107 protein-coding genes, 8 tRNA genes and 3 rRNA genes (2 of these 118 cut by a window edge) are annotated in these 115,343 nt (G+C 29.4%); 80 read left to right on the forward strand and 38 right to left on the reverse strand.

The features are described 5' to 3' along the window. From ccoO to CVOLT_RS01935, 20 genes are all read left to right on the forward strand, one after another. Positions 1-431, forward strand: partial view of a cytochrome-c oxidase, cbb3-type subunit II gene (ccoO, locus tag CVOLT_RS01845; protein ID WP_039665191.1) — the 3' portion only. It extends 235 nt beyond the left edge of the window; the window shows 431 of its 666 coding nt (coding positions 236-666); the start codon falls outside the window, past its left edge; its stop codon occupies positions 429-431. Between the two features lie 8 nt (positions 432-439). Next, positions 440-643 (forward strand): cytochrome c oxidase, cbb3-type, CcoQ subunit, encoded by a 204-nt coding sequence (locus CVOLT_RS01850; protein ID WP_039665192.1) that lies wholly within the window; start codon positions 440-442, stop codon positions 641-643. Continuing rightward, on the forward strand, positions 643-1,521 hold the full coding sequence (gene ccoP, locus CVOLT_RS01855) for a cytochrome-c oxidase, cbb3-type subunit III (RefSeq protein ID WP_039665193.1): 879 nt from the start codon (positions 643-645) through the stop codon (positions 1,519-1,521). The genes CVOLT_RS01850 and ccoP overlap by 1 nt, the downstream gene beginning before the upstream one ends. Next, complete coding sequence (locus tag CVOLT_RS01860) at positions 1,521-1,733, forward strand: DUF4006 family protein (protein ID WP_039665194.1); 213 nt, start codon at positions 1,521-1,523, stop codon at positions 1,731-1,733. The genes ccoP and CVOLT_RS01860 overlap by 1 nt, the downstream gene beginning before the upstream one ends. Positions 1,734-1,735: 2 nt before the next feature. Further along, on the forward strand, positions 1,736-1,837 hold the full coding sequence (locus CVOLT_RS08015; RefSeq protein WP_229238088.1) for a hypothetical protein: 102 nt from the start codon (positions 1,736-1,738) through the stop codon (positions 1,835-1,837). Then, positions 1,834-2,409, forward strand: coding sequence for a hypothetical protein (locus tag CVOLT_RS01865; RefSeq protein WP_039665195.1), 576 nt, complete (start codon positions 1,834-1,836; stop codon positions 2,407-2,409). Before CVOLT_RS08015 ends, CVOLT_RS01865 begins: the two co-directional genes overlap by 4 nt. Positions 2,410-2,412: 3 nt before the next feature. After that, positions 2,413-2,922, forward strand: a complete 510-nt coding sequence (locus CVOLT_RS01870; RefSeq protein ID WP_039665196.1) for a FixH family protein — start codon at positions 2,413-2,415, stop codon at positions 2,920-2,922. Continuing rightward, positions 2,919-5,309, forward strand: coding sequence for an AddAB recombination complex, helicase AddB (locus CVOLT_RS01875; RefSeq protein ID WP_039665197.1), 2,391 nt, complete (start codon positions 2,919-2,921; stop codon positions 5,307-5,309). The genes CVOLT_RS01870 and CVOLT_RS01875 overlap by 4 nt, the downstream gene beginning before the upstream one ends. Further along, positions 5,306-8,050: an AddAB recombination complex, helicase AddA gene (locus tag CVOLT_RS01880; protein ID WP_039665198.1), complete on the forward strand. Its 2,745-nt coding sequence runs from the start codon at positions 5,306-5,308 to the stop codon at positions 8,048-8,050. Before CVOLT_RS01875 ends, CVOLT_RS01880 begins: the two co-directional genes overlap by 4 nt. Before the next feature lie 66 nt (positions 8,051-8,116). Next, positions 8,117-9,160: a type I restriction endonuclease gene (locus CVOLT_RS01885; protein ID WP_039665199.1), complete on the forward strand. Its 1,044-nt coding sequence runs from the start codon at positions 8,117-8,119 to the stop codon at positions 9,158-9,160. Positions 9,161-9,304: 144 nt separating this feature from the next. Further along, positions 9,305-9,730: a 50S ribosomal protein L13 gene (gene rplM, locus CVOLT_RS01890; protein ID WP_039617653.1), complete on the forward strand. Its 426-nt coding sequence runs from the start codon at positions 9,305-9,307 to the stop codon at positions 9,728-9,730. A gap of 2 nt (positions 9,731-9,732) precedes the next feature. Further along, the gene (gene rpsI, locus CVOLT_RS01895; RefSeq protein ID WP_039665200.1) at positions 9,733-10,122 is read left to right on the forward strand and encodes a 30S ribosomal protein S9; all 390 of its coding nucleotides are present in this window, start codon (positions 9,733-9,735) and stop codon (positions 10,120-10,122) included. 231 nt (positions 10,123-10,353) lie between these two features. Next, on the forward strand, positions 10,354-11,328 hold the full coding sequence (locus tag CVOLT_RS01900; RefSeq protein ID WP_039665201.1) for an outer membrane fibronectin-binding protein: 975 nt from the start codon (positions 10,354-10,356) through the stop codon (positions 11,326-11,328). A gap of 3 nt (positions 11,329-11,331) precedes the next feature. Next, on the forward strand, positions 11,332-11,976 hold the full coding sequence (locus CVOLT_RS01905; RefSeq protein WP_039665202.1) for an HAD family hydrolase: 645 nt from the start codon (positions 11,332-11,334) through the stop codon (positions 11,974-11,976). A 119-nt stretch (positions 11,977-12,095) separates the two neighbouring features. Continuing rightward, a complete protein-coding gene (gene nifJ / locus CVOLT_RS01910; RefSeq protein ID WP_039665203.1) occupies positions 12,096-15,650 on the forward strand; it encodes a pyruvate:ferredoxin (flavodoxin) oxidoreductase in 3,555 nt (1,184 codons plus the stop codon). Positions 15,651-15,652: 2 nt separating this feature from the next. After that, entirely contained in the window at positions 15,653-15,979 is a 327-nt protein-coding gene (locus CVOLT_RS01915) for a hypothetical protein (RefSeq protein ID WP_039665204.1), read from the forward strand. Next, the gene (gene mshL / locus CVOLT_RS01920; protein ID WP_039666237.1) at positions 15,957-17,342 is read left to right on the forward strand and encodes a pilus (MSHA type) biogenesis protein MshL; all 1,386 of its coding nucleotides are present in this window, start codon (positions 15,957-15,959) and stop codon (positions 17,340-17,342) included. Before CVOLT_RS01915 ends, mshL begins: the two co-directional genes overlap by 23 nt. Further along, entirely contained in the window at positions 17,323-17,661 is a 339-nt protein-coding gene (locus CVOLT_RS01925) for a transformation system, membrane protein CtsX (protein ID WP_052243152.1), read from the forward strand. The genes mshL and CVOLT_RS01925 overlap by 20 nt, the downstream gene beginning before the upstream one ends. Then, positions 17,648-19,207, forward strand: coding sequence for a transformation system, type II secretion system ATPase CtsE (locus CVOLT_RS01930; RefSeq protein ID WP_039665205.1), 1,560 nt, complete (start codon positions 17,648-17,650; stop codon positions 19,205-19,207). The genes CVOLT_RS01925 and CVOLT_RS01930 overlap by 14 nt, the downstream gene beginning before the upstream one ends. After that, positions 19,204-20,367, forward strand: a complete 1,164-nt coding sequence (locus CVOLT_RS01935; protein WP_132038053.1) for a type II secretion system F family protein — start codon at positions 19,204-19,206, stop codon at positions 20,365-20,367. Before CVOLT_RS01930 ends, CVOLT_RS01935 begins: the two co-directional genes overlap by 4 nt. Here CVOLT_RS01935 and CVOLT_RS01940 read toward each other — a convergent pair. Genes CVOLT_RS01940 through CVOLT_RS01990 form a run of 11 tightly spaced genes read right to left on the reverse strand, consistent with a single transcriptional unit; the run spans position 20,364 to position 28,289 of the window. Further along, a complete protein-coding gene (locus CVOLT_RS01940; RefSeq protein ID WP_039665207.1) occupies positions 20,364-21,119 on the reverse strand; it encodes a TSUP family transporter in 756 nt (251 codons plus the stop codon). The genes CVOLT_RS01935 and CVOLT_RS01940 overlap by 4 nt on opposite strands. Further along, a complete protein-coding gene (locus tag CVOLT_RS01945; RefSeq protein ID WP_039665208.1) occupies positions 21,104-21,853 on the reverse strand; it encodes a TIGR02757 family protein in 750 nt (249 codons plus the stop codon). The genes CVOLT_RS01940 and CVOLT_RS01945 overlap by 16 nt, the downstream gene beginning before the upstream one ends. Next, positions 21,853-23,682: a flagellar hook-associated protein FlgK gene (gene flgK, locus CVOLT_RS01950; protein WP_039665209.1), complete on the reverse strand. Its 1,830-nt coding sequence runs from the start codon at positions 23,680-23,682 to the stop codon at positions 21,853-21,855. The genes CVOLT_RS01945 and flgK overlap by 1 nt, the downstream gene beginning before the upstream one ends. 10 nt (positions 23,683-23,692) lie before the next feature. Further along, a complete protein-coding gene (locus CVOLT_RS01955) occupies positions 23,693-24,127 on the reverse strand; it encodes a flagellar protein FlgN (protein ID WP_039665210.1) in 435 nt (144 codons plus the stop codon). Positions 24,128-24,170: 43 nt separating this feature from the next. Continuing rightward, on the reverse strand, positions 24,171-24,377 hold the full coding sequence (locus tag CVOLT_RS01960) for a hypothetical protein (protein WP_039665211.1): 207 nt from the start codon (positions 24,375-24,377) through the stop codon (positions 24,171-24,173). 58 nt (positions 24,378-24,435) lie between these two features. Next, positions 24,436-24,801, reverse strand: a complete 366-nt coding sequence (locus tag CVOLT_RS01965; RefSeq protein WP_039665212.1) for a rod-binding protein — start codon at positions 24,799-24,801, stop codon at positions 24,436-24,438. Beyond that, on the reverse strand, positions 24,801-25,847 hold the full coding sequence (locus CVOLT_RS01970; protein ID WP_039665213.1) for a flagellar basal body P-ring protein FlgI: 1,047 nt from the start codon (positions 25,845-25,847) through the stop codon (positions 24,801-24,803). The genes CVOLT_RS01965 and CVOLT_RS01970 overlap by 1 nt, the downstream gene beginning before the upstream one ends. A gap of 58 nt (positions 25,848-25,905) precedes the next feature. Next, positions 25,906-26,562 carry an RsmD family RNA methyltransferase gene (locus tag CVOLT_RS01975; RefSeq protein WP_039665214.1) on the reverse strand — a complete coding sequence of 219 codons (657 nt, stop codon included), beginning with the start codon at positions 26,560-26,562 and terminating at the stop codon, positions 25,906-25,908. After that, complete coding sequence (locus tag CVOLT_RS01980) at positions 26,555-26,950, reverse strand: hypothetical protein (protein WP_039665215.1); 396 nt, start codon at positions 26,948-26,950, stop codon at positions 26,555-26,557. Before CVOLT_RS01980 ends, CVOLT_RS01975 begins: the two co-directional genes overlap by 8 nt. Then, positions 26,947-27,639, reverse strand: coding sequence for an HdrB C-terminal domain-containing protein (locus CVOLT_RS01985; RefSeq protein WP_052243153.1), 693 nt, complete (start codon positions 27,637-27,639; stop codon positions 26,947-26,949). The genes CVOLT_RS01980 and CVOLT_RS01985 overlap by 4 nt, the downstream gene beginning before the upstream one ends. A gap of 11 nt (positions 27,640-27,650) precedes the next feature. Then, positions 27,651-28,289, reverse strand: a complete 639-nt coding sequence (locus tag CVOLT_RS01990) for a DUF5644 domain-containing protein (RefSeq protein ID WP_052243154.1) — start codon at positions 28,287-28,289, stop codon at positions 27,651-27,653. 98 nt (positions 28,290-28,387) lie between these two features. Between CVOLT_RS01990 and CVOLT_RS01995 the strand changes: the two genes are divergently transcribed. From CVOLT_RS01995 to fldA, 5 genes are all read left to right on the forward strand, one after another. Next, positions 28,388-29,209, forward strand: coding sequence for a thiamine-phosphate kinase (locus CVOLT_RS01995; RefSeq protein WP_039665216.1), 822 nt, complete (start codon positions 28,388-28,390; stop codon positions 29,207-29,209). Continuing rightward, the gene (gene truD, locus CVOLT_RS02000; RefSeq protein ID WP_084059231.1) at positions 29,178-30,299 is read left to right on the forward strand and encodes a tRNA pseudouridine(13) synthase TruD; all 1,122 of its coding nucleotides are present in this window, start codon (positions 29,178-29,180) and stop codon (positions 30,297-30,299) included. Before CVOLT_RS01995 ends, truD begins: the two co-directional genes overlap by 32 nt. Before the next feature lie 85 nt (positions 30,300-30,384). After that, a complete protein-coding gene (locus CVOLT_RS02005) occupies positions 30,385-30,702 on the forward strand; it encodes a DUF2325 domain-containing protein (RefSeq protein ID WP_039665218.1) in 318 nt (105 codons plus the stop codon). 4 nt (positions 30,703-30,706) lie between these two features. Next, on the forward strand, positions 30,707-31,372 hold the full coding sequence (locus tag CVOLT_RS02010) for a hypothetical protein (RefSeq protein WP_052243155.1): 666 nt from the start codon (positions 30,707-30,709) through the stop codon (positions 31,370-31,372). Further along, entirely contained in the window at positions 31,372-31,863 is a 492-nt protein-coding gene (gene fldA / locus CVOLT_RS02015; protein WP_039665219.1) for a flavodoxin FldA, read from the forward strand. The genes CVOLT_RS02010 and fldA overlap by 1 nt, the downstream gene beginning before the upstream one ends. Before the next feature lie 16 nt (positions 31,864-31,879). Here the strand turns inward: fldA and CVOLT_RS02020 are convergent, their stop codons facing one another. The 8 genes from CVOLT_RS02020 to gap all read right to left on the reverse strand — a co-directional run bounded on the left by CVOLT_RS02020 (position 31,880) and on the right by gap (position 38,870). Continuing rightward, positions 31,880-32,293 carry a pyridoxine 5'-phosphate oxidase family protein gene (locus CVOLT_RS02020; RefSeq protein ID WP_039665220.1) on the reverse strand — a complete coding sequence of 138 codons (414 nt, stop codon included), beginning with the start codon at positions 32,291-32,293 and terminating at the stop codon, positions 31,880-31,882. Continuing rightward, positions 32,286-32,996 (reverse strand): EI24 domain-containing protein, encoded by a 711-nt coding sequence (locus CVOLT_RS02025; RefSeq protein ID WP_039665221.1) that lies wholly within the window; start codon positions 32,994-32,996, stop codon positions 32,286-32,288. The genes CVOLT_RS02020 and CVOLT_RS02025 overlap by 8 nt, the downstream gene beginning before the upstream one ends. After that, positions 32,993-33,685: a dUTPase gene (dut, locus tag CVOLT_RS02030; protein ID WP_039665222.1), complete on the reverse strand. Its 693-nt coding sequence runs from the start codon at positions 33,683-33,685 to the stop codon at positions 32,993-32,995. Before dut ends, CVOLT_RS02025 begins: the two co-directional genes overlap by 4 nt. Positions 33,686-33,694: 9 nt before the next feature. Then, a complete protein-coding gene (locus tag CVOLT_RS02035; protein ID WP_039665223.1) occupies positions 33,695-34,240 on the reverse strand; it encodes an invasion antigen I in 546 nt (181 codons plus the stop codon). 117 nt (positions 34,241-34,357) lie between these two features. Next, positions 34,358-35,989 carry a hydrogenase small subunit gene (locus tag CVOLT_RS02040; protein WP_039665224.1) on the reverse strand — a complete coding sequence of 544 codons (1,632 nt, stop codon included), beginning with the start codon at positions 35,987-35,989 and terminating at the stop codon, positions 34,358-34,360. A 3-nt stretch (positions 35,990-35,992) separates the two neighbouring features. After that, positions 35,993-36,673 carry a triose-phosphate isomerase gene (locus CVOLT_RS02045; RefSeq protein ID WP_039665225.1) on the reverse strand — a complete coding sequence of 227 codons (681 nt, stop codon included), beginning with the start codon at positions 36,671-36,673 and terminating at the stop codon, positions 35,993-35,995. Beyond that, positions 36,670-37,872 carry a phosphoglycerate kinase gene (locus tag CVOLT_RS02050; protein WP_039665226.1) on the reverse strand — a complete coding sequence of 401 codons (1,203 nt, stop codon included), beginning with the start codon at positions 37,870-37,872 and terminating at the stop codon, positions 36,670-36,672. Before CVOLT_RS02050 ends, CVOLT_RS02045 begins: the two co-directional genes overlap by 4 nt. Positions 37,873-37,874: 2 nt before the next feature. Further along, the gene (gene gap / locus CVOLT_RS02055) at positions 37,875-38,870 is read right to left on the reverse strand and encodes a type I glyceraldehyde-3-phosphate dehydrogenase (protein WP_039665227.1); all 996 of its coding nucleotides are present in this window, start codon (positions 38,868-38,870) and stop codon (positions 37,875-37,877) included. Positions 38,871-38,930: 60 nt separating this feature from the next. Here gap and nadD point away from each other — a divergent pair, with 60 nt between their 5' ends. From nadD to CVOLT_RS02080, 5 genes are all read left to right on the forward strand, one after another. Continuing rightward, positions 38,931-39,476 carry a nicotinate (nicotinamide) nucleotide adenylyltransferase gene (gene nadD, locus CVOLT_RS02060; protein WP_039665228.1) on the forward strand — a complete coding sequence of 182 codons (546 nt, stop codon included), beginning with the start codon at positions 38,931-38,933 and terminating at the stop codon, positions 39,474-39,476. A gap of 13 nt (positions 39,477-39,489) precedes the next feature. Continuing rightward, positions 39,490-39,819, forward strand: coding sequence for a ribosome silencing factor (rsfS, locus tag CVOLT_RS02065; RefSeq protein WP_039665229.1), 330 nt, complete (start codon positions 39,490-39,492; stop codon positions 39,817-39,819). A 9-nt stretch (positions 39,820-39,828) separates the two neighbouring features. Beyond that, positions 39,829-40,815, forward strand: a complete 987-nt coding sequence (locus tag CVOLT_RS02070; protein WP_132038049.1) for a tetratricopeptide repeat protein — start codon at positions 39,829-39,831, stop codon at positions 40,813-40,815. 156 nt (positions 40,816-40,971) lie between these two features. Further along, positions 40,972-41,265 carry a tetratricopeptide repeat protein gene (locus tag CVOLT_RS07905; RefSeq protein WP_261797981.1) on the forward strand — a complete coding sequence of 98 codons (294 nt, stop codon included), beginning with the start codon at positions 40,972-40,974 and terminating at the stop codon, positions 41,263-41,265. Positions 41,266-41,314: 49 nt separating this feature from the next. Next, a complete protein-coding gene (locus CVOLT_RS02080) occupies positions 41,315-41,767 on the forward strand; it encodes a tetratricopeptide repeat protein (RefSeq protein WP_039665231.1) in 453 nt (150 codons plus the stop codon). A 31-nt stretch (positions 41,768-41,798) separates the two neighbouring features. On the opposite strand, the gene CVOLT_RS02085 is transcribed toward CVOLT_RS02080, so the two are convergent. The 6 genes from CVOLT_RS02085 to CVOLT_RS02110 all read right to left on the reverse strand — a co-directional run bounded on the left by CVOLT_RS02085 (position 41,799) and on the right by CVOLT_RS02110 (position 49,831). After that, positions 41,799-42,173, reverse strand: coding sequence for a DUF1090 domain-containing lipoprotein (locus CVOLT_RS02085; protein WP_039665232.1), 375 nt, complete (start codon positions 42,171-42,173; stop codon positions 41,799-41,801). A 10-nt stretch (positions 42,174-42,183) separates the two neighbouring features. Then, positions 42,184-43,734, reverse strand: coding sequence for a DUF4153 domain-containing protein (locus CVOLT_RS02090; protein WP_039665233.1), 1,551 nt, complete (start codon positions 43,732-43,734; stop codon positions 42,184-42,186). Further along, on the reverse strand, positions 43,727-44,104 hold the full coding sequence (locus CVOLT_RS02095) for an HIT domain-containing protein (RefSeq protein WP_039665234.1): 378 nt from the start codon (positions 44,102-44,104) through the stop codon (positions 43,727-43,729). Before CVOLT_RS02095 ends, CVOLT_RS02090 begins: the two co-directional genes overlap by 8 nt. Positions 44,105-44,146: 42 nt before the next feature. Further along, a complete protein-coding gene (fumC, locus tag CVOLT_RS02100; protein WP_039665235.1) occupies positions 44,147-45,538 on the reverse strand; it encodes a class II fumarate hydratase in 1,392 nt (463 codons plus the stop codon). Positions 45,539-45,667: 129 nt separating this feature from the next. Beyond that, positions 45,668-47,467 carry a glutamine--fructose-6-phosphate transaminase (isomerizing) gene (glmS, locus tag CVOLT_RS02105; protein ID WP_039665236.1) on the reverse strand — a complete coding sequence of 600 codons (1,800 nt, stop codon included), beginning with the start codon at positions 47,465-47,467 and terminating at the stop codon, positions 45,668-45,670. A 3-nt stretch (positions 47,468-47,470) separates the two neighbouring features. Continuing rightward, the gene (locus CVOLT_RS02110; RefSeq protein ID WP_039665237.1) at positions 47,471-49,831 is read right to left on the reverse strand and encodes a nucleotidyltransferase; all 2,361 of its coding nucleotides are present in this window, start codon (positions 49,829-49,831) and stop codon (positions 47,471-47,473) included. A gap of 109 nt (positions 49,832-49,940) precedes the next feature. Between CVOLT_RS02110 and mqnE the strand changes: the two genes are divergently transcribed. The 8 genes from mqnE (at position 49,941) to CVOLT_RS02150 (ending at position 59,134) form a co-directional block, all read left to right on the forward strand. Then, a complete protein-coding gene (gene mqnE, locus CVOLT_RS02115) occupies positions 49,941-51,005 on the forward strand; it encodes an aminofutalosine synthase MqnE (protein WP_039665238.1) in 1,065 nt (354 codons plus the stop codon). An 11-nt stretch (positions 51,006-51,016) separates the two neighbouring features. After that, positions 51,017-52,330 carry an NCS2 family permease gene (locus CVOLT_RS02120; RefSeq protein ID WP_039665239.1) on the forward strand — a complete coding sequence of 438 codons (1,314 nt, stop codon included), beginning with the start codon at positions 51,017-51,019 and terminating at the stop codon, positions 52,328-52,330. Between the two features lies 1 nt (position 52,331). Beyond that, positions 52,332-52,772 (forward strand): phosphoribosyltransferase, encoded by a 441-nt coding sequence (locus CVOLT_RS02125; protein ID WP_039665240.1) that lies wholly within the window; start codon positions 52,332-52,334, stop codon positions 52,770-52,772. Positions 52,773-52,828: 56 nt separating this feature from the next. Continuing rightward, the gene (locus CVOLT_RS02130) at positions 52,829-55,225 is read left to right on the forward strand and encodes a molybdopterin-binding TMAO/DMSO reductase (protein WP_039665241.1); all 2,397 of its coding nucleotides are present in this window, start codon (positions 52,829-52,831) and stop codon (positions 55,223-55,225) included. A gap of 1 nt (position 55,226) precedes the next feature. Further along, on the forward strand, positions 55,227-55,757 hold the full coding sequence (locus CVOLT_RS02135; protein ID WP_039665242.1) for a monoheme c-type cytochrome: 531 nt from the start codon (positions 55,227-55,229) through the stop codon (positions 55,755-55,757). A gap of 2 nt (positions 55,758-55,759) precedes the next feature. Further along, on the forward strand, positions 55,760-56,914 hold the full coding sequence (locus tag CVOLT_RS02140) for a glycosyltransferase family protein (protein WP_039665243.1): 1,155 nt from the start codon (positions 55,760-55,762) through the stop codon (positions 56,912-56,914). Continuing rightward, entirely contained in the window at positions 56,911-57,651 is a 741-nt protein-coding gene (locus CVOLT_RS02145) for a pilus assembly FimT family protein (protein WP_039665244.1), read from the forward strand. Before CVOLT_RS02140 ends, CVOLT_RS02145 begins: the two co-directional genes overlap by 4 nt. A gap of 238 nt (positions 57,652-57,889) precedes the next feature. Further along, positions 57,890-59,134, forward strand: coding sequence for a major outer membrane protein (locus tag CVOLT_RS02150; protein WP_039665245.1), 1,245 nt, complete (start codon positions 57,890-57,892; stop codon positions 59,132-59,134). Positions 59,135-59,160: 26 nt separating this feature from the next. On the opposite strand, the gene CVOLT_RS02155 is transcribed toward CVOLT_RS02150, so the two are convergent. Continuing rightward, positions 59,161-59,901, reverse strand: coding sequence for a YaaA family protein (locus CVOLT_RS02155; RefSeq protein WP_039665246.1), 741 nt, complete (start codon positions 59,899-59,901; stop codon positions 59,161-59,163). Between the two features lie 97 nt (positions 59,902-59,998). On the opposite strand from CVOLT_RS02155, the gene CVOLT_RS02160 reads away from it, so the two are divergent. The 19 genes from CVOLT_RS02160 (at position 59,999) to fusA (ending at position 77,530) form a co-directional block, all read left to right on the forward strand. Continuing rightward, positions 59,999-60,074, forward strand: a tRNA-Thr gene (locus CVOLT_RS02160). 46 nt (positions 60,075-60,120) lie between these two features. Beyond that, positions 60,121-60,206, forward strand: a tRNA-Tyr gene (locus CVOLT_RS02165). A 7-nt stretch (positions 60,207-60,213) separates the two neighbouring features. Then, positions 60,214-60,290: transfer RNA gene (locus CVOLT_RS02170), tRNA-Gly, on the forward strand. 101 nt (positions 60,291-60,391) lie between these two features. Continuing rightward, positions 60,392-60,466, forward strand: a tRNA-Thr gene (locus CVOLT_RS02175). A gap of 66 nt (positions 60,467-60,532) precedes the next feature. After that, on the forward strand, positions 60,533-61,732 hold the full coding sequence (gene tuf, locus CVOLT_RS02180) for an elongation factor Tu (RefSeq protein ID WP_039665247.1): 1,200 nt from the start codon (positions 60,533-60,535) through the stop codon (positions 61,730-61,732). 39 nt (positions 61,733-61,771) lie between these two features. Continuing rightward, positions 61,772-61,930 (forward strand): 50S ribosomal protein L33, encoded by a 159-nt coding sequence (gene rpmG, locus CVOLT_RS02185; protein ID WP_012661178.1) that lies wholly within the window; start codon positions 61,772-61,774, stop codon positions 61,928-61,930. 16 nt (positions 61,931-61,946) lie between these two features. Further along, a tRNA-Trp gene (locus CVOLT_RS02190) sits at positions 61,947-62,022 on the forward strand. Between the two features lie 16 nt (positions 62,023-62,038). Continuing rightward, positions 62,039-62,221 (forward strand): preprotein translocase subunit SecE, encoded by a 183-nt coding sequence (secE, locus tag CVOLT_RS02195; RefSeq protein ID WP_039665248.1) that lies wholly within the window; start codon positions 62,039-62,041, stop codon positions 62,219-62,221. A 5-nt stretch (positions 62,222-62,226) separates the two neighbouring features. Beyond that, complete coding sequence (gene nusG / locus CVOLT_RS02200) at positions 62,227-62,757, forward strand: transcription termination/antitermination protein NusG (RefSeq protein WP_039665249.1); 531 nt, start codon at positions 62,227-62,229, stop codon at positions 62,755-62,757. A gap of 22 nt (positions 62,758-62,779) precedes the next feature. After that, complete coding sequence (gene rplK / locus CVOLT_RS02205; RefSeq protein WP_012661181.1) at positions 62,780-63,205, forward strand: 50S ribosomal protein L11; 426 nt, start codon at positions 62,780-62,782, stop codon at positions 63,203-63,205. A 63-nt stretch (positions 63,206-63,268) separates the two neighbouring features. Next, on the forward strand, positions 63,269-63,970 hold the full coding sequence (gene rplA / locus CVOLT_RS02210) for a 50S ribosomal protein L1 (RefSeq protein WP_039665250.1): 702 nt from the start codon (positions 63,269-63,271) through the stop codon (positions 63,968-63,970). Between the two features lie 154 nt (positions 63,971-64,124). Beyond that, positions 64,125-64,604 (forward strand): 50S ribosomal protein L10, encoded by a 480-nt coding sequence (gene rplJ, locus CVOLT_RS02215; RefSeq protein ID WP_039665251.1) that lies wholly within the window; start codon positions 64,125-64,127, stop codon positions 64,602-64,604. Between the two features lie 20 nt (positions 64,605-64,624). After that, complete coding sequence (gene rplL, locus CVOLT_RS02220) at positions 64,625-65,005, forward strand: 50S ribosomal protein L7/L12 (RefSeq protein ID WP_039665252.1); 381 nt, start codon at positions 64,625-64,627, stop codon at positions 65,003-65,005. 93 nt (positions 65,006-65,098) lie between these two features. Continuing rightward, on the forward strand, positions 65,099-69,232 hold the full coding sequence (gene rpoB, locus CVOLT_RS02225) for a DNA-directed RNA polymerase subunit beta (protein WP_039665253.1): 4,134 nt from the start codon (positions 65,099-65,101) through the stop codon (positions 69,230-69,232). Then, positions 69,225-73,778 carry a DNA-directed RNA polymerase subunit beta' gene (gene rpoC, locus CVOLT_RS02230; protein ID WP_039665254.1) on the forward strand — a complete coding sequence of 1,518 codons (4,554 nt, stop codon included), beginning with the start codon at positions 69,225-69,227 and terminating at the stop codon, positions 73,776-73,778. The genes rpoB and rpoC overlap by 8 nt, the downstream gene beginning before the upstream one ends. A 43-nt stretch (positions 73,779-73,821) precedes the next feature. Beyond that, entirely contained in the window at positions 73,822-74,454 is a 633-nt protein-coding gene (locus tag CVOLT_RS02235) for a chloramphenicol acetyltransferase (RefSeq protein ID WP_039665255.1), read from the forward strand. A gap of 62 nt (positions 74,455-74,516) precedes the next feature. After that, positions 74,517-74,900: a 30S ribosomal protein S12 gene (gene rpsL / locus CVOLT_RS02240; protein ID WP_012661187.1), complete on the forward strand. Its 384-nt coding sequence runs from the start codon at positions 74,517-74,519 to the stop codon at positions 74,898-74,900. 68 nt (positions 74,901-74,968) lie between these two features. Further along, positions 74,969-75,439: a 30S ribosomal protein S7 gene (gene rpsG, locus CVOLT_RS02245; RefSeq protein WP_012661188.1), complete on the forward strand. Its 471-nt coding sequence runs from the start codon at positions 74,969-74,971 to the stop codon at positions 75,437-75,439. Positions 75,440-75,454: 15 nt separating this feature from the next. Continuing rightward, positions 75,455-77,530 carry an elongation factor G gene (gene fusA / locus CVOLT_RS02250; protein ID WP_039665257.1) on the forward strand — a complete coding sequence of 692 codons (2,076 nt, stop codon included), beginning with the start codon at positions 75,455-75,457 and terminating at the stop codon, positions 77,528-77,530. Positions 77,531-77,555: 25 nt separating this feature from the next. On the opposite strand, the gene CVOLT_RS02255 is transcribed toward fusA, so the two are convergent. The 4 genes from CVOLT_RS02255 to putP all read right to left on the reverse strand — a co-directional run bounded on the left by CVOLT_RS02255 (position 77,556) and on the right by putP (position 82,055). Beyond that, complete coding sequence (locus tag CVOLT_RS02255) at positions 77,556-78,059, reverse strand: heme oxygenase, HugZ family (RefSeq protein WP_052243156.1); 504 nt, start codon at positions 78,057-78,059, stop codon at positions 77,556-77,558. A gap of 51 nt (positions 78,060-78,110) precedes the next feature. Further along, positions 78,111-79,481: a hemolysin family protein gene (locus CVOLT_RS02260; RefSeq protein WP_039665258.1), complete on the reverse strand. Its 1,371-nt coding sequence runs from the start codon at positions 79,479-79,481 to the stop codon at positions 78,111-78,113. A 127-nt stretch (positions 79,482-79,608) separates the two neighbouring features. Then, positions 79,609-80,577, reverse strand: a complete 969-nt coding sequence (locus CVOLT_RS02265; protein ID WP_039665259.1) for a putative transporter — start codon at positions 80,575-80,577, stop codon at positions 79,609-79,611. Further along, positions 80,577-82,055, reverse strand: coding sequence for a sodium/proline symporter PutP (gene putP, locus CVOLT_RS02270; RefSeq protein WP_039665260.1), 1,479 nt, complete (start codon positions 82,053-82,055; stop codon positions 80,577-80,579). Before putP ends, CVOLT_RS02265 begins: the two co-directional genes overlap by 1 nt. Positions 82,056-82,195: 140 nt before the next feature. On the opposite strand from putP, the gene CVOLT_RS02275 reads away from it, so the two are divergent. The 10 genes from CVOLT_RS02275 to CVOLT_RS02325 all read left to right on the forward strand — a co-directional run bounded on the left by CVOLT_RS02275 (position 82,196) and on the right by CVOLT_RS02325 (position 94,591). Continuing rightward, positions 82,196-83,401 (forward strand): saccharopine dehydrogenase family protein, encoded by a 1,206-nt coding sequence (locus CVOLT_RS02275; RefSeq protein ID WP_039665261.1) that lies wholly within the window; start codon positions 82,196-82,198, stop codon positions 83,399-83,401. A gap of 18 nt (positions 83,402-83,419) precedes the next feature. Further along, on the forward strand, positions 83,420-84,094 hold the full coding sequence (gene modB, locus CVOLT_RS02280; protein WP_132038079.1) for a molybdate ABC transporter permease subunit: 675 nt from the start codon (positions 83,420-83,422) through the stop codon (positions 84,092-84,094). A 43-nt stretch (positions 84,095-84,137) separates the two neighbouring features. Further along, on the forward strand, positions 84,138-84,824 hold the full coding sequence (locus tag CVOLT_RS02285) for a methyltransferase domain-containing protein (protein ID WP_039665263.1): 687 nt from the start codon (positions 84,138-84,140) through the stop codon (positions 84,822-84,824). 577 nt (positions 84,825-85,401) lie between these two features. Next, positions 85,402-86,914, forward strand: a 16S ribosomal RNA gene (locus tag CVOLT_RS02290). Positions 86,915-87,007: 93 nt separating this feature from the next. Then, positions 87,008-87,083 (forward strand) — tRNA-Ala (locus CVOLT_RS02295). 8 nt (positions 87,084-87,091) lie between these two features. Continuing rightward, a tRNA-Ile gene (locus CVOLT_RS02300) sits at positions 87,092-87,168 on the forward strand. Positions 87,169-87,547: 379 nt separating this feature from the next. After that, a 23S ribosomal RNA gene (locus tag CVOLT_RS02305) occupies positions 87,548-90,454 on the forward strand. A gap of 117 nt (positions 90,455-90,571) precedes the next feature. Further along, positions 90,572-90,688: ribosomal RNA gene (gene rrf, locus CVOLT_RS02310) — 5S ribosomal RNA — on the forward strand. Together the 16S, 23S and 5S rRNA genes with 2 tRNA genes alongside form the textbook arrangement of a ribosomal RNA operon. A gap of 1,916 nt (positions 90,689-92,604) precedes the next feature. Further along, positions 92,605-93,960 (forward strand): ATP-dependent DNA helicase, encoded by a 1,356-nt coding sequence (locus tag CVOLT_RS02320; protein ID WP_039666243.1) that lies wholly within the window; start codon positions 92,605-92,607, stop codon positions 93,958-93,960. Further along, positions 93,941-94,591: a flagellar basal body-associated FliL family protein gene (locus CVOLT_RS02325; RefSeq protein ID WP_052243158.1), complete on the forward strand. Its 651-nt coding sequence runs from the start codon at positions 93,941-93,943 to the stop codon at positions 94,589-94,591. The genes CVOLT_RS02320 and CVOLT_RS02325 overlap by 20 nt, the downstream gene beginning before the upstream one ends. Here the strand turns inward: CVOLT_RS02325 and lolA are convergent, their stop codons facing one another. Next, positions 94,592-95,098 carry a LolA-like outer membrane lipoprotein chaperone gene (lolA, locus tag CVOLT_RS02330; protein WP_039665264.1) on the reverse strand — a complete coding sequence of 169 codons (507 nt, stop codon included), beginning with the start codon at positions 95,096-95,098 and terminating at the stop codon, positions 94,592-94,594. It abuts the gene before it with no gap. Between the two features lie 116 nt (positions 95,099-95,214). On the opposite strand from lolA, the gene secA reads away from it, so the two are divergent. The 7 genes from secA to CVOLT_RS02365 all read left to right on the forward strand — a co-directional run bounded on the left by secA (position 95,215) and on the right by CVOLT_RS02365 (position 102,723). Further along, entirely contained in the window at positions 95,215-97,806 is a 2,592-nt protein-coding gene (secA, locus tag CVOLT_RS02335; protein WP_039665265.1) for a preprotein translocase subunit SecA, read from the forward strand. A 9-nt stretch (positions 97,807-97,815) separates the two neighbouring features. Further along, a complete protein-coding gene (locus tag CVOLT_RS02340) occupies positions 97,816-99,105 on the forward strand; it encodes a sigma-54-dependent transcriptional regulator (protein ID WP_039665266.1) in 1,290 nt (429 codons plus the stop codon). An 11-nt stretch (positions 99,106-99,116) separates the two neighbouring features. Beyond that, positions 99,117-100,133, forward strand: a complete 1,017-nt coding sequence (locus tag CVOLT_RS02345) for an aspartate-semialdehyde dehydrogenase (protein ID WP_039665267.1) — start codon at positions 99,117-99,119, stop codon at positions 100,131-100,133. A 9-nt stretch (positions 100,134-100,142) separates the two neighbouring features. After that, positions 100,143-100,649, forward strand: a complete 507-nt coding sequence (locus CVOLT_RS02350) for a YqhA family protein (protein ID WP_039665268.1) — start codon at positions 100,143-100,145, stop codon at positions 100,647-100,649. Positions 100,650-100,663: 14 nt separating this feature from the next. Next, on the forward strand, positions 100,664-101,686 hold the full coding sequence (hemE, locus tag CVOLT_RS02355) for a uroporphyrinogen decarboxylase (RefSeq protein ID WP_039665269.1): 1,023 nt from the start codon (positions 100,664-100,666) through the stop codon (positions 101,684-101,686). Next, complete coding sequence (locus tag CVOLT_RS02360; RefSeq protein ID WP_132038041.1) at positions 101,683-102,600, forward strand: radical SAM protein; 918 nt, start codon at positions 101,683-101,685, stop codon at positions 102,598-102,600. Before hemE ends, CVOLT_RS02360 begins: the two co-directional genes overlap by 4 nt. Before the next feature lie 48 nt (positions 102,601-102,648). Beyond that, positions 102,649-102,723, forward strand: a tRNA-Asn gene (locus CVOLT_RS02365). 84 nt (positions 102,724-102,807) lie between these two features. On the opposite strand, the gene CVOLT_RS02370 is transcribed toward CVOLT_RS02365, so the two are convergent. From CVOLT_RS02370 to der, 5 genes are read right to left on the reverse strand one after another with little or no spacing between them, the layout of a single operon-like run. Beyond that, entirely contained in the window at positions 102,808-105,195 is a 2,388-nt protein-coding gene (locus tag CVOLT_RS02370; RefSeq protein WP_039665270.1) for a tetratricopeptide repeat protein, read from the reverse strand. A gap of 9 nt (positions 105,196-105,204) precedes the next feature. Then, the gene (gene serS, locus CVOLT_RS02375) at positions 105,205-106,440 is read right to left on the reverse strand and encodes a serine--tRNA ligase (protein ID WP_039665271.1); all 1,236 of its coding nucleotides are present in this window, start codon (positions 106,438-106,440) and stop codon (positions 105,205-105,207) included. 13 nt (positions 106,441-106,453) lie between these two features. Then, positions 106,454-107,413 (reverse strand): tryptophan--tRNA ligase, encoded by a 960-nt coding sequence (gene trpS / locus CVOLT_RS02380; RefSeq protein WP_039665272.1) that lies wholly within the window; start codon positions 107,411-107,413, stop codon positions 106,454-106,456. Then, positions 107,410-107,907, reverse strand: a complete 498-nt coding sequence (locus tag CVOLT_RS02385) for a shikimate kinase (RefSeq protein ID WP_039665273.1) — start codon at positions 107,905-107,907, stop codon at positions 107,410-107,412. Before CVOLT_RS02385 ends, trpS begins: the two co-directional genes overlap by 4 nt. After that, positions 107,891-109,276 (reverse strand): ribosome biogenesis GTPase Der, encoded by a 1,386-nt coding sequence (der, locus tag CVOLT_RS02390; RefSeq protein WP_039665274.1) that lies wholly within the window; start codon positions 109,274-109,276, stop codon positions 107,891-107,893. The genes CVOLT_RS02385 and der overlap by 17 nt, the downstream gene beginning before the upstream one ends. A 96-nt stretch (positions 109,277-109,372) precedes the next feature. On the opposite strand from der, the gene CVOLT_RS02395 reads away from it, so the two are divergent. The 6 genes from CVOLT_RS02395 to pyrF are packed head-to-tail and all read left to right on the forward strand — an operon-like array spanning position 109,373 to position 114,047. After that, positions 109,373-110,284, forward strand: a complete 912-nt coding sequence (locus CVOLT_RS02395; protein WP_039666246.1) for a DMT family transporter — start codon at positions 109,373-109,375, stop codon at positions 110,282-110,284. Positions 110,285-110,294: 10 nt separating this feature from the next. Continuing rightward, complete coding sequence (locus CVOLT_RS02400) at positions 110,295-111,656, forward strand: uracil-xanthine permease family protein (protein WP_039665275.1); 1,362 nt, start codon at positions 110,295-110,297, stop codon at positions 111,654-111,656. A 25-nt stretch (positions 111,657-111,681) separates the two neighbouring features. After that, positions 111,682-112,485 carry a 3-deoxy-8-phosphooctulonate synthase gene (kdsA, locus tag CVOLT_RS02405; protein ID WP_039665276.1) on the forward strand — a complete coding sequence of 268 codons (804 nt, stop codon included), beginning with the start codon at positions 111,682-111,684 and terminating at the stop codon, positions 112,483-112,485. Between the two features lie 13 nt (positions 112,486-112,498). Further along, positions 112,499-112,969 (forward strand): 6,7-dimethyl-8-ribityllumazine synthase, encoded by a 471-nt coding sequence (ribH, locus tag CVOLT_RS02410; protein ID WP_039665277.1) that lies wholly within the window; start codon positions 112,499-112,501, stop codon positions 112,967-112,969. 2 nt (positions 112,970-112,971) lie between these two features. Continuing rightward, positions 112,972-113,370 (forward strand): transcription antitermination factor NusB, encoded by a 399-nt coding sequence (nusB, locus tag CVOLT_RS02415; protein ID WP_039665278.1) that lies wholly within the window; start codon positions 112,972-112,974, stop codon positions 113,368-113,370. Next, positions 113,367-114,047 carry an orotidine-5'-phosphate decarboxylase gene (gene pyrF / locus CVOLT_RS02420; RefSeq protein ID WP_039665279.1) on the forward strand — a complete coding sequence of 227 codons (681 nt, stop codon included), beginning with the start codon at positions 113,367-113,369 and terminating at the stop codon, positions 114,045-114,047. Before nusB ends, pyrF begins: the two co-directional genes overlap by 4 nt. Positions 114,048-114,065: 18 nt before the next feature. On the opposite strand, the gene CVOLT_RS02425 is transcribed toward pyrF, so the two are convergent. After that, positions 114,066-114,479, reverse strand: a complete 414-nt coding sequence (locus CVOLT_RS02425) for an META domain-containing protein (protein WP_039665280.1) — start codon at positions 114,477-114,479, stop codon at positions 114,066-114,068. Positions 114,480-114,490: 11 nt separating this feature from the next. Next, positions 114,491-115,343: the 3' portion of a methyl-accepting chemotaxis protein gene (locus tag CVOLT_RS02430; RefSeq protein WP_390621657.1), read on the reverse strand. The gene runs 494 nt beyond the window's last position; only the last 853 of its 1,347 coding nucleotides appear in the window; its start codon lies off the right edge, out of view; it ends in the stop codon at positions 114,491-114,493.

Genomic DNA, 115,343 nt, shown 5'->3' on the forward strand with positions numbered 1-115,343 from the left:
ATGGTATGTATTCAATTAGTGGAGAATATGCATATGATAGACCATTTTTATGGGGATCAAAAAGAACAGGACCTGATTTATTGCGTGTAGGAAACTTTAGAACTACAGATTGGCATGAAAATCATATGTGGGATCCAGTTTCAGTTGTCCCTGGTTCTATAATGCCAGCTTATAAACATATGTTTAGTAAAAATGCAAATATACAAACAGCATATGCAGAAGCTCTAACGGTTAAAAAAGTATTTAATGTTCCTTATGATGTAGAAAATGGAACTAAACTTGGAACTTGGGAAGAAGCACAAGCTGAAGTGATGGCTGAAGCTAAAACTATAGTTGATCAAATGAAAAATCAAGATGTTAAAGATGCATTTGCAAGAGGTGAGATTAAAGAAATTGTTGCATTGATTGCATATCTTAATAGCTTGAAGTAAGGCAAAGTATGAATTTAGAACTAATAAGAGAATTACAAGCTTATGGTTTTTTTGCACTTGTAGTATTTTTGGTAGTTGTTTTATATTCTTATTGGTTTCATTTATATAAATCTGAAAAAACAGGTAGAAGAAACTATGAGCAATACGCTGATTTAGCTTTAAATGATGAAATCAGCGATCGCGTTTTAGAGCAAAATAAAAGGAGTGCTTAATGCAATGGTTAAATTTAGAAGATAATGTAAATTTATTATCTTTTATTGGTGCAATTTTAATCATTTTAATCACACTTTTTGTGGTTGGAAGATTATTTAAAAGTATGAAAAGTGAAAAAAGCGAAGGTGAGTTAAGTGAGCATAATTGGGATGGCATAGGAGAATTTAAAAACCCTGTGCCACTTGGATGGGCTGTAGTGTTTTTCTTAGCTATAGTATGGTGTATTTGGTATTTTCTTTGGGGATATCCTTTAAATAGTTATTCTCAAATAGGTGAGTATAATAAAGAAGTTCAAGCGCATAATGAAAAATTTGCTCAAAAATTTGCAAATTTAAGTGCTAGCGATAAAAAAGAAATGGGTAAAAATATTTTCTTAGTGCAATGTTCAGCATGCCATGGAATCACAGGAGATGGCATTAATGGAAAAGCTCAAAATCTTACTATTTGGGGTTCAGAAGAAGGACTTATAGATGTTATTACTAAAGGCTCTAAAGGTTTAAATTATCCAATGGGAGAAATGCTAGGTGCTGCTGATAATGGCATAGAAGAAGCTGATATCCCAGCTATTGCAGCTTATGTTGCTTCTGAAATTTCAGCTATTAAAAAAACAGATAATCCTCAGCTTGTAGCAAAAGGAAAAGAACTTTTTGCAACTTGTGCAGCTTGTCATGGTGAAAATGGCACAGGAATGCTTGATGGACAATTGGTTGCTCCAGATCTTACAAAATATGGTAGTGCTAGTTTTGTTGTAGATGTGTTAAATCGTGGTAAAGCAGGAAATATAGGCCAAATGCCTCATTTTAATAATGGTATATTAAATGAATTACAAAAAGAAGCAGTTGGCGAATATGTAATTTCTCTTTCAAGGGGTGAGTAATGGAAAATTCAAATAGATGTGTGTTTTCACTTTCTGGAGTTAGCGGTATGCTTGTTGCAACTGTATTGTTACTAACAATTTTAGCCGCTTTAACAGTTTGGGGACTTAGAACGCAGCAAGAAGTAATGCAAAAGCCTTATAAACTAGAAAATGCAAGTGAAATCAAAATGTTTAACTCTAAAGAAGCAGATCATATTATTATAAAGGAATAATTATGGTTAAAGTTGTAGAATATCTAATTATCGCTGGTTTAATTGTAGCAGCTGCCATTACAGCTTGGTCAGTTTTAACTGCGAACAATTTACATATAGGATGAAAACTATATTAAAAGGCGGTATTTTTACCGCCATTTTTATGTTTTTTATGAATTTTTCTTATGCTGAGATTTTGCTAAATGATGGTGTGTTAAATCAAGCTATCGAGCAAAATATCACTACCACTTCTAAACAAATCAAAGAGCTTACAGGTGTTGATATAGCACTAGCTTTAAGCGATAAAAAAAGTTTTGAAGAACTTAGATCTTATGAGCATAATTTGACTAGTCCTTATATTTTATTGGTTTTTTCTAAAGCATCTCATAGGGTTGATATTTTTTCAAGTGAAGATGCTGCGAATTTTTTTGATAAAGAAAAAACTTTAAGTCCTTACCCTGAAAAAGGAACAATCTTACCAATTCTTGCAAATCCTAAACAAAAAGATATATATAATGCAGCTATTTTAAATGGATATGCAGATATTGCTGATCAAGTTGCAAGCTATTTTAATATACAGCCATTTTATGGAAATTCAAATAGAGATACTCTAAATATTATGCGAATTTTAATTTATGGTTTTATTTGTATAGCTATTTTAATGCTAGTGCAAAGAAAACTAAAAAGGAAAAAATAATCAATGGAAAATAAAAAAACATTTTGGCCTTATGGAATTTTAATATCTATTATATTAATTGTGATTGCTTGTATTGTTACTATTTACATAGCAAGTAAAGCTCCAGTTTATGATGATAATTTTTATTTTGATACTTATGAAAATGTAGATAGAAATTATAATGAAATTCAAAAAAGACAAAAGCAATTTGATGAAAATTTCAAACTAAGCTTGGATAATGAAAGTTTTGAAGATCAAAACAAAATAATATATTTAATAAATGATGGAAAAAATTCACTTAAGATTAATGTAGAAAATTTTAAAAATTATGATTTAAATCAACTTCAAATTCAAGCCTTGCTTACTCGTCCTCATACTAATGAGATGGATCAAAAATTAGAAGCGATAGTGGTAAATTCTTCTTTGGTTTTTGATTTTAATATTAGCGAAAAAGGAGTTTGGAAACTTCTTATTAAAATCACGCAAAATGAAGAGAGTATAGGTTTTTTTGAATTTTTTATAAAAACTAAATGAAACTTTTTGTTTTTAGCTCATCAAGAGCTATAAGAAAATATTATGAAGTAAAATTACAAGATAATGCATTAATCGATCAAGCTATAAATATAGCTGATTTTATGGAGAAAATCATCTTTTCTCCGTATTTAAAAGCTACTCATTATGAATGTTTGCTTTTAATGAGACAAGCTTGCAAGATGACTAAAAATTTAGAACAAGAATTAAAAATTCCTAGTAATTTTTTTGCTTTTTTAAAAAATAATTCTTATTTGTTTAGTTTTTTCAAAGAGCTAAGCTTAGAAAGAAAAGATATTGCTAGTTTATATTGTGCTGATACTTACGCACAATATGATGAGCATTTGCAAATTTTAGATGAGCTTTTTAAAAATTATTTAACTCTTTTAAAAGAGCAAAAATTATACGATGAAATTTCTTTACCTTTTGATTATGAGATTAATATTAATTTTTTAAAAAATTATGATGAAATAATCTTTGATTTTCAAGGATTTTTAAGTGGTTTTGAACTTGAAATTTTATCTAAATTAAAAGATTTAATTCCTTTAAAAATTCAATTTTCATGTTCTAAATTTAATAAAGATTTTTTAGATAATGTAAAAATATTTGAAAATGTAAATTTTAAAGAAAATTATCATTATTTATACGATTTAAATTCTCACCAAATTTTAAAAGAGCAATCTTTTGGCAGTAAAGCTTTGGTTTCTTATAAAAGTTTTCATTTAAGATCTTTACAAGCTGCTTTTGTTTTTGAAAAAATCAATACTTTTTTAAAAGAAGGAATAAAAGCAAAAGATATCGTTGTTATTACTCCAGATGAAAATTTTACACAAATTTTAAAACTTTTTGATAAAAACAATATGCTAAATTTTGCAAGTGGTTTAAGTATCAAAAATACTCTTTTTTATCATAAATTAAAAGCTTTATATGATAGTGCTAAAGATGAAAAATATTCATACCAAACTTTAAATTTAGAAGAAGATGAGTATTTAAATTTGCACACTTGCAATCTACATATTTTTCAAACTGAAGAACAATTTAGCCTATTTAAACAATCTTTTGATGAAATAATTGATTTTGCTTTTTTTGAAAATTGTATCAATGATTTGCTTATAGATAATGAAGAAGAGCTTGTATATAAAATTCAAGAAGAATTAATTTTTATCAAAGAATTAATCAAAACCCATCAATTGACTTTTTGTCAAATTTTAGAGCTTTTTTTCATGCAAATTGATGGTATAAAATTAAGCAGTGTAGGTGGTGGAGAAGTTACTGTAATGGGGCTTTTAGAAAGTAGGGGGCTTAGCTTTGATGGGGTGATTGTGGTGGATTTTAATGATGAATTTATTCCAAAAAGAGTTTCTAGTGAGCTTTTTTTAAACAATCAAATTCGTAAAAATTCAGGCCTTATCACGCACACTCAAAGAGAAAATTTACAAAGGCATTATTATTATATGCTTTTAAGTAGGGCTAAATTTATAGCTATTTCTTGTGTAGAAAATGAAGATAAAATCGCATCAAGATTTTTAAACGAGCTTGATTTTGATATTAGATTAGATCAAAAATATAGCCTTTTAGCTTATGCAAGATATTTTAAAACCCATAATAAAAAATGCTCTTTTAATCTTAACCCAATTACTCATATAAAGGCTGAGCATGATTATTTTGCAAAGGATTTGTCTTTTTCAAGATTAAATCTTTTGATTAATTATGGTTTGGACTATTATTATAAATATATTATTGGATTAAAAGAACCAAAAAAATTAGATAATACTTTAAAAGCTAATGAATTTGGTGTTTTGATCCACAAAGCTTTGGAAATTTATTATAAAGAAAAGTCTAAAAATTATTTTGATTATAAAGTTTTTATGCAAGTAGTGAAAAATTTAAAAGAATACAATATAGATACATTAAATTTAGCTTTAATAGAAGCTATTTTTAAAGAATTTGAAATATTAGAAAATGAACATTTTGCTCAAGGTTATGTCGTAGAAAAATGTGAATTTATGCCTCCAAAAAAAGAATTTATCACAGATAATGGCGTAAAAATTTGTGCTATTGGTTATTTAGATAGACTTGATAATAATGGTCAAGAAAGAATGATTATAGATTATAAAAGTGCAGATATAGATGATAAATCATACCAACTTGCTTTTTATAAATTTTTATTAGAAAATGATAATGGTATCAATAATACAAAAGCTTGTTTTTATGATTTAAAAAATATCAACATAGTCTATGAAAATGCTAAAAATAAAAGCGTACAAGAGCTAAAAAATTTATTCAATGAGCTTTCAAAAGAGCCTTTAGAAAAAGAATTTTGCAATCAAAGTAATAAAAATACCTATAGCCCCTATACTATGCTTTATAAAAAGGAGTTTAAACTTTGAAAGCAAATTTTGAACCTTTTTTGGCTTTAGAAGCTAGTGCAGGAAGTGGAAAAACTTTTGCTCTTAGTGTGCGTTTTGTAGCTTTAGTTTTAATGGGTGCAAAGATTAATGAAATTTTAGCTCTTACTTTTACCAATAAAGCTACAAGTGAAATGAAAGAAAGGGTTTTTAAAACCTTTTTAAAATTTGATCTTTTAGAAAATAATCAAAACAAAGCCGAATGCAATGAGCTTATGAAAATGTTAGGTAAAAGCAAGGAAGAATTGGTATTTTTAAGAGATAAATACAAAGATGAATTTTTACGATCTAAGCTTAATATTTACACTTTTGATAGCTTTTTTTCTCAAATCATTAGAGCTTTTGCTTTAAATTTAGGCTTTATGAGTGATTTTAAAATCATACAAACACAAGATAGTTATGGCAATTTTATTAGTAAATTAAATGATGAAGAATTAAAAGCTTTAGCCTATTATATGATACAAACTAAGAGTAAAAATGATTTTTTTACAAACCTTACAAAGCTATATGAAAGATCTTGCGAGATTGATTTTAGTCAAGATGTGCATTTTCCAAGTAAGGTTTTAGTAGAAAAAAGTCTTGAAAAATTTGTATCTTATGCCAAGCCTTTAAGCACAAATAGACATTATCTTTCTAATTTTACTTTTGAAGATATAGAAGATTTTTTATCTAAGCCTATTATTAGCGATTTGGGTAAAAAATATTTTGAAAAAATCATTGATAGTGAATTTTTACAAAAAAGATCAGAATTTTTACAAAGTGCTAAAGAGTATTTTATTCAAGTAGAAAATTATCGTATTAATATGCTTGCAAGACTTTTAAAGCATTTTAAACAAGCAAGAAATGAAGAAAATATCAAGCAAAATGCTTTGACTTTTTCAGATATAGCTTTAAAATGCTATGAGTTAATTAGTGATAAATCTTATAAGGATTTGATTTATTTTAGGCTTGATGGGTATATATCGCATTTATTAATTGATGAATTTCAAGATACCAATGTCTTACAATATCAAATTCTAAAGCCTATTATAGCTGAATTAGTTTCTGGAGAAGGTGTTAAAAAAAATAGAAGTTTTTTTTATGTGGGTGATAAAAAACAAAGTATATATGGTTTTAGAGGTGGTAAAAAAGAGTTGTTTGATCAGCTTTTAAAAGATTTTCCACAGATTAAATTACAGCATTTGGATACAAATTATCGTAGTAGAAAAGTTATAGTAGATTATGTCAATGAAGTTTTTAAAGATAAATTCCAAGATGCTAATTTAAATTCTAGTTTTACTTTACAAAAAAGCATTAAAGAAGGTGGATATGTAAAAATTTTACAAAATCAAATTCCACCAAAAGAGAGTCTTAGTGAAGCTAGTGGAAAAGAAGTTTTAAAAATCATTAATGAGCTTTTAGAAAAAGGCACTCAAATCAATGAAATTTGTATTTTAGTATGGATAAACAATGATGCTACTTTAATGAAAGATTTCCTTGAAAAACACGACATTAAAGCTTATACTCAAAGTAATGTTGCTTTGATTGATTGTATTAGTGTGAGAGTGTTGTTTGAGTATGCTAAGGCGTGTGTTTTTAAAGATGAGTTTTGTTTGTATTTTGTAAAGAGTATTTTAGAAAAAGAAATAGCTTATTTAGAGCTTGATTTAAATCGCAGCGTGGTTGATATTTTAAAATATTTAGCTAATGCTTTAGGGCTTGATTTGAGTGATTTAAATTTAATTGCTTATTTAGAATATGCAAGTGCTTTTGATAATTTTATAGAGTTTTTATTTACTCCTTGTGAGCTGCAATCTTTACAAGAACAAAACGATGGTGTAAATATCATGACCGTGCATAAATCCAAAGGGCTTGAATTTGAAAATTTAATAGTGCTTGATAGACTTAGTAAAGGAAGTAGTGATAACGATACTTTAATGTTTGAGTATGATTTAGAGCAAAGTTGGCAAGTAAAATATAGACATAGTGCTAGAAAATTTTTAGAAGATGAAATTTATGATGCTTTTTTAGCTAAAAGAAAAAAACTCATGGAAGAAGATAGGATTAATTGTTTATATGTAGCTTTTACTAGGGCTAAAAATTCTCTTTTTATTATCAAAAATGATGAAAGCTTTACAACATTGCAAAGTTATTTTAAAGACTATGAAGAAAAGCAAATAGGCTTTTTAGAAAGTAAAACCATCAAAGATGAAAAAAATGTTAAAGATATAGAGCAAATCGAAGAATTTGAAGAATTTCAAAAAGTAAATTTACAAGAAATTAAAACAAAAAATAATTTTTCAAGCAAAGAAATCCATTTTGGTTTGGCTTTGCATGAATTTTTGCAGTATTTTGATTTTGTTACAAAAGATAATTTTGAATTTTGCAAACAAATGATATACAAAAAATATCGTTTTTACTTAAATGATGAAGATTTTACAGATCTTTTTGCAAGACTTACCATGCTTTTAAATAATGAAAATTTTAATACACTTTTGGCTAATAAAAAGCTACTAAAAGAGCAAATCATTGCTTATAATGGTGAGCAAAAACAGCTTGATATGCTTGCACTTGGTGATGATGAAGCTATTGTAATAGACTATAAAACAGGCTTAAATTTAAATGAGCACAAAAGTCAAATTTTACTTTATAAAGAAGCTATAGAAAAAATCTTAGCTAAATCTTCTACCAAAGCTTTTTTAGTGTATATTTTCAAAAATAAAATAGAAATTATAAAAATATAAAATAAATATTTAATAATTTATATGATAAACTACATAAATTTCTAAAATTAAAGATTAGGAGAAAATATGGATTTTGAAAGTCAAATTAATAATATAGTGGAAACTATTGCAGAGAAAAAGAATTTGGTAAATACTGAAGAAGCTACAAAAATGACTTTTATTATGCCATTTTTAAAAGCTTTGGGATATGATGTGTTTAATCCAAGTGTAGTTGTTCCAGAATATATTGCAGATATAGGAACCAAAAAAGGAGAAAAAGTTGATTATGCTATTTTTAAAGATGGAAAACCTTTTATATTGATAGAAGCAAAGTCTCATACTGAAAATTTAAATAATCACAATAATCAATTACTTAGGTATTTTAATACAGCTCCAAGTATAAAATTTGCAATTTTAACAAATGGTGTGGAATATAGATTTTTTACAGATTTAGAGCAAGCAAATTTGATGGATAAAAGCCCTTTTTTGGTTATTAATTTGGAAAAGTTAAAACCTAGAGATATTAAAGATTTAAAGAATTTTATATTCCATGATTTAAATGTAGAAGGTATTTTAGATGTTGCTATAACTAAAAAATATTATAGAGGAATCCAAGAAATATTCAAAAATGAAATAGAAAATCCAAGCGATGATTTTGTATCTTTTTTTGCAAAGCAATTAACAGATAAAAGGATGACAAGTGCTGTTATAGATGAATTTAGAGAACACATTAAAAAATCTTTCAAAGAGCTTATTAATGATATAGCTTATGAAAAAATTACTAGTATTAAAAATAATTTACAAAGTTTAAATGACGATGAAGAAAATGACGAAGAAAATTCAGATAAAGAGATTATAACTACAGAAGAGGAATTGCAAGGTTTTTATATTGTAAAGTCTATTTTAGCTAGTGAAAATATAAATTTAAATGATATAACATATAAAGATACATTAAGTTATTTTGGAATTTTGTATCAAAATAAAGTTACTAAATGGATATGTAGATTATATTTTAATAGTTCTAAAAAGAGCATAAGTTTTCCAAGTGGAGAATATTTTAATATAGATAAATTAGAAGATTTGTATAATTATAAAGAACATATTATTAATTCTTATAACTCTAGGCTTTAGTATTTTATCAATGTTATAAAATATTGTTTTATATTTTTATAGCATATTTAAAGCCTAAAAACTTTAAATATGCTTAAATTAAGTAATAATTAAGATAAAATAATTATAATCACATTTTAAAAATTTTTTGGCAAAGGTAAGATGATGACAAAGATAACAAAGCCAAACGAAGTAAAACGCGAATGGATCGTTTTAGACGCTGAAGGAAAGCGTTTTGGTCGTCTTTTGACAGAAGTAGCGACTATTTTAAGAGGTAAAAATAAACCTTGTTATACTCCAAATGTTGATTGTGGAGATTATGTAATTATCATTAATGCTTCTAAAGCAGTTTTTACAGGTGCAAATAAAGCAGAAGATAAACTATATCATAGACATTCAGGATATTTTGGAAGTGTTAAAAGTGAGAAATTTGGTGATTTATTAGAAAAAAATCCAGTTAAATTATATAAATTAGCAGTTCGTGGTATGCTACCTAAAACAAATTTGGGTAGAGCTATGCTTAAAAAATTAAAAATTTATGCAGGTAGTGAACACCCTCATACTGCTCAAATTGCTAATAAAGGAAAATAATCATGGCAACAACATACGCAACAGGTAAAAGAAAAACAGCTATTGCTAAGGTTTGGGTAAAACCTGGTAGTGGTAAAATTATCGTTAATGATATGGATTTAAATACTTGGCTTGGTGGGCATGAAGCTATAAAATTAAAAGTAGTTCAACCTTTATTAGTAACTAAGCAAGAAACTTCTATGGATATTAAAGCTACTACTTTAGGTGGTGGATATAGTGCTCAAGCTGAAGCATTAAGACATGGGATTTCAAGAGCTTTAGCTGCTATGGATGCAGATTTTAGAGCATTGTTAAAACCAAAAGGACTTCTTACTAGAGATAGTAGAACTGTTGAGCGTAAAAAATACGGTCGTAGAAAAGCAAGAAGAAGCCCACAATTTTCTAAGCGTTAATCATTATTGGATCCTTTTTTGGATCCATATTTCTACATATATTTTATAAATATTTTTATTTCATTTAATAAAACAAGATTTTTTATTTATAAAAAACATTTACAATTTCGTTTGTCCGATCAGGGAAACCTCCTTTTTGTAGTAAATTAAGCCTCTACTAAAGAGGCTTATCTTTCTTTAATCTTCTTTTTAATATAATATCTGACAATTTACTTCATTTAAGGAAAAACTATGAAAAAAATTATAAGTTTGTTGAGCTTAACTAGTGTTTTATTTGCTTTTGATACGAGTAAAATAGAAATTACTCCAACCTTTAACTATACAGTTCCAGAGGGAAATTTAGATCTTAAAAATTACGGCGGAGCTGGTATTAGATTTGGTTATCATCATGACACTTTCTGGATAGATCAAGCTGAATTAGGTATGGAATATACTAATAAAGCAAAATATAATAATCCATCTAATACTCATACAGATACTAATGTGGCAAGATTTTACACAAATGCTATTAAAGGAATGGATATAACAGACAATGTTTATTTATATGGTTTGTTAGGTCTTGGCTATGAATATTTAAGTAATGGTGCGTATGAAAATAAAAGTGGTATGTTTGCCCAATATGGTGCGGGGATGAAATTTGCACTCAGTGATAGTTTAGCTTTAAGACTTGAAGCAAGAGATCAAATTAAATTTAACAACGGTGATCATAATTTAATTTCTAGTGTAGGTTTGAGCTTTTATTTTGGGAAAGATACACCAAAAGCACCACAAACTACAAATACGACAGTGCAAGCTAAAGAGCAAGTTAGCAGAAGTTGTCCAGAACCAAGAAAAGGTGCCTTGCTTGATCATATAGGTTGTGAAAAAACCATTGCTTTAGAGGGGCATTTTGGATTTAATCAAACTACTATTAATCCTGAATTTGAGCAAAAAATTCAAGAAGTTGGAAAAGTTTTAGAGGAAAATCCACAATATTATACAATCTTAGAAGGACATACTGATAGTACAGGGCCAAAAGCATATAATCAAAAATTATCTTTAGATCGTGCTAATGCAGTAGCAAAAGAACTTGAAAAAGCAGGTGTTTCTAAAGATAAAATCACAACAAAAGGTTATGGTTATGACAAACCAATAGCTAGTAATGATACAAAAGAAGGTCGTGCGCAAAATAGAAGAGTGGAAGCTAAATTTTTTATAAAAGAATAATCATTGTATAAAAAAACTATTTTATTTGATTTAGATGGCACTTTGATTGATTCAACAAGTGCCATTTTAAAAGGGTTTGACGATGCTTTTAAAGCTTTTGGGCAAACCCCAAAAGATCATGAGTGGGTTAAATCTTTGATAGGTTTTCCGCTTGATATTGCTTTTGAAAAATTAGGTATCCCAAAAGAAAAAACTCAAGATTATATAACTGCTTATAGAAATACTTATAAAGATATTTATATTGATCAAACATATTTATTGCCTTTAGCAAAAGAAAGTGTAGAAGAAGCAAGTTTATTTGCTAATTTAGCGGTAGTAACTACCAAAAGTTCTAAATTTTCAAAGCCGTTATTGGATCATTTGGGTATTGGAAAATATTTTCAAGTTATCATAGGAAGAGATGATGTGATTTATCCAAAACCAAATGCAGAGCCTATATTTTTAGCTTTAGATAGATTAGAAAAAGATACCAAAGATGCTTTTATGATAGGCGATACTCATCTTGATATCTTAGCGGCAAAAAATGCTAATATCATTCCTATAGCAGTTACAAGTGGATATGAATCAAAAGAAAGTTTGCAAGAATTTAATGTTTTGATGTTTGAAAATACTTATCAGGCTGTGCAATATTTAAAAAATATCCAATAAATTCACACTCTAAGTATATGCTAGATTTATGTAGAAGATTTTTTATTATTGTTTAAGAGAATAAAAGATAAAGTAGCTATTGATTTTAAAGTAAATAATTGAATTAAGGATAGATTACAATGAGTAAAGTAATGAAAACAATGGATGGAAATGAAGCAGCTGCTTATGCTGCATATGCATTCACAGAGGTTGCAGGAATTTATCCTATCACTCCAAGCTCTCCTATGGCAGATTATACAGATATTTGGGCATCTCAAGGTAAGAAAAATTTATTTGGAGTGCCTGTTAAGGTAGTAGAGATGCAAAGTGAAGCAGGAGCTGCTGGAACGGTTCATGGATCTTTGCAAGCAGGCTCTCTTACTACTACTTATACAGCTTCTCAAGGGCTTTTATTAAAAATACCAAATATGTATAAAATAGCAGGTCAATTGTTACCAGGTGTTATACATGTAGCAGCAAGAGCTTTAGCCTCTCAAGCGCTTTCTATTTTTGGAGATCATCAAGATATTTATGCGGCTAGACAAACAGGGTTTGCAATGCTTTGCTCGCATTCTGTGCAAGAATGTATGGACTTAGCTGGTGTTGCACATTTAGCAGCGATTAAAGGAAGAGTGCCTTTTATGCATTTTTTTGATGGTTTTAGAACTTCACATGAAATTCAAAAAATTGAAGTAATGGATTATGCACATTTTGATCGTTTGTTAGATCGTAAGGCTTTAAATGAATTTAGAGACACCTGTCTTAATCCAGAAAATCCTAAAACAAGAGGAACAGCGCAAAATGATGATATTTATTTTCAAACAAGAGAATTGGCAAATAGGTATTATGATGGTGTTGCTGATATTGTAAATGAATATATGCAAGAAATTTCTAAGATTACAGGAAGAGAATACAAACCTTTTGTATATTATGGAGATCCACAAGCTACAAGTGTTGTGGTAGCTATGGGTTCTGTAACTGAGGCTTTAAAAGAAGTAGTGGATTATTTAAATAATAAAGGTCATAAAGTAGGAGTTTTAAAAGTTCATTTATATAGACCTTTTAGCTTAAAATATCTTTTTGATGTAATGCCTCAAAGCGTTGAAAAAATTGCTGTTTTAGATAGGACAAAAGAACCAGGTAGTTTAGGCGAACCATTGTATTTAGATTTAAAAAGTGCATATTATGGTAAAGAAAAAGCACCTTTGATAGTAGGTGGTAGATATGGTTTATCATCAAAAGATGTTGATCCTGCACAACTTTTAGCTGTGTTTGAAAATTTAAATCAGCAAAATCCAAAAGATGGTTTTACTATCGGTATAATCGATGATGTTACTCATACTTCTTTAAGTGTTGGAGAAAAAATTTCACTTAGCGATGATAGTACTATAGAATGTTTATTTTATGGACTTGGCGCAGATGGAACAGTAGGAGCAAATAAAAATTCTATTAAAATTATAGGTGATAAAACAGATTTTTATGCACAAGCTTATTTTGCATATGATTCTAAAAAATCAGGCGGTTATACAAGAAGTCATTTAAGATTTTCTAAAAAACCAATTACTTCTACTTATTTGGTTTCAACTCCTCATTTTATAGCATGTTCGGTGGCTGCATATTTAGAAATTTATGATGTTTTAGCAGGAATTAGAAAAGGTGGTACTTTTCTTTTAAATAGCATTTGGAGTGCGCAAGAAACTATTAAAAAAATTCCAAATTCAGTTAAAAGAATTTTAGCGCAAAAAGAAATTAATTTTTATATCATTAATGCTACAAAACTTGCTAGAGAAATAGGGCTTGGAAGTAGAACAAATACTATCATGCAAGCTGCATTTTTTAAACTTGCCAATATTATTGATTTTGAAGATGCTAAAAAATATATGAAAGAATTAGCATATAAATCATATAGTAAAAAAGGTGATGCTATAGTTGAGATGAATTATAAAGCTATTGATATGGGTGGAGATGGACTTGTAAAAGTTGATATTGATCCTTCTTGGGCAAATTTAGCTGATGAAATAAAAGAAGAAACTATAGCCTATAAAGGAACTGAGTTTGTAGAAAAAATTGCTAAACCTATGAATGCGGCAAAAGGTGATGATTTGCCAGTTTCTGCGTTTTTAGGATACGAAGATGGTAGTTTTGAGCACGGGACGACTGAATTTGAAAAAAGAGGTGTTGGGGTTATGGTGCCAAGATGGATAGAGGCTAATTGTATACAATGCAATCAATGCGCTTCTGTTTGCCCACATGCTGTTATTAGACCATTTTTAATTGATGAAGAAGAATTAAACAATGCCCCAGTTGGCGTAAAAGAGCATAGTTTAAATGCAAAAGGCGTAAAAGAGCAAAAGCTTAATTTTAAAATTCAAGTATCTCCACTTGATTGTACAGGATGTGAACTTTGTGTGCATGAGTGTCCTACAAAAGAAAAATCTTTAGTTATGGTGCCACTGGGCGAAGAGCTTGAGCATGGAGAGCAAGAAAATGCTGATTATTTATTTAAAAAAGTTACCTATAAAGATAATGTTTTAAATAGAGAAAATACTAAAGGAATTCAATTTGCTCAACCTTTATTTGAATTCCATGGTGCTTGTCCAGGATGTGGGGAAACTCCTTATATTACTTTACTTACAAGATTGTTTGGCGAGAGAATGATTGTTGCTAATGCAACAGGTTGTAGTTCTATTTATGGTGGATCAGCACCTTCTACGCCATATAGAAAAAGCAATAAAAATGGTCATGGACCAGCTTGGGGTAATTCTTTATTTGAAGATAATGCTGAATTTGGTTTGGGTATGAAAATTGCGACTGAAACAACAAGACATAAAATAGAATATATTATGAATGAAAGTATGCAAGAAGTTCCAAATGCACTTTCAGCTTTATATAAAGAATGGATTGTAAATAAAGAAGATGCTAAAGTGTCTTTAGAATTAAGAGATAAATTGGTGCCGCTTTTGGAAGAAAATAAATCAATTAAAGCTGTAAATGACATTTTAGAACTCAAAAGCTTCTTAAGTAAAAAATCTCATTGGATTTTTGGAGGAGATGGTTGGGCGTATGATATAGGCTATGGTGGGCTTGATCATGTTTTAGCTAGCGGGGAAAATGTTAATATTTTGGTTTTAGATACTGAAGTATATTCAAATACTGGAGGGCAAAGTTCAAAATCTTCAAGAACAGGTGCTGTAGCACAATTTGCAGCTGCTGGAAAACCTGTGCAAAAGAAAGATTTAGGGCAAATTGCTATGACTTATGGATATATTTTTGTAGCTCAAGTAAATTCTAATGCAAATTATGCGCAATTATTAAAAGCAGTGATAGCCGCTGAAGCTTATGATGGACCATCATTGATTATTGCTTATTCTCCTTGTATAGCTCATGGTATCAAAGGCGGACTTGGAAATTCAGGAGATCAGGCGGATTTAGCTACTAAGTGTGGGTATTGGCCAACTTATATTTTTGATCCACGCTTAGAAGCTGAGGGTAAAAATCCTTTGACAATTTCATCTAAAGAGCCTGATTGGGATTTATATGAGAGTTTTTTAATGAATGAAGTTCGTTATAGTTCTTTGAAAAAATCAAATCCAGAGCAAGCTAAAGAATTATTTGAGAAAAATAAAGCAGATGCTCAGCGTCGTTATAGACAATTAAAGCGCTTGGCTAATGCTGATTTTAGCAATGAAAATTAAAATTGCTTAAAAATTTTTTTATCTTTATAATGGTGATTAGTGCTTATAGCGCTGATCATTTTATTTTTAACAAATCTTGTGATGTGGATTTAAGCACATTACAAGATCCTTTTTTTCAACAAAAATCTCATGTAGATTTTAATTTTTCATTACAAGCTATAATGTCAAACAAAGTTAAAATTAATGATGTATGGTATATGTTAAATGATGAAATTAATGGATTTAAAATTATTAAAATAGATAGATTTCAAGTTTTACTTATAAAAAATAATAAAGAAGAGATGGTTTTAAATTTATATGAGAAAAATAATAATATTATTATTTATTAGTATATGTTTTACTCAAGTTTTTGCAAATTCATGTCATCAAAGGGTTTTTGATATCAGTGTTGATTCTAAAAGTACATTATTAGAAATTTTAAATGAGCTTGGTAAAGAATGTGGCTTTAGTATCATTGTAAAAGATTCTTTAGCGCAAAAGAAACTAAATACCGCTCAAAATTATCTTCACATTAGAAAAATGTCTTTAAGAGAAATTTTTAATCTTTTGTTGAAAGAAAATAATCTTGCTTATGATTATGAAAAAAATATTTTAAAAATTTATGGAAAAGTAGTAAAGACTTTTAAAATTCATTATATTAGCTCTATTAGAGAAGGACAAAGTATCACTAAAGCTTCAGTGGATTCAAGACCAAGACAAGGAGAATATGAACATTCTAATAAAGAAGCAGATAATTTGGTTATAAGCACTGATAGGTTTGATTTTTGGGAGAAAATTGCAGAAGAAATTCAAGCTTTACTTGATGAAAATACTACTAAGCCCATTATTAATACCAATGCGGGAATCATTACCTTACAAGCTACTCCATATGAAATTACAAGGGTGCAAAATTATTTAAATGATTTAAATAAACGATTGAAAAAACAAGTTTTAATTGATGTGAGTATAGTTGCTGTACATTTAAATAAAAATCATTCTAGTGGAATTAATTGGCAAGAACTCGCTTTTAGGTTAAATGGCGATGATAAAGATTTTATCATAAATAAAGGTGGTATTAAAAATATCAATTTAAAAGCAAATATCCAAACTCAAGCAATTATAAATTTATTGCAAGAAAATGGTAAAACCACGGTGCTTTCTAATCCAAAACTTATGGCTTTAAATAATCAACAAGCAATTATTTCTATAGGTGATACTATAAATTATCAAGTTAAAGAAAGTTCTAAAGGCACTGAAAATGGAAGTACAATTAGTGAAACTTATAATAATTATTCTATTTTTGTAGGAATTTTACTTAATATTTTGCCAGAAATTTCAGATGATCATAAGATTATGCTTAGGATAAATCCTAGTTTGAGTGATTTTAAATATAGTGTTGATAATCATCGTCAAAATAAACCAAGAAATATTGCGCCCGATACTATACAAAAAAAGCTTTCAACTGTTGTAGAAGTGGAAGATTCTCAAACTTTAATTTTAGGTGGTTTGATTAGTAAAAATAGCATTAACAATCAAAATGAAATCAATTTACTTTCTAAAATACCTATTTTTGGATTATTATTTCAAGGTAAGCAAAATATAGAAGATGTTAGCGAAATTGTTTTTATCATCAAGCCAACTATAATCAAAGAAGATAAAAAGATACTAAATTTAAAAGATTTGGGTTTTAAAAATGAAGATCATATGTTTTAGTATGTTAATCATGTTTTTAGCTTTTTCAAAATTAAAAGCAAAAATTAGCATTAAAAAAGAGAATATAGATTCTTTGATTTTATATGAAAAATTTATTAATGATCCAAGTTATATCAATGCTTTAAATTTAGCCCAGTATTTTTATAGTATAAAAGATTATAAAAATTCTTCATTTTGGGCTATAGAAGCAAATGAAATTGAGTATTTAGAAAAAGATGCTTGGCTAATTTTTATTAATTCTAAAATGAAACAAGGGCAAATTGATCAAGCATTAAAAGCTAAAGAAGAATATGAAAAAGTATTAAATGCAAGTTATTAAATATAGAGATATTGTTCAAAACTTGATAGATAATATGCTTACTCATAATGAGCTTTTATCATTAGATAAAGATTTTTTTCAAAAATTAGCTTTAGAATATGAACTACAATTTTTAGATTTAAATGATAAATTTGATTTTGAAAAATATTTATATAACTTACCTCTTGCTCTTATAGAAAAATATGAAATTTTATGTTTTGAAGAAAATGATGAGTGTATAAAAATTATTTCTTACAAGCCTTTGTATGGTGAAGTTTTAGAAAAATTACAAAATATTTTTCGAGATAAAAATATCCATATTTTTATAGTTGAATTTACAAAATTTGAATATTTTTTTGAAAAAATTAAATTTTTAATAAAATTTCAAAATTATTCCTATGAAGTAGAAAAAATTTTAAATTCTCAAAACAATAAAGAAGGGGATTTTTTAGAGCAAATTTTATTTTTGATTTTATCTTATGCTAGTTTTTTAAAAGCAAGTGATATTCATTTTGAACCTTTAGAAAATATGGTGAAATTAAGATTTAGAATCGATGGAATTTTACAAATTATTATTTGTTTTACTCATGAAATTTATCAAGCATTGCTTACTCATATAAAAATTATATCTTTGCTTAATGTTGTAGAGCAAAGAAATGCTCAAGATGGAAGTTTTAGTAAATGTATCCAAGATCAACAATATGATTTTAGGGTTTCTATTATGCCTTTATTGTTTGGACAAAGTACGGTAATAAGGATTTTAAAACAAGAAAAAAATATTTTTCAGTTAGAAAATCTTTTGATTAACGATAAGATTCTTAAGAAAATAAAACTTAATATACAAGCTTTGAGTGGTTTGATTTTATTTTGTGGGCCAACAGGAAGCGGGAAAAGCACTTTTATGCATAGTTTGTTAAACGAACTTGATGAGAATAAAAAAATTATCACTTTAGAAGATCCTATAGAATATAAATTAACAAAAGCTCAACAAATTCTTTTAAATTCTAAAGCCGATTTTGATTTTTCTAGGGCTTTAAGGGGAGTTTTAAGACAAGATCCTGATGTTATAATGATAGGAGAAATTAGAGATGAAGAAAGTTTAGATATAGTTTTAAAAGCTTCCTTGAGCGGACATTTAGTTTTTAGCACTTTGCATACTAATAATGCTTTAGAGGCAATCTTTAGAATGATGCATATGGGAGCTAAGTCTTATCTTATAGCAAGATCTTTAAATTTAATCATTGCTCAGCGTTTGGTGCGTAAGCTTTGTGAATGCAAAGAAGAAATTAGCGAAATTGTTTATAAAAATCAAACAATAAATGGAAAATTTTATAAAGCTAAGGGTTGCCCAAAATGCATGATGAGTGGCTATAAGGGAAGAATTATGATAGCAGAGTTTTTATTTTTAGATGCAAATGTTAAAAATTTGATTGAAAATAATTCTTCTTTTGAACAAATACAAGCTTATATTTTAAAAAATGATTTTTTATCTTTAAGTGAAGATGCATTGGATAAGGTCAAAAAAGGCCTTACTTCTATAGAAGAAATTTGGAAAGTTTTATTTTGAAAGAGTTTATAATAACTTATATTTTTAATCACAAAGAAAAACAAAGCATCATTAAAGCAAAAAATCTTTATGAAGCTAGAATTAAAGCTTTGCAAAAATATGATACTTTGGTGGAGGTAAAAGAGTATTTTGCGCAAAAAAATATAAAAATCAAAGAAGAAGAGTTAATTTTTATCCTTAAAGATTTGCATATGATTTTAAAAGCAGGTCTTAGTTTGCAAGAAGCAGTTTTAGAATTTTCACAGCATTCTTATGACAAAAAAATAACTTTTATGTTTAATCAGATATATCAAAGACTTAAAAATGGTTCAACATATGAAGAAGCTTTTAAAGATTTATTTAATCCTAGAGAACTAGCTATTTTAAAAATTTGCGAGGGTAAAGAGGAATTAAATGAAGCATTTAAAATAATCATAGCTTTAAAAGAAAAACAAATAAAAAATTTAAAACAATTTAAAAAAGCTATTTCATATCCTATTTTGGTTTTTATAAGTATAATTTTTGCTTTTTTTGTATTGATGTTTTTTGTATTGCCTGAATTTAAGAATTTATTTATTCAGCTTGATTTGCAATTGCCTATGATTACAAAAATTTTATTTTTTATAGGAGATTTTTTAGCTAGTTATTTTTGGGCTATATTTTTTTGCTTGGGTGTTTTGACTACATGTGTGTATATTTTATATAAAAAATCTTTTTTGTTTGATAAGATACTTTTTCATATGCCTATATTTGGAAATATCATCGCATATCAGGATAAATTTTGTTTTTTTATCATTTTTTCGTATTTATTAAAATCAGGTATAGATGCTAAAAAAGCACTTAAAATGTCTAATAATGGTGTGCAAAACAAATTTTTAAAAGCTAACATTGCTAAAGCTATAGTCTCATTTGAATCAGGATTAAATTTGGCTGAAGCTTTTTTACGCATTAATATTTTTGAATCCTTTGTTATTAGAATGATAAATTTAGGTTTGAAAAGTTCTAAGCTTGAGGAAAGTACTTATGAGCTTGCTTTATTTTTTGAGCAAAAAAAAGAAGAATATGTTCGAAAAATCTTTATAATGCTTGAACCATTGATGATTGTATTTATGGCATTGATGATTTTAATTCTTGCTTTGGGGGTATTTTTACCAATGTGGCAAATCACGCAAGGAATTTAAGAAATCAAATAATCATACGCAACTTTAGCTATGGTTAGAGCTACCATGGTTAAAAAAAGTTTTTTAATGAATGTTCCTTGAGTTTTTAAAACAAGTTTTGAACCAACAAATGCGCCTAAAATTTGTCCTATGCCCATTAAAATCCCAACTTTCCATAGTACTTCATAAGAATATAAAAATACAGCCAAGGCTACTATATTGCTTGTAAAATTTAAAATTTTAGTGTTAATGCTGGCATTTTTCATGCTAAAACCTAAAAATATCACACAAGCAAATATCCAAAAAGAACCCGTCCCAGGCCCTAAAAAACCATCATAAAAACCTATTAATAAACCAAAAATGATTTGAAAGCTAGTAGTGCTCATTTTGGCTTTGTGTTGAGTATTTCCAATATTTGGTTTAAAAATAGTATAAAGAAAAATTAAAACAAGACATATTAAAACTATGATTTTCACACTATCTTGATTGATTAGTAAAACGCTATATGTTCCTAAAATAGCGCCAATTGCAGTAAATAAAATTCCCAAAGCAATTTTTTCTATTTGCATGGATTTTCTATAAGCTAATACAGCTGTAAAAGAGCCAAAAGTGCTTTGAAGTTTATTTGTAGCTAAAGCCAAATGAGGAGGTATTCCACAAGCAAATAAAGCAGGTATAGTGATAAGCCCACCTCCTCCAACTATAGCATCAACACATCCTGCAAAAATTGCTACAAAAAATAATATTACATAATAGCTTAGCTCAAGTTCCATAAAATTTCCTTATTTTGTCCGATTCTGTATAAAGCAAAGTCATATTTTATAGGATCTTTTGGATCTAGTTTTTGTAAATTTTTAGTCAATTCCAATACGCTTTTAAAATCATAAATCTTACGCCTTAAAAGCTTAAGCTCTAATGAAATTTTGTGAGTATGAGTATCAAGAGGTATTAAGAGATCTTTTTTATCTATATCTTTAAAAAGTCCCAAATCTATTTCATCTTTTCTTACCATCCATCTTAAATACATATTGTATCTTTTGAAGGTAGATTTTGGTCTTTGAAATTTTTTAGAAAAGAAAAATTCATAACCATAGCTTCGATAAGGGTTTATTTTATATATAGTATCGATAAAATTTGAAATTGCATCTATGATATTTTGTTCTTTTTTGTAAGCTTTGGTGAAAATATTTTCTATACTATCTTCATTTTGCAATCTTTTTAAGGTAATAAATATTTGAGCAATATCTTGAGAATTTTGAAAACGATATGTTAAGTTTTTGCTTTCTTGCATGATAGTTTTTTCATTGCTTTCTAAAAGAGAAAAATCAAGTTTTTGTAAAAAATTGACAATATTTTTTGCATTACCATATGCAAACAAAGCACAAATTAAGGCTATGGTTGGATTTTTATATATACTTGCAATTTGTAAAGGATCAGGGTGAGAAAAAAGCTCTTTTTGTGTATTTTTATCTAGTACAAGATCATCTAAAAGAGCTTTTATATGCATTAAGATTTTAAGCCAAGTAGGGTATCTAGCATTTGATCTACTGTGGTTACTATTTTAGCTGCTGCTCCATAACTTGCTTGATATTGTATAAGAGACGCTAATTCTTCGTTTGTATTCACACCGCTTTTTGATTGATATTCTGCATAAACTGTATTTAAAACAGTTGAATTTGTAGCATGTGTAAAGCCATTGCTTTCAGCATTGGAAGCAATTTGTCCAGTGAATTTTCTATAATATCCATCTAGTGTTAAGCTATCTACTGTCCCATCTTTGTTATAAAAATTTACTTTTTTGGTTTGAAGTTGTAACATAGCATTTGCCACTTCATTATTACCATCTATTCCAGTAGCACTTCCTTTTAAAGTGTTTGGATCATTTCTAATACTTGAATTTACATTGATATTGCTTGCATCTTGTCCGTTAAAAAATGATGAAACATTTAAAGCTCCTGGGAAATTCGTGCCATTATCTTTAAAAGCTATTTTATAACCTTCTTTTAAAGCTCCAACTTGTAAATTTCCACTATCACTTTGTCCATCGTAGTGATAAAAAGCATTAAAAAAGTCATTTAAATCATTTTCAGGTTTTCCATCTTTATTATCATCAATATCTGCATTGATTTGTTTAACTACATCTTCTATGGTGGTATTAACATCTATATTTATAGTTCTTTTGGCAACTTCTTTGCCTTGATTATCATATATAACAAGATCAAAACTACCAGCTTGGATATTTTTATCATAGCTCATTAATGAGGTATTTGGTTTCAATCCTTTTAAATCATCAGAATTTACTTTATCTGTGGCAGCTTGGGCATAGACATTATTTGTTTGGGTGATAAGAGTTTTAGTGAAAGTATTTAGCATATCTTTATAATCTTGTAAGATACCATCGCTATAAGTATCATGATTTCCATCATAATTTCTTCCTCTAAGGTCTAGTTGAGCACCTAATTGACCCCCTGTTATTTTGCTAGTTAAATCATATCTATTTTCATCATTTACTTCATAATAAATTTGATAAAATCCTTGAGGATTATTATCATCAAGTTTTAAAGGATGAAAACTTGATCCATTAACTATACTAAATCCTTGAATACTTAAATCATAGTATTTTCCAGAATCAGTCATAGTCGTTTCTAAAGTGTTATCTTGGGTAGCTTTTCCTTTCCAAGCTACCGCATCAACTAATTTTGAAAGTCTTAATTCTAACTCATCTCTTCTATCTCTTAGTTGATTAGCATTATCAGTTGGTAAAACTTCTGCTTGTTCAAGCTGTTTATTGATATTTGCGATTTCTTCGCCTATGCTGTTAATTTCATCTACTGTTTGTTTAATTTGTTCATTAACAGTTTGTTGCATTTGATCAAGAGATTGTAAGGTTTTTTGAATATTTTGAGTTAGAGTATTAGCACTTTCTACTAGATCTATTTTACTAGCTGTGTCATTTGGATTTGAAGCAAAATTATTCCATGCATCATAGTAGTTTTTATAATCTTGCAATATACCAGTTCCTTGCATATCAGGAAATCTTTGACTTGCTTCTTGTAAAATTTTTCCTAAATAGTCTGTGTATTGTTGTTGGGTGGTGGCATTTTTTAATTTATAATAAGAATGCTCATCATGCAATCTTTTAATGGTATCAATTTGAGTTCCAGTTCCTAAAGTTAAACCACCTCTTTCTACTGACATAGCAGAGCTTTGCACAGCTCTTTGTCTTGTATAAAAAACCGCACCTGCGTTAGAGATGTTATTACCTGTTGTGTTGATTTGAAGTTCAGCAGCTTTTATACCACTAACTCCAGTATATAAACTATCAAAAATTCCCATGCTTTAGCCTTTAAACATTCATTTTAAACAATGAATCTGGAATAGTTTTTTTATCTCCATAAGCATTATTTGTTCCATTTTGTTCAAACATGGCATTTAAAAGATTGTCATAAAAATCTTTAATCACAAGAACTAATTTAGCGTATTCTTTATTTTTTTGATGTAAGGTATTTAAATTTTGCTTTAAAAGAGCGAGTTTTTCTTTATCTTCATCATCTAAAAGCTCATCTAAGCCTTTATTGTTACCTTGATTGCTTAAATCTATCAAGGCTTGATCAAGATTTTTTTTGGCAAGTTGAAAATCGCTTATAAGTTTTGTTTTATCTTCGACACTTTTACTTACATGTTTATGATTTGCAGCTTGAATTTGAGTGATATCTTCGATTGTAAGATTGATTAATTTTTCTAAAATTGAATTTGTTTCGTCTAAGTATTTTTTAACCATTTTCTATCCTTTCTTGGGCAAAACCCAAAAAAGGATGGAAAATTTATAGTAAAGAATCTGCTATTGCTTTTGAGGTTGATGGTAAATCTATTTTATAATCACCATTTTTAATCTGAGCAGCAATCTGAGCAGCTTTACTTTCCTCTGTTTTTTGAGTTTCTTTTGCCTTGTTGTTTTCTTTATTTTCTGTTTTATTTAAATCTGTAGCAATTTGTTGAGCTACATAACCTTGATGTACCGGGTTTATCATTTTAAGCCTCCGCTTCTATTAAAACTCTAGAAGATACATCGACAAATAAAAAAATAACTTAACCCCTTTCTTTTAAATAATCAAATAATAATTTTGAAAATCCTAAGCCACCGCTTAAAGCCTTACTCATAGTATCATTATACATAGATGAATAAATTTCATCGCTTGCATCTTTGCCAAACAAAGAATTTTCTTGTTTTAAAGAAATATCTAAAACACTTTTAATTAAGAAAGCTTCAAAAGCATCAGTTTGTTCTTTTAAGGCTTTATCTTCATCATTTAAGGCTTGGATATGAGTTATATCATTTTTAAAAGCACTATCTGCATAGTTTTTAGCTGCTTTGTAGCTATTGTTATGTTTAGTGATGCTTTCATAAAGATTGCTACTATAATTTTTACTAGCTAAATAATTATCAACTCTCATTATATCACCTCTAATTCAGCACTAATTGCGCCAGCTCTTTTTAAATTTTGCATGATAGCTATGATGTCATTTGGAGTAGCCCCAAGTTTATTGAGCATTCTTGCTATATTTGCTACTGTTGTTTTGGTGTTTGTGATTTTTAAAGTATTTGAAACAGGATCTAAAATTCCACCATCTTTCATATCTATTTCATTTTGTGCTAATGCTGTATTGTTGTTTGGATCGATTTTTATAGTTATATCTTTGTGAGTGATTAATATAGGTTCTACTTCTATATTTACACCAGCTACGATAGTGCCAGTTCTTTCATCTATAATTACTTTACTTTCAGGAGTATAGGCAATATCTTGTTCTAAAACTCTAGCCATAAATTCTACATGAGAAAATTCTTCAGGTTTAACGAGCTTGATAGTTCTAGAATCTAAAGCTTTAGCTATGTCTGTATCAAAAACAGCATTTAAAACTCTTTCTATATTATTTGCTGTTTTAAAATCAGCTTCTTTTAAACTTAGTATTAAATCATCATTTTGACTAAAATTTTGTGGAATTTCTCTTTCAACAACTGCACCATTGATAACATTAGCTGAAGTTGAGTGTGTTCCAGCTGCACCAGGTCTTGGGCTAAGTCCGCCAATAGCTAATGAACCTTGAGCTACTGCATAAATTTCACCATCTACACCTTTTAAAGCAGTCATAAGTAAGGTTCCACCTTGTAAAGATTTAGCATCGCCTAATGAAGCTACGCTAACATCAAGCTTATCACCACTTCTTGCAAAAGCAGGTAATTTAGCTGTAACCATTACCGCAGCAGTATTTTTTGATTTGATATCTCCTGGACTAACTTTTACATTCATACCTTGAAGCATATTTGAGATTGATTGTAAGGTAAATTCACTACTTGTTCCATCACCACTTCCGTTTAATCCAACAACTAAACCATATCCTATAAGCTGATTATCTCTAACGCCTACAACATTGGTTAATTCTTTGATAGTAGCTGCATATAAACTAATGCTAAAAGCCATGAAAAATAATAATATTCTCATCGATTCTTCCTTTAATCTGTTGCTTTTACATTAGATTAAAGCAAAAATGATTCCAAAATTATTTTGATGTATAAAAACTTAAAGTGGTATTGCCAAATTTTTTTTCTTTATTTTTAGTAAAATGGTTAATTTCTTGCGGAGTTTTAAAAGCACTAGAGTGTTCAAGTATTATAAATTTAAGATTATTAGTTTGTAGTGCTTGAATCATCTTTAAAGTTTTTTCATAAATATCTATAAAACCCTCTCGTATATCAAAAGGTGGATCAAGATATAAAATGATTTCTTCTTTTGTATTTTGTATGATTTGCGGTGTTTTTATAAAAGTATCATCATTAAAACAAATAGTATTTTTATCTATATTGCAAGCATTTTTCAAAGCTATTTGATAAGCTTTTTTATCTAATTCTATAGCATAGCTTTTTAAGCAACCATTACTGCGTGCTTCAAGAGCCATAGAAGCGCTTCCTCCAAATGCTTCAATAAAAATTTTATTTCGTAAGTGAAAACGCAAAACATTAAAAACACAAGCTTTTACTATGGATTTAGTGCTTCTAGTTGTATTTAAATTGGGCAAAAGAATTTTTTTACCTTTATAAGAACCACTTTCTATACAAGAATATAGTTTTTGATTTTTTATTTTATTTTGTTTTTTATCTTCTTTTGTGTAAGAATTTAAAAAGTCTTTGACGCTTTTAAATTCTTCATTTTTAGGCATTATTGTGTTCTTCTTGGATGAGATTTTTTATTTGCATTTTATAAATATCAAATATTTCATCAATTTTTTTATGACTTTCATTACGAAGTTCTTCTAATATCGCTTGGCATTTTTGATTCATCAATTTTTTTTCACGATATGCTATTTTATAAGCAATATTTTGCAAACTCGTATTATAATCTTCTAGAGCATTTAATAGCTCTTCGCTACTAAAAGGTATATTTAAAAAAACGGAATTTTTACTAATAATAAATTGTGGTTTTTGTGAGTGAATTTTTTCATCACAAATTATAAAATCACAATCTTTTTTTAAAACCAAATGATCTTTTAAAAGAAGTTCTAAAGTTTTTTCTAAAATTAAATCTTTACACTCAAGAGAAATTTTCATTCTACTAAACTCACTTTTAAGGAATGTTTTTTCAAAGTATATGGTACTATACCTAAGGCTAAATTTGCAAGTTCTGCAAAGGTTAAAATATAAAAATCTTCAAAATTTCTTCCAGAAATAGTTTGTAATTGTTTAAAACATTTATCAAACATATAAAAAGCATAAAAATCTTCAACGACTAAAAAATCACTTCCGCTATCATAAGCATCTAAGACAATCGCTGCTGCCATTTGATATGCTAATTCTGGATTTAAATTTAAAAAGCTATATCCGCAAGATTTGTGTTTTCTTTCAAAATCTATAATTTTAGCATCAAGCAAATTTAACAATTTCAAAGATGATTGTGTTTCAAATTCTCCTTGGTAAATACACGCATTAAAATTGCTAAAGTTTTTTATAATATGATTTTTGCTTAGATGTTGTAGAAAAATATCAGGTGCATATTGAATTTTTTCAATTTTATTCATAATATCATAAGAGCTAAATTCGCATGCTAAGATATTATCATCATTCATCATTCTTTCGTATTCTTTTAGGATATGTTCAGGATTATAATCAATGATAAAATAATTTTTTCCTAAAGGTTTTTCGCAAATTTTATTTTTAATTTCTATCGCATCTAGAGCATCTTTTATGATATCAAAAAAACAAAATAAATCGTTATTGTTATTAGTGTAAATATTATACATTAAAATATCCTTTAAAATATACTTCTTGCATAGCCTGCTTTAACAAGCATTTTTTTAAGCTCTTTAATGTAAGCTTCATAGTCTGATTCATTAAATGAAATAAAATTTTTAAAAGTTGTATGATAGTAAATTCCATTTTCTTCATTGGCAACTAATTTTAAAAATTGAGGAGTTTTATCAGGATATTTTAGCAACATTTTGTATGCAAATATAAAAAAGCTATCTCCTAAGTATTGAGGTAAAAATTCCCTAACCTCACTTGTGTAATATAAAAAATCATATTGTTTATAAAGTTCTATATCATGAGTATCTATTAGACCATCAAATAAATGAAGTTTGTCATAAAAATCACTTTTATCCATGATGAGATCTTTAATAGCTCTTTTGGTATCAAGCGGTTCTATGATAAGTTCTGTTCCAAATTCTTGGATAATATTTTTTAAATTTCTTCTTTGTCTGATTGCTATTTGATTGATTTTGATACAACTTTCAGAGTTTTCATCAAAATCAAAATATATATCATCTTTTTTTACTTGTAAAAGTAGATCATAAACGCTTTGAAAATCATCGCTATCATAAACATAAGGCTTATAATAAGCTAAATAATCACTATTTTTATCAAAACGAAAAATTCTTAAAATGATTTTCATATCCTAATCCTTGGTGTTATTTTTCATTATATACATTTTAAACTTATAAAAATTTGATTATTATAGAAAATTAAATTCATTTTGTATAAAATATTCACATGGATAAGGAAAAATTGATTATTAAAGCTTTTGCTAATCCTATCAATGGCGATGATGGAGCTGTTGTTGATGGGTATTGTTATTCTAAAGATTTATTTTGTGAAAATGTTCATTTTAAAAGATCATGGATGAGTTTAGAGCAAATTGGAGCAAAGGCTATGCTTGTTAATATTTCTGATGCAATTGTAATGAATTCAACTCCAAAATATGTTCTTTTAGGACTTTCATTGCCAAAGGATATTTCTTTTGATGAGGTAAAAAAACTTCAAAATGGTTTGCTTAAAGAAGCAAAAAAATTTGATATACAAATCATTGGTGGTGATACAATTTCTGATGATAAAATCAATATTTCTTTAACCCTTATTTCTAAAATCAACCAAAAAGCTATCTATCGTAAAGGTTTAAAAAAAGGCGATCTTTTAGCTTTTAGTGGAAAATTAGGTGATAGTATTAAGGGTTTAAAAATTTTACAAAATGGATTTTTCTTACATTCTAACCATCGCTCTATAAGGCCCAATTTAAAACAAAAATTTTTTTACGATATAGCTAAAAAAATAAGAGTAAGTATGGATATATCAGATGGTTTGAATAAAGATTTATCAAGAATGCTTGCTATAAATCGCTTAAGTGTTACATTTTTAAAAAAATTAAATTTCTTTGAATTAAATAGTGCAGAAGAATATGAAATTTTATTTGCATTTGATAAAAAATATAAAGCTTATATTAAAAATATGGCAAAAAAACATAGAGTAAAATTAAATATTTTTGCCAAAACTAAAACTGGAAGGTATAAATATTATGGAAAAGAACACCATTTTTAAACCACTTTATGCTTTAAAGCATAGCCTTATTGATGTATATTTTTCCAAAAATAGCAATGATTTTGTGGTTAGAGAAAAACCCTTGTATGAATTTAGTGGTAAGGGTGAGCATCTTATTTTACATATACAAAAAAAAGATTTAAGCACAAGCGAGGCTTTAAGAATTTTAAGTGAGCAAAGTGGTGTGAAAATAAGAGATTTTGGATATTGTGGATTAAAAGACAAGCAAGGTTTAACCACGCAATATATCTCAATGCCTAAAAAATTTGAAGAAAATTTAAAAAATTTTAAACACGAAAAAATGAAAATTTTAGAAACTTTTATCCATGATAATAAACTTCGTATAGGTCATTTAAAAGGAAATTCATTTTTTATAAGATTAAAAAAAGTTTCTAGTGTGGATGCGCTTAAGATAGAGCAAGCTTTTAATAATTTAAAAATTCAAGGTTTTGCTAATTATTTTGGCTATCAGCGTTTTGGAAAATTTCAGGATAATTTTTTGCAAGGTTTGGAAATTTTACAAGGCAAAAAAATAAAAAATAAAAAAATGCAAGAATTTTTAATTTCTGCTTTTCAAAGTGAGCTTTTTAATAGATATTTGAGTAAAAGAGTGGAAATTTCTCATTTTATGCAAGAATTTAGTGAAAAAGAAATCAAACAAATTTATACCTTTAATACACAAGAATACAAAAATTTAAAACAGCAAAAACAATTTTTTAAATTGCTTCAAGGGGAAGTTTTAGGTCATTATCCTTTTGGAAAATGTTTTATTTGTGAAAATTTAGAAGATGAGGTGCAAAGATTTATACAAAAAGACATTAGCGCTATGGGGCTTTTAATTGGAGCAAAAGCTTATGAGAGTCAAAATGATAGCTTAGCTTTAAAAATAGAAGATGGAATTTTTAGTGATTTTTATAAGTATAAAGCTCAAATGCAAGGTTCTAGGCGATTTTTATGGTCATATATGCAAGATTGTAAGTATCATTATGATGAAGAAAAGGCTCATTTTATTTTAGAATTTTTCTTGCAAAAAGGTTCTTATGCAACTGTAGTTTTAGAGGAGATTTTGCACAAAGACATTAACGAATAAAATTTAAAAATGATATTTAATATCAGTTAAAATTTATTTTTTATAAATTATAATAACCATTATCATTTTTTACTAAAGGAGTAAAATGTCAGTTTTGGTTATTGGTGCAGATGAGATCACCCCTATTAAGGCAGTTTTAACAAATTTAGGTGCAAAAGATATAGAACATTGGGATGCTAGAAATGAAAATAGGGTAAATAGAAAACCTATCCCGCAAAACACACAATGTATTGTTATGCTTACAAGTTTTTTAAATCATAATACTATGAAAAAAATCAAAACAGAAGCTAAAAAAAGAAATATACCATTAGTATGTGCTAAACGAAGTGTTAGTTGTGTGTATTGTGAGTATTGTAAGGTATTTGGATTAGATCAAGAGTATAAATGTGCAAAAAAAGGATAAATCGATGTTTGGATTTAGTCAAAATCGCCAATTTATCCCAGATGTTTTTAAAAATTATTCCTTATATGAAATAAATTATATATTTTTAAATTTTTATAATGCTTTAAATGAAGATGATATGAAAATTCCATATAAATATGCAAATAAAGCACAAAATTTAAAAGAATTATTTATTTTAAGGATTAAAGATTTATTACAAGAAAGTGATGATATTAAGTGTTTTTATTCTAAAAATATTATTCAAGCTTATGTAAATAGCACTAGTATTAAACTAGAAAATAAAATTCCAAAATCATCACTTGCAAAAATGATATTAAGTATATCAAATGATAGTTTTTTAATAAACCCACAAATTGCATTTGAAAATTTTGTTTTTGATAAAATTTGTAAAAGCAATCCTAAATTAAAAATGAGATTTAAAAATAATTTGTGCATTATAGAAGATAAAATGGCTATATTAGCAAAATTTGATCAAAATCAAGATAAAGATATACAGCAAGCATTAAGGTATATTAGTGAAAATTCGTTTGAAAAATTTTACATTGTGTATCCAAGGAGTGAAAATTTCACTCATTATAAACAAATAAGAGCTTTTTTATGTGAAAATAATAATACTTTGCTAAAATTAGTACCTTATACTATTAATAATCAAATTTTAAGGAGATGTTGATGTCAGTAGCAGTAATTTTTGGAAGTTCTATGGGGAACACAGAAGGTGCAGCTAATATGATCGCTGAAAAATTAGGTATTTCTGATGTATTAAATATCGCAGATATTGATGCGGATAAGATTAATTCTTATGATAAATTAATTTGCGGAACTTCTACTTGGGGAAGTGGTGATTTACAAGATGATTGGGATGGATTTGATTTTTCAAAATTAAATCTTAGCGGTAAAACAGTAGCGGTTTTTGGTATGGGAGATAGCGAGAGTTATTCTGATACATATTGTAGCGGTATGGGAAAACTAGCTCAAGGGCTTAAATCAGCTGGTGCAAATTTAGTAGGTGCGGTTTCAACTGGAGGTTATACTTTTGAAGCAAGCGATGCGGTTGAAGGCGATAAATTTGTAGGATTAGCATTAGATAATGACAATCATGAAGATTTAACTGAAAATAGAATTAATACTTGGATAGAACAAATCAAACCTTCTTTTTCTTAAAAAATCAAAGATGTCTTTATAGGCATCTTTTAAATTCTAATTTTTTATTTAATAAAATTTGATTATCTGTATATTTTGCCCATTGAATTTCTAGCGCGTATAAATTTGCATCACTAAATTTAGCAAAGGCAAATTTTTTAAAATATATTTTTTCTTGTTCTTTTGTTGCTTCTTTGAAAATTGCTTTGATTTGAAGTCCTTTGATAAATTTTAATGTGTTGTTATCATAAGCAATATTTGCTGAAATATTTGGATATTTATAAGCAAGTTGTATGTGTTTTGTATGAGAATGACTTGCAAAAATTAAAGCTAAATTTTTTACATCAAAAGCATAGTAACAACTTGCACAATAAACTCCTTGATCATCATCAAGAATGCCTAAGCTTAGAACTTTTTGTGAAAGAATAAAATCTTGAATTTTTTCATGCATAATTTTTAGCTTGTAAAGATAATGTTTTTTGATAAAACATATGACTTAAAAAAATTACATAAAATACTTGTAAAAACAAACCAAGCAAAGGAATACTAGAAAGCATAAAAAACACAAAGGTTGTAATTTTAAAATACAAAGGAGAAGAATTTTCAAAAAAAGTTTGAAATTTTTCTTCATCTAAAACACAACTTGATACATCAAGAATTAAAAATTTATGAAATAAATAATAAAAAACTCCATAATATATAAAAATACTCACAAAAGGAATGATGAGTAAAATAGTTGCCAAGATAAATAAAATACTTCCTATAATTAAAATTTTAAAAATTTTAAATAAAACTACAGAAAATTTAACCTCTGTATCAATGCTATAGTTGTAATACTTAGCATTAATTTTTTTTACAATATAAGGTGTTAAAAAAGATATAATCAGCATAGACATGAAAACAGAAGCAAAAATAATGATAAAAAAACCACCTATAGCACTTAAAAATGCTAAGGAAAACTGAACTATGCTAAAACTAAAAAACCAAGCAAACCAAGAATTGCTTGTAAAAGAATCTAAATAAGAAAAAAATGCATCATAAGTAAAATATACACATAAGCTTAAAAGTATTACACTAAAAAACAAAGGCAAAAAAGAAAATTTTAAAAATGGTTTGCTAAGAAAATCTTGCAAACTAAGATAAAATATACTCATTTTATATTTTTATAGACTTCTTGGAGTTTTTTATAAATTTCTTGATAATCTAAGCTTTCTTTTAGAATTTGGTTTAAAACTTCATTATCTTCTATGCCATTCCATATTTTTTTATAAGTGCCATTTTTATAGCCATTTTCTTGTCTAAATTGATTTAAGATATTTTTGCCTATGTAAATTTTATAAAGATCAAAAAAGCTCAATCCACATTTTCTAGCTAAGACAAAATATACACTCAAAAGCTCACCTAAATCATAGTCAAAACCGCTACATTTATGAATGATTAGTTCAATATCATTTAAAATTCCATATATATCAGCATCATTTGGAATAGTATTGTCTTTACAAAAATCATCAAAAAAAGTTACAGATGAAACTTCTTCTGCGATGAAATTTTTATCTGTAACATTTTTTTCTTTGTATTCTTCTAAAATTAAACTCATAATAAAATGCCAAATATCTACAATTTCAATGCGAACATTATCCCAGTTTGCAGGTGTATTGATATTTTTCCAATGTTTCCAAGCAAAAGAATCTATAAGTTCAGCACATTCCATATAAATACATCTTCTAAAACTAATTAATTTACCTTCTTTTGTATAGCCATTTTCCCATCCTATGCCATTGGTATCATCATTTAGTTTTTGTTGAAGTTCGAGCATACTTTTTAAGATATCTTTTGCTTTCATTGTTAAGCCTTATGCGTAAAATCCAAATTCTTTATTATTTTCTTCTTTTTTTTCTTTTTGTTTATTGTAATTTTCCCAAATTTCTTCTAGTAATTTAGCACTATCTTGGAAAAGTTGTTTTTTAACATCATCAAGATCAGTTTTGCCCAATTCTTGTTTTAAGCTCTTATCCATAGTATTGAGTAATTCATGTAAGGTAGCTTTTTTATACTCTTCGCTTTTTGGCTCAGGTAAAGCATCGCCTATTTTCATTGCAGCGGTGATTAATTCTTTAGGCTGTAAGCTTCCTACTCTTGAATTTTTCATAAATTCATCAATTTGTGGTTGGAATTTAGCAACTGCATCTTTAATTTCTTTTATATCATCTTCTGAAAGTTTGGTTCCAGTATATGAAAAAGAAAAACCAAATTGTCGTCTTAAACTCAAAGAGGTAGAGTTGTCATCTTTTTCATAATTTACCTCTTTTTTGTCATACATAGCAAATGAAAGATGATTGCCACTTTTTGTTTTAATATCCATTGAAAAACTTTGAGAATTCAAACCAGAAACTTGCATGCTATATCCTTTCAAATTTAGTCAAAAATTAAATCGGTAAAAGTGTTGAAAATTTAACTAATTTCTTAAATTAAAACTATAAAATTTTTAATATTTAAAATATTGTAATATCAAGTTTTAAATGCTCGATAAATCCCCAAAAACTTTAAGTATTTTTTCATTGTCACAATGAAGTAAAATTTGTTCTTTTTGGTGTAAATTTTTACAAGCTTGCAAGGCTTGTTTTAAGTGTTCTTTTATAGAATATACCAGTCCATATGCAATAGCTTCTTTATCGAGCCCACCAAGCATATAAATTAAAGGCATTCTTAAAGCCTTATTGATATCTAATTTTGCTTGCTCATTAAGTGTGGTTTTAAAATCAAATTTGCTAGGATGTTTAAATTTATAAGCAAGTGCAAGATCTAAAAAATCATCAATAGTTTTTAATTTTTCTCCACTGATAAAAGGATATGTAAAATAAAATAAATCAAGTATATTTTGACTTATTTTACTTTCTTCATCGTAAGAATTTTGTATAAAATCATAATAATTTTTAAAAGAATCTTTATAGTTTTGAACCAAAGTTAAAGCAATTTTTGTTTTAGCAAAAGTATTTAAGAATAATCTAGGATTGCTTTCAAAAGAAAAATCTAAAAAATTACAATTTTGAGCACTTTGGTATAAAATTTGAGTTGGATTTGTAAAAGTTAAAATGATATTTTTTGCATTTAAATCATTTAGTTTGAAATTTTTAGCTTGTGAAATTTGATGTAGTGATGAAAAATTATTATAAGCAAATTCATTACTCATGGGTTTTTCATAAAATCCAAAATCATCCCAAAAATTTTCTTCACTACAAGCTATACATCCATGTCCTGCAGCTACTGGCCAAGAGGTTTTGGAATTAAATTTAACTTTAGGACAATTATTATAAGCATAGGGTCCTTTGCAACCTACTTTAAATAAGCAATATCCTTGTTTTATATTTTCATCATCAAAACTTTGAGCAAAATTTCCAGCTTCAAATTTGGCTTTTCTTTCGCATAGATCATGTAAGCATTTTCCATAAAGAGCTAAAGGTCTATTTTGTTCATCTAGGGCCATATTTTGTTCAAAAAGTATATAAAAACAAAGTGTTGCAATGATATTGATATCACTTGGAGGACATCCTGGTACATTGATAATCTTTTCTTCTAAAACCTTAGAGATTCCAATGCTTTTGGTAGGATTTGGATGTGCTGCTTGAATTCCTCCATAACTTGAGCAAGTTCCTATGGCAAATATGCTCTTAGCGTTTTTTGCACATTTTTGTAAAATTTCATATCCATTTTCTCCGCAAGCTCCTATGGTAAGGTAAAATGGATCTATCGCGCATACTCCGCCTTCTACTGCTAAAAGATAATCTTTTGTGTTTAAAATTTGCTCTAAATGATTTTCAGCTTGATGCCCACTTGCACTCATAAGAGTTTCATGATATTCTAACGAGATAAAATCAAAAATTAAATCTAAAAAATCAGGCAAAGATGTCCTAAGCAAACTTTCACTACAACCTGTACATTCACTTAAATGTAGCCATATTAAACTAGGTGGCGTGTGAAGTTGAAAATATCTATGAGCTAATGGTATAAACTCATTTGGAAGAGCTAAAATTTTAACAATAGCACTAACGGCTTCTAAATTGATATTTTTTTCTTCTTTATTTTCTTTTTCTAAAAGTGCAATTTTTTGTTCAAGAATTTTTTGTAGCTCTTCGTTGCTTAAAGACATATTTTATCCTTTGGCAATTTGTATCATTTTTAAAAAATTATCTGCTTTTAAAGCAGCTGAACCCACTAATACCCCGTGGCAATTTTTTAAACTGCATATGGTTTTAATGTTTTCTTGATTAACACTTCCACCATATAAAAATTTATTTGAACCAAATTGGCTTAAAAAATTCAAAACTTCTTCGATATCTTTACTATCTGCGCTAACTCCTGTGCCTATAGAATAAATTGGTTCATAAGCGATGATAAGTTTATTGTAATTTAGATCGATATTATCTAATTGGTTTTTTAAAAAATCTAAACTTTTTTTAGCCTGTTTTGTTTCTAGACTTTCTCCTATACAATAGATAATGTTATAGCCAAGATTTTTTGCAAAATCAAATTTTGCTCTTAAGAATTCTTCACTTTCTCCTAAAGTTCTTCTTTCAGAATGACCTATTAATACACTTTGAATGTTAAATTCTTCTAAGTGTTCTTGAGCGATTTCTCCAGTATATGCCCCATTTTTGCAAGGGTAAAAATTTTGTGCACCTTGGAAAAAATTAAGTTTTAAGTTAGAAAAAGCTGTACTTGGAGGGAAGATGAAAATTTCATCTTCATTATTTTGATAAGAATTGATTTCTTTAGCATAATTTTCAAAACTAGCTCTTGTGTGATTACATTTTAAATTTGCAGCAAAAATCATTCATCGCCTTTTGCCATTAAAGGTTTAACTCCAGGGAGTTCTTTTCCTTCTATAAGTTCTAATGACGCACCTCCACCAGTAGAGATAAAGGTCATTTCATCAGCATCACCAGCTCTTGCTACAACATCAGCAGTATCACCACCGCCAATGACAGTAGTTGCATGAGATTCGCTAATATAATGACTCATTTTGATACTACCTTTTGAGAATTTATCTATTTCAAAAACCCCCATAGGTCCATTCCACCATATAGTTTGCGCATCTGAAAGCGCTTCTTTAAATAATCTCACACTAGCAGGTCCTATATCAAGTCCCATCCAGCCAGATGGAATTTCTTGTACAGGAACATACTTCATCACTGCTTCTTGCGAGCAAGTTTGTGCAGCAGTTACATCAACAGGAAGATAAATTTTTACTCCTAATTCTTTACTTTTTGATAGAATTTTATTTGCTTCTTCTATTAAATCTTCTTCTAAAAGCGAATTTCCTATGTCATAGCCTTGTGCCTTTAAAAAAGTAAAGGCCATACCTCCACCTATGATAAGTTTATCCACTTTTGGAAGTAAATTAGTCAAAGCTTGTAATTTACCACTTACTTTAGACCCACCAACCACAGCTACAAAAGGACGAGCAGGATGCTTGATAAGATTACTTGCAAATTCTATTTCTTTTTGTAGTAAAAATCCAGCACCTTTGTGGGTATTATCAAAAAATTTTGTAATAGCTTCTACACTTGAGTGAGCTCTATGGCAAACTCCAAAAGCATCATTAATATAAACATCAGCCATAGATGCAAGTTCTTTGGCTAAATTTTCATCATTTTTTGTTTCACCTTTTTCAAAGCGTAAATTTTCTAAAAGTAAAATTTCACTTTTTTGTAATTGACCAGTTTTCTTTTTAGCATCTTCGCCGATAATATCTTTAGCCATGATTACTTCTTTATTCATTAACCTAGCAAGTCTTTTTGCAACAGGTTCTAAAGAATATTTAGAAGCAATCTCTTTTGGACGACCTAAATGTGAAGCTAAAATAACACTGCAACCATTATCTAAGCAATATCTTATAGTAGGAATGGCTGATCTTATGCGACGATCGTCTGTGATATTTAAAAATTCATCTTGAGGCACATTAAAATCACATCTTATAAAAACTTTTTTATTAGCTAAATCTATGTCTTTGATTGATAAAATATTACTCATTATTAAGCCTTTGCGATAAATACTGCCATATCAACTAAACGAGAAGAATAACCCCATTCATTATCATACCAAGCAACTACTTTAACAAAATCATCACAAATGACTTGAGTTAAATCACTCGCAACAATTGCTCCATATGAGCAAGTTATAAAATCGCTTGAAACTCTTTGATCATCATCAACAAGTAATAAGCCTTTTAAATTTGTGTTTGCGGCTGTTTTGAAAGCTTCATTGATTTGTTCTTTGGTAACTTTTGTTTTTAAAGTTGCGGTTAAATCTACAGTTGATACATCAGCTACTGGAACACGCATACTTTGGCCATGTAATCTTCCATCAAGTTCAGGCATGACAAGTTTCATAGCTTTAGCAGCTCCGGTAGAAGTTGGGATGATATTTTGCGCAGCAGCACGAGATCTTCTTTTATCTCTAGCTTTTGCATCGATAATACTTTGGCCATTGGTGTAAGCATGTATAGTGGTCATTAAACCTTTTTCTATACCAAAATTATCTTGTAAAACTCTACATATTGGTCCTAAACAATTTGTAGTACAACTTGCATTAGAAATAATTTTTTCACCTTTATAATGATGTGCATTTACTCCTAAAACATAAGTTGGAGTGTTGTCTTTTGCTGGAGCACTCATGATAACTTTTTCTATACCATGATCTAAAAACCCTTGACATTTTTCTAAGGTTAAATGTGCTCCTGTGCATTCTAAAACAATTTGTGCTCCATATTTTGCAAAATCTAAATCCGCTACATTTCTGCTTTTTAAAACTTTTATTTTTTTATTATCAATAATTAAATCATCTCCATCATTTTCAACACTACCTTCATATACTCCATGCACTGTGTCGTATTTAAAAAGATATTTAGTAAGTTCTATATCGGTAGTATCATTGATCGCTACAAGTTCTATATCATCGCGTTTCATGATAATCCTTGCAACACATCTTCCAATGCGTCCAAAACCATTTATTGCAACTTTTACAGCCATTTTCATTTCCTTTTTATGATTAAGTGCTAAAATTCTACTAAAAAAAGGTTAAAATTTTATATGAAAATCGCACTTTTTGGAGGTAGTTTTGATCCGCCTCATTTAGGACATAATGCTATCGTATTTAATGCTTTGGAATATTTAGATATTAATAAATTAGTCATTATGCCAACTTTTATTAGTCCTTTTAAGCAAAAATTTACCGCTAATGAGCAAATGCGTTTAAAATGGTGTGAGGCAGTTTGGGCAAATATACCAAAAGTAGAAATTTGTGATTTTGAAATTTTAAAACAAAGACCTGTGCCTAGTATAGAAAGTGTAGATTTTTTATATCAAAAATATGAAATTTCAAAATTTTATTTAATTTTAGGTGCTGATCATTTAAAAAATTTACACCAATGGCATGAATTTGAAAGATTGCAAAATTTGGTAGAATTCGTCATAGCAAAAAGAGATAATATATTTATCCCTAAAGAATTTAAAACCTTAGATACTAAAGTAGATATTTCTTCATCTTTTATAAGGCAAACTTTGCAAACAACTCAAGTTTGTGAGCAAATCAAAGAAGAGGTTAAGCTTTGTTATTCTAAATTTAAAAACACTTAGAAAAAGGAAGAAAATGCAAGAAAGAATTGATAATATAGTTCAAATTTTAGATGATAAAAAAGCAGATTTAATAGAAACTTTTGATATGCAAGATAAAGATTATTTTGTTAAATTTGTAGTGATTGCTACTACTATGGGAGAAAGACATGCGCTTTCTTTGATTGATGATTTAAAAACCAATCTTAAAAGTAAGGGTGAGGAATTTTTAAATATAGAAAGTAGTGAAGAATGGACTGTGCTTGATTTAGGTGATATTTTAATTCATTTGATGAGTGAAACTTATAGAGCAAAATATAATATAGAAGAATTTTTAAAAAGTTTAAACAAGGAAAGTCAGAATTAGGAAAAAGATTTGGATAATTTAATTGCTGAATTATCAGATTTAGCCAAAGAATATTTTGAAAATTCAGAGTTTGAAAAATGTGAAGAGATTTTAAATGAGCTTATAGCTTTTTGCAATGGCAAAATCATGCTTGTTCAAGATGGTCAAATGATTTTTATAGATGATGAAAATAAACATCATTTGCTTTTAGAAGCTTATCATAATAGAGCACTTTGCAGGTTTAATTGTTTGAAATTTCAAGAAGCGCTTAAAGATGCAGCTATAGCTGTAGAGTTTGATCCTGGTAATGTGTTTTTGTTTAATCTTTTGGGTTTGTGTAATTTTAAGTTAAATTTGTTACAAGAAGCGCTTTTAGCTTTTAATAAAACTATAGTATTAGATAATGCCTATCATTTAGCATATTTTAACAGAGCTAGAGTTTATGTGCTTTTAAATGATTATAAAAAAGCTTTAAGAGATTTGCAAGCTTGTATTGATTTGGCTCCAGAATATTATGGTGCTTATTATATCAAAGCCATTGCTTTACTTAGTATTGATCCAAAACAAGCTTTGCTTGATTTTAAAAAAACGCAAGAATTGGGTTTTGAGTGTGCAGAATTGTTTTATTATCAAGGTATTGCTTATGAAAATTTAAATGAGCATCAAGAGGCGATAAATTGTTTTACCAAAGCTATTGAAAATGATAAAAATTACGCTGATGCTTACTATAAAAGAGCAAACAATAAACGCAAAATTAATGATTTAAAGATGGCTTTGCAAGATTGCTTAAAATCAATTGAATTAGATAATAAAAATGCAACAGCATATTTGATTTTAGGGCATATTTATAAAGATTTAAAAAAGATAGAATTATCAATAAAAGCTTTAAAAAAATCAATTGAACTAGATGAGAAGTTAGAATATCCATATTATGTTTTGGCTAATATTTTGTATGATTTAAAAGAATATAACCAAGCTTTAAAGTATTATGATAAAGCAATTGAGCTTTATGAATAATATACTCAAGCTTACATTAATAGAGGCAATACTAAACTCAATCTTGAAAGAACAGAAGATGCGATTTTAGATTTTGATTTAGCAGCAAAGTATTATGAAAAAAGAGTTAAAGAACATAGCTTTTCTCTATCAGAATTAGAAGAACTTGAACACGCAATTCCTTATGGTTTTTATCATTTGGGCAATACTTTATATGAGACAAATAAATACGAAGAAGCTTTGATAAGTTATGAAAAAGCTTTAAAATTTCAAAAAGAATATCCTGATGTTTTTTACAATAGGGCTTATTTAAAATCTGATCTTGAAAAATATGATGAGGCTTTAAAAGATAGTGAGCTAGCTATAAAATACTACAAAAAACAAAATAATACTAAAAATTATGCTAGAGCTCTTTTTCAAAAAGCTTGGATTAAAAGTAAGCTTGAGAGATTTCAAGAAGCTATAAAATGAATATAATGAACTTATAAAATCATATAAAGATTATATTGATTTAAAAGATGTGTTATTTAAAAGAGCATATTGTGCAAAAGAGCTTGAATCTTATGAAGAATTAATAACTTATTGTGATGTGGCACATAAAGTATGTAAAAATAATTTTAAACTTTATCTTTGGCAAGGAATTGCTAAATATAATTTAAGCTTAGAAGAAGAGGCTATAAAATATCTTAATAAAGCTTTAAATTTAAATAAAGATGAAAATTGGACATATTATTATAAAGCAGAATGTTTAAGAAATTTGGGTAATTTTGACGATGCATTAAAATGCTACGAAGATTGTCTAAAAATATTTAGTGAAAATATCAAAGCTTTAATAGGAAAAATTCAATGCTTAGAGCAGCTAAAAGAATATAAACAAGCATTAGAATGTACCAAAGAGCTATTAAGTTTTGATAGAGAAAATGAATTTGCATTAAAATATCAAAGTATTTTAATGCAAAAACTAAAACAATAAAATAAAAAATGGTAGCAAATTTGGAATTAAATTAGAGTTTGTTGATATATTCTTCAATCTCTTCTTTGATTACATCTTTTCTTTCTTTTAAAGCTTCTTTTTTGCTTTTATATTCTGCTTTGCTCATGTAATCTTTTTGTTTTTTTAATTCTTTTAATTCTTGTTCGATTTTTTCTATTTCTTGCTCTTTTAGTTTTTTAGCTTCTAGTTTTTTATCGTAAAAATAAGGATCTTTGGCACAATCTGCTTGTATTTCTTTAAGCACTAATTCTAATTTAGAAGCTTTGCTGTGGTGATTGTATTTTTTTGCATAAGTTATTTCTTTTTGAATTTGCTCTATTTTTCTTTCACATTGTGTAGAAAATGCAAGAGTGCAAAGAGTAAGTAAAAATAAAATTTGTTTCATTTTAATCCTTTTATTTAGTATTTTTAATAAAAATGTGAGCTTTAAAATATATAAGCTTTCCTTCTTTATCTATGGTAAATTCCAAAGGAAGAAAAGTTATAATTAAGTCATTATCAAGTTTATATGTTAATGGCAAGTTTATATTATAAGCTTTTAAAGTTTGATTAAAATTTGAAATTTGTAAAATTGTTTTATCTTGCTCATAAAAATATAAAGTATTATCTTTAAAGTCCATGCTATATTTGTCATTTTTATTTTTATTGGAAAAATTAAACAATACTTCATCATAAGCTTCATTTAGTTTGATATGATCTATAGTAAAATTTTTTTGCATAAAAAAATCAGGTTCTGAAATTAATTTTTTTGTTTGATTGAGATCGTGTTTTGTTAAGAAATCTTCAAGATTGTCATAAGAGCTATTATGATCTAAATCTAGCTCATTTAATGTGTTATGGATGTCTTTAATTTGATAGTAGTATTCCATGCTAGTTTCATAATTAAGATGTGATTTATTTTGAGATATGATATTTTCTAATTTTTGTAGTTGGTATTGTTGAGAATATATGCTGATTTTTGTAGCAAAAATTCCTAAAAATAAAGATATTATCATTAGTATATAAAAAGATAATCTAAGTGCTTTATTTTGATGAAAAGTACTTAAATAGCTTGCGATTAAAAGCCACAAATTAGCACCCAAAACAGCTAAACGCGTAGGAGTAAAACCATACTCAATAATTCTAACAATCACAGCATAAAATACAAAAGTAGTTAAACACAATAATGTTATAAAAAAAGCATTAAGGATGATTTTTTTAATTTTATAAAAAGATAAATTAATCCAAAGTGCGCACAATAAAACATTACCAAACCAAAGACATAAATGAACAATACTAAGTTTTTCTACAAAATTTAAAAATACTCCAAAGGCATAACATAAAAGTAAAATAATATACAAAACACTAAAAACATTGAGCATAAATATAAAAATTTTTTTAAAATTATATGATTTAAAATCTCCAAGTAGAAAAAGAGAAAAACACCCAGCACTAAAAATCCAAAAATTTAAAACATAAGGAATATCATAAGATAAATTGAATAAAAAAGAAAAAGATATAAAAAATATACCTATGAATATCCCAAAAATTACCCAAAATCCTATGCTAAAAAAAAGTGCAGCTAAAAAATGTTCAAAAGTGTTAAAATCTTGAAATTTTCTTGCGCATATAAAAGCCATAAGAGCTATAATTAAAGAGATGTAAAAATTAAACAAGGTAATGTTGTTTGATAAAGAATGGTTTTCTTTAAAGATGAAATAAATAAAGATATAAAAAATTGTAGTTAAAAGTATTATCCATAAATTATTTAAATTTTTATATGCTTGTTTTAAATTTAAACTTGTTTTTGTAAATGTCTCACAAGCAATAATAAAAAGCGTTAATAACAAAAAATCAATTATATTAAAACTAAAACCTGCTAAAAACCAAAAATATAAATAAAATATAGCACCAAGTGGATGATTTAATAAAGCTATATAAGTAGAATTTATAAAATTTTTAAACATCAATAATAGACCTTATGTTTTTAAGTAAAAGTAAAGTAAAACCTTCAAAAGAAGGTAAATTTAAATCTTTCATTTTTCTTTGTTGTTTCCCCCACATGCATTCAGGAAAAAAAGCATCTTCTTTAAATCTTGCCATGACATGAAAATGTACTCTTGGCACATAGTTTGCAAAAGAAGCAATGTTGATTTTTTCAGGATTGTAATACTCTTTTAGACTCTTTTCGCTAATCAATATAAAATCAAAAAGCATTTTTTGTATAAAAATTGGACAATCACTTAATTCTTTGTAAGATTCTTTAGTAAAAATTTTAATCCAAGGAATTTGAGAATTTTCCTTTTCTATATATAAAAAATCATTTTCATAAATCATATTAATTCTTCAAAAAAGACTAGGATAATCCTAGTCTTTTGATTATTTTTTTGGACCTATCATTTTGGTAGGATCTACAAATTTAGCAAAATCTTCTTGACTAACTAAACCAAGTTCCATAGCGCTTTCTTTTAAAGATATTCCTTTTTTGTGCGCATTTTTAGCTACTTTTGCCGCATTTTCATAACCAATATGTGGATTTAATGCAGTAACTAGCATTAAAGAATTATGCAAGTTAAAATCAATTTTTTCTTTATTTGGTTCTATGCCTACTGCACAATGGATATTAAATGAATGCATAGCATCAGCTAGTAAATCAAGACTTTGTAAAAAATTATAAATAATTACAGGCTTAAAAACATTAAGCTCAAAATTTCCCTGACTTGCTGCAAATCCTATCGTAGCATCATTTCCCATTACTTGCACAGCTACCATGGTGATAGCTTCACATTGAGTAGGATTTACTTTACCTGGCATGATAGAGCTTCCTGGTTCATTTTCTGGTATGTTAATTTCTCCTAAGCCACATCTTGGTCCTGAAGCAAGCCATCTAATATCATTTGCTATTTTCATTAAATTTGCAGCCAAACCTTTCATAGCACCATGAGTAAAATTAATCGCATCATGGCTTGTTAGAGCATGAAATTTATTTGGACTTGACACAAATTTAGTGCCTATTAGTCTGCTTAGTTCTTCGCTTACTTTTTCACTAAGTTCTGGATGAGCGTTCAATCCTGTGCCAACTGCTGTTCCACCAATTGCTAATTCTCTTAATGTTGGTAAAGAAGCAATGATTTGCTCTTTTGAATGAGTAAGCATAGATAAATATCCGCTAAATTCTTGTGCTAAAGTTAGCGGAGTAGCATCTTGAAGATGTGTGCGTCCTATTTTTATAATACCTTCAAAATCTTTTACTTTTTTTTCAAAAGTAGCTATAAGTTCATCTAAGGCTGGTATTAATTTTTTTTCTACTTGTTCTACTGAAACTATACTCATGGCAGTTGGAAAAGTATCGTTTGAGCTTTGAGACATATTTACATGATCATTTGGATGAACGAGTTTTTCTTTTCTAAAGTCTCCACCCATAATTTCAGTAGCACGATTTGCAATCACTTCGTTCATGTTCATATTGCTTTGTGTGCCTGAGCCTGTTTGCCATATAGCTAGAGGAAAATTATCATCAAATTTGCCTGCTACTATTTCATCGCAAGCTTGCACTATGGCATTTTTTTTAGCATCATCTAATTTTCCAAGTTTATTATTTACAATAGCTAAAGATTTTTTCAAATTTGCAAAAGCATAGATTAAAACTTTTGGCATTTTTTCTATACCAATCTTAAAATTTTCAAAACTTCTTTGAGTTTGAGCACCCCAATATTTTTCATCAGGAACTTTAATTTCTCCCATAGTATCATGTTCGATTCTATATTCCATGGACTTTCCTTTTAAATTAAAATTGTAATTATATTTAAACGCAAATAAACCTAAAATTAGCTTTAATTTAAAAAATATTTTTTAAAAATTTATTTAATTGTAGTTTTTTGACAAAACTACACATTGTATTTATTCTACGGTTACACTTTTTGCTAAATTTCTTGGCATATCTACATCATTGCCTAATCTTATGGAAACTTCTAAGGCTAAAAGCTGTAAGATTACCATCATTTCAAAAAATTCACACATATAATGTTCTTGATTAGAAGTTTTGATAAAATCATCGCTTAAATCAAAATCAATAGGCGATATAGCAAGCAAAGTAGAATCTCTTGCTGCAAGTTCTTCGACATTAGATTTAGTTTTTTCATAAAGACAATTTTTTGGCATTAGTGCAACGGTGAAAAGTTCGCTATCAGCTAAAGCTATAGGCCCATGTTTCATTTCACCTGCTGGATAGCCTTCGGCGTGTAGATATGAAATTTCTTTGAGTTTTAAAGCTCCTTCTAAAGCCAAAGGATAAAACACATCTCTTCCTATAAAGAAAAATCCATGCCCATGTAAGTATCTTTTTGAAATTCTATGTACTTTTTCATGTAAATTTTGACTCACTTTAACGATATTTGGCAAAGTTCTTAAGGCTTGAATTTCTTTACTCATATCAAAATTTGCTTTTTGTGCAAGATAGATTGCAAACATCCATAAAGTTGCAACTTGTGTTGCAAAAGCTTTTGTTGATGCCACACCCTTTTCAATACCTGCTCTAGTGAGTAAAGATATATCAGCAAGACGCACGATGTTAGAATTATCTACATTGCATATTGCTAAAGTTTTTACCCCTTGAGCTTTTGCTATTTTTAAAGCTTCAAGTGTATCAGCAGTTTCTCCACTTTGTGAAATTACCACAAAAAGAGTATTTTTTCCTATAATAGCTTCTCTATATCTAAATTCACTTGCTACTTCTACTTTGGTTTTAACTTTAGCAAGTCTTTCAAGCAAATATGCTCCACTTAGTGCTGCATGATAGCTTGTTCCGCAAGCACAAAAAGTGATTTCTTCAATATCTTTTAAAATTTCTTCATTGATATCTTCAAAAACGATTTCTTCTCCTTGCAAACGCCCCATTAAAACTTCACCTAAGACCCTGCTTTGCTCATAAATTTCTTTTTCCATGAAAAATCTATAGCCATCTTTTTGTGCAAAGCTTTTATCTTGACTTAAAACTACAAAGTTAGGTTGAATGCAAGCTTGATCATGACAAAGTTTGCATTCTTTTAAATTTACATAACCATAATCACCATCTTCAAGATAAGCTACTTTATCTACCAAAGAAATTAATGGCGCATCACTTGAGGCAAAATAATATTCGTTTTCATCGCCATTTTTGCCTATGATTAAAGGCACAGCATTTTTTGCAAAATAAATAGTATTTGGATCCTTTTTGCTAATAAGTAAAATTGCATAAGCACCTTTTAATTCGCTAATTGTTTTTTTAAAAGCTTCAAAAGGCTCATGATTGCGTGCATGATATTCAAACAAATGAACTATAACCTCAGTATCAGTTTGACTTAAAAAACTAATACCTTTTTGGCTAAGTTGGTTTTTTAATTTTTGATAATTTTCGATAATTCCATTATGTATCACACAAGAATACTCTCCTAAATGTGGATGAGCATTTATTTCTGTTGGTTTTCCATGTGTTGCCCAGCGTGTGTGTCCTATAGCCAAACCAAAGCCTTCGCTATCAAATTGTTTGGTTTTATTAGCTAAATTTTCTAACTTTCCTACTGCTTTGAAAAAATCAAGCTCTCCATCTTTCATTACAGCTATACCAGCACTATCATAACCTCTATATTCTAATTCTTTTAAACCATCAAGAATGATTTTTTTCTTTTCTTTGTTGCCTATGTATCCTACAATTCCACACATTTTTTACTCGCTTATTAGTGATTTTAAAATTTTTTCCTTATAATCATGCAAATTTTCATTTTTATGCAAGATTAAAACATTTCTGGTTCTTTCCTTTATAGTCTGGATTTTAGCTGCACTTAAAACTATGTCATAATTTGCCAAAACACTCATAACATAAGCCATTAAACCTTTTTGGTCTTTTGTGTTTAAGGTTATCTTGGCATAGTTTTTAGAATAATCCATGTCTAATTTTAATTCATCTTTTTTAATGTTTGGTTTTTTTAATTTTTTTTGTATTTTTATATGCAATTTTGAATTTAACAAATTTTCTAAACTTTGTTTTTGTTCATCACTAACAATGTCAGAATATTCAAATTTTAAATACACCTTATCATCAAACAATTCAAAATAACTCATAAAAATTAAATTTAAAGAGCTTAAAGAATTGAGTATATTTTCTATGTTATTTTTTTTATTCATAATGATTTCTAGGGTGAAATTATCTTTATTATCAAGCCAAAATGCAAAAATTTGTTCTTGGGCGATTTGAGTAATTTTGATGATTTTTTCAAAACTATTTTTGATAAAAAACAAATTTGATTTTATGTGAGCGATATTTGTTTGTGTTTGTTTGTCAAGATCTATAAAGGCTTTACTTCTTTTTAAAGTTTGTTCTTTTTTGACTCTTCTTTGCCCCTCATCAATTAAATTTTCATCTTCAAAGCCCTCAAGAGCATTTTGATATAATTTTTCTAAGCTTTTATAATAAAAATTATTTTCTATTTTTAAAGCTTTAGCATTGCATAAAGATAAAATTTGAAGTATTTTTAAAGTATTTATATCACAAAGTTTTGCTATGAAATTTAATACTATAGTTTGATTATAAATATCTTCTTTTTCTATGATATCTTTAAAAGCATTAAAATTTTTAAATAATCTTAACCCAAGTTCTAAAATTTTATCTTCTATATTAAATTTACTAACATAGGCTCTATAAATATTAGCCAAAGATATTTCATTTTCTTCTTTAATGGCGCTTAAAAGTATGGTTAATTTAAGAGTTAATAAAATATTTTCATTAAATTCTGTTTCTTGTTCTTCAAAGTAATACAAGCAAAGTAAAGCTCTATCAAGAGCACTATAAATGCCTTCTTCTTCGAGTAAAAACCTGCTTTGAGTTAAAGGTTTGCAAAAATCTTTTAAAACATTTGCATCTAAAAGAAGTTTTAAAATGCTATAAGAATGTTTTCGTTTTAAAATTGCTTCAAAAAGCTCCAAATTTAATTCTTTATTTTTGGCTCGTTTTATGGCAAAAATAAGTTTTATATCAAAATGATAATTTTTATCTTCTAATTTCAAAAGATTTTGTAAGATATGGTTTAAGTCTTTTTCTTGGTTATTATAAGCAAAATAATCATTTTGTAAAAAGTTAGAATTTAAAATATTAAAGTGTTTTTCTTGCACACATCTTGATAAAAAATGCGTATAAATTCCACAAGTGTGCATACTTTGTAATGCTTTTTGTGTGAGTATAGAACTAAGATCTAAATTTTTCTTTTCTTTTTTATGCATTAAATTTGCAAGTTCTTGGGTATTATGTATAAAAAAAGTATTGGTATTTTTACCTTCTAAAAGATTCATAGCACATTTAAGTGAAAACAAAAAATCACTCGCAAGCTTAAATTCACTCATTTCTTTTTCATTAATAAAATTTAACATATAATTTTTTGGACTATCTTTGTATAAGATATTTAAATTTTCAATATCTAATTGCTCATCAAGTCCACCAAAGTTTTTATTGATATCAAATTCTTGTTGGAGAAGTATTTTTTCAAAAGAATTAAATTTTTGGATAATTTTTAAAGCAAATTCATCTTTTAATTCAGTTTGTACTTGAGTAATTTTTTCTTTGATTTGCTTAAATAAAAATTTCGATCCGCAGATAAATCTGTATTGTAAAATATTTTGTTTTAGCTCATTTTTTGCTATATTATAAAGCCCATTAAGCTCACAAATTTGATAGTTTATATTTAAATTAATATCGTTTAAAATTCCTATAAAACTTTTCATTAAAGGCTTGACATTATACGCTTTGATATCTTTATATATTAAGAGTAAGTCTACATTTTCTTTGATGCTTAAATTATTTTTTGCATATTGTTTGATAGCTAAAATACAAAGTGGAATTTTTTCATCGTTTGGGAAAAAATCATCAAAATAATCATTTAAAACTAATTCATAAGAATCTTCTATAAAATGATCTATTTCTTTAGAATGATAAAAGCTAAAAGAACCTTGCTTTAAAAAAAGCCTTGAGCAGTAAGCTTCATAATCTTTTAAAGAATTTTTTAATTTTTGAATTTTTTCTATATTAAGGCTCACAATTTATCCTTAAATTATATTTTTTAAATCATATCAAAAATATTTTGTATTAAATTTTAAGTAAGTTGAAAATATAATTATGTTTTTAATTTCTAAAAATGGTTAGATAATGCAAACAATTATTCAAAAATTAGATAACGAAGAAAGATTAAATGAAGAAGAAGCTAATCAACTTTGGGATTTAGATCTTTTTACTTTAGGTAAATACGCTCAAAAAATTCGCACAAGATTACATGGAAAAAAAGTTTATTTTAATATCAATCGTCATATAAACCCTACTAATATTTGCGCAGACACTTGTAAATTCTGTGCTTTTTCAGCTCATAGAAAAAATCCAAATCCTTATACCATGACTCATGAAGAGATTATGAAAATCGTAGATGAAACAGTTCAAAGAGATACTAAAGAAATTCACATTGTTTCAGCACATAATAAAAACACTTCATGGCAGTGGTATTTAGAAATTTTTAGGATGATAAAGCAAAAATATCCATTTTTACATATTAAAGCCTTAACTGCTGCTGAGGTTGATTTTTTAAGCAGGGCTTTTGATATGAGCTATGAAGAAGTTATAGATAAAATGCTTGAATATGGTGTTGATTCTATGCCAGGTGGTGGTGCTGAAATTTTTGATGAAGAAATTAGAAAAAAGATTTGTCATGGCAAGGTTAGTAGTCAAAATTGGTTAAAAATTCACAAACTTTGGCATGAAAAGGGAAGATTAAGCAATGCTACTATGCTTTTTGGACATATAGAAAATAGAACCCATCGTATCAATCACATGATAAGACTTAGAGAACTTCAAGATCAAACCAAAGGTTTTAATGCTTTTATTCCACTTGTTTGGCAGCAAGATAATAGCTTTATAACAGGTAAAAAACCTTTAGGTTCAGTAGAAATTTTAAAAACACTTGCCATCGCAAGAATAGTTTTAGACAATATTAAAAACATCAAAGCTTATTGGGCAACTATGGGGATAAATTTAGCCATGGTAGCGCAAGATTTTGGTGCTAATGATTTAGATGGCACTATAGAAAAAGAAAGCATACAAAGTGCAGGAGGTGCAAAAAGTTCTAATGGATTGAATTTAAAAACTTTTATAGAAATGATACAAAGTTCAGGTTATGTTGCCATAGAGCGAGATAGCTTATATAATGAATTAAAAAATTATTAAGGATATATAAAATGGATTTTTTTAAACTTAAAGAGCATAAAAGTGATGTAAGAACTGAAATTTATGCTGGTATTGTTACATTTTTGTCGATGATTTATATCATTCCTGTAAATGCTAATATAGTAAGCAATTCTGGTATGCCATTGGAAGCTTTAATTATTGCAACTGCTTTGGTAACTATCATTGCAACTGCTTTTAGTGCTTTATTTTCAAATACTCCTATTGCTATGAGTGTAGGTATGGGACTAAATACTTATTTTACTTTTGGGGTTTGTAATACTTATCAAATTCCTTGGCAAACAGCATTAGGAGCTGTATTTATTTCAGGAGCTATTTTTACTTTACTTTCTTTTACAAATTTTAGAGTTTGGGTTGTAAAAAGCATTCCTGAAGATTTAAGAAGAGCAATTTCTGCAGGTGTTGGTACTTTTATCGCTTTTATAGGTTTATCTCAAATGGGAATTATAGTCAAAAGTGAAGCAACTTTGGTAACATTAGGAGATCTTTCTAGCACCAAGGTTTTATTTGGCTTATTTGGCTTATTTTTAGTTTTTACTTTTTGGGCTTGGAAGATTAAATCAGCTTTTATTTTAGCTGTAATCATTAGTGCTTTATGTGCATGGATTTTTAATATAGATGGAGCTTCTTTTCCACAAGAATTTATTTCTTTACCCGTGATTAATGGAGAAAATGGTTTAAGTGCTATTTTTGGTCAGCTTGATATTAAGGGTGCATTAGAATTAACAATGATTCCTATTATATTAACTTTTTTTGTAACCCAACTTTTTGATGGTATAGGGACTATAACAGGTGCTGGTGCTAGAGGTAAAATTTTTGATAGCAAAGATGGTGAAAAAAAATTAGGAAGAACTCTAGGAGCGGATGCAGCTGGTTCGGTAATGGGATCGGTTGTTGGTACTTCTACTGTAACTGCATTTGTGGAAAGTTCAACAGGTGTAGAAACTGGTGGCAGAACAGGACTTACTGCCTTAGTAACAGCGATATGTTTTATTTTTACTTTATTTTTGCTTCCAGTATTTAAAGCAATCCCTGCAAATTCTATTTATCCGATTTTAGTTTTAGTAGGTGTTTTGATGTTTATGGAAGTTACTAATATAAATTTCAAAGATAAATCTATCGCCGTGAGTGTTTTTTTCATAGTTACTATGATGCCTTTAACTTATTCTATAACAAATGGTATAGCCTTTGGATTTATAGCTTATATCTTAATGTGCATTATGCAAAAAGAATTTTCAAAAATCACTTTTGGCGTGGTTGTTTTAGGTTTTATTTCTTTATTAGTATTTTTATTACAAGGACATTAGAATGTATTATTACTCTTATGAAGAATTTCAACAAGAAATCATCCCTTTTACGCGTAAAATTAAAGAAGAATTTAATCCAGAAGTTTTACTAGCTATTGCAAGAGGTGGTATGACTTTAGGACACTTTTTAGCTGAAGGTTTAGAAAATAGAAATTTATTTTCTTTAAATTCTATCCATTATGAAGATACGCAAAAACTAGATACTTTTAAAATTTTTAATATCCCTGATCTTAGTGCATATAAAAAAGTTCTTTTAGTAGATGATATAATCGATAGCGGCGAAACAATGATGGAAATTAAAAAAATTTTAATGCAAAAATATCCTCACTTAGAGCTTCAAGTTGCTAGTGTATTTTATAAAAGCTCTGCTTTGCTAATTCCAGAATTTTATATCAAAGAAGCAAAAGAATGGATAGAATTTTTTTGGAGTATCAAAATTTAGTCTTTTAAAAGTAATATTGTAGTAATATTTGCATATTACTTTTGAAAGGATATTTCATGAAAATAACAAGAAGAAAGTTTCTAAAATCTCTTGCGGCAACTTCAGCGTTTGCTTCTGTAAATCCTTTAGTAGCTGCAACTCAAACTGCATTTTATGACACCAAAAAGATTCCTCATGCAACGCATTTTGGAGCTTTTTGGGGTGAAGTAAATTCAGAAGGTAAGCTTATAAAAGTGATACCACAACAATCTGATAAACATCCTTCTATTATCACTGATGCTATTATAGATAGGACTTATTCAGACACTAGGATTAAATACCCTTGTGTTAGGAAAAGTTTTTTAGAAGGCAAAAAAAGACCACATTTAAGAGGTAAAGAGCCTTTTGTAAGAGTAAGTTGGGAAAAAGCTTTAGAACTTGTATTAGAAAAACTAAAAGAAACTCCAATTGAAAATTTATTCAATGCTAGTTATGGTGCTTGGGGGCATGTTGGATTGCTTCATAATTGCAATTCAGTTGCAGGAAGATTTTTTAATACAGCCTTGGGTGGTCACATAGGAACAGATGGTGAGTATAGTAATGGTGCTGCTGGTAGGGTTAATGCAACTGTAATGGGGGATTTAGAAGTTTATTCTTTACAAACTGCACATGAAGTAATTTTGAAAAATACCCAAGTATATGTTTTATGGGGTGCTGATCTTTATAAATGCAACCAAATTGATTTTAAAGTAGCTAATCGTGGAAATGACGAATATTATAAAAAATACAGCAAATCAAATATCAAATTTATCACTATTGACCCACAATACACAACAACAGCTGAGATTTTAAATGCTGATTGGATAAAAATTCGTCCAAATACTGATGTGGCTTTAATGCTTGGTATGATGAATTATCTTTATAAAAGCAATAAATATGATAAAAAATTTATAGAAAAATACACCGATGGCTTTGATAAATTTTTACCTTATTTATTAGGTAAAAGTGATGGTATTGATAAAACACCTGCTTGGGCGGCAAATATAACAGGAGTTGATGAAAAAGTTATCACAGCTTTAGCAGATACTTTTGTAAATAATAGAACATTTTTAGCGGGAAATTGGGCTATGCAAAGAGCTCATCATGGAGAACAGGCTGATTGGACTTTAATGGTTTTAGCTTCTATGATAGGACAAATTGGCTTACCTGGTGGAGGCTTTGGTTTTTCCATGCATTATTCAGGTGGAGGACAAGCTTTTTCAGGAGTTAGACTTCCAGTAGGCTTGCCACAAGGAAAAAACAATCTAGATAGTAATATTCCAGCAAGTAGAATTTCTGAAGCTATTTTAAATCCAGGTAAGAAAATAAAATTTAAAGGTAAAGAAATAACTTTTCCTAAAATAAAACTCATGTATGTAGTTGGTGCATCAGTTTTAGGACATCATCCAAATACAAATGAGCTCATAAAAGCTTTAAGAACTCTTGATACTCTTATAGTTCATGAGCCATGGTGGACTCCTATGGCAAAAATGGCTGATATAGTTTTACCATCAACTACTACTTTAGAAAGAGATGATATAAGTTTTGGTGGATCTTATTCTCAAGATTATGTCTATGCTATGAAAAAAGTAATTGAGCCTTATTTTGAAAGTAGAAATGATTATGATATCTTTGAAGAATTGGCAAAGAAAATAGGTGAAAGAGAACATAAAAAATTTACAGGTGGAAAAACGAAACAGCAATGGCTTGAAGGATTTTATGGAAGAAGTGATTGCCCTTATTATATGGAATTTGCAGATTTTTGGAAACAAGGCTTTGTGCATTTTGAAATTCCAAAAGAAGCATATAGCTATGTTAGACACTCTGCATTTAGAGCAGATCCAGTAGCAAATAAACTTGCCACTGAAAGTGGAAAAATTCAAATTTATTCTCCTAAATTTGAAAACTATAAATTAGAAGACTTTAAAGGACACCCAACTTGGTTTGAACCAGCTGAGTGGTTGGGTAATAAAGAATTAACAAAAAAATATCCATTCCATTTATTAAGTCCTCATCCAAGATATAGAGTGCATTCTCAACTTGATAATACTTGGGTAAGAGATTTGTATAAAATTCAAGGAAGGGAACCTGTGGTTATCAACACTCATGATGCGCAAAAACTAGGTATAAAACATGGTGATGTGGTAGAAGTGTATAATGATAGAGGTTCATTGTTAGCTGGTGCTTTTGTAACAGATAAAATTATGCAAGGAGTTGTTAGTATTCAAGAGGGTGCTTGGTATGATCCAGAAGATGTATCTGATAGTAAGCCAAGATGTAACGCAGGTCATGTAAATGTTTTAACAAGTTCAAGACCAACTTCTACTATGGCACAAGCAACGAGCGTTAATACTTGCCTTGTAGGTATTAAAAAATTAAAAGAAGTTATTAAACCTTATAACTCAACTACACCGCCAGAAATTATAGGAGCTTAATATGAAAAAAATTATATTTAGTTTATTATTTTTAATAAATGCATTATTTGCTAAAGATATGTTTATTTTTAATGAAAAAGTAGATCTTTTAGATGCTTCTAAAAAAGTTATAGGACAAATTTATGAAGGTTCTAAAGTGGAACTTTTAAAAGATGAAGGAGAATATTCATTGATAAAAGTTAAAGGTGAAGTTGTGGAGTCAAATCCAAAATCTTTAGCTTATACAAAAGATGGCATTTATCTTTTACTGACTTTAAATTCTCAAAATGCAAAAAATGAAATGGAATTTTTAGTTAAAAGTAAAGATTTAACTGATAAAGAAATAGATGCTTGGGATGAAATAGAACTTGTATATTATGATACTTGCACAAGTTGTCATGCAGCTCATAAACCAAAAGAACATTTAATGGAAGAATGGGATGCTTATCTTTCAGCTATGCAAGGATTTGCTAAAATAACAGATGCTGAAAAAGCTAGAATTTTAAGATTTTTACAATCTCATGCAAGCAATGGTCCTGTAAAACTTGACTAAATATGAAAAAATATTTAGCAGCTCTTTTATTGCTTGATTTTTGTGCTTTGCTATATGGCATAAGCACTTTATCTATTAGTTATAATGAGGCTAAAATTTTTTTCTATGATCATAGCTTGATTGCTATGATCGCAAGATTTGGAACTACTCTTTTAGGGCAGAATGATTATGGTTTGAGAATTATTTTTGTTTTGCTTCATTCTTTAAGTTGTATTTTGCTTTACATCTTAGCTTTAAAATATACTAAAACTTCTTTTGACGCTCTTATGTCAGTAGTTCTTTTTATTCTTTTACCAGGTAGTGTTGCAAGTGCTCTTTTGATAAATGAATCATCTATTGTGATATTTTTTACTCTTTTGATATTGGTCTTATTTGAGTATAAAAAAACTATATTTTTTTATATTTGTTTGGTTTTTTCTTTATATATAGATGGAAATTTTGCTATTTTGTATCTTGCATTTTTCTTTTTTGGAATTTACACGCGTGATAAAATTCTCATTGGTATAGCTTTGCTTTTGTTTGCTATTGCAATGAGTATTTATGGTTTTGATACAAGTGGTAAGCCTCAAGGATATGTTTTAGATACTTTAGGTATTTTTGCTGCTTGTTTTTCGCCTTTAGTTTTTTTGTATTTTTTTTATGTTATACACAAAATGCTTTTTCAAAAAGACAAACCTTTATTATGGTTTGTTATAGCCACAACTTTCATATTTTGTTTGATTTTTTCATTAAGACAAAGACTATTTTTAGAAGATTTTTTGCCATTTTGTGTAGTTTGCACTCCACTTTTACTGCGTTATTTAATGTCTTCTTATCGTGCAAGACTTCCACAATTACGCTTAAAACATAATATTTTTATAGAATGTTCTTTGATATTTTTGATACTTTTTTATTTAGGTATAATCTTTAATCATTCTTTTTATTATGTTTTAAAAAACCCACAAAAACATTTTGCTTATGATTATCATATAGCTAAAGAATTAGCAAACAAATTAAAACAAAAAAATATTTTTCAAGTGCATACAAAAAAAGAGCTCGCATTAAAACTTAAATTTTATGGTATTAAAGAAGGTAAAAAAGAATTATCTTTAACAAATAAACCTAGTGATATTACTATCAAACTAGCAAAACATTCTTTATATTTTGATTTAAAATGATTAAAGCTTTTACTCTTATAGAGCTTTCTTTGGTATGTATCATACTTTCTTTGATTTTTTCTATGGGATATTTTCATGTAAAGCCAGATTATTTGCGTTTGGGTGCAGAGCAAATTTTAAATGATATCAAATACACTAGACACTTAGCTTTAATGCAAAATGATTTTAGAGCTAAAGAATTTAACATCGCTAAAAAATCATGGTTTCAAGCTAAATGGCAACTATATTTTATCAAATCAAAAACAGCTACTAATAATGAACAAACCTATACTATATTTTTAGACAAAAATGGTGATGGTAATGCAAATATCGGAAAAAACATCATCAATAAAGACAGAGAAATAGCCATAGATTTGTTAAATCCTAACATTTTAATGAATTCAGGACAAAGTGGGGTTATCATCCAAGGTGATGCAAAGACTAATCCTAGATATAACATAGAAAAAACATATGGAATTTCAAAAGTTTTATTTGAAGGCTCATGTAAAGGCAGCACTCGTTTGGTATTTGATGGTTATGGGCGTTTGTATTCTCCTTTAAAAAATGCTTTAAGGCCTTATGATAAATTACTTGATTTTAAAAATGATTGTATTATAAGATTATCCACCAAGCAAAATCAACACCTTTGTATTATCATAAATTCTCAAACTTCTTATGCATATATACCTGAATTTAAAAAAGATTTTAAGCAGTATTTAACCTTAAACAATAAAATAACAACTTGTGATAAATTATAATTTTTATTGTTTCTAAGTATTAACTTTAAAAGAGCATAATTACACTCGTAAAAGCAAACATTCATAGATAACTCCTTAGTTTTTAAAGATCTAGCAAAATGTTAGATCTTTAAAGATCTTTTAGTAATTTTTTATTTATTTTTTCTCATTTATCACAAATTTTATTTACTTTAAGAATTTTCATATAAAACTATGGTATAATTTCGCTACATTTTTAATTTTAATAAGGAGAATTCTCATGAAACTAGTTAAACTTAGTTTAGTAGCAGCTTTAGCTGCAGGTGCTTTTTCAGCAGCTAATGCTGTTTCACTTGAAGAAGCTATAAAAGATGTTGATGTATCAGGTATGTTCAGATATAGATTTGAATCTGATAGATATACTATGGGTGATCAAGTTGATAATGGTTACAATAGCTCTAAAAGCAATGCTCATAAATTTAAATCTCAATTAAATTTCAAAGCAGCTTTAGATGATAATTTCAAAGCTTTCGTTCAATTCCAATACAATTCAAAAGATTTAGGTTGGGGTAGTATTGTTGCTGATAAAAATGAAGGTACAGACACTCATTCTACATTTGGTGTTCAACAAGCTTATTTAGAATATACTAACGAAGCTTATGCTACAAGTGTTATGTTAGGTAAAATGGAAGTAAATTCTATTTGGACTGACGATTTAGTAGGAACAGGCGCTAAAGTTATTAACAATTCTATAGATGGTTTAACTTTTGCAGGTTTCTGGTTTGATGCTTTCAACTGGAATGATGATGGTGATACAGGTGTAGATAATTTCACAAGAAATGGTGCTTCTATTAAATTAGCTAAATCTTCATTATACGGTGCAGCTGTTTTAGGTGATTTTGATCCATTTGCTTTCCAATTATGGGCAGCTTACTCAGCAAATAATGCTTTCTTGTATGCAGTAGATGCTAGCTATAAATTTGCTTTTGGTGATAATATGAACTTCAAAATCGAAGGTCAATATTTAGGCAATAGCTTAGACAGTGATTTTGAAAAATTCTATAGTAATGGTGTAACAGATGGCAATTTCTATGCAGCTAAACTTTCAGCTGATATCTCAGCTTTTGATCTACAAGCTGGTGTAGTTGGTTATGGTGATAAAGACAAATTTAGTGTAGTTACTTTAGAAGATACAGGTAGAGTAATAGCTCCAGGTAAGCAAATTTTCTATTCTGAGGGTAGTAGATTAACAGGTGATGTAGGTGAAAACTTCTTCTATTTTGCTGGAGTAGGTTATACTTTTGCTGAGAAACTAAGATTAGGTTTTGACTATGTAGGTGGTAAATCAAAAGCTGCTTCTTCTATTGGTGGAGATATAGATAAAAATGAATATCTTGGAAGCGTATCTTATGCTTATAGTCCAAAACTTACATTTAGCGGATTCTATTCTTATTTAACTGAAGATTATGGTCCAACAGATGGTGATGATCAATTCATCAGACTTGAAGCTCTTTACAAATTCTAATTTTAAAAGCTAAGCCTTTTTTTGGCTTAGCTTACTATTTCTAAAATTATCTCTTCTTTTAATCCTTGTATTTTTATCTCTTTTATTTTTAATTTTTCAGGTAAATTGGTTAAAATTTCTTTTTTATTTTTGACTGAATTTTGTGCTAAAAAATTTAAAATTATTCCTCTATACGCTTTAGCATAATGACTCAATACCTTATTATCTTTTAAAAAAGTAAAACTTATATAATTTTGTTTTAAAGTATAAAATTTTTCATAAAATTTCGCTCTTAGATCTATAATGATTTCATCTTTTAAAAGTTCATCTAAATTTTTTGAAAAATTATCCTTATAAAATTTTTCTATATTAAAATTTTCTATCTTTTTACCTTGTTTGAATTTATAATAAGGTAAAAAATCACCAGCACCAACTGGACCAAATAAATTAGAAAATATAATCACATTATTATCAATATACTTTTTAGCATTATTATTTAACTTATTATAATTTAAAAATTCATAGGCTACTCCATTATATCTTTGTATAGCTTTTGTGGTTTTTCTTTTAAAAACATCATTACTTAAAATATCTATCTCATCATCATTTTTTATCCCAAAAAAATCTTTTAAATCTTCATGGTTTAAAGCATTGATATAATCTTGATATTTCTTTATAGCTTCTATCCTTTTTTTATATAAATTTTTAAATATAAATGATTTTTCATTAATTTCATCACTATCATTTATAGTAGTTTTACTTTCACTAGGAGAAAATAATATTTTCATAATTTATTCCTTAATTTTGATTTTGTAAATTATATAAAATTATATAAAATATCTTGACAATGTTTTAAATTTAGAATATAATTCAACTTTATTTTTTGCTGGTTTAGCTCAGTTGGTAGAGCAGCTGCCTTGTAAGCAGCAGGTCGGGGGTTCAAGTCCCTTAACCAGCTCCATTGTTGATAGCAGTGTTTGACCAGAGATGAAAAGCATTTTTATTATGGTGAGTTACTCAAGTGGCCAACGAGGGCAGACTGTAAATCTGCTGGCTTTCGCCTTCCGTGGTTCGAATCCACGACTCACCACCATTGCTTTGCGGGAGTAGCTCAGTTGGCTAGAGCATCAGCCTTCCAAGCTGAGGGTCGCGGGTTCGAGTCCCGTTTCCCGCTCCAACCTTAATTTTGGTAGAGTGAAACTGGGAGCTGTTTTTATTTATTTCTAGCAGTTTCAAATTTCCAAAATTTTTTAATTTATGTTTTTAATTTTTCTGAGCGCTCGTATGGCTCAGAGGTAGAGCACTCCCTTGGTAAGGGAGAGGTCGCGGGTTCAAGTCCCGCTATGAGCTCCATTAATTTCAAAAGATTATAAAACATAAATTGGTATTTGTCTGAAAAATTTTATATGGAGGAAAAATATGGCTAAAGAAAAGTTTTCACGAAATAAGCCTCATGTTAATATCGGTACTATCGGTCACGTTGATCATGGTAAAACTACTTTAACAGCTGCGATTTCTGCTGTTCTTTCTAGAAGAGGTTTGGCTGAGCTTAAAGATTATGACAATATCGATAATGCTCCAGAAGAAAAAGAGCGTGGTATTACTATCGCTACATCACACATTGAATATGAAACAGAAAATCGCCACTATGCGCATGTTGACTGTCCAGGACACGCTGACTATGTTAAAAATATGATCACTGGTGCTGCTCAAATGGATGGAGCTATTCTTGTTGTTTCTGCAGCAGATGGCCCAATGCCACAAACTAGAGAGCATATTCTACTTTCTCGTCAAGTAGGTGTTCCATATATTGTAGTATTTATGAACAAAGCAGATATGGTTGATGATGCTGAGTTATTAGAATTAGTTGAAATGGAAATTAGAGAATTATTAAGCTCTTATGATTTCCCAGGTGATGACACTCCTATTATTTCAGGTTCAGCATTACAAGCACTTGAAGAAGCTAAAGCAGGTCAAGATGGTGAATGGTCTAAAAAGATTTTAGATCTTATGGCCGCGGTTGATGATTACATCCCAACTCCTACTCGTGATACAGATAAAGATTTCTTAATGCCAATTGAAGATGTTTTCTCAATTTCTGGTCGTGGTACTGTTGTTACAGGTAGAATTGAAAAAGGTGTTGTAAAAGTTGGTGATACTATCGAAATTGTTGGTATTAGAGATACTCAAACAACAACTGTAACTGGTGTTGAAATGTTTAGAAAAGAAATGGATCAAGGTGAAGCAGGTGATAATGTTGGCGTGCTTCTTCGTGGTACTAAAAAAGAAGATGTTTTACGCGGTATGGTTCTTGCTAAACCAAAATCAATCACCCCGCATACAGACTTTGAAGCTGAAGTTTATATTTTAAATAAAGATGAAGGTGGTCGCCACACTCCATTCTTTAACAATTATAGACCACAATTTTATGTAAGAACGACAGATGTTACAGGTGCGATTAAACTTGCTGATGGTGTTGAAATGGTTATGCCAGGTGAAAATGTAAGCATTACTGTAAGTCTTATTGCTCCAGTTGCACTTGAAGAAGGCACTCGTTTTGCTATCCGTGAAGGTGGCCGTACTGTTGGTTCAGGTGTTGTTTCTAAAATTATTAAATAATCATAAGCGAGATTTTTCTCGCTTTTTATAAGGATAAAAATGAGAATTAAAGTTGGTTTAAAGTGTGAAGAGTGTGGAGATATTAACTATAGCACATTTAAAAATAGTAAAAATACAACTGAAAAGTTAGAATTAAAAAAATATTGCCCAAGATTAAAAAAACACACTATTCATAAAGAAGTTAAATTAAAAAGTTAAGGCTTTTTAAGCCCTTAGGGCAATAGCTCCAATGGTAGAGCGCCGGATTCCAAATCCGATGGTTGGGGGTTCGAATCCCTCTTGCCCTGCCACAAAATAAGGTTAAGTATGGAAAAAATAATAACTTATTTTAAATTATCAAAAGCTGAATTAGGAAAAGTGATTTGGCCTTTAAAAGAACAGGTTAGAAATGCCTATATTACAGTTTTTGTTGTTGTTGCTGTTGTTTCATTGTTTTTGGCATTAGTGGATTTACTTATGTCGTTTTCGTTATCTAAAATTATAGGATAATAAAAATGAATCATAAATGGTATGCAATTCAAACTTATGCTGGTAGTGAAATGGCGGTAAAAAGAGCTATTGAAAATTTAGTAAGAGATCATGGAATTCAAGATCGCTTGCTTGAAGTTATAGTTCCAACTGAAGATGTAATTGAATTTAAAAATGGTAAAGAAAAAATAAGCGAAAGAAGTTTATACTCAGGTTATGTTTTTGCAAATATTGATTTATCAACAGAGCTTTGGCATAAAATTCAATCTTTGCCAAAAGTGGGTCGTTTTATTGGTGAAAGTAAAAAGCCGACTCCATTAAGTGAAAAAGATATTAATCTTATTTTAGAAAAGGTGAAAAATAAAGCAGCACCTAAACCTAAAATTTCATTTGATAAAGAAGAGAGTGTAAGAATTACTGAAGGTCCTTTTGCAAATTTTGTTGGTATAGTAGAAGAATATGACATGGTAAGAGGTGTGTTGAAATTAAATGTTTCCATTTTTGGAAGATCAACACCTGTAGAAATTTTATATTCTCAAGTTGAAAAAATTGTTTGATAATTAAGTAAAGGAGAAGGTTATGGCTAAAAAAGTCGTAGGTGAAATTAAATTACAAATAGCTGCTACTAAGGCTAATCCATCACCTCCAGTTGGTCCTGCTTTAGGTCAACAAGGTGTGAATATAATGGAATTTTGTAAAGCATTTAACGAAAGAACCAAAGATATGGCTGGTTTTAATATCCCAGTTGTTATCACTGTTTATGCTGATAAAAGTTTTACATTTATCACAAAACAACCACCAGCTACAGATTTAATTAAAAAAGCTGCTGGTATAAGCAAGGGAGCTGATAATCCACTTAAAAATAAAGTTGGAAAATTAACCAAAGCTCAGGTTTTAGAAATTGTTGATAAAAAAATTGCTGACATGAACACAAAAGATAGAGAACAAGCTGCTAAAATCATAATGGGTTCAGCTCGTTCTATGGGTGTTGAAATAGTAGATTAATACTCTTTACCGCCAAGAGTATAAAAAGGCGGAAGCACTTTATATAAAATGCGGAGAAAATTGATGTCAAAAAATACTAAAAGATTTACTGAATTATTAAAAAAAGTTGATGCAAATAAAAATTATTTAATGGATGAAGCAATCACTACTGTAAAAACTCTTGCTTCTGCGAAATTTGATGAAACTGTTGAAATTGCATTAAAATTAAATGTTGATCCAAGACATGCTGATCAAATGGTAAGAGGTAGTGTAGTATTGCCTAGCGGTACAGGAAAAAAAGTTCGTGTGGCTGTTATTGCTAAAGATGCTAAAGCAGATGAAGCAAAAAATGCAGGTGCTGATATAGTTGGTAGTGATGATTTAGTAGAAGAAATTCAAAAAGGTAATATGAATTTTGATGTTTTAATCGCAACACCGAATTTAATGGGCTTAGTTGGTAAAGTTGGTCGTATTTTAGGACCAAAAGGTTTAATGCCAAATCCAAAAACTGGAACTGTTACTATGGATGTAGCACAAGCTGTAAATAATGCTAAAAATGGTCAAGTAAATTTCCGTGTAGATAAACAAGGAAATATCCATGCTGGACTTGGAAAAGTTAGTTTTACTCAAGAGCAATTAAAAGAAAATATGGTTGCTTTTATAAAAGCGATTAATAAACATAAGCCTGCAGCGGCAAAAGGAAGATATATCAAAAATGCTTCTCTTTCTTTAACTATGAGTCCTTCTCTTTCTTTAGATACTCAAGAGCTTCTTGATACAAAATAATTAATGAGAGTTTTTCTCTCATTAATAAAATTTAGATAAAATAATCGATTGTTTTATTTTATCTAAATTTTATCTTAGATTGGAGATAGCCGAGGTCTTTGACTTAATTAGATTTTCTACTCTGCTTGAAATCACCGGTCGGAAAGGAGTAAAGATGACAAAAAGCCAAAAAATTGAACTTGTTTCTAAACTTGAAGATAGTTTTAAAGCTAGCGAAGCTGTTGTAGTTTGTAACTATAAAGGTTTACATACTAAAAAGCTTGAAGAGTTGAGAAACAATGCAAGAGAAATGGGTGTTAAAGTTCAAATCATTAAAAATACTTTAGCAAGTATAGCTCTTAAAAATGCCGGCAAAGATGGAATGGAACTTAAAGATACAAATATTTATCTTTGGGGAGAAGATCAGTTAAATGTTTCAAAAGTTGCTGATAAATTTAGCGAAGCAAATCCATCATTTGAAATTAAAACAGCATTTATTGATGGCGAAGTTGCTGCTGTTAGCAAAGTTAAAGCTCTTGCTAAAATGCCTTCTCGCAACGAGTTGCTTGCTATGCTTTTGCAAGTTTGGAATGCGCCAATTACCAATTTTACAATTGGATTAAATGCATTAAAAAATAAAAAAGAATCAGAATAAAATTATAAAAAGGATAAAAAATGGCAATTACTAAAGAAGATGTATTAGAATTTATTTCAAATTTAAGCGTTCTTGAGTTATCAGAATTAGTAAAAGAATTCGAAGAAAAATTTGGTGTTTCTGCTGCTCCAGTAATGGTTGCTGCTGGCGGTGCTGCTGGCGGTGCTGCTGGCGGTGCTGCTGAAGAAAAAACTGAATTTGATATTGTTTTACAAGATGGCGGAGACAAAAAAATTAATGTAATTAAAGTTGTTCGTGCTTTAACTGGTCTTGGCTTAAAAGAAGCAAAAGATGCTGTTGAGCAAACTCCATCAGTTCTTAAAGAAGGTGTTAGTAAAGCAGAAGCTGAAGAAGCTAAAAAACAACTTGAAGAAGCTGGTGCTAAGGTTGAGCTTAAATAATTTTAAATTTGACAAAAGAAAGGATGAAAATCCTTTCTTGTTTTCCTTATATTAGGATCCTTTCTTACAATACTTTTACCATGGGGTATAAAAATGTTAAATACACAATCAGGAAATCGTTTAAGAATAGACTTTTCGAATGTTCCTCAGCAAATAGACATTCCAAATTTATTACAATTACAAAAAAAGAGTTTTGATTATTTTTTAAATGTAGATGCAAAAAATTCTGAAAGTGGAATTGAAAAAGTTTTTAAATCAATTTTTCCAATCCATGATCCGCAAAATAGATTAAGTTTAGAATATGTTAGTAGTGAAGTAGGTAAGCCAAAATATACTATTAGAGAATGTATGGAAAGAGGCTTGACTTATTCAGTAAATTTGAAAATGAAAATACGCCTTACTTTGCATGAAAAAGATGAAAAGACAGGTGAAAAAATTGGTATAAAAGATATTAAAGAACAAGAAATTTATATTAGAGAAATTCCTTTAATGACAGATAGAATTTCTTTCATTATTAATGGAGTTGAAAGAGTTGTAGTAAATCAACTTCACAGAAGTCCAGGTGTTATCTTTAAAGAAGAAGAAAGCTCGACTGTAGCTAATAAATTAGTTTATACTGCTCAAATAATTCCAGATCGTGGTTCTTGGCTATATTTTGAATACGATGCAAAAGATGTTTTATATGTGCGTATTAATAAAAGAAGAAAAGTGCCTATTACGATTTTATTTAGAGCTCTTGGATACAAAAAACAAGATATTATAAAATTATTTTATCCTATTCAAACTATACATGTTAAAAAAGATAAATTTTTAACCCAATTTAATCCAAATGATTTCCTTGATAGAGTTGAATATGATTTAAAAGATGAAAAAGGAAATATTATCCATCAAGCTGGCAAAAGAATGACTAAGAAAAAAGCAGAACAGCTTATTAAAGATGGTCTAAAATGGGTTGAGTATCCAGTTGAAATTTTAACTAATAGATATTTAGCAAATCCAGTTATTAATAAAGAAACAGGTGAGGTGCTATTTGATTCTTTAACTTTACTTGATGAAGCAAAATTAGCCAAAATTAAAGAAGAAAAACAATTTGATATTGCAAATGACTTAGCAAATGGAGTAGATGCTGCAATTATAAATTCATTTATCCAAGATAATGAAACATTAAAATTATTAAAGCAAACAGAAAATATTGATGATGAAAATGATTTAGCAGCAATTAGAATTTATAAGGTTATGAGACCTGGTGAGCCTGTGGTAAAAGATGCTGCTAAAGCTTTTGTAAATGATTTATTTTTTAATCCTGAAAGATACGATTTGACTAAAGTTGGTCGTATGAAAATGAATCATAAATTAGGATTAGATACACCTGAGTATGTTACGGTTTTAACTAATGAAGATATAGTAAAAACAGCAAAATATCTTATAAAAGTTAAAAATGGTAGAGGTCATATAGACGATAGAGATCATTTAGGTAATCGTCGTATTAGATCTATTGGAGAGCTTTTAGCAAATGAATTGCATGTTGGTCTTGCTAAAATGCAAAAATCTATTAGAGATAAATTTACTGCTTTAAACACTGATATCGATAAAGTTATGCCTTATGATTTAATAAATCCTAAAACTATAACGGTAACTATTATGGAATTTTTCACTGGTGGGCAATTGTCTCAATTTATGGATCAAACCAATCCTTTGAGTGAAGTAACTCATAAACGCCGTTTATCAGCACTTGGAGAAGGAGGTTTGGTAAAAGAAAGAGCTGGATTTGAAGTGCGTGATGTCCATGCAACTCATTATGGTAGAATTTGTCCAGTTGAAACTCCAGAAGGTCAAAATATTGGTTTGATTAATACTTTATCAACTTATGCTAAGGTAAATGATTTGGGTTTTGTTGAGGCACCTTATAGAAAAGTTGAAAATGGAAAAGTTAGCAATGAAATTATTTATCTTACGGCTACTCAAGAAGAAGGGTTGATTATAGCCGCAGCTTCTACAAAGATAGACAATAAAGGAAATATCGTAGAAGAATTTGTAGAAGCTAGACAAGATGGCGAAACAATTTTGGCTAGAAAAGAAGAAGTGCAATTAATCGATCTTTGCTCTGGTATGATTGTGGGCGTTGCAGCATCTTTGATTCCATTTTTAGAGCACGATGATGCAAATAGAGCTTTGATGGGTTCAAACATGCAGCGTCAAGCTGTTCCGCTTTTAAGAGCTGAAGCTCCAATTGTCGGTACAGGTATGGAAAAAATCATAGCTCGTGATGCTTGGGAAGCAATAAAAGCTAAAAGAGCAGGTATAGTTGAAAAAGTGGATAACAAAAATATATTTATTTTAGGTGAAGATGAAAATGGACCTTTTATAGATCATTATAAAATGGAGAAAAATTTAAGAACCAATCAAAATACAACCTTTATCCAACATCCTATAGTAAAAAAAGGTGATTTTGTTCAAGCAGGACAAATCATTGCAGATGGTCCAAGTATGGATCAAGGTGAACTTGCTATTGGTAAAAATGCACTGATTGCTTTTATGCCTTGGCATGGTTATAACTATGAAGATGCTATAGTAATTAGTGAAAAAATTCTAAGAGAAGATACTTTTACTAGTGTTCATATCTATGAAAAAGAAGTTGAAGCTAGAGAATTAAAAGATGGTGTAGAAGAAATTACCAAAGATATTCCAAATGTTAAAGAAGATGATTTAGCTCATCTTGATGAAAGTGGTATAGCAAAAATAGGAACACATATTAAACCAGGAATGATTTTAGTAGGTAAAGTTTCTCCAAAAGGAGAGGTGAAACCAACTCCAGAAGAAAGACTTTTAAGAGCTATTTTTGGTGAAAAAGCTGGCCATGTGGTAAATAAATCTTTATATGCAACTGCTTCTATGGAGGGTGTTGTTGTTGATGTGAAGATTTTTACCAAAAAAGGTTACGAAAAAGATGCTAGAGCTATAAAAGCTTATGATGAAGAAAAGTTAAATTTAGAAAAAGAGCACCATGATAGACTTTTAATGATGGATAGAGAAGAAACTTTAAGAGTTTGTTCTTTACTGTCTAAGTCTGCTTTAAATTCAGATGAAGAAATAAATGGTAAAAAATACAAAAAAGGTGCAAAGGTTGATATTAAAGAACTTGAAAAAATTAATCGCTTTGCGCTAAATTCTTTGGTAAAAGCATATTCTAAAGATGTTCAAAAAGAATACGAAGAATTAAAAAATCATTTCCAAAATGAAAAGAAAAAATTAAAAACAGAACATGATGAAAAACTTGAAATTTTAGAAAAAGATGATATTTTACCAAGTGGTGTGGTCAAGCTTGTAAAAGTTTATATAGCAACCAAAAGAAAACTCAAAGTTGGTGATAAAATGGCTGGACGCCATGGAAATAAAGGTATAGTTTCAAATATCGTTCCTGAAGTTGATATGCCATATTTACCTGATGGAAGACCTATTGATATAGCTTTAAACCCTTTGGGTGTTCCAAGTCGTATGAATATTGGCCAAATTCTTGAAAGCCACTTAGGTATAGTTGGCATGAGACTTGGTGATCAAATTCAAGAAATATTTGACAAAAAACAAAAAGATTTTATTAAACAATTGCGCACAAAAATTCTTGAAATTTGTAGCGTGTCAAGATTGACTTTAGAAAAGAAATTTGTAGAAAGTTTAAATGATGATCAATTAATTGCCTATGCAAGAGATTGGACTAAAGGTGTTAAATTTGCAACTCCTGTTTTTGAAGGTGTAACTGTTGAAGAATTTGGCAAGCTTTTTGAAATGGCAAAAATAGCTATGGATGGAAAAAGCGAGCTTTATGATGGAAGAACTGGAGAAAAAATGGCAGAGCGTGTGCATGTAGGATGTATGTATATGTTAAAACTTCATCACTTAGTAGATGAAAAAGTTCACGCAAGAAGCACAGGGCCTTATAGTCTTGTTACCCAACAGCCTGTTGGTGGTAAAGCTTTATTTGGTGGGCAAAGATTTGGTGAAATGGAAGTTTGGGCTTTAGAAGCTTATGGTGCTGCACATACTTTAAGAGAGATGTTAACAATAAAATCTGATGATGTTGAAGGTAGATTTAGTGCTTATAAAGCTTTAACAAAAGGTGAGAATGTTCCAGCTACGGGTATCCCAGAAACATTCTTTGTACTTACAAATGAATTAAAATCTCTTGCTTTAGATGTTGAGATTTTTGATAAGGATGAGAATAATGAGTAAATTTAAACCTATCGAAATAAAAGAAGATGGCAGACCAAGAGACTTTGAAGCTTTTCAATTAAGACTTGCAAGTCCAGAAAAAATTAAATCTTGGTCTTATGGTGAAGTAAAAAAACCTGAAACCATTAATTATAGAACTTTAAAGCCTGAAAGAGATGGTTTGTTTTGTGCAAAGATATTTGGTCCTGTTAGAGATTATGAGTGTCTTTGTGGTAAATATAAAAAAATGCGTTTTAAGGGCATTAAATGTGAAAAATGTGGTGTAGAAGTTACAAGCTCAAAAGTGCGTCGTTCTAGAATGGGGCATATTGAATTAGTAACTCCTGTAGCTCATATTTGGTATGTAAATTCTTTACCTAGTCGTATTGGAACTTTACTTGGTGTTAAGATGAAAGATTTAGAACGCGTATTGTATTATGAAGCGTATATAGTTGAAAATCCAGGTGAAGCATACTATGATAATGAAAATTCTAAAAAAGTTGAATTTTGTGATGTTTTAAATGAAGAACAATATTTAAATTTAATGCAACGCTATGAAAGTAGTGGTTTTAAAGCTAGAATGGGTGGAGAAGTTGTTAGAGATTTACTAGCAAATTTGGATCTTGTTGCGCTTTTAAATCAATTAAAAGAAGATATTGCTTCAACTAATTCTGAAGCAAAGAAAAAAACTATTATTAAACGCTTAAAAGTAGTTGAGAATTTTTTAAATAGTAATTTAAATAGTAATACAAATAGTGATGAAGTAGTGCCAAATCGCCCTGAATGGATGATGATTACAAATTTACCAGTTTTACCACCAGATTTAAGACCTTTAGTAGCTTTAGATGGTGGAAAATTTGCAGTTTCTGATGTGAATGATTTATATAGAAGAGTTATTAATAGAAATACTCGTTTAAAAAGGCTGATGGAGCTTGATGCGCCAGAAATCATTATAAGAAACGAAAAAAGAATGCTTCAAGAGGCTGTTGATGCTTTATTTGATAATGGTAGAAGAGCAAATGCTGTAAAAGGTGCAAACAAGCGTCCATTGAAATCTTTAAGCGAGATTATAAAAGGTAAACAAGGTCGTTTTAGACAAAATCTTTTAGGTAAAAGGGTGGATTTTTCAGGTCGTAGCGTTATTGTTGTGGGTCCAAAACTTAGAATGGATCAATGTGGTCTTCCTAAAAAAATGGCTTTAGAATTATTTAAACCACATTTATTAGCAAAGCTTGAAGAAAAAGGTTATGCAACTACTGTAAAACAAGCTAAAAAAATGATAGAAAACAAAACTAATGAAGTTTGGGAGTGTTTAGAAGAGGTAGTTAAAGGTCACCCTGTTATGCTTAATCGTGCTCCAACTCTTCATAAGCTTTCTATACAAGCATTTCATCCAGTACTTGTTGAAGGTAAAGCCATACAACTTCATCCTTTAGTTTGTGCTGCTTTTAATGCTGACTTTGATGGTGATCAAATGGCTGTTCATGTGCCTTTATCTCAAGAAGCAATTGCTGAATGTAAAGTGTTGATGCTTTCTTCTATGAATATATTATTACCTGCTAGTGGTAGATCAGTAACTGTTCCATCTCAAGATATGGTTTTAGGAATTTATTATTTATCTTTAGAAAAAGATGGTGCTAAAGGTGAGCATAAAATTTGCACTGGTATAGAAGAAGTAATGATAGCTTTAGAAGCTAAATCTTTAGATATACATGCAAGTATTAAGAGTGTCGTTGATGGTAGAAAAGTTACTACAACTGCTGGTAGATTGATTATTAAATCTATCTTACCTGATTTTGTTCCAGAAAATATGTGGAATAAAGTTATGAAGAAAAAAGACATTGCTGCTTTGGTTGATTATGTGTATAAAGTAGGCGGATTAGAAGTTAGCGCAAGCTTTTTAGATAAGCTTAAAGATCTTGGGTTTGAATATGCTACAAAAGCAGGTATTTCAATATCAATAGCAGATATAATCGTGCCAGAGCAAAAACAAAAAAATATTGATGAAGCAAAAAAACAAGTTAGAGAAATTCAAAATTCATATAATTTAGGACTTATCACTTCAGGTGAAAGATACAATAAAATCATTGATATTTGGAAAAGTACTAATAATATTCTTTCTAAAGATATGATGGATTTAATCAAAAAAGATAAAGAAGGATTTAATTCTATTTATATGATGGCTGATTCTGGTGCTAGAGGTTCTGCTGCTCAAATTTCTCAGCTAGCTGCTATGAGAGGTTTGATGGCAAAACCTGATGGTTCTATTATAGAAACGCCTATTATCTCAAATTTCCGTGAAGGACTTAATGTTCTTGAGTATTTTATTTCTACTCATGGTGCTAGAAAAGGTTTGGCAGATACTGCTTTAAAAACAGCAAATGCGGGTTATTTAACAAGAAAACTTATAGATGTTGCTCAAAATGTAAAAGTTACTATAGATGATTGTGGTGCACATGAAGGTGTTGAAATCAATGAAATTACAGCAGATGGTGTGGTAATTGAAACTTTAGAAGAGAGAATTTTAGGAAGAGTTTTAGCTGAAAATATTATTGATTCTATTACGAATGAAATTTTATTTTCTGAAGGCACTTTGATAGATGAAGAAAAAGCAAAAATTATAGTTGAAAGTGGCGTAAAAAGTGTAAGCATAAGAACCCCTATCACTTGTAAAGCTAAAAAAGGTGTTTGTTCAAAATGCTATGGTATTAACTTAGGCGAAGGAAAGCTTGTAAAACCAGGTGAAGCAGTAGGTATTATCTCAGCTCAATCAATTGGAGAGCCTGGAACTCAGCTTACTCTTAGAACTTTCCATAGTGGTGGTACAGCAAGTACTGATTTACAAGATCGTCAAGTTGTGGCTCATAAAGAAGGTTTTGTGAGATTTTATAATTTAAATACTTACAAAGATAGACAAGGTAAAACTATCGTTGCAAATCACCGCAATGCTGCTGTTTTACTTGTAGAACCAAAAATTAAAGCGCCTTTTAAAGGTGTGATTAATGTTGAGTATGCTTATGAAGATGTGATTGTAAGTATAAAAAATAAAAATAATGAATCAAAATTCATCTTAAGAAAATATGATCTAGCTAAAGCTAATGAGCTTGCTGGAGTTAGTGGAAATATTGAAGGAAAATTATATATTCCATATAACAATGGAGATGAAGTTGGTGAAAATGAAAGTATTGTAGAAGTCATCAAAGAAGGTTGGAACATACCAAATCGTATTCCATATGCAAGTGAATTACTTGTAAATGATGGCGATCCAATAACTCAAGATATCATTGCTGGTGCAAAAGGAACTTTGAAATTTTATATTCTTAAAGGTGATGGTTTAGACAGAATTAAAAACCTCAAAAAAGGTGATATAGTTAAAGAAAAAGGTGTATTTGTTGTAATTGCTGATGAAAATGATCGTGAAGCAAAAAGACATTATATACCAAGAGATTCTGTGATTGAATTTAATGATAGCTCAGTGATTAGTGATCCTAAGACTATTATTGCTAAATCAAGCAAAGAAGATAAAGTAGTAATTGCTGAATGGGATGCTTATAATAATACTGTTATTGCTGAGATAAATGGAACTATCAGCTTTGAAGATATAGAATCAGGTTATAGTGCTGATGAGCAAATTGATGAAGCAACAGGTAAGAGATCTTTAGTGATAAATGAATATTTACCAAGCGGAGTGCGCCCTGCTATCTTAGTTTTAGGAGATAAAGGAAAAATGATCCGTTATCAATTAGAGCCTAAGACTGTTATTTATGTAAATGATGGCGATAAAGTTAAGCAAGCTGATATTTTAGCTAAGACTCCAAAAGCTGCTACAAAATCAAAAGATATTACAGGTGGTCTTCCAAGAGTTTCAGAATTATTTGAAGCAAGAAAACCAAAAAATACTGCGGTTATCGCTGAGATAGATGGTGTTGTAAGATTTGACAAGCCTTTAAGATCTAAAGAAAGAATTATCATTCAAGCTGAAGATGGCAGTAGTGCAGAATATTTAATTGATAAATCAAGACGCATTCAAGTAAGAGATGGAGAATTTATCCATGCAGGTGAGAAATTAACCGATGGTGTTGTTTCAAGCCATGATGTACTTAGAATTTTAGGTGAAAAAGCGTTGCATTATTATCTTATATCAGAAATTCAGCAAGTTTATCGTGGGCAGGGTGTTGTAATTTCAGATAAACATATTGAAATTATAGTTTCTCAAATGTTAAGACAAGTAAAAATAGTAGATAGTGGTCATACTAATTTTATAGTTGGAGATTTGGTTTCAAGAAGAAAATTCAGAGAAGAAAATGAGAGAATTTTAAAATATGGTGGAGAACCAGCTGTAGCTGAGCCAGTTTTACTTGGTGTAACAAGAGCAGCTATAGGTAGCGATAGTGTGATCTCTGCTGCTTCTTTCCAAGAAACAACTAAAGTTTTAACAGAAGCTAGTATTGCTGGTAAATTTGATTACTTAGAAGACTTAAAAGAAAATGTTATTTTAGGTCGTATGATACCTGTTGGTACTGGGCTTTATGGAGAGCAAAATTTAAAACTTAAACAGCAAAATTAGTATTTTATCCTAGCATTTTTGCTAGGATTTTTTTGGAATTTTTATGTTTAAAAAAGTTAATTTAGATAAATATAAAAGAAAAGAGCATTTTGAGTTTTATACACAAAATATTCCATGTTCTTTTGAACTTACTGTTAAATTAAATATCACCTCTTTTTATTCTTTTATATGTAAAAATAATTTAAAATTTTATCCTTGTTGGATTTATTGTATTAGTAAAAGTGTAAATCAATTTGAAGAATTTAGGTTAAGCTTGGATGAGAATGAAAAATTGATATGTTACGATATTATTCATCCTTCTTATACAATTTTTCATAAAGATACTAAAACTTTTTCTGTTCTTTGGACTACATATCAAAAAGATTTAAAAGATTTTTTAAATCTATATGAAGAGGATATAAGATTATTAGAAAATAACAAACAAATGTTTATAAAAAATATCATCAATAATACTTTTAATATTTCTGCTATTCCTTGGATAGCTTTTGAGAATTTTTCATTACACTTACCTAAAAAAGATAAATACTATTTTCCCATTTTTACTAGCGGTAAAATCATTAAAGAAAACAATAATATTTTAATTCCTTTTAGTATAAATGTAAATCATGCAGTTAATGATGCTTATCATGTGAGTGTGTTTTTAAATAAGTTACAACAAGAGCTTGATAGTTTATAATTTTATAAGTAAAATTTAGATAATATCTAAAGTTTATTATTTTATTAATGAAAGGAATTACTGTGCCAACCATAAATCAATTGGTTAGAAAAGAGCGTAAAAAAGTTTTAGAAAAATCTAAATCTCCAGCGCTTAAAAATTGCCCACAAAGAAGGGGAGTTTGCACTAGGGTTTATACTACAACCCCTAAAAAACCAAACTCAGCGTTAAGAAAAGTTGCCAAAGTAAGACTTACAAGTGGCTTTGAGGTTATTAGTTATATTGGTGGTGAAGGTCATAACTTACAAGAACATAGTATTGTTTTAGTAAGAGGTGGTAGGGTAAAAGACTTACCAGGTGTTAAGTACCACATCGTTCGTGGTGCATTAGATACTGCAGGTGTTGCAAAAAGAACAGTTTCTCGTTCTAAGTATGGTGCTAAACGCCCTAAAGCAGCTGCTAAGTAATCAATATACAGACAAATCCGTTAGATTTGATTTTGTTTGAGTAAAATTATAAATTTGAAGGAATAATTATGAGAAGAAGAAAAGCTCCGGTAAGAGAAGTCTTGCCTGATCCGATTTATGGAAATAAAGTAATCACAAAATTCATTAATTCTTTAATGTATGATGGTAAAAAAAGCACAGCTACTACTATAATGTATGGTGCTTTAGAAGCTATTGATAAAAAAGGTGGCGAAAAAAAAGGTATTGAAATTTTTAATGATGCTATAGAAAATATAAAGCCTTTATTAGAAGTTAAATCTCGCCGTGTTGGTGGAGCTACATATCAAGTTCCAGTTGAAGTTCGTCCGGCTAGACAACAAGCTTTAGCTATAAGATGGATTATATCTTTTGCTAGAAAAAGAAGCGAAAGAACAATGATAGAAAAATTAGCAGCTGAGTTATTAGATGCTGCAAATAGCAAAGGTGCTTCATTTAAGAAAAAAGAAGATACATATAAAATGGCTGAAGCAAATAAAGCATTTGCTCACTATCGTTGGTAATAAGGAGAAGAAAGTATGTCAAGAAGTACTCCTTTAAAAAGAGTTAGAAATATAGGTATTGCAGCACATATTGATGCAGGAAAAACTACTACTAGTGAAAGAATTTTATTTTTCACTGGTATGAGTCATAAAATAGGTGAAGTTCATGATGGTGCTGCTACTATGGACTGGATGGAGCAAGAGAAAGAAAGAGGTATTACTATTACTTCTGCTGCTACAACTTGTTTTTGGAAAGATCATCAAATAAATCTTATAGACACTCCAGGCCACGTTGATTTTACAATTGAAGTTGAAAGATCTATGCGTGTTTTAGATGGTGCTGTAGCTGTATTTTGTTCTGTTGGTGGTGTTCAACCTCAAAGCGAAACCGTTTGGAGACAAGCAAATAAATATGGTGTTCCTAGAATAGTATTTGTTAATAAAATGGATAGAATCGGAGCAAATTTTTACAATGTTGAAGATCAAATTAAAAATAGATTAAAGGCTAATCCTGTTCCAATTCAAATTCCAATAGGCGCTGAAGACGAATTTAAAGGTGTTATAGATTTAGTTACTATGAAAGCTTTAGTTTGGGAAGATGATACTAAACCAACTGACTATGTAGAAAAAGAAATTCCAGCTGAATTACAAGAAAAAGCTCAAGAGTATCGTGTTAAAATGGTTGAAGCTGTTTCGGAAACATCTGATGAATTGATGGAAAAATATTTAGGTGGAGAAGAATTAACTCAAGAAGAAATTAAAGCAGGTATTAAAGCAGGTTGTTTAAATTTAAGTATAGTTCCTATGCTTTGTGGAACAGCATTTAAAAATAAAGGTGTTCAACCTTTACTTGATGCTGTTGTGGCTTATTTGCCAGCTCCTGATGAAGTTGCAAACATCAAAGGTGAATATGAAGATGGTACAGAAGTTTCTGTAAAATCAACCGATGATGGAGAATTTGCAGGACTTGCGTTTAAGATTATGACAGATCCTTTTGTTGGACAATTAACTTTCGTGCGTGTTTATAGAGGAAGCTTAGAAAGTGGTTCTTATGCGTATAATTCTACAAAAGATAAAAAAGAAAGAATTGGCCGTCTTTTAAAAATGCACTCTAACAAAAGAGAAGAAATTAAAACTTTATATGCTGGAGAAATTGGAGCTGTAGTTGGTTTAAAAGATACTTTAACAGGTGATACTTTAGCTAGTGAAAAAGATAAAGTTATCTTAGAAAGAATGGATTTTCCAGATCCTGTTATTTCTGTTGCGGTTGAGCCAAAAACAAAAGCTGATCAAGAAAAAATGTCTATTGCTCTAAATAAATTAGCACAAGAAGATCCTAGCTTTAGAGTTTCTACTGATGAAGAAAGTGGTCAAACTATCATTTCAGGTATGGGTGAGCTTCACCTAGAAATCATTGTTGATCGTATGCTTAGAGAATTTAAAGTCGAAGCTGAAGTTGGACAACCTCAGGTTGCTTATCGTGAAACTATTAGAAAAACAGTTGAACAAGAATACAAATACGCTAAACAATCAGGCGGTAGAGGTCAATATGGTCATGTATTCTTAAGACTTGAACCACTTGAGCCAGGTAGTGGATATGAATTTGTAAATGATATTAAAGGTGGTGTTATACCAAAAGAATACATACCAGCTGTTGATAAAGGTATACAAGAAGCTTTACAAAATGGTGTTTTAGCTGGGTATCCAGTTGAAGATGTAAAAGTAACTGTTTATGATGGATCTTATCATGAGGTTGATTCTTCTGAAATGGCATTTAAACTTGCTGCTTCTATGGGATTTAAAGAAGGTGCTAGAAAAGCTGGTGCTGTGATATTAGAACCTATGATGAAAGTTGAAGTTGAAACTCCTGAAGAGTATATGGGGGATGTAATCGGTGATTTAAACAAACGCCGTGGTCAAGTAAATTCTATGGATGAAAGAGGTGGTAATAAAATCATCACAGCGTTTTGTCCATTAGCTGAGATGTTTGGATATTCAACTGATCTTAGAAGTCAAACTCAAGGTAGAGCTACTTATTCTATGGAATTTGATCACTATGATGAAGTTCCAAAAAATGTTTCAGAAGAGATTATCAAAAAAAGAAATGGATAATCTATTTATTCCAAGATGAAAATTTTCATCTTGGATTTTTATGTTCTTTTGAATTTGCTAAAATGATATTATCTTCATTTATATCATAAGCTTGTCCAAAACCTTTTACAAATCTTCCTTTTTTAAAAATCAGTTGAAATAAATGAAAATCTTGCATATTTTTAATGATTTTAATAGTCTCATCTTGAGGATTTTGTTTTATGAAATTTTCAAAAATGAAATTAAATTTTTCATCTTCTCTATGAATTTCTTGTGCATTTGTTTTAAATTTAACTCTTTTTCTAGCATAAATATTAGATGAGTATTTTTCATCTTCTATGAACATTATTTCTATATTATTGTTATTATGTTTAATCCCTTCGTAATGTTCAGCAATCTCACTAATATAAATAAAAAATTCATCATTGATATGGATAATTGGAGTATAAGAACATACAGATTCATTTTTTAAATTAATAGAAGCAATATAAATACTCTTGCAATCTTTTATAAAATTTGTTATTTCTTCTTTAATTATGTTAGTTTTCATTGATAAACCTTAAATAAAAGTAGATTTTAGAGATTTTTTATAGATGAAGAATTATTCTTCATCTATATTATTTTTGCGTACAACTTTAATGCGTGCTATGCTATTGCCATCCATTTTTTTAACTTCATAGTGACAAAATTCATCATCTATTTTATCGCCAACTACTGGTAATCTACCAAGAAGATTAAATACATAGCCACCTATTGTTACTTGTTCTAATTCTTCATTAAAATTAATATCTAGAAGTTCTTCAACACCGCTAATTTCATAACGACCTTGAAATTCATAAATATTTTCTGCTAGTTTTTTATAATTTGGACTAGAATCATCATGTTCATCATTGATATCGCCAATAATTTCTTCCATAATATCTTCCATAGTCAAAATTCCAGCAGTTCCGCCATATTCATCTACGACTAATGCAGTATGAACTTGCTCTTTATTCATCATAAATAAAATTTTTGAAATGCTGATATTTTCTGGAACTAGTATCATTTTAATTAAAAAATCATCAAGATTTTTTTTGCGTCCATTAAATTCATTTTGCATGATATCTCTAATGTGTACCATACCTAAAATGACATCTTTAGAACCATCTATATAAGGAAAACGAGTATGTTTATGTTTTGAAACTACTTGCATATTTTCTTCATAACTTTTTTGTTTATTAAGACAAATCATATCTTTTCTTGGAGTCATGATTTCTTTTGCAACGGTATCTGAAAAATCAACTGCATTGCGTATGATTTCGGTTTCAAATTCATCTAAAATTCCCCCTTTTTGACTTTCACTAGCTATAAATTTAATTTCTTCTTCAGAGTGAGTTAATTCATGCTCTTTTACAGGTTTTATACCTATAATTTTTAGAGAAATTGCTGCTAAAAAATCAAAGGTTTTAATGAAAGGTAAAAAAAGCAACCAAAATAAATGCAAAGGTCTAGCTATCCATAAAACAACTTTATCAGCTATGGTTATGGCTATACTTTTTGGAACTAATTCTCCTAAAACTACATGAAGTAAAGTTATTGTCGCAAATGCTATGATAAAGGCTATAGTATGAACCAATGCTGGAGCGAGTCCTAAATTTGTTAGTGGCACTTCAAGAATTTTAGCAATAGCAGGTTCGCCTATCCACCCAAGAGCAAGTGAGCTTAAGGTAATACCTAATTGACAAGCACTAAGATAAGTATCAAGTTTAGAAGTGACATCTAAAGCTTTTTTTGCATTTGGTTTTTTTTCTTTGATCATTTCTTCAAGTTTTGATCTTCTTACTTTTACAATGCTAAATTCAGAAAGAACAAAAAAGCCATTTAAAAGCACTAAAACTAATGCAACAATAATCATAAAAGTAGAATAGCCTACATCAAGCGAGGCAACTGCAGGTAAAGTTTGATTTAAGTCTAAATATTGACTGGGGTCCAATAAAACTCCTTATTTAAAATAAAATGTTTAATTATACACAATAAAAAGTAAAATTTTAGCTTAAAATTATTTTCATTAAATTGAATTTTTATAAATTTATAGCATTTTATATTTTAAAAATAAAAAATTATTTTCTATACTCAATATTTTTTTCAAATTCATCTAAACGCTTGTAAATACTGCGTAGTTGAGTGATAGTTGTCCAATTTGTTATAAAAATACTAAAAGAACTTCTTACTTGATCAAAAGCATTGCCAACTTGTATAATGATGCCAAGTTGTATAACTCCTAAAAACAAGCTTGGAGCCATAATCAAAAAAGGCACTATAACCATAATTTGTTCAAATAAATAAAGCCATATATTAAAATATCCATAGTGTAAAAACAATCTTTTATAATTTATTTTAAGTCCTGTAAAAAGGCTTACGATGCTTTCATCGTTTGCGTAATTTTTTCTATCATCTTCAGCATATACAAGTTCTTTTCTAAATGCTGCTTCTGCTTTTTGGTTATTATATTCAAGTCCTGGAAGTTTAATACCTACAAACCAAGATATAACCAATCCTCCTAAAGAAACCAAAAATGCTATCCATACCAAAGAGCCTTTAATATCTTTTAAAATAGGCAAATTTACATGCTCGCTAAGCATCCATAATATTGGTATAAAAGCAATTAAAGTCATTAAAGCTTTTACAAAAGCAAGTCCTAAGCTTTCGATAATTTTTGAAAAATTATAAATATCTTCTTGAATTCTTTGTGAGCTACCTTCTATATTATCATCTTTTTTTTGCCAAAATTTAATATAATCAAAAGTCATAGCTTCACGCCATTTAAAGGCATAAATGCTTCCAAAATATTGTGTAATAGTAGCTATTAAAACATAAGGCAAGGCTAAATATAAAAATTGCTTTATAAAATGATAAAAATCATTAATGTTGTGATCTTTAGCATTTTGCAAAACATCATAAAAATCTTTATACCATTCATTAATAGCTACATTAATAGATGTTTGAGCTAATAAAGATCCAAGCAGAAAAAATAAGCCTAAATATGCCCATAAAGCCCATTGTTTTGATGCGAAAAACGATTTAAACATTACAACTCTTTTTGCATTTTTTCATAGTGTCTGAGTGTATTTTCATGTGCTTTAAAAATCCAGCTAAATATAATAATACAAATACTTGCTACTAAAAATCCAGGGATGATTTCATAAATTTCTAAAAAATACACACCAAAATGTTTATACATTATAACAGTTAATGCACCACTTATCATACCAGCCATAGCGCCTTCTTTGCTCATATTTTTATAAAATAAGGAAAAAAGTATCACGCTTCCAAAACTAGCACCAAATCCAGCCCAAGCATATGAAACTATACTTAAAATTTGACTTTGAGTGTCTAAAGAAAGCAAAAAAGCCATTATAGCGACAATCAAAACACCAAAGCGAGATAAAAATGTGATTTTTAAATCGCTTGTTTTTTTCTTTAAAATTTGAGTGTAAAAATCTTGTACCAAACTAGAAGCACATACTAAAAGTTGAGAGCTTGCAGTGCTCATGATAGCTGCTAAGATTGCAGAGAGTAAAATTCCAGCAACCCAAGGGTTGAAAAGAATTTGCGACATTACTATAAAAATTCTTTCAGGATCATCTAGGCTAAGATCAAATTTATAAATATAAGCTATTCCTAAAAATCCTATCATTGCAGCACCAAATAAAGATACAACCATCCAGCTTATCCCTATAAAAGTAGCAGTTGGAATTTCTTTTATATTTTTAATGGAAATAAATCTTATTAAAATATGTGGTTGTCCAAAATATCCAAGACCCCATGCAAGAGTTGAAATAACAACAATCCATCCTCCACCATCTAAGCCAAAAGCTTGCGGTTTAATTTCGTTTATGGTAGAAAAAGCCTCCCCAAAGCCCCCTAGCTCATAAATCATCACTAAAGGAATTGCGATTAAAGATCCCATCATTAATAATCCTTGGAGCATATCAGTCCAGCAAACTGCTTTGTATCCTCCTAAAAATGTATAAAGAACGATAATTATAAAGCCTATACTCAATGCTAAAATGTAAGATAAGCCAAATACGCTTTCAAATAATTTTGCGCCACTAACCAAACCAGCGCTAATATAAATAGTAAAAAATATTAAAATTACAATAGAGCCTATGGTTCTTAAAATATGCTTATCATCACAAAAACGCGTTTCAAAAAAATCAGGTATAGTGATGCATTCTTTTGCAATTTGAGAAAATATTTTTAATCTTTTAGCAACAAATGTCCAATTTAAAAACATTCCAAAGGTTAAACCAATGGCGATGTAAATTTGTCCAAGTCCAGCTGCATATAAAGCTCCAGGAAATGCCATCAAAAGCCAACTACTCATGTCAGAAGCTCCTGCGCTAAGTGCAGATACAACTGGACCCATAGACGCATTGCCTAAAAAATAATCTTTACTATTTTTATTTTTTTTATAAAAATAAAACCCAATAAAAAGCATTAAAAAAGCATAAGTAACAAAAGTTGTAATAATAGGTAGAGAAAATGTAACATTTTGTAAATTCATAACTAGCCTTATAAAATTTAAAGTAATTATTTTACTAATTTTATATTAATAATATATTATAATATTAGATTTTATTTTGTTATAAAATAATATAAAAAGTTTTTTTGTTACAATAATTTAAAATTTTTAGAGGATAAAAAATGAAAAATCTTTTAATAATAGGAGCTGGTGGGGTAAGTAGAGTAGCTACTGTAAAATGCGCTATGAATTCAGAAGTATTTAGCAAAATAACTTTAGCAAGTAGAACAAAAAGCAAATGTGATGAAATAGCTAAATTTATAAAAGAACGCTTGGGAGTGGAAATTCAAACTGCGCAAATTGATGCTGATGATAGTGAAGCTGTAGTAGAACTCATTAAAAAAACTGGTGCTCAAATTTTACTAAATGTAGCTTTACCTTATCAAGATTTAAGCTTGATGGATGCTTGCATAAAAGCAAAAATTCATTATGTAGATACAGCAAATTATGAACATCCTGATTTAGCAAAATTTGAATATAAAGAACAATGGGCAAGAAATGAAAAATTTAAAGAAGCTGGAATTTTAGGGCTTTTAGGAAGTGGTTTTGATCCTGGTGTAACTAATGTATTTTGTGCTTATGCACAACAAAATTTATTTGATGAAATTCATTATATAGATATATTAGATTGCAATGCAGGAGATCATGGTTATGCTTTTGCTACAAATTTCAATCCTGAAATAAATTTAAGAGAAGTATCTGCAAATGGAAGATACTGGGAAAATGGAAAATGGATAGAAACAAAACCTATGGAAATCAAAATGGAATGGGATTATCCAGAGGTTGGAGTAAAAGATAGTTATTTGCTTTATCATGAAGAATTAGAAAGCTTAGTAAAAAATATAAAAGGCTTAAAAAGAATAAGATTTTTTATGACTTTTGGACAAAGTTATTTAACTCATATGAAATGTTTAGAAAATGTTGGGATGCTTGGCATTAAACCTATAATGCACAAAGGTGTAGAAATAATTCCTATAGAATTTTTAAAGACTTTGCTTCCTGATCCTGCTAGCTTAGGTCCTAGAACAAAAGGATATACAAACATAGGGTGTGTTATAAGAGGCGTTAAAGATGGCAAAGATAAACAAATTTATATTTATAATGTTTGCAATCACGAAGAATGTTTTAAAGAAACAGGTGCACAAGCTGTAAGTTATACTACTGGAGTTCCTGCAATGATAGGAGCAAAGCTTATAGCTAAAGGAATTTGGAGCGGACAAGGCGTATTTAATATGGAAGAATTTAACGCTAAAGCTTTTATGGATGAGCTAAATACTCAAGGACTTCCATGGAAAATAATAGAAATGGAGCCAAATTTAGGAAAGTAAAATAAAGTCTAAAAAGTGTTGAAAAATTTAGAAAGTATAGATTGGGAACCTTTTTTGGTTTCCATTAAATTATCTTTTATTACTTGTGTGGTTTTATTTTTATTTTGTATTTTTCTTGCTTGGTTTTTTGCTTTTAAAAAATTTAAATTCAAAAATTTTTTAGAAACACTTATATCTTTACCTTTAGTTTTACCACCATCTGTCATAGGTTTTTATCTTTTAATTTTATTTTCAAAATATTCCATAGTAGGAGAATTTTTAGAGAAAAATTTTAATATATCTTTGGCTTTTACTTTTGAAGGATTAGTGATCGCTAGTTGTATTTATTCTTTACCTTTTATGTTTAATCCTTTATATTCAGCTATGTTAGCTCTTCCAAAAAATATTATAGAAGCAAGTTATTCTTTAGGAAAAAGTGCTTTAGAGACTCTTTTTAAAGTGATTTTACCAAGTATAAAACCAGCTATAATGAGTGCTTTGGTTATCACTTTTGCTCATACTATGGGCGAATTTGGCATAGTGTTAATGATAGGAGGTTCATTAAGCGGTGAAACTAAAGTAGCAAGTATAGCTATTTATGAAAGTATGGAAAATTTAGATTTTACAACCGCACATATATATAGTTTGATTTTATTGATTTTTAGTTTTGTAGTTTTATTTTGTGTAAATTTTTTTAAAAAGAAAAAAATATAATCAATTATTGTATAATTGCAAATCAAAATTTAAAGGAGAAATAATGGATAATTCATTATCTGGATATACAAAAAAATATGACAATGAAGGGTATGGATTGCAATATCCTGATGGACATGTTATTAGATTTTATGAAAGAATTTTAAAGTACAAGTTAAATAAAACGAGTGGAAATTTGCTTGATTTTGGATGTGGAAATGGTGTTCATTCTAAATATTTTCAAGATATAACAGGGGGGGGTATTAAAGCATATGGTTTAGATATAGTTCCTAGTTTAGAAAATACTTGGAAAAATGATCCAAAATTAATTACAGAAAATTTTCATGTAATTACTCCAAATTCTAGCTTTAAAGATCTGTTTAATGTTAAAATGGATTTTATTTTTGCAAATCAAAGTTTATATTATCTTCCAAATGAAAGTTTTAAACAAACTATAGATGAATTTTATCAATTGTGCAATGATAAAGCTATAATATTTGCAACCATGATAACTTCAAAAGCATACCAAGAATTTACCACAGGAAATGTTAGCGAAAATGGCCTGATGGAGGTAAAGTCTAGCCCAAGAATTAATGGAGAATCAACTTATATTAATTTTACAAATAACATTGAAGAATTAAAAGAAAAATTTAAACCATTTAAGCCATTATTTTGGGGAGATTACGAACTCATCAATCTTTATAATTTTGAAGGTAGTGTCCAACATTTTATTTATATAGGACAAAAATAATTTCTTTACTATATGTGTATATAAAAATAAATTTATATACACACCACAACCTCTTGCAAAAAACAAATTTTTATTTTTAAAATAAATTTATACCATTTTCTACCTCCCCATCCCCCTTTCTTTTTCTTTCTCTCTCAATCCCTTCCACCATTTCCACTTTCTTTTAAATTACTTATTAAAACTAAAGCTGCGAAAATCCACTTAAAATTTCTAAAATACTATTTTTCAAATCAAACCCTTTTAATGTTTTTATTTTTTTAATTTATATCCTCCATATCTTTTCCTCTAACCTAATAAAACTTTAAGCTTATATAGATATAATTTCATTTCCTTTTTTTAAAAAAAGGTAGTTAAAAATTAAGATATTTCAATCTCTAATTTTTAAATTGTTCTTTAAATTATTAATATTGTTAATCAAATCTTATAGTCAATCTTTGAAATCTAAATAAGTGATCGATTGAGCCAGAGATTTATATTATTTTATAATGTAAATCTATCATACGAATAATTCAAAGATTATTTTATTAATCTTTAAAATACTTTTTCTTTGAAGAAAAAGATTAAACTATCTATAATTTTTATGGAGAGTTTGATCCTGGCTCAGAGTGAACGCTGGCGGCGTGCCTAATACATGCAAGTCGAACGATGAAGCAACTAGCTTGCTAGTTGTGGATTAGTGGCGCACGGGTGAGTAAGGTATAGTTAATCTGCCCTACACAAGAGGACAACAGTTGGAAACGACTGCTAATACTCTATACTCCTATTTAACACAAGTTGAATAGGGAAAGTTTTTCGGTGTAGGATGAGACTATATAGTATCAGCTAGTTGGTGAGGTAATGGCTCACCAAGGCTATGACGCTTAACTGGTCTGAGAGGATGATCAGTCACACTGGAACTGAGACACGGTCCAGACTCCTACGGGAGGCAGCAGTAGGGAATATTGCGCAATGGGGGAAACCCTGACGCAGCAACGCCGCGTGGAGGATGACACTTTTCGGAGCGTAAACTCCTTTTCTTAGGGAAGAATTCTGACGGTACCTAAGGAATAAGCACCGGCTAACTCCGTGCCAGCAGCCGCGGTAATACGGAGGGTGCAAGCGTTACTCGGAATCACTGGGCGTAAAGGGCGCGTAGGCGGATTATCAAGTCTCTTGTGAAATCCAACGGCTTAACCGTTGAACTGCTTGGGAAACTGGTAATCTAGAGTGGGGGAGAGGCAGATGGAATTGGTGGTGTAGGGGTAAAATCCGTAGATATCACCAAGAATACCCATTGCGAAGGCGATCTGCTGGAACTTAACTGACGCTAAGGCGCGAAAGCGTGGGGAGCAAACAGGATTAGATACCCTGGTAGTCCACGCCCTAAACGATGTATGCTAGTTGTTGGGGTGCTAGTCATCTCAGTAATGCAGCTAACGCATTAAGCATACCGCCTGGGGAGTACGGTCGCAAGATTAAAACTCAAAGGAATAGACGGGGACCCGCACAAGCGGTGGAGCATGTGGTTTAATTCGAAGATACGCGAAGAACCTTACCTGGGCTTGATATCCTAAGAACCTTATAGAGATATGAGGGTGCTAGCTTGCTAGAACTTAGAGACAGGTGCTGCACGGCTGTCGTCAGCTCGTGTCGTGAGATGTTGGGTTAAGTCCCGCAACGAGCGCAACCCACGTATTTAGTTGCTAACGGTTTGGCCGAGCACTCTAAATAGACTGCCTTCGTAAGGAGGAGGAAGGTGTGGACGACGTCAAGTCATCATGGCCCTTATGCCCAGGGCGACACACGTGCTACAATGGCATATACAATGAGACGCAATACCGCGAGGTGGAGCAAATCTATAAAATATGTCCCAGTTCGGATTGTTCTCTGCAACTCGAGAGCATGAAGCCGGAATCGCTAGTAATCGTAGATCAGCCATGCTACGGTGAATACGTTCCCGGGTCTTGTACTCACCGCCCGTCACACCATGGGAGTTGATTTCACTCGAAGCCGGAATACTAAACTAGTTACCGTCCACAGTGGAATCAGCGACTGGGGTGAAGTCGTAACAAGGTAACCGTAGGAGAACCTGCGGTTGGATCACCTCCTTTCTAGAGTACAAACTGATAAGTCTCACAACTATCAGTTCATATAAACTCAATCATCCTTGTTTAGATTTCAAAGATTGATGAAAAGCTAATTTTGGGGAATTAGCTCAGCTGGGAGAGCGCCTGCTTTGCACGCAGGAGGTCAGCGGTTCGATCCCGCTATTCTCCACCATTTATTAAGGGCCTATAGCTCAGCTGGTTAGAGTGCACCCCTGATAAGGGTGAGGTCACAAGTTCAAGTCTTGTTAGGCCCACCATAAAAAAGATTTGTTTATCAATTAATTAAAAGTTTTAAAACTTAAAGTAAGTATATGAGTAATTATATTTACTTTAGGTTTTAAGACCTAAGCTAAATAAAATATTTGAATAAAATACTTTTATTTAATGTTATTTGAATTATCATTGTTAAGAGTCACAAGCAAGTTTTAATAAAAACAATTTTACAGGACTTGTTAAAGAATAAAATTATTATTATCTTTGCTTTAATCTTGAAAGATTAAAGATAAGTTTTAAACTCACAGCTTATTAGCTATATTTAGTTATTAAGTGTTTAAATGCTTTCCGTCTTAAGATAGTAAGGTTTTATTATAAAAACTTTAACAAGGAAGTGATGCGTTTTAGAATAAAAGGTAAAAAAGGTAAGCTATTAAGAGCGAATGGTGGATGCCTTGGCTGGTAAAGGCGATGAAGGACGTACTAGACTGCGATAAGCTACGGGGAGCTGTCAAGAAGCTTTGATCCGTAGATTTCCGAATGGGGCAACCCAGTATATAGAGATATATACTACCATAATGGAGCGAACGTAGGGAATTGAAACATCTTAGTACCTACAGGAAAAGAAATCAATAGAGATTGCGTCAGTAGCGGCGAGCGAAAGCGCAAGAGGGCAAACCCAGTGCTTGCACTGGGGGTTGTAGGACTGCAATGTGCAATAGGTGAGGTTAGTAGAACACTCTGGAAAGTGTAGCCATAGAGGGTGATAGTCCCGTATACGAAAACCAAACCTTAGCTAGCAGTATCCTGAGTAGGGCGGGACACGAGGAATCCTGTCTGAAGCTGGGTCGACCACGATCCAACCCTAAATACTAATACCAGACCGATAGTGCACAAGTACCGTGAGGGAAAGGTGAAAAGAACTGAGGTGATCAGAGTGAAATAGAACCTGAAACCATTTGCTTACAATCATTCAGAGCACTATGTAGCAATACAGTGTGATGGACTGCCTTTTGCATAATGAGCCTGCGAGTTGTGGTGTCTGGCAAGGTTAAGCACACGCGAAGCCGTAGCGAAAGCGAGTCTGAATAGGGCGATTAAGTCAGATGCTGCAGACCCGAAACGAAGTGATCTATCCATGAGCAAGTTGAAGCTAGTGTAAGAACTAGTGGAGGACTGAACCGATAGGCGTTGAAAAGCCCCCGGATGACTTGTGGATAGGGGTGAAAGGCCAATCAAACTTCGTGATAGCTGGTTCTCTCCGAAATATATTTAGGTATAGCGTTGTGTCGTAACTAAAGGGGTAGAGCACTGAATGGGCTAGGGCATACACCAATGTACCAAACCCTATCAAACTCCGAATACCTTTAGTGTAATCACAGCAGTCAGGCGGCGAGTGATAAAATCCGTCGTCAAGAGGGAAACAACCCAGACTACCAGCTAAGGTCCCTAAATCTTACTTAAGTGGAAAACGATGTGAAGTTACTTAAACAACCAGGAGGTTGGCTTAGAAGCAGCCATCCTTTAAAGAAAGCGTAATAGCTCACTGGTCTAGTGATTTTGCGCGGAAAATATAACGGGGCTAAAGTAAGTACCGAAGCTGTAGACTTGACTTTGTCAAGTGGTAGGAGAGCGTTCTATTTGCGTCGAAGGTATACCGGTAAGGAGTGCTGGAGCGAATAGAAGTGAGCATGCAGGCATGAGTAGCGATAATTAATGTGAGAATCATTAACGCCGTAAACCCAAGGTTTCCTACGCGATGCTCGTCATCGTAGGGTTAGTCGGGTCCTAAGCCGAGTCCGAAAGGGGTAGGCGATGGCAAATTGGTTAATATTCCAATACCAACATTAGTGTGCGATGGAAGGACGCTTAGGGCTAAGCATTGCTAGCGGATGGAAGTGCTAGTTGAAAGTCGTAGGAGCTTATATAGGCAAATCCGTATAAGAATACTCCGAGAACCTATAAGCTTTTTGAAGTCTTCGGATGGATAAGAGTAATGCTGATGCCGTCGAGCCAAGAAAAGTTTCTAAGTTTAGCTAATGTTGCCCGTACCGTAAACCGACACAGGTGGGTGGGATGAGTATTCTAAGGCGCGTGGAAGAACTCTCTTTAAGGAACTCTGCAAAATAGCACCGTATCTTCGGTATAAGGTGTGGTTCGCTTTGTATTAGGATTTACTCCGAAAGCAAAGAAACTTACAACAAAGAGTCCCTCCCGACTGTTTACCAAAAACACAGCACTCTGCTAACTCGTAAGAGGATGTATAGGGTGTGACGCCTGCCCGGTGCTCGAAGGTTAATTGATGGGGTTAGCATTAGCGAAGCTCTTGATCGAAGCCCGAGTAAACGGCGGCCGTAACTATAACGGTCCTAAGGTAGCGAAATTCCTTGTCGGTTAAATACCGACCTGCATGAATGGCGTAACGAGATGGGAGCTGTCTCAAAGAGGGATCCAGTGAAATTGTAGTGGAGGTGAAAATTCCTCCTACCCGCGGCAAGACGGAAAGACCCCGTGGACCTTTACTACAGCTTGACACTGCTATTTGGATAAGAATGTGCAGGATAGGTGGGAGGCTTTGAGTATATGACGCCAGTTGTATATGAGCCGTTGTTGAGATACCACTCTTTCTTATTTGGGTAGCTAACCAGCTTGAGTTATCCTCAAGTGGGACAATGTCTGGTGGGTAGTTTGACTGGGGCGGTCGCCTCCCAAATAATAACGGAGGCTTACAAAGGTTGGCTCAGAACGGTTGGAAATCGTTCGTAGAGTATAAAGGTATAAGCCAGCTTAACTGCAAGACATACAAGTCAAGCAGGGACGAAAGTCGGTCTTAGTGATCCGGTGGTTCTGTGTGGAAGGGCCATCGCTCAAAGGATAAAAGGTACCCCGGGGATAACAGGCTGATCTCCCCCAAGAGCTCACATCGACGGGGAGGTTTGGCACCTCGATGTCGGCTCATCGCATCCTGGGCTGGAGCAGGTCCCAAGGGTATGGCTGTTCGCCATTTAAAGCGGTACGCGAGCTGGGTTCAGAACGTCGTGAGACAGTTCGGTCCCTATCTGCCGTGGGCGTAAGAAGATTGAAGAGATTTGACCCTAGTACGAGAGGACCGGGTTGAACAAACCACTGGTGTAGCTGTTGTTCTGCCAAGAGCATCGCAGCGTAGCTAAGTTTGGAACGGATAAACGCTGAAAGCATCTAAGCGTGAAGCCAACTCTAAGATGAATCTTCTCTAAGCTCTCTAGAAGACTACTAGTTTGATAGGCTGGGTGTGTAATGGATGAAAGTCCTTTAGCTGACCAGTACTAATAGAGCGTTTGGCTTATCTTATTTAAGCATCACTTCCTTGTTAAGGTTTTTCATAATAAATCTTAATAAGAGTTTTTATAAAACTTGCTCTTAACATTGTTTTTTAAGTATTCTTATAAAGAATATTTAAATAACAATGTCCGTGATTATACAGATGTGGAGACGCCTTGATCCATCCCGAACCAAGAAGCTAAGCACATCGTGGGTGATGATACTACGCCTTACTGGCAGGGGGAAAGTAGCTCATTGCGGACTTGTTAATTACTTATTTTTATTCTTCTATTTGTATTAATTCTTTATAGTTTAATTTATTTACTAGCTTTTATTTTTATCAATTCTTTATTATTTATTTATATTTTTTATTTGTTGGATTTTTTATAAATAATTTAAATGTTTTTAGGGTTTTAGGGATTAATTATCGTTGATATTTTATTCTTTCTTAATGTTTATATCTTTTTTTATTTTTAGTTTTTTTAGTTTTTTTAGTTTTTTTAGTTTTTTTAGTTTTTTTAGTTTTTTTAGTTTTTTTAGTTTTTTTAGTTTTTTTAGTTTTTTTAGTTTTTTTAGTTTTTTTAGTTTTTTTAGTTTTTTTAGTTTTTTTAGTTTTTTTAGTTTTTTTAGTTTTTTTAGTTTTTTTAGTTTTTTTAGTTTTTACTTAGGTTAAATTATTGATTAAGATTAGTTTGTGTTAATTATATTTATAAGTATTGGTAATTATATTTAGTTTGTTTGTATTTGTTGATTGTAGTTTGGATTTTAGTTTATTTATTGGATTAGGATTTGTTTTTAATATACAAATTTATTAATATATTTATTTATGAATTAATTTTAGTTTTTTTATTTGTTTTTAGTTTTTAATCCTTTAAATGTTTTTATGGGTTTATAATTAAATTAGTTATTAAGTGAGTTTGAGTGATTGAGTGATTGAGTGATTGAGTGATTGAGTGATTGAGTGATTGAGTGATTGAGTGATTGAGTGATTGAGTGATTGAGTGATTGAGTGATTGAGTGATTGAGTGATTGAGTGATTGAGTGATTGAGTGATTGAGTGATTGAGTGATTGAGTGATTGAGTGAGTTTGGCGGGCGAAAAATAAAAAAGCTTATAGATTATGAATTTAGTTTTTTATTAGGATGTATGGTTTTTGTATAGAGATGATAAAGATTATAATTAAGGTATTTTTTGGAGGGGTTATTTTATTTTATTTAAAGATTTTTAGTTTTTTAGGTTGGGTTTTTGAAAAAAAAGGAGGTTAAGTTTGATAAATTGATTGATACTGGTTAGTTTAATTACAACAAGCATATAAAGATATTAATAAAATATTAAATTATAAAAAAATATAGTTTTTATATAAAAGCAAATTTTAGTAAAATACAAATTATTTTTTTATAATATGATGTAAGATTATTGATGATTTTTTAATATGAAAAAAGTTAGAAAATAATATTTATTATAATAAATTGTGTTTTTAAATTTGTAAGATAACTTTTAAGTGATGATTATAAAAGTGTAAGGTTATGTAAGTTTGTGGGATAAAATTTTTTTAGCGTAATTTGAAAATTTATTATTTAATATATTTGGATTAGTATATTTAATTGTATTAGATAACTTTTTGATTATTAGTTTTTATGAGAGTTTGTGAAAAACAAGAATTATATATGATTAGATTGATTTTAAATTTTTGTGATTAATATTTGTAGCTTGTATGTTAAATTGTAATAAGTAATATTTTATAAAGTGTTGCTTGTATTTGGATAATTATATAAAGATATTGGTATAAATTAAAACATAAAGATAATTTGAAGTAAAATTAATATTTAGTTAAATTAAAAATTGGAAGATTATATTTTTTTATATTAAGAGTTGTTATTGTGTTTGTAGTGATTAGAAAGTTTCTATAAGAGTTTGACTAGTTTAGGTAAAATTATATAATTTATAAAATGAGTAGAGAAGTTAATGGTTTGTTGTTGAGGGTTGTAAAATAAGAAAATTTAGATTTTGTGTGATATTTGCATTAATGGATTTTTTATAGATTAGTTTAAATTTTAATTATTAAAACAAGCAAGCAAATATAAGATTTGTTTTTTAATTTTTTAGATGTTATTGGAATACTGAAAATATAAAATATCTTTAAAAATGATATATGATATTAAACGGGGCAATGCTTTATGGTGTTAGTTAAATTAATGGAATATTTAAAATATAATAATATTTTTTTAAGCGGTGGAGCTGGAGTAGGAAAATCTTTTTTAATTTCTAGGCTAATAAAAGAGTATAGGAAAAATGGTAAGATAGTCATAGCTTTGGGTTCAACAGGAATCAGTGCATTCAACATAGGCGGAGTTACGCTACATAGTTTTTTTAGATTTGGTAGGTGTGCAAGTCATGATGAATTATATTATGAAGATAGAAAGCAAAAAGATAAAATAGAAAAATTAAAAAGAATTTTAAAACAATGTGATTTATTAATCATAGATGAAATTTCTATGGTTAGTGCTTTGATTATGGATATGATTTATTATAGACTCACTCGACTTGAATTTAATGGTAAATTAGTCGTTGTTGGAGATTTCTTTCAGCTTCCACCTGTTGTGCGAAAAGAACAACAAAATTCATTATTTCAAGACAGTCATTATGCCTTTGCATCAAATGCTTGGAATGAATTTAATTTTATAAATGTCAAACTTACTTTATCCAAAAGAACTAGTGATAATAAATTTTATGAGTATTTGTTTTATATTAGATTAGGTCAAATAAATGATGAGATTATAAAATATTTAAAATCCAAATTAGTAGATAAAAATAAATTACTCTCTTATGAAGATAATTATACTTTATTATGCGCAACCAATAAAAAAACAAATTTTATCAATGAAGTAAAATTAAAAAATTTAAAAACAAAAGAATATATTTTTAATGCTACATTTGAAAAAATGGATTTAAATTTAGATGATAAAAGTTTTAAGCAGTGGATTGATGGTTTAAATCTAATGCAAAATTTAAAAATAAAAATTGGAGCTAAGATAATTTTTTGTGTCAATAATAAAGAAGAAAACTATTATAACGGAGAACAAGGAAAAGTTATAGATATTTCATATGAAAACGATGAGTGTTTTATTGTGATAGAAAAGAGCAATGGTGAAATATTAAAACTAAAGCCATATGAGTGTCTTTTGGAAGATTATGAGTTAGATAATGAAAATAAAATAGAAGTTAAAATAAAGGCTAAATTTATACAATATCCTATAAAATTAGCATATGCTATAACTATACACAAATCACAAGGAATGAGCATAGATAAATTAATTTGTGATATAGATGGGATTTTTGAAAAAGGGCAATTGTATGTTTGTTTATCAAGGGCCATTGATCCTAATAATTTAAAAATTACATACAATTATCAATTTTCTTTCGAAGATTATTTTTTAAAAATTTTAAAATTTGATAAAAAAGTTAAAGAATTTTATTTAAATACATATTTTATTGACTTAGAAGAGGAAAATTCAAATGAAATGGATAATATTTAGTTTTATAATAGTTGTAAATATCTTTGCAAATACTTTAAGTATTGAAAATTTTAAAACTGATTTGTATTCAAAAACTGGAAATAATGTATTAAAAACTATAGAATTAAATTTAGAATTTGAAGGCGAAAATTTAGAGGAAAAAAAGATTATAGATGCTTTAAATACTATAATTTCTAGTTATTTTTATGAAGATTTATTTACCGAGATTGGTAAAACTAACTTTAAAGAAACCTTGCTTAAATTTAGCAATAAAAAATACAAAACTCAAATTAAAAATATTTATCTTTTAAAAGTTAATTCTGTAAAAGAATTTGATATAGAAGAATTGAAAAAATTCTTACAAGAATTAGACCCTAAAGAGGAAAAAATCACAAAATCACAAAATCTAGTAAAAGAAGAAAAATCTACAAAAGAAGAAAAGCCAACAAAAGAAGAGCATAATAGCACTAAAATTCAAGATTTAAACACCAGTGGTGAAAAAATAAATTCAGATTTTAATACCACTATAGACAAAGAAGCAAATGTTAGCAAAGAAGCTATGGATATGATTTTAAAAACTATGGAAAATTCTCAAATGCAAATGCTTGCTCCAAGCAAAAATGAAGAGTTGTTTAAAGAATTACCTTTTTAATTAACGCACGATATCGTAGTGATTTGGAATTTTTGGTATAAATATATTTTCTTTTATATTTTGATTAAATTTTTGATTAAAAAATTCAATGATAATGGTATTTTGCAGCTCATCTTTATAAGAAATATTTGTTAAAGTATCATTTTTTAATTTAATTTTATATTGGATATTTTCATAGGTTGCTTCATAAGTATCTTGAGATATTTTTTTAGCTTGTTTAAAAATTTGTTGTAGGTTTGGTAAATTTTGTATTTTTGTGAAAATTACTTGTTCTAGTTGTGGTTCAATGATTGTTATTTCGTGTTTATTGATATAAATTTGTTTTGAAATAGGATAAGTATAATTCCAAAATGCTTTATTTTGAGTGATAATAAAATTTCCTTTATACTCTAGTGAAGATTTGTTACTATGTACTTTTTGCACAAAATCACTACTAAAATTTTTAAAATTAACATCAAAAGCTAAAAGTTGTAAAAATGTAAAAAACAATATCAGGATATATCTCATATTTCAAGCCTTAATTTTATTTTTTAAATTATATAAAATTTGCATAAATAAAGATTTTATATAGTTCTAATCAAAATAAAGATATAATATTTTTTATTCTTATAAAAGGGCAAAAAATGTTTTCTAGTATATTTAAAGCAATATTTGGGACTAAAAATGATAGAGAAATAAAAAAATATTTAAAAAGAGTAGCTCAAATCAATGCTTTAGAAGCAAAATATCAAAATTTAAACGATGAAGAATTAAAAAAAGCTTTTGAAAATTTTCAACTTCAAATTCAAAATGAACAAGCCACTTTAGATCAAATTTTAAATGATGTATTTGCGATCGTAAGAGAGGTTGGCAAAAGAACTTTAAATATGCGTCATTTTGATGTGCAACTTATAGGTGGTATGGTATTACACGAGGGCAAGATAGCTGAAATGAAAACAGGTGAGGGTAAAACTTTGGTAGCGACTTTACCTGTTGTTTTAAATGCTATGAGTAAAAAAGGTGTGCATGTAGTTACTGTCAATGATTACCTAGCAAAAAGAGATGCAGAGCAAATGAGCGCTATATACAATTTTTTAGGTTTTAGTGTGGGTGTAATTCTTTCTGAGCAAAATAGCGATGAGGCTCATAAAAAAGCTTATAAATGTGATATAACTTATGGCACAAATAATGAATTTGGTTTTGATTATTTGCGTGATAATATGAAATTTTCTAGTTTAGAAAAGGTTCAAAGAGAACATAATTTTGTAATCGTTGATGAAGTGGATAGTATTTTAATTGATGAAGCAAGAACTCCGCTTATCATAAGTGGTCCTACTAATAGAACTTTAGATGGTTATATTAAGGCAAATGATGTGGCTAAGCAAATGCAAAAAGGTCAGGCAGCTGCCACTCCTCAAGAATTACCAAGTGGGGATTTTGTAGTTGATGAGAAAAATAGAACTATAATGCTAACAGAAGCTGGAATTTCAAAAGCTGAAAAGCTATTTGGTGTAGAAAATTTATATAGTCTTGATAATGCTATTTTGGCTCATCAATTAGATCAGGCTTTAAAAGCACATAATCTTTTTGAAAAAGATGTGCATTATGTTGTAAGAGAAAAAGAAGTCATTATAGTTGATGAATTTACAGGTCGTTTGAGCGAAGGAAGGCGCTTTAGCGATGGTTTGCATCAAGCGCTTGAGGCAAAAGAAGGGGTAAAAATTCAAGAAGAAAGTCAAACTCTAGCAGATATTACTTTTCAAAATTATTTTAGAATGTATAAAAAGATAGCCGGTATGACAGGAACTGCACAAACTGAAGCTACAGAATTTTCACAAATTTATAGTTTAGATGTTGTATCTATTCCTACAAATATACCTGTTGCAAGGATAGATAAAGATGATTTAATTTATAAAACACAAAATGAAAAATTTAAAGCAGTGATTGAAGAAATCAAAAAAGCCAATGCTAAAGGCCAGCCTGTCTTAGTTGGCACTGCAAGTATAGAACGAAGTGAAGTTTTTCATAATATGCTTGTAAAAGAACGCATTCCTCATCATGTACTTAATGCTAAAAATCACGAACAAGAAGCTTTAATTATCCAAGATGCTGGTAAAAAAGGTGCTGTTACTATTGCTACTAATATGGCAGGTCGTGGTGTAGATATAAAAATAGATGATGAAGTAAGAGCATTAGGTGGGCTTTATATCATAGGAACAGAACGCCATGAAAGTAGAAGAATAGACAATCAACTTCGTGGTCGTGCAGGAAGACAAGGTGATCCTGGTATGAGTAGATTTTATCTAAGTGTTGAAGATAATCTTTTGAGAATTTTTGGCGGTGATCGCATTAAAAATATCATGGATAGATTGGGTATAGAAGAGGGTGAGCATATAGAAAGTCGTATTGTTACAAGAGCTGTAGAAAATGCCCAAAAAAAGGTTGAAAGTTTGCATTTTGAAAGCAGAAAACATTTGCTTGAGTATGATGATGTAGCTAATGAGCAAAGAAAAACAATTTACAATTATAGAAATGAATTGTTAGATGAAAATTATAATCTTCAGGAGAAAATTTTAAAAAATATTAGCGAGTATAGTAATCATATAGTAAGTCAAATTTATGTTAATGCAGAACTTGAAGAAAATGTAAAGCATTTTGATGCCTTAAAACAAAAGATAAATTATGAGTGTAATATAGAATTAAAAGAAGAAGATTTTAAAGACTTAAATGAAATTGAAGCCGAAAATAAGCTTGGTGAAATTTTAGAACATGCTTATAAAGAAAAAATGAGTATTATCGTTGAAAAAGAGGCTAGAAAAATTGAGAGAATTTTGTATCTTCAAATTTTAGACAATCTTTGGAGAGAACATTTATATCAAATGGATATTTTAAAAACAGGTATAGGTTTGAGAAGTTATAACCAAAAAGATCCATTGGTTGAATATAAAAAAGAAAGCTATAATCTTTTTATGGAGCTTGTAGAACGCATAAAATTTGATAGCTTAAAATTGCTATTTAATGTAGTATTTACACAACAAGAAGCTAAAAATTTTGAAGAAAAATCGCATGAGCAAAATGAAAAAATTATTGCTAGTACCACAGAAAGTGGTGTAGATGAAGATGGAAACATGGAAATTAAGAAAGTTCCAAGAAATTCCCCATGCCCTTGTGGAAGTGGAAAAAAATATAAAGATTGTCATGGCAAAAGTGGGCCAAAAAAAGGCATTTTAGCATAAGGTTTATGAATGAATTTGGTAATAGTTGAAGATGATATTAATATGAGAAAATCGCTTGAAATAGCATTGAGCGAGTATGAAGAATTTAAAATAAAATCTTATAAATCAGCCACAGAAGCTTTGAAAAAATTAAACGATGATGTTGATTTAATTATTACAGATATTAATATGCCAGGGATTGATGGGATAGAATTTGTTCAAGCTTGTGAGAATAAATATGATTTTATTATCATCACAGGAAATGCAACTTTAAATCGTGCTATAGAAGCGGTAAGACTAGGCGTTAAAGACTTTTTGGTTAAGCCTTTTGATATTAATACTTTAGTTACTGCTATTAAAAGAGCTAAAATTATACAAGAAAAAACTTCTAAAAAAAGCACAAAAAAGACTGAAAAACAAGAAGTTAAAGAAGATTTTTTTGGAAAATCTCAAGCTTTAGAGCATTGCTTAAATTTAGCAAGCAAGGCTGCTAAAACTGATGCTAGCGTTTTATTGTTTGGAGAAAGTGGCGTAGGAAAGGAAGTTTTTGCTAATTATATACATAAAAATTCAAAAAGAGCTTCCAAGCCATTTATAGCTATTAATATGGCAGCTATTCCTGCTAACTTAATTGAAAGTGAGTTGTTTGGCTTTGAAAAAGGTGCCTTTACGGATGCTAATGCTACTAAGATAGGGCTTTTTGAATTAGCTAATGAAGGAACCTTGTTTTTAGATGAAATTGGTGAGATGCCTTATGAGATACAAGCAAAATTACTAAGAGCATTGCAAGAAAAAGAAATTACTAGATTAGGTGGAACTAAGAGTGTCAAAATAGATGTTAGAATAGTAAGCGCAACAAATGCAAATATAGAAAAAAAGATTGAAAATAATGAATTTAGACAAGATTTATATTATAGATTAAACACTATTCCTGTTAATATTCCACCACTTAGACAAAGACAAGATGAAATTTTACAAATTGCGCAAAAAGTATTACTAGATACTTGCAAAGAATATGAATTTACAGAAAAAAAATTGAGCAAGCAAGCTCAAAATGCTTTATTATCTTATGATTTTCCAGGTAACATCAGAGAGCTTATTTCTATCATACAAAGAGCTTGTATTTTGAGCGAAAGCGATGAAATTAGCGAGCAAGATTTATTTTTAGAAAGCAGAAAAAGCAAAGATATAAAAAATTTAGAAAAAGAATTAATCTTAGAAGCATTAAAAAATTCAAGTGATATTGCTCAAGCAGCTAAATTAATAGGCATGAGTGAGCAAATTTTTTGTGAAAAAATGAAAAAATACAATATTAACTAAAGGAAAGTCGGATGAAAAAAATAGCTATAGTTGGAGCAACAGGAGCAGTTGGCGAGGAGATTTTAAATGTTTTAGATGAATTAAATTTTCCAGTTGAGAGTATTTTACCTTTAGCTAGTGCTAAAAGTGTAGGAACTAGTGTGGAATTTAGGGGCAAAACTTACAAAGTTCAAGAACTCACCAAGACAGTTTTTCAAGAAAATCCTGTAGATATTGCATTTTTTAGCGCAGGTGGTAGTATTAGTGAGCAATATGCTAAATATGCAGTAGAATGTGGTGCAGTTGTGATTGATAATACAAGTCATTTTAGAATGAATGAAGATGTTCCTTTGGTCGTTCCTGAGTGTAATAGTGAAGATATTAAAGATTGGGAAAAAACAGGAATTATTGCTAATCCAAATTGTTCAACTATACAAATGGTGCATATTTTAAAACCTCTTGATGATGTTTTTAACTTAAAAAGAGTAGATGTTAGCACATATCAGGCTGCAAGTGGAGCTGGGAAAGAAGGAATGGAAGAGCTAGTTCAAGGTTTGCAAAGTTTTTTTGCTTTTAAATTGGACGAATTTGAAGCAAAAACTTTTCCATATACTTTAGCACTAAATTTAATTCCTCAAATTGATCAGTTTTGTGAAAATGGTTATACCAAAGAAGAATTAAAAATGGTCAATGAAACCCAAAAGATTTTGCATAAAAAAATCGAAATTTCAGCAACTTGTGTTAGAGTTCCAGTGCTTAGAAGTCATAGTGAATCTATCACTATGCATTTTGAAAAAGATGTTGATCTTAATAAAGTAAGAGAAATTTTATCTAAAGCTCCAAGCGTTGTAATGATAGATGATATTGAAAATAAAAAATATCCTATGCCGCTTTTTACAAGCGATACAAATGAAACTTATGTTGGTAGAATAAGACAAGATATTAATCATAAAAATATCATACATTTATGGTGCGTGGCTGATCAAATTCGTGTTGGGGCTGCGACTAATGCTGTGCGTATTGCTCAAAAATGGCTAGAGATGGTATAAAGGAAAAAAATGTTTGAGAAATTTTTTGAAATTTTATTAGTTAAGAGCCGTTGGGTTACAATTTTACCTGTAATTTTTGGGCTTGTTGGTGCTTTTGTTTTATTTTTTATAGCTAGTTATGATGTGATTAAGGTTTTAAAATATGTAATTGAGTATTTCACTCTTGCAAATTCAAGCGTTGATTTGCATGAAGATGTTGTAGGGTTGATTATTGGGGCTGTGGATTTATATTTAATGGCTTTGGTTTTATTTATATTTTCTTTTGGAATTTATGAATTATTTATTAGCGAAATAGAAGATTTTAAAAAAATCAAACAATCAAAAGTTTTAGAAGTACATAGTTTAGATCAGCTAAAAGATAAGCTTGCAAAAGTTATCATTATGGTTTTGGTTGTAAATTTCTTTCAAAGAATTTTGCAAATGCAATTTAATACGGTTTTAGATATGACTTATCTTGCAGGTTCTATTTTAGCACTTTGTATAGGTTTGTACTTTTTACATAAAAGCGATCACTAATTTAAAGGTTTTATATGATTTTTATTGATGCATGTTTTAAAAAAACTACTTCTTATACTCCTATATGGATGATGCGACAAGCAGGAAGATATTTACCAGAGTATATGAAAGTAAGAGCTCAAGCTGGAGATTTTTTATCTTTATGTAAAGATTATAAAAAAGCAAGTGAAGTGAGTTTGCAACCTGTTGATATTTTAGGTGTTGATGCAGCTATTATTTTTTCAGATATTTTAGTAGTGCCTTTAGAAATGGGAATGGAGCTTAAATTTGAAAAAGGCGAAGGTCCTATTTTTACAAATCCTATTACAAATGAAGATGATTTGAACATTTTAGATGTAAATAAAAGTGTTAAAAATCTTTCTTATGTTTATGATGCTTTAAAATTAACTAGAGAAAAATTACCGCAAGATAAAGCCTTGATAGGATTTTGCGGAAGTCCTTGGACTATAGCTACATATATGATAGAAGGTGGAGGTAGTAAAAATTATACAAAAAGTAAAAAAATCCTTTATCAAAATCCTGAATTTTTGCATAAAATTTTATCAAAACTAACCCAAGCATTAAAATTATATTTAGAAGAACAAATCAAAGCAGGAGCTAATGCTGTTCAAATTTTTGATAGCTGGGCAAGCGCTTTAGAGCAAGATGTTTTTTTTGAATTTTCTTTTAAATACATGTTAGAAATTTCTGATTATATCAAAACAAAATATCCACACATTCCTGTGATAATTTTTCCTAAAGGTATAAGTGGCTTTTTAGATAAAATCGATGGAAATTTTGATGTTTTTGGTGTTGATTGGAGTACGCCTTTAAATTTAGCAAAAGAAAAATTATCTCACAAATATACCTTACAAGGTAATATGGAACCATGTAGATTGTATGATCAAAAAGCTATTAAAATAGGTGTTGAAAATATCTTAAATACAATGCAAAATGCACCGCATATTTTTAATCTTGGTCATGGAATTTTACCTGACATTCCTGTTGAGAATGCAAAATATTTTATTAAATTAGTACAAGAGAGCTCAAGAATTTGAATAAGATTGTTTTTGGTCCTATCAACTCAAGAAGATTTGGAATATCTTTAGGGATTGATTTAAGTCCTGATCAAAAACAGTGCAATTTTGATTGTGTATATTGTGAGTTAAAAGCTGCTAAACCTCAAGAAAAATCTTTGGTTTATCCTAGCATAGAAGATATCATAAAAGAGCTTGAACAAGCTTTAGCGCGTCATAAGCATATTGATTTTATCACTTTAACTGCTAATGGAGAGCCAAGCTTGTATCCTTTTTTAGATGAGCTTATAGTAAAACTTAATCAAATTAAAAATGGTAAAAAACTTTTGATATTAAGCAATGGAAGTGCAGTTTTAAATGCAAAAGCATATAAAGCTTTACTTAGTTTAGATGTGGTTAAATTTAGCCTTGATAGTGCTATAGAAAAAACATTTTATAAAATCGATAAGGCTTTAAAACAAATAAAAATTCATGATTTGATTGAAAAAATGATAGCTTTTAGCAAAGATTTTAAAGGCGATTTGATCATGGAAACTTTAATAGTAGAAGGAATTAATGATATAAAAGAAGAAATGCTTGCTTTAAATCAAGCTTTTGCTAGTATTAATCCGCTTAGAGTGGATTTTAGCACTATAGATAGACCTCCTGCATATCCGGTCAAAGCAATTGATTTTAAAAAACTACAAGAGCTTGGTTTATATATTACTAGTGTGCCAGTGGTTTTAGCTAAACATAATTATGATGGTATTAAAAATGATTTTAGTGAACAAGAACTTTTGAAAATGCTACAATTAAGATCTCAAAGTGAATTTGATGTAGAAAACAATTTTAGTCAGCTTAGCAAAGACAATCTTGCTAAATTACTTAAAGAAAAAAAGATTGTGGTTAAAAATTTATCAGGTGTGAAATTTTACAAAACTTTGCAAAATACTTGACAAATGTATTCTTTTTATATATAATACCATTTCTTTTTTAAAAAATGTTCCGGATTAGCTCAGCGGTAGAGTAGTCGGCTGTTAACCGATTGGTCGTAGGTTCGAATCCTACATCCGGAGCCACTTACATTTTTCAATCAATCATTTTTTTATTATTAGTCCAATTATAATTTAGTTTTAATATTTTCTATGTTTTCATAGAAAATATTAATTTTTTATATCAAAAGTGAAAAATTTACTTTCAAAACCATCTCCTACTTTTTCGTATTGAAATATAGCTGGTTCTAAATTTTGAACTTCATGATATAACAAACCTAAAGCAAGGCGTGCTTCTAAAGTTTCTTCACTTTCTAATCTTGCAAGTTCTAAAAGAGCTATGGCCGAATTTGGATTGTTTGAACCAATTGCTGAAACTGCTGCTAAAAATAGAGTTTGAGCATCTTTTATTTTATAATCATCTATGAGTATATTATAAAGTGTATATGCTTCTTGGTATTCTTGTGCAAAAATATCAATATATGCTAAGGCAAAAATCAATCCTATTGAGTTTTTATCGCTAGTTGCTAGTTTTTTCTTTATATCATTTCTTACATGATTGATTAAGCCTGTAATTTGCATTAAACTCACAAAGCTATCTTTGACAATGCCTGCTCCACCAAACAAAGAATTGTAATCAAGTTTTGTATTTTGAAAATAAATTTGAGCTTGTTTAGCATAAGCTTTGATATCTAAATTCATATTTTTAGCATTAAAATACAAAATATTACTAATAATGTCTTTATTGAGTAGTTTTTTTAAGGCTACTACAGCTTCGTTTCTTACTTCAAGTAAATTATTTCCATTGGCAGCAATGATTGCAAACATCAATTCTAAAGGACTTTTTTGTTCAATACTAAAATCATCAAGATAAGGCAGCATTGCGCTATAATCTTTGTTTGGAATATAAAGTAAATATTTATAGATATTATTGTTATTTAAATTTGTATCAGCTTGTAAATTTTCTATCACTTCATTTTGGAGTTTTGTGTAATCTTTTTTAATCAAATCCATACAAAATATAGCAAAAATACCCGCTAAATGATTTTTAGGATTAAGATGATAAGCGGTTGAGAAATGATTAGCCGCGTTATTGTAATCTTGTAATTGCGCATAAGTCAGAGCAAGATTATAGTGGATTACATCGTGTGAGCTATAGTTTTGATTGATTTTTTTAAATTCTTGATTTGCTTCTCTTAGACGCAAGTTAAAAGCTAGATTGATTGCACGAGAAAGCTCGATATTTACACCAGATAGCATTTTACTTTCAAGAAGAAGTTTGCTTTCATACTCATAAGCTTGCACAAAACTTCCTAAATCAGCTTTGGTTATAAGTTCCATACTTTGTTTGACATCAAAAACCCTATAAGGAGAAAAATAAAATAACAAATCATAAATTTGTTGTTTTGAGCTAATTAATTCTTTAGCAAAATCTTTTTGTGCTATATCAATGCTGTATAGATTTTTCTTTAATCTAGTTTTTATACCATAGTATTTAGTAGCTATATCTTTATCTGAAGTAAATAAATTTTGTAAAATTTGCGCGCCTTTGTTATACTGCCCAGTTTTAAGTTCTACTAAAGCTAAAGCTATGGAGCTTCTTGATTTTTGAGAATCAATTTTTGTAGCTCTTGTTAGATATTCTTTTGCTTTGGAATATTCTCCTAATTTAGCATATAACAATCCAAGCGGCAAACTCGCTTCATAATTTTCTTGTTTTAGTAAAAAATTAATCGCATCTTTATCAGCTTGTAAAAGAGAATAAATTTTGGCTCCAAGATAATATGATTCATCTTTATAGCTTGAAACATTATTAGAGTGAGCAAACATCTGTAAAGCTTCTGGGTAAAACCCTTGATAATAATTAATTAAGCCTAGATAATAATTATATAAAATAGAATCAGCATTTTGTGGTAAATGAACTTTGGCTAAATCAAGATAATATTTAAATTTTTCTTTATCGTTAAGGTAAAAATAACATACAGCGATATTAATAGCAGCTGCTACTTTGTGTTTTTCTAAATCTAAAGATTGTTTAAAATTTGATATTGCACTTTTATAATCTTGTTGTTTCATTTGAGCTACTCCAAGATTGTAGCTTGATAATGATTCATTAAAGATATTAACACTATCATAAAGTTCTAATGCGCCTTTAACATCGCCTTTTTCATACAATAAATTTGCCTTTTGGATGACTAAATCAAGCGCAGATTGTTGAATTTTTGTAATTTCTACTGAAGTATTGGTTTCTTTTATCGTTTCGTGTGCAACAACTGCTTGAGGTTCTTTTTTAAAAACTATAAGTAAAATTAAAACTATAAGTAAAATTAAAACAAGCCCCACAAGAGCACCTATTATGATGAGAAAATTTTTATCAAAAAGTTTTTTATTTTCTTCTTTTTGTGTTTCTTGTGGTTCTTCTTCAACTCTTTGAAAAGTATTTTCCTCTTCTAATTCAGGAGGAATAGTTCCAGGTGGAATTTCAGGTTCTAAATTTTCTTCAAGATTGTTAGTATTTTCTTGATTGTCTTGTTCTTTTAGTGTTACTTCTTCTGCCATTTTTTATTCTTAAAAATATTTTCTTAAAACATCAGGTATTGTTATTTTGCCATTTTTATCTTGATAGTTTTCCATTATAGCTATCAAAGTGCGTCCTACGGCTAAAGATGAGCCATTTAAAGTATGAACTAATTCGTTTTTGCCTTTTTCATTTTTATAGCGAATTTTTGCTCTTCTTGCTTGAAAATCTTTGCAATTTGATACTGAAGAAATTTCTCTGTATTTATTTTGAGAAGGTAACCAAACTTCTAAATCGACAGTTTTTGCAGCAGAAAATCCTAAATCCCCTGTACAAAGCATTAGGTGTCTGTGAGCAAGTCCTAAAGAGCTTAATAAATCACTAGCACAAGCAACCATTTCTTCAAAAACTATATCGCTTTGCTCAGGTTTTGTTATGCTAACAAGTTCTACTTTTTCAAATTGATGTTGTCTTATAATTCCTCTTGTGTCTCGTCCAGCGCTTCCTGCTTCTTTTCTAAAACAAGCACTATAACAAGTCATTTTTATAGGTAAAGATTCGCTTGTTAAAATTTCATTTGAGTAAAGATTGGTTACTGGAATTTCAGAAGTTGAGATGAGATATAAATCTTCATTATCTATTTTATACATATCATCTTTGAATTTTGGAAGTTGTCCTGTTCCATACATAGTAGTACTATTAACTAAAAATGGGACATTTACCAAATCAAAACCCCTGCTTCTATTAAAATCAATCATATAATTTACTAAAGCTCTACTTAACAAAGCTCCTTCATTTTTCAATACACAAAAGCGACTTTGAGAAATTTTTACCCCTCTTGCAAAATCAAGCCAATTTAAATTTTCTCCTAAATCATGATGTTCTTTGATTTCAAAATCAAATTGAGGAGGAGTTAGAACTTTTTTTAATTCTATATTTTCATTTTCATCTTCACCAATAGGAACGCAATCATCAGGTATATTTGGAATAGCAATTGCAATTTCTTCAAGTTTTTCTTCAAGATTAGCAACTATTTTTGATTGAGTATTGATTTTTTCTTTGTTTTGACTTAATTGAATTTTTAAACTTTCTTTATCAGCAGCACTAGCTAGTTCTTTGCTAAATTTATTTTGAAAGGCTTGGAGTTCTTCTAAAATAGCTTTTTCTTTTTTTAGCTCGATAAATAATTGCTGTAATTGTTTTAGCGTATTTTCATCTACTTTTTTTGCTTTTAATTTTGGTGAGATTTCTTCAAAATTATTTTGTAAAAGTCTAAGATCTAACATATTTACTCCTTAATCATAGTCCTATTTTAGCATAAATTTTTTCCATTGTTTCTTGAGCTGTTTTTTTGGCTTTTTTTGCGCCAAATTCTAAGATTTCTTTAATTTTAGATGGATTTTGTAATAAATTTTCATATTCATTTTTAGCATGGGCAAAATAATCATTAATTATATCATTTAAATACATCTTAAAATGTCCATAACCTTCTCCACCTTTTTGATATCTAGCTTTTAATTTTTCTTGCTCGTTTTCATCAAGAAAAAGTTTTGCTATGTTAAAAATATTGCAAGTTGTATAATCTTTTGGATCTTCTAAAGCAGTGCTATCAGTTATAATAGAAGAAACTTGCTTTTTTAAAGTTTTAGCAGAACTAAAAATATCAATAGTATTTTGATAAGATTTGCTCATCTTAGCTCCATCAGTACCTGGGACCACTGCTACTTCTTCGCTTACTTTTGCACTTGGTAGAGTAAAAATTTCTCCCCATTCGTTGTTTACTTTTAAGGCTATATCTCTTGCGATTTCTACATGTTGAATTTGATCTTTACCAACTGGAACGATATTAGGGTTAAAAAGTAAAATATCAGCAGCCATTAAAACAGGATAAGAAAAAAGCCCATGGTTTGAATTTAATCCTTTTGCGATTTTATCTTTATAAGAATGAGCTCTTTCTAAAAGTCCCATTGGAGTAAATTGTGACAAAATCCAATAAAGCTCCAAAACTTCTTTTACATCACTTTGCAGCCAAAAAACACTTTTTTGAGGATCAATGCCTAAGCTTAAAAACGCAGCAGCTGCTTTGAGTGAGTTTTGTTTTAAAAATTCACCATTTTGATTGGATGTCATAGCATGATAATTAGCTATAAAAATATACATTTGATTTTGTTCTTGCAAATCAAGCATTTGTTTGATAGAGCCAAAATAATTTCCTATGTGTAAATCCCCGCTAGGTTGCAATCCTGTTATAACTCTCATTTTACCTCTTTTTTTATTTGTGTGATGATTTGATCTATGCTTTTATCTTCGATATCTATGATAAAATCAGCTTTTTTTTCATATTTTTGAATTCTTTGATCAAAAAGTATTTTGGCATTAGCTAAGTTTGAAAGTAGGGGTCTTGAAAGAATCTGTGTTTCATCTAATCTGTTTAAAATATAATCAAAACTTGACTTTAGATACACTATAGTGCCAATTTTTTTAATCTTTTTATGTTTGATAAACCCTCCGCCACTTGCAATAGAAGCATTTTTAAGGTTTTTTAAAAAATAAATGAGTTTTTTTTCTTCATTTCTAAAAAAATCTTCCCCGTATAAAGAAAATATTTTATGAATTTCAAGATCAAATTTTTGTTTTATTAGCTCATCAGTATCTAGGAAGAATTTATCATATTTTTTAGCATATGCTTTAGCTATGGTGCTTTTTCCACAACCCATAAAGCCAACAAAAAGGAGATTATCCTTCTTGTTCATCTTTGCTTCCTTTTTTTCTTGAAGCTATGATTAAAGGAACACCCTCAAAATTAAATTTCTTTCTAATTTGATTTTGCAAATAACGCTTATAGGAAAAATGCAAAGCTTTTGGCCTATTCATAATTAAAGCGATTTTTGGAGGTGCAAGATCATATTGAACTGCATAATAAATTTTTACCAATTTTCCATAATCATGTGGTAAAGGATGAGCTCTTGTAGCTTCTTCTATTAAAGTATTTAGTTTAGCAGTTGGAATTTTTTGAGTAAAATTTGCAAAAATTTCTAAAATTTTATCTAAAAGCACATGCACTCTTTTGCCACTTAAGGCTGATACGCTAACAACTGGAGCATAAGCCAAAAATTTAAAGCGATCTAGTTTTAATTCTTTTAAAGTTTTATCAAAATCAAGCTCGCTTTTATCCCATTTATTTAAGACTATAATCACTCCTAGATAATGTTTTGCAGCAAGCCCTGCAATTCTTTCATCAAGCTCATTAAAGCCTTCTGAAGCATCAAGGACTAAAAGTGCAATTTGTGCATTAGCTAAAGCATATTCGGTTCTATTTAGCGCATAGCGTTCTAAGCCTTGAATTTTACCTCTTTTTCTAATTCCTGCAGTATCTACAAATTCAATGATTTTATCTTTATGCATAATACATTCATTAACAGGATCTATGGTTGTACCTGCTATATCACTAACCACACTTCTTTCTTCTTTAACCAAAGCATTTAAAAGACTTGATTTGCCTACATTTACCCTACCAATAATTCCAACTTTAATATGATTTTCATCAATATTTTTGAGTTTAAAATCACCACTATTTTCATCAAAATTTTCTAAATATGCATCAAAATCTTCTTCTTCATCTTGGCTTAAAAAATTCTCATTTAAAAATTTTCCTGCCCACATACAAAGCTCATCTATGCCTATATTATGTGTAACTGAAATATTAAAAATTTCTTTTACTCCAAAGCTAGAAAATTCCCAAGATCTTTCCTCGTCTTTTTTGTTATCTATTTTGTTGATGATTAAGGCTATGGGCTTGTTAAGTTTTTTCATTTCATAAAAAAATGCTTTATCTTCATCACCTGGTAAAAATTTTCCATCTACCATGTAAAAAATGATATCGCTATTTTTGGCAGCTTTTAAAGAATTTGCTTTTACATTTTTAAAAAGTTCATTACTCTCATCAAGTCCGCCACTATCTATCAATAAAGCTTTTTTACCATCTATTTGAACTTCTACTTTATTGGTATCTCTTGTGGTGCCACTTATATCACTAGTAATGGCTATGCGTTTTCTTGCAAGTCTATTAAAAAGACTTGATTTGCCTACATTAGGTTTTCCTATTAAAATAATACTTTGCATTTATATCCGTTGAGATTTTTATTCGTGATTATATAAAATTTGCCTTAAAATTAAGCAAAAAAGACTAAAATTATGGCAATTTTTTATGGAAATCATATGTTAAGAATAGTCAAGAAAAATTTAGGTATATATTTTATGATTATAGCTTCGATGGAATTTGCATTGGTTGGAGCTTGTGCGAAAATTTTAAGCGAAGAAATATCATCGATTGAAATCATGTTTTTTAGAAATATTATCGGGACTATTTTTATGATTTATTTGCTTTCTAAATTAAAATTTCATAAAAATGGTGGTCATTTTGGTTTATTAATTTTTAGAGGAGTTATAGGAACTATAGCTTTGTATCTTTTCTTTTATAATGTTGCAAATATCTCTTTAGGTGGGGCTTTTGCTTTTCAAAAAACAGCTCCTATTTTTATAGCTTTGATTGCTTTTTTCTTGTTTAAAGAAAAACTAGGATTAAATGCTATTTTTGGAATTTTTATAGCTTTTATTGGAGTTTTGTTGGTTTGTCAGCCTTTTGTTGATGAAGCAAATCATTCAGGGTTTGATTTAAAAAATAGTATTTTAGGAATTTTAAGTGGATTTTGCGCAGCTTTGGCTTTAACTAGTGTAAGAGAGCTGAAAAAATCTTATCCAGCACCTTTTATAGCTTTATCTTTTGTATTGATTGGCACTTTAATGCCTATGTTTTCTATGATTATAGGTTCTTTTTATCAGGTAAAAGAGCTTGATTTTTTGATCGCTCCTTTTGTAATGCCTAGTTTTAAAGCTTGGATTGTTATAGTTTGTATGGGCATATTTGGAGCAATGTATCAAATTCATATTACTAAAGCTTATGGAGTAGCTAAAAAGGCTGGAGTTGTAGCAGGGGTTAGTTATATAGATGTTGTTTTTACTTTGTTTTTAGGGATTTTATTAGGAGATAGTTTTCCTAGTATTTTAGTGTTGATTGGAATTTTTAGTATAGTTTTTGGTGGATTAATTTTAGTAATAAGACAAAACTAAAGGAGTTAAAATGATAGAAAATAAAGTGAATTTAATTTATGGTTTAGAGGATAAACCTCCATTTACAAAAGCTTTTTTTGCAGCTTTGGTGCATTTGATGGCTATGTTTGTAGCTGTGATTACCCCAGCTTTACTTATATGTAAAGGACTTGGTGTTGATGATGAAAATACTACAAGAATTATTTGTATGTCATTATTTGCTTCGGGTATAGCTTCGCTTTTGCAAATTAAAACTTGGGGGATTGTAGGTAGTGGGTTATTATCTATACAAGGAACGAGTTTTAATTTTGTCTCTCCTTTGATTTTAGGTGGCCTTGCTTTAAAAAACGATGGTTTATCTCAAGAAGCTATGCTTGGAGCTATTTTTGGTACTTTAATGTTATGTTCAACCACGGAAATGATAATTTCTCAAATTTTACCTTTTGTAAAAAAGATTATTTCTCCTTTGGTTTCTGGTATTGTTGTTTTGATTATAGGTCTTACTTTGATTAATGTTGGTCTTGTTAGTGCAGGTGGAGGTTTTGGTGCTAAAGCAAATGGGGAATTTGGTTCTTTACATAATTTATTTTTAGCTGGTATTGTGATTTTATGCATTATAGTTTTAAATCTTTTTCGTAATGCTTATATTAGAATTTCATCTTTATTTATAGCTATGATTATTGGGGTTTTGGTTGCGATGTTTTTTGAAAACTTTAATTTGAACTTAAATGAAAATTTACCTATGATATTTTTGCCAAATCCTGTGCATTATGGTTTAAGCATTGATTATAATTTGATTTTACCTTTGATTTTGGTTTTTATGGTAACTTCTCTTGAAACCATTGGTGATATTAGTGCAACAAGTGAAGTTTCAAATCAACCGTTAAAAGGTGAAATTTATACAAAAAGATTAAAGGGCGGAGTTTTAGCAAATGGCTTAAATTCTTTTGTTTCAGCTTTGTTTAATACTTTTCCAAATTCTTGTTTTGGACAAAATAATGGAGTAATAGCTTTAACGGGTGTTGCAAGTAGATATGTTGGATTTATTGTAGCTTTTATGTTGATGATTTTAGGATTGTTTCCAATTGTTGCTGATATTGCACTACAAATTCCTGAACCTGTTTTAGGCGGAGCAACTTTAGTGATGTTTGGAACTATTGCAGCCACTGGAGTTAGGATTATTTCTAAAGAAAATTTAAATCGTAGGTCTATTATTATCATTGCTATGAGTTTGGGTATAGGACTTGGAGTTTCTAACAACCCTGATATTTTAAATTTTATGCCATCATGGTTTAAAACTTTATTTTCTTCAGGAATAGCAGCAGGTGCAATTACAGCTATTATTTTAAATTTTATCTTTCCAATTGAAGAAAATCAAAGAAAAATAAAGTAAAATACGAAAAAAATAAGGAAATAAAATGCAAAAAATGATATTACTTGCAGGTCCTTGTGTGATAGAAAGTGAAGAGCTTGTTTTTAAAGTCGCACAAGAGCTTGAATGTTTTTTAAAAGATGATAGGATTGATTTTTATTTTAAATCAAGTTTTGATAAGGCAAATAGAACTAGTATCAGTAGTTTTAGAGGTCCTGGTATAGAAAAAGGCTTGGAAATTTTACAAAAAGTTAAAAATAAATTTGGTATGCAAATTTTAACTGATATTCATGAGAGTTCTCAAGCTAAAATTGCTGCTGAGGTTGTAGATGTGTTACAAATTCCTGCGTTTTTATGCAGACAAACTGATCTTTTAGTAGCCGCAGCACAAACTAAAGCTAAGGTTAATATCAAAAAAGGCCAATTTTTAAATCCAGATGATATTAAATTTAGCGTGAGTAAAATTTTACAAACTAGGGGTATTAACGCAGAAGGTTATGAAGTAGCTAAAGAAAATGGAGTGTTTGTAGCAGAAAGAGGCTCAAGCTTTGGTTATGGAAATTTGGTTGTTGATATGCGAAGTTTAATTATAATGAGAAAATACGCTCCTGTTATTTTTGATGCGACTCATAGTGTGCAAATGCCTGGAGCTAATAATGGAAGTAGTGGTGGTAAAAGTGAATTTGTAGAGCCATTAGCAAGAGCTGCAGCTGCAGTTGGGGTGGATGGGTTTTTCTTTGAAACACATTTAAATCCTTGCGAGGCTTTATGTGATGGTCCAAATATGCTTGATATTTCAAGACTTAAAAAATGTGTGGATACACTTTTAAAAATTCAAGAAAATATTTAAAAAAAGGAAAACAATGAAAATCATAGAAGGAAATTTAAATTTAAGTGGTAAAGAAAAAATAGCAATTATCAATGCTAGATTTAATCATATCATTACTGATCGTTTGGTTGAAGGTGCAAAAGATGCTTTTTTAAGACACGGGGGTAAAGAAGAAAATTTAAGTCTTTTACTAGTTCCTGGTGCTTTTGAAATTCCTTTTGCATTAAAACAAGCCTTAGAGAGTAAAAAATTTGATGGAGTGTGTTGTTTGGGTGCTGTTATAAGAGGAAGCACCCCGCATTTTGATTATGTAGCGGCTGAAACTACTAAGGGTATTGCAAGTGTGAGCTTAAATGCTAACATACCTGTAAGTTTTGGAGTATTAACCACTGATACTATCGAACAAGCTATAGAAAGAGCAGGAAGCAAAGCAGGAAATAAGGGATTTGAGGCTATGCTTACCATCATTGAAATGCTAAATTTAATTAACAAAATCAAGGCTTAATAATGGCTACAAGACATCAAGTAAGACAAAGCATCGTTTCATTATTATATGCTGCGCAGTTAAATCAAGAAAATCAAGAATTTATCGATGAGTTTTTAAATGAGAAAAAAATTCGTAATGATCAAAGAAAATTTACTCTTAATTTATACCAAGGTATCAATGAAAAATTAGAAATTTTAGATGAGAAAATTAATGCATGTTTAAAAGAATACAAGCTTGATGGGGTGGCAAATATAGAAAAAGCTATTTTGCGTTTGGGTGCTTATGAAATTTTATTTACTCAAACACAAAAAGCTATTATTATCAATGAAGCGATCGAACTTGCTAAGGAAATGGCTGGAGATAATGCGCCAAAATTTATCAATGGAGTTTTAGATAAAATTAACAAGGATGCAAAATGAAACTTTGCGTGGCGTTTGATCTTTCTAGTTTTGATGAGTGTGTGAATTTAGCTAAAGAGTTAAAAGGTTTAGATATTTGGATAAAAATAGGGCTTAGATCTTATCTTAGAGATGGAGTGAGACTTTTAGAAGAAATTAAAAAAATTGATGATTTTAAATTTTTTTTAGATCTTAAACTTTATGATATACCAAATACCATGGCAGATGCTTGCGAAGAGCTTGCTAGATTAGATGTTGATATGATTAATATCCATGCAAGTGCAGGTCAAAGAGCTATGATGAGTATAATGGAGCGATTAAGCAAGTTAAGTAAAAGACCTTTGGTGCTTGCTGTTTCTGCTTTGACTAGTTTTGATGAGAGTGAATTTATAACTTTATATAATCAAGATATTAAAAATGCTGTGTGTAATTTTTCTAAAATAAGCTATGAAAGTGGTCTTGATGGCATGGTTTGTTCGGTTTATGAAAGCTTATTAATAAAAGAAAATACTTGTAAAAATTTTATCACGCTAACTCCTGGAATCCGTCCTTTTAAAGAAGATTCAGATGATCAAAAAAGAGTAGCTAATTTACAATGTGCAAAAGAAAATTTATCTGATTTTATTGTAGTTGGAAGACCTATATATAAAGCACAAGATCCTAGAAAAATTTGTGAAGATATTTTAGCTAGTATTTAAATATAAGCCTTTAAAGGCTTATTTAAGATATATTTTCATTTTTTTGTTATCTAGTACAATACTTTCATTGCCATTACTTTGAATTTTAAATTCTCCACTGAAATTTCTTAAAAAATTATCTTCAAAATTCATAGATTCATTATCACAAAGCATTTTTGTAGAAGCAAGATTATTGTCTATTTTTATAGTGTTGCCATCTTCTGTGTATGTTCCAAAAAATCTATTACAAGCTGCTATTCCAAAAACTCTTTTGTCTTTATTATCAAAACTGATATTTGCTTGTGCATTTTTTGGTAGAGTGTAAGTTTTTCCATTGGTTTCAAAATGAGTAATTGTAAATTCTTTATTTTGCAACTCATTAACACTCAAAGTCGCTACCGAACAAGCACTAAAAATCAAAGCCGCCACTCCTAATAAATATGTTTTTTTCATTAATTCTCCTTTTAAACATGAAAATGTTTTAATTCGCTTTCTAAATTTTTACACACTATATTTAACTCATGAGCAACATCGAGTAAAATTTTAGAAATTTCTTCATTTTTGTCGCTTAATTCAACGGTTTCTTGCATTTTACTTAATAAATTTTGCAAAGTATTTTGCGTAGTTGATATTTTTTGCATACAAGCATTGGCTAGATCTCTTGCATTTTCATTACAAATTTTTACTTCATTTGTGCCCTCTACAAGTTTTTCTGCATCTTTATTTAAAGAATTTATTTCTTGAGCGTTGCGTTTTAATTCTTTAGCAACTTCGTTAATGCTTCCTACTAATTGCTTTGTAACATCAGCGATATTTTTTAAAAATTCTTCTGAGTTTTGGGCTAAATTTCTAACATCATCAGCAATCACTGAAAAACCTCTACCAAATTCTCCAGCTCGAGCAGCTTCTATACCAGCATTTAAAGATAAAAGATTGGTTTTATCAGTAATTTCTCCCATCATATCAGAAGCTTTTTTGATCTCTTCTGCTTGCTTTTCCATTACTTCTACTTTACTAGATAAAACATCCTCATTTTGTGCAGCGTATTTTACCTTTTCTACCACTTGGTGTAAAGAATCAAGCATAGTGTTTAACACTTCAAATGATTTTACATTAGCTATATTTGCATCATTTGAAAGTGTTGCTAGCTCATCAAGCTCGGTGTGAATTTGCTCACTTAAACGATATGATTCATCTGTTTTTATATGACCTTCTTTGGTTCTATTTGCTAAATTTAGTGCATTATCGTTAAGAAGTTTTGCTTGAGAATCAACCATTTTAGAATTAGAATTAGTAGCAACAACGGTATTTTGAATT

The organism is Campylobacter volucris (genome assembly GCF_008245045.1).
Classification (GTDB): domain Bacteria; phylum Campylobacterota; class Campylobacteria; order Campylobacterales; family Campylobacteraceae; genus Campylobacter_D; species Campylobacter_D volucris.

Coding starts and splice junctions, on each gene's coding strand:
- CVOLT_RS02145 (WP_039665244.1), top strand. CDS start 56,911: ATGATTAAAGCTTTTACTCTTATAGAGCTTTCTTTGGTATGTATCATA.
- CVOLT_RS02275 (WP_039665261.1), top strand. CDS start 82,196: ATGAAAAATCTTTTAATAATAGGAGCTGGTGGGGTAAGTAGAGTAGCT.
- glmS (WP_039665236.1), bottom strand. CDS start 47,467: ATGTGTGGAATTGTAGGATACATAGGCAACAAAGAAAAGAAAAAAATC.
- CVOLT_RS02370 (WP_039665270.1), bottom strand. CDS start 105,195: ATGGCAGAAGAAGTAACACTAAAAGAACAAGACAATCAAGAAAATACT.
- CVOLT_RS02395 (WP_039666246.1), top strand. CDS start 109,373: ATGTTAAGAATAGTCAAGAAAAATTTAGGTATATATTTTATGATTATA.
- CVOLT_RS02140 (WP_039665243.1), top strand. CDS start 55,760: ATGAAAAAATATTTAGCAGCTCTTTTATTGCTTGATTTTTGTGCTTTG.
- CVOLT_RS01955 (WP_039665210.1), bottom strand. CDS start 24,127: ATGGTTAAAAAATACTTAGACGAAACAAATTCAATTTTAGAAAAATTA.
- rplK (WP_012661181.1), top strand. CDS start 62,780: ATGGCTAAAAAAGTCGTAGGTGAAATTAAATTACAAATAGCTGCTACT.
- CVOLT_RS02035 (WP_039665223.1), bottom strand. CDS start 34,240: ATGCAAGTTTCTGGTTTGAATTCTCAAAGTTTTTCAATGGATATTAAA.
- CVOLT_RS01900 (WP_039665201.1), top strand. CDS start 10,354: ATGAAAAAAATTATAAGTTTGTTGAGCTTAACTAGTGTTTTATTTGCT.
- gap (WP_039665227.1), bottom strand. CDS start 38,870: ATGGCTGTAAAAGTTGCAATAAATGGTTTTGGACGCATTGGAAGATGT.
- CVOLT_RS02285 (WP_039665263.1), top strand. CDS start 84,138: ATGGATAATTCATTATCTGGATATACAAAAAAATATGACAATGAAGGG.
- mqnE (WP_039665238.1), top strand. CDS start 49,941: ATGCAAACAATTATTCAAAAATTAGATAACGAAGAAAGATTAAATGAA.
- CVOLT_RS02345 (WP_039665267.1), top strand. CDS start 99,117: ATGAAAAAAATAGCTATAGTTGGAGCAACAGGAGCAGTTGGCGAGGAG.
- CVOLT_RS01960 (WP_039665211.1), bottom strand. CDS start 24,377: ATGATAAACCCGGTACATCAAGGTTATGTAGCTCAACAAATTGCTACA.
- CVOLT_RS02050 (WP_039665226.1), bottom strand. CDS start 37,872: ATGAGTAATATTTTATCAATCAAAGACATAGATTTAGCTAATAAAAAA.
- CVOLT_RS02090 (WP_039665233.1), bottom strand. CDS start 43,734: ATGTTTAAAAATTTTATAAATTCTACTTATATAGCTTTATTAAATCAT.
- CVOLT_RS02025 (WP_039665221.1), bottom strand. CDS start 32,996: ATGAGTATATTTTATCTTAGTTTGCAAGATTTTCTTAGCAAACCATTT.
- rplL (WP_039665252.1), top strand. CDS start 64,625: ATGGCAATTACTAAAGAAGATGTATTAGAATTTATTTCAAATTTAAGC.
- flgK (WP_039665209.1), bottom strand. CDS start 23,682: ATGGGAATTTTTGATAGTTTATATACTGGAGTTAGTGGTATAAAAGCT.
- CVOLT_RS02130 (WP_039665241.1), top strand. CDS start 52,829: ATGAAAATAACAAGAAGAAAGTTTCTAAAATCTCTTGCGGCAACTTCA.
- fumC (WP_039665235.1), bottom strand. CDS start 45,538: ATGGAATATAGAATCGAACATGATACTATGGGAGAAATTAAAGTTCCT.
- CVOLT_RS01970 (WP_039665213.1), bottom strand. CDS start 25,847: ATGAGAATATTATTATTTTTCATGGCTTTTAGCATTAGTTTATATGCA.
- lolA (WP_039665264.1), bottom strand. CDS start 95,098: ATGAGATATATCCTGATATTGTTTTTTACATTTTTACAACTTTTAGCT.
- fusA (WP_039665257.1), top strand. CDS start 75,455: ATGTCAAGAAGTACTCCTTTAAAAAGAGTTAGAAATATAGGTATTGCA.
- CVOLT_RS01975 (WP_039665214.1), bottom strand. CDS start 26,562: ATGCCTAAAAATGAAGAATTTAAAAGCGTCAAAGACTTTTTAAATTCT.
- rplJ (WP_039665251.1), top strand. CDS start 64,125: ATGACAAAAAGCCAAAAAATTGAACTTGTTTCTAAACTTGAAGATAGT.
- CVOLT_RS02135 (WP_039665242.1), top strand. CDS start 55,227: ATGAAAAAAATTATATTTAGTTTATTATTTTTAATAAATGCATTATTT.
- rpoB (WP_039665253.1), top strand. CDS start 65,099: ATGTTAAATACACAATCAGGAAATCGTTTAAGAATAGACTTTTCGAAT.
- CVOLT_RS02385 (WP_039665273.1), bottom strand. CDS start 107,907: ATGAACAAGAAGGATAATCTCCTTTTTGTTGGCTTTATGGGTTGTGGA.
- rpsI (WP_039665200.1), top strand. CDS start 9,733: ATGGCAACAACATACGCAACAGGTAAAAGAAAAACAGCTATTGCTAAG.
- CVOLT_RS02125 (WP_039665240.1), top strand. CDS start 52,332: ATGTATTATTACTCTTATGAAGAATTTCAACAAGAAATCATCCCTTTT.
- CVOLT_RS02020 (WP_039665220.1), bottom strand. CDS start 32,293: ATGCATGAAAAAATTCAAGATTTTATTCTTTCACAAAAAGTTCTAAGC.
- ribH (WP_039665277.1), top strand. CDS start 112,499: ATGAAAATCATAGAAGGAAATTTAAATTTAAGTGGTAAAGAAAAAATA.
- CVOLT_RS02400 (WP_039665275.1), top strand. CDS start 110,295: ATGATAGAAAATAAAGTGAATTTAATTTATGGTTTAGAGGATAAACCT.
- CVOLT_RS02150 (WP_039665245.1), top strand. CDS start 57,890: ATGAAACTAGTTAAACTTAGTTTAGTAGCAGCTTTAGCTGCAGGTGCT.
- dut (WP_039665222.1), bottom strand. CDS start 33,685: ATGAAAGCAAAAGATATCTTAAAAAGTATGCTCGAACTTCAACAAAAA.
- nadD (WP_039665228.1), top strand. CDS start 38,931: ATGAAAATCGCACTTTTTGGAGGTAGTTTTGATCCGCCTCATTTAGGA.
- CVOLT_RS02095 (WP_039665234.1), bottom strand. CDS start 44,104: ATGATTTATGAAAATGATTTTTTATATATAGAAAAGGAAAATTCTCAA.
- CVOLT_RS02325 (WP_052243158.1), top strand. CDS start 93,941: ATGAAATGGATAATATTTAGTTTTATAATAGTTGTAAATATCTTTGCA.
- CVOLT_RS01850 (WP_039665192.1), top strand. CDS start 440: ATGAATTTAGAACTAATAAGAGAATTACAAGCTTATGGTTTTTTTGCA.
- nusG (WP_039665249.1), top strand. CDS start 62,227: ATGAATCATAAATGGTATGCAATTCAAACTTATGCTGGTAGTGAAATG.
- CVOLT_RS02350 (WP_039665268.1), top strand. CDS start 100,143: ATGTTTGAGAAATTTTTTGAAATTTTATTAGTTAAGAGCCGTTGGGTT.
- CVOLT_RS01865 (WP_039665195.1), top strand. CDS start 1,834: ATGAAAACTATATTAAAAGGCGGTATTTTTACCGCCATTTTTATGTTT.
- CVOLT_RS02255 (WP_052243156.1), bottom strand. CDS start 78,059: ATGAAAACTAACATAATTAAAGAAGAAATAACAAATTTTATAAAAGAT.
- CVOLT_RS01990 (WP_052243154.1), bottom strand. CDS start 28,289: ATGAAAATCATTTTAAGAATTTTTCGTTTTGATAAAAATAGTGATTAT.
- CVOLT_RS01930 (WP_039665205.1), top strand. CDS start 17,648: ATGCAAGTTATTAAATATAGAGATATTGTTCAAAACTTGATAGATAAT.
- rsfS (WP_039665229.1), top strand. CDS start 39,490: ATGCAAGAAAGAATTGATAATATAGTTCAAATTTTAGATGATAAAAAA.
- CVOLT_RS01860 (WP_039665194.1), top strand. CDS start 1,521: ATGGAAAATTCAAATAGATGTGTGTTTTCACTTTCTGGAGTTAGCGGT.
- CVOLT_RS01985 (WP_052243153.1), bottom strand. CDS start 27,639: ATGTATAATATTTACACTAATAACAATAACGATTTATTTTGTTTTTTT.
- ccoP (WP_039665193.1), top strand. CDS start 643: ATGCAATGGTTAAATTTAGAAGATAATGTAAATTTATTATCTTTTATT.
- kdsA (WP_039665276.1), top strand. CDS start 111,682: ATGCAAAAAATGATATTACTTGCAGGTCCTTGTGTGATAGAAAGTGAA.
- CVOLT_RS01885 (WP_039665199.1), top strand. CDS start 8,117: ATGGATTTTGAAAGTCAAATTAATAATATAGTGGAAACTATTGCAGAG.
- serS (WP_039665271.1), bottom strand. CDS start 106,440: ATGTTAGATCTTAGACTTTTACAAAATAATTTTGAAGAAATCTCACCA.
- CVOLT_RS02425 (WP_039665280.1), bottom strand. CDS start 114,479: ATGAAAAAAACATATTTATTAGGAGTGGCGGCTTTGATTTTTAGTGCT.
- CVOLT_RS01995 (WP_039665216.1), top strand. CDS start 28,388: ATGGATAAGGAAAAATTGATTATTAAAGCTTTTGCTAATCCTATCAAT.
- rpoC (WP_039665254.1), top strand. CDS start 69,225: ATGAGTAAATTTAAACCTATCGAAATAAAAGAAGATGGCAGACCAAGA.
- CVOLT_RS02340 (WP_039665266.1), top strand. CDS start 97,816: ATGAATTTGGTAATAGTTGAAGATGATATTAATATGAGAAAATCGCTT.
- rpsG (WP_012661188.1), top strand. CDS start 74,969: ATGAGAAGAAGAAAAGCTCCGGTAAGAGAAGTCTTGCCTGATCCGATT.
- CVOLT_RS01980 (WP_039665215.1), bottom strand. CDS start 26,950: ATGAAAATTTCTCTTGAGTGTAAAGATTTAATTTTAGAAAAAACTTTA.
- CVOLT_RS02040 (WP_039665224.1), bottom strand. CDS start 35,989: ATGTCTTTAAGCAACGAAGAGCTACAAAAAATTCTTGAACAAAAAATT.
- CVOLT_RS02045 (WP_039665225.1), bottom strand. CDS start 36,673: ATGATTTTTGCTGCAAATTTAAAATGTAATCACACAAGAGCTAGTTTT.
- trpS (WP_039665272.1), bottom strand. CDS start 107,413: ATGAGAGTTATAACAGGATTGCAACCTAGCGGGGATTTACACATAGGA.
- pyrF (WP_039665279.1), top strand. CDS start 113,367: ATGAAACTTTGCGTGGCGTTTGATCTTTCTAGTTTTGATGAGTGTGTG.
- secE (WP_039665248.1), top strand. CDS start 62,039: ATGGAAAAAATAATAACTTATTTTAAATTATCAAAAGCTGAATTAGGA.
- rplM (WP_039617653.1), top strand. CDS start 9,305: ATGACAAAGATAACAAAGCCAAACGAAGTAAAACGCGAATGGATCGTT.
- CVOLT_RS01870 (WP_039665196.1), top strand. CDS start 2,413: ATGGAAAATAAAAAAACATTTTGGCCTTATGGAATTTTAATATCTATT.
- nusB (WP_039665278.1), top strand. CDS start 112,972: ATGGCTACAAGACATCAAGTAAGACAAAGCATCGTTTCATTATTATAT.
- fldA (WP_039665219.1), top strand. CDS start 31,372: ATGTCAGTAGCAGTAATTTTTGGAAGTTCTATGGGGAACACAGAAGGT.
- CVOLT_RS01925 (WP_052243152.1), top strand. CDS start 17,323: ATGAAGATCATATGTTTTAGTATGTTAATCATGTTTTTAGCTTTTTCA.
- CVOLT_RS08015 (WP_229238088.1), top strand. CDS start 1,736: ATGGTTAAAGTTGTAGAATATCTAATTATCGCTGGTTTAATTGTAGCA.
- secA (WP_039665265.1), top strand. CDS start 95,215: ATGTTTTCTAGTATATTTAAAGCAATATTTGGGACTAAAAATGATAGA.
- CVOLT_RS01940 (WP_039665207.1), bottom strand. CDS start 21,119: ATGGAACTTGAGCTAAGCTATTATGTAATATTATTTTTTGTAGCAATT.
- CVOLT_RS02010 (WP_052243155.1), top strand. CDS start 30,707: ATGTTTGGATTTAGTCAAAATCGCCAATTTATCCCAGATGTTTTTAAA.
- CVOLT_RS02120 (WP_039665239.1), top strand. CDS start 51,017: ATGGATTTTTTTAAACTTAAAGAGCATAAAAGTGATGTAAGAACTGAA.
- CVOLT_RS02155 (WP_039665246.1), bottom strand. CDS start 59,901: ATGAAAATATTATTTTCTCCTAGTGAAAGTAAAACTACTATAAATGAT.
- CVOLT_RS02085 (WP_039665232.1), bottom strand. CDS start 42,173: ATGAAACAAATTTTATTTTTACTTACTCTTTGCACTCTTGCATTTTCT.
- CVOLT_RS01875 (WP_039665197.1), top strand. CDS start 2,919: ATGAAACTTTTTGTTTTTAGCTCATCAAGAGCTATAAGAAAATATTAT.
- der (WP_039665274.1), bottom strand. CDS start 109,276: ATGCAAAGTATTATTTTAATAGGAAAACCTAATGTAGGCAAATCAAGT.
- putP (WP_039665260.1), bottom strand. CDS start 82,055: ATGAATTTACAAAATGTTACATTTTCTCTACCTATTATTACAACTTTT.
- rpmG (WP_012661178.1), top strand. CDS start 61,772: ATGAGAATTAAAGTTGGTTTAAAGTGTGAAGAGTGTGGAGATATTAAC.
- CVOLT_RS02235 (WP_039665255.1), top strand. CDS start 73,822: ATGTTTAAAAAAGTTAATTTAGATAAATATAAAAGAAAAGAGCATTTT.
- nifJ (WP_039665203.1), top strand. CDS start 12,096: ATGAGTAAAGTAATGAAAACAATGGATGGAAATGAAGCAGCTGCTTAT.
- tuf (WP_039665247.1), top strand. CDS start 60,533: ATGGCTAAAGAAAAGTTTTCACGAAATAAGCCTCATGTTAATATCGGT.
- CVOLT_RS01965 (WP_039665212.1), bottom strand. CDS start 24,801: ATGAGAGTTGATAATTATTTAGCTAGTAAAAATTATAGTAGCAATCTT.
- hemE (WP_039665269.1), top strand. CDS start 100,664: ATGATTTTTATTGATGCATGTTTTAAAAAAACTACTTCTTATACTCCT.
- CVOLT_RS02265 (WP_039665259.1), bottom strand. CDS start 80,577: ATGTTTAAATCGTTTTTCGCATCAAAACAATGGGCTTTATGGGCATAT.
- rplA (WP_039665250.1), top strand. CDS start 63,269: ATGTCAAAAAATACTAAAAGATTTACTGAATTATTAAAAAAAGTTGAT.
- CVOLT_RS01945 (WP_039665208.1), bottom strand. CDS start 21,853: ATGCATATAAAAGCTCTTTTAGATGATCTTGTACTAGATAAAAATACA.
- CVOLT_RS02005 (WP_039665218.1), top strand. CDS start 30,385: ATGTCAGTTTTGGTTATTGGTGCAGATGAGATCACCCCTATTAAGGCA.